Raw genomic sequence first — 89,566 nt, 5'->3', positions numbered from 1 at the left:
TTACGCTGTTCGTCGTGCAGCTATTGGTGTTATTGCACTGGTCCGCTCAACGGCAAACCTTGACCTCAAGAAGCTCATTGCAAGCTCTCTGGAGCTCTACCGCCAGCAGGGTCTTGTTGTTGACGAGTCTGTTCAGTCTCAGGTTGAGCAGTACTTTATTGGTCGCCTTGCATCTATTGCAAAGGACGAGAAGATCTCTGCAGATGCTATTGAGGCTGTCAGTGCAATTGGCGTTATCAATCCTGATGAGTTCCTTCTGCGTGCTCGCGCACTTGATGAGGCGCGTCAGAACGAGCCTGAGCTCTTTGAGGATCTTGCTACTGCTTATGCACGTGCAGCGCACCTCAGCGACACCTCTCTTGGTGTAGAAGTTGATACAGAGCTTCTCACTGAGCCAGAGATGTCATTGCTCGCTGCTTGCGAAGAGGGCCAGAAGCAAGTGGCTGCTGCTCTTGCTGGTGCAGACTATGCTGCTGCTGTTTCTGCGCTGTCTCAGCTGCGTGAGCCAATTGATATTTTCTTCGACAAAGTACTTGTCATGGATGAAAATGATACCGTTCGCCGAAATCGTTTGCGTCTTTTGAACAAGTTTGCCCAGGTATTTAGTAATGTCGCCGATATTAGTGTGCTTTCTCGTAAGAAGTAGGGTACTCTTAGATTGATAAATGTTTGTATCTTTCTGAATACTTGACTGAAAGGGTTACAGCATGAGCGCACTTGACATTGATAACAACTCTCTTGGTGATGGTCTACCTATCGTCTATGTTTTATCAGACTCTCGTGGAGAGACTGGCGCTGCAGTAGTTAAGGCTGCCGCTGCTCAGTTTGGCGATGAATCCGTAGAGATTGTAAGGGTTCCAAACATTCATAGCGTTGATGATGTTCGTGCATACTTCAACGAGCATGAAGATGAGAATCGCCCTCGTGCAGTCTTCCACACCTTTGCAGATGGCTCTCTCAGAAGAGAGATTCGTCGTGAGCTTGATCAGCGCCTCATCCCATCAATCGATCTTCTGGGACCAGCGGTAAACGTTATTTCTACGCTTACTGGCGAAGAGCCAAGTCACGCAATTGGCGCCTTCTTTGAGGGAGTTACTCGCTAAGAGAGTGCTGACGCCTCAAAATATCAAAAAGTTAAATGAGTATCCATTTTGGGTGCTCATTTTCTTTATGGAGAATTTCACAATTTGCAATCATAAGTTTGTAAATAATTCTGTGAACGGTCGATATTGACCGCTCACCGTTATTTTGTTCAGATGAATCGCGTAGGTTGGTAACATACTATGAATGTGAGGACAGAACCAACTTTGTTTGGTTTGACGTCTTTGCGTTCAATTGTGTTGGTGCACGCTTTGCGTGTGACAGTTTGAGAGTTTGGAGTGTTATGTCCGAGAAGCACGTTTACAGCTTCGGAAAGGACCACGCCGGTAACGATGTTACTGAGGTCGCTGGCGCATCCGTAGAAGAGGCAAAGTGGATTGTTGGTGGCAAGGGAGCAAACCTTGCAGAGATGTCTAAGATTGGCCTGCCTGTACCTCCAGGATTCTCAATTACTTGCCAAACTTGCGTTGCTTATTCCAACAACGGCAACGTCTGGCCTGAGGGCGTCACTGATGAGATTGATGCAGCTATGGCTACCCTTGAGGAGCGCATGGGCAAGAAGCTCGGCGATGCAGAAGATCCACTGCTTGTCTCCGTCCGTTCTGGTGCACCATTCTCCATGCCTGGCATGATGGACACTGTTCTTAACCTTGGTCTTAACGATGAGTCCGTTCAGGGCCTCATTAAGCAGACTGGTAACGAGCGCTTTGCTTGGGACTCTTACCGTCGTTTTGTTCAGATGTTCTCTGGCGTTGTTATGGGCGTTTCTGGACAGCTCTTTGAGGATGCAATTGCTGCTAAGAAGGCCGAGAAGGGCGTTAAGCTTGATACAGAGCTGGACGCAAATGACCTTCGTGACCTTGTAACTTGGTTCAAGGGCATCTTTGCTGCAAACGTTGACGTTAAGGAGCACCCAGAGGTCTCCAAGAACGGCTACGCTGTCTTCCCATCTGATCCTTACCTCCAGCTCCGCCTTGCTGAGCAGGCAGTCTTTGGTTCTTGGATGAATGACCGCGCAATCCTTTACCGCAAGCAGAACAAGATTCCTGATGAGCTTGGTACTGCAGTTAACGTTCAGGTCATGGTCTTTGGTAACAAGGGTGAGACTTCTGCAACTGGCGTTGCATTTACTCGTAACCCTGCAGATGGTACTAACGAGCGCTACGGCGACTTCCTGATCAACGCTCAGGGCGAGGACGTTGTTGCTGGTATTCGTAATACTGAGCCTATTGCAGACCTCGTTAAGGTTCCTGCACTCAAGGAGGCAGGCGAGGAGCTCTTCCACGTCTTTGAGATTCTTGAGGATCACTACGCAGACATGATGGACATCGAGTTCACCATTGAGAATGGTAAGCTCTGGATGCTTCAGACTCGTGTTGGTAAGCGTACTGCTCTCTCTGCACTTAAGGTTGCAATTCAGATGTACGAAGAGGGCCGTATTACTAAGGAGCAGGCTGTTTCTCGCGTTGCTTCTGAGCAGCTCGATCAGCTTCTGCACCCACAGTTTGATCCTAACGCTGAGTATGAGACCATTGCTAAGGGTCTTAACGCTTCTCCTGGTGCAGCTGTTGGTGCTGCAGTCTTCTCTTCTGCAGACGCTGAGGCTTTTGCAGAGGCAGGCAAGCCTTGTATTCTTGTTCGTTGGGAGACCACTCCAGATGACCTCCACGGCATGGTTGCTGCAGAGGGCATCCTAACTTCCCATGGCGGCAAGACCAGCCACGCAGCTGTTATTGCTCGTGGTATGGGCGCTCCTTGCGTCTGCGGTGTTGATACACTTCGTATTGACGCTGCTAACAAGCGCTTCACCGTTGCTGATTCCGGCCTTGTTGTTAACGAGGGCGATGTAATCTCCATCGACGGTACCACTGGTGACGTCATCCTTGGTGCTGTTGAGCTTGTCCAGCCAGAGCTTTCTGGTGACCTCCAGACCATCCTTGCGTGGGCAGATGAGGTCCGCCTTGACGAGTCCCGTGGTCGCGTCATTGGCGTACGTGCAAACGCTGATAACCCAGCAGATGCTCAGACTTCCGTTGATAACGGTGCTGAGGCAATTGGTCTTGACCGTACTGAGCACATGTTCCTTGGTGAGCGTAAGCACCTCATTCAGGACTTCATTCTTGCAGACTCTGAGGACGTTAAGCAGCTTGCTATTGAGCAGCTTGGCCGTGCTCAGAAGGGTGACTTCCTTGGTATGTTCAAGGTAATGGACGGCAAAGACGTTGTTGTCCGTCTTCTTGACCCACCACTGCATGAGTTCCTTGATTCCCCACGTGAGCTTGACGTTGAGATTGCTCATGATGAGGAGCAGGGTAAGGACGCCGCTGCAAAGCGTGCTCTTCTCGCTAAGTTTGACGCCTTCCAGGAGGCAAACCCAATGCTCGGCCTTCGTGGCTGCCGCCTTGGCCTTGTCTACCCAGAGCTCAACGTTATGCAGGTTCGCGCTATCGCAAGCGCAGCTGCAGAGCTCAAGCGCGTTGGTCTTGACCCTCGCCCAGAGATCATGGTTCCTCTGGTTGGCTTCGAAGAGGAGCTCATCCAGGTCCGTGAAGAGGTTGAGGAGACCATCAAGCAGGTTGCTGATGAGTACGGTGTTGAGCTCAACATCCCAGTTGGTACCATGATCGAGCTCCCACGTGCAGCTATCATGTCTGAGGAGATTGCTAAGCACGCAGACTTCTTCTCCTTCGGTACTAACGACCTCACCCAGACTTGCCTTGGCTTCTCTCGTGACGACGTTGAGTCTGCATTCATGCCTCTCTATCTTGAGCGCAAGATTGTTAAAACCAACCCATTTGCAACCCTTGATAAGGGTGTCGCAGAGCTTGTCCGTATGGGCGTTGAGGGTGGCCGTAAGGGTAATCCTAACCTCATCATTGGTGTCTGCGGTGAGACCGGTGGCGATCCAGAGTCTATCCACATGTACTACAACCTTGGTCTTGACTATGTCTCCTGCTCACCATACCGTGTACCAATTGCACGTCTTGCTGCAGCACAGGCTAAGATTCAGGCTAACGGTGGTCCACAGAAGATTGCTACTAAGTAGGTTTTCTTCTAGACACACTGCAACAAACTCTAGAGGGCGGCTTCGGTCGCCCTCTTTTGCTAGATAGTAATATCCTGCTATTATGAGGTAAAGATGCAGGTACAAGGAGGTTCTATGTTATTCATTAGACGAGAAGATCTTGAAGCTCGCGAGCATCAAATCTTATCTCCTGAAGCGGCTTTTTCTGATCAAAGTAAAGGTCGTGCGATTGCAGAGGAACCTGACCAGTACCGTACTTGTTATCAGTGTGATAGAGACCGTATTTTGCACAGTAAGAGTTTCAGAAGACTTGCTCACAAGACACAGGTTTTTCTCGCCCCAGAAGGGGACCACTATAGGACTCGTCTTATCCATACGCTTGAGGTTTCGCAGATTGCTCGTTCAATTGCTCGTCCTCTTGGCTTAAACGAAGACCTGACTGAGGCAATTGCACTTGGACATGACTTGGGTCACACGCCTTTTGGTCATATTGGCGAGAAGGCGCTTTCGCACGCCATTAGCCTGTATAGGGGAATGGACCCCGACGCTCCAGGAAATGAGTTTATTTTTGCCCATAATCAGCAGAGTGCTCGCATTGTTGAGTATCTGGAGAAAGACGGACAAGGTCTTAATCTTTCTCATGAGGTTATTGATGGTATTAGATGCCATTCAGGTAATCTACGCGCAGAAACAGCAGAAGGAAGAATCGTTGCCATTTCTGACCGCATTGCGTATGTAACGCACGATATTGATGACGCAAAACGAGCAGGACTTCTTTCGGAGGAGTATCTCCCAACTGAAGCTCGAGAGGTGTTGGGAAATAGCTCACCTGAGCGCATTGAAAACATGGTTCACGATATTGTCTCTGAGAGCTCTCGCGTAGGCGATATTAAAATGACCGACTCCATGTGGGGCGCCATGATGACCATGAGAGCATTCCTGTTTGCTAATCTGTACGCATCAGGAGACGCAAAATACGAAGAACCCAAGGCATATGACCTCATCATTGAGCTGTTTGATTACTTTGTTAATCATTTAGATGAGGTTCCTGCAGAATACAAGTGTCATGACTTTGATCATCCAGAAATCCAAGTAGCGGATTACGTGTCTGGTATGACCGATAGATATGCAACCAGAGTGTTTGAAGATCTTCGCCTTCCTCGTTCCTGGGGTAAAAGAAGATATGTAAAGTAAGTTTTATCCAAACTAACCCTTGTACAGTGGAAAGTATTCACGTATACTTTCCGTCTGTGTGTTAACTATGTGTCGTTCGCAAGGGCGTCGGCACCTCTAGAGATGAGGAAACAATGGACTACATTCGCGCTATTGAGCGTCAGCAGATCCGCGAGGACATTCCTGAGGTCCGCGTTGGTGACAACGTAAAGGTTCACTATCGCATTGTCGAGGGTGACCGTACTCGTGAGCAGGTCTTCCAGGGCGACATCATTCGTCTTTCCGGCGAGGGTTCCCGTGAGACTTTTACCGTTCGTAAGATCAGCTTTGGCATTGGTGTTGAGCGTACTTTCCCACTTCACTCACCAAAGATTGCTAAGCTTGAGGTTCTTCGCCACGGTGTTGTTCACCGCGCTAAGCTCTACTTCCTGCGCGATCGTGTTGGTAAGGCTGCTCGTCTTCGCGAGAAGCGCTAATCAACTTCATATGCTCTTTAAAGCCGCCTCCGGGCGGCTTTTTTAGTACCATAGTCGTGTAGTTTGGAGAAAACATGGCTGATTCTGCTAAAGATATACTTGCTCGTTTAAGCGATGCCCCAGAGACTGAGGTATACGAACTCATAGCTCGTTATAGCGAGGACCCCCGTAAACAGGTTATCAAGGCTCTAGAATCAGCTAAAAGGCGCATTGAAAAAGAACATGCCGAGAAGACCCGTGTAGAAGAAATGTATCGCTTTCAGAAGGAGCTTTCTGGGGGCGGACTTGTTGTTGGTGTTGATGAGGTGGGCAGAGGTTCTGTAGCTGGCCCTTTAACGGTTTGTGCGGTATGTTTGCCAGAGGATCCTATCATCTATGGACTAAACGATTCCAAAAAATTAACCGCAACAAAGCGAGAGATTCTAGCGGCACAAATTCAAGAAGTTGCTACAGCAATTGGCATTGCTCATATTGCTCCTCAAAGAATTGATGAAGTTGGCATGGCTCAGTGTTTAAGAGACGCTATGCTTCAGGCTGTCAAAAACACAGGTATTGAGCCTGAATGTGTCTTGATCGATGGAAATCCTATGCATATCCACCCTAAAGAAAAGACTCTTGTTAAGGGTGATGCACGTATTGCTTCTATTGCTGCCGCTTCAATTGTGGCAAAGGTAACAAGAGATGCTCTTATGGTGGCCTATGACGAGGAGTACCCCGGCTATCACCTAGCAGAATGTAAAGGATATGCCTCTGCTGAACACATTGAAGCTATTGGTGAGATGGGACTTTCTCCTATACATCGTGCGTCGTTTTGTGGAAACTTTGTTAAGACGCAAAGACTGTTTTAATACATCCAAATTAAGCAATCAGATTAACTTTCAGACGCAAACAGGGACCCGTTCATTCTAAGAGGATTGAACGGGCTTTTTATATAGCCGCAAGCCCGTAATATCAAATTTTTTACTTTCGTCAGAATCATTACGCTGTTTGGACAGACAGCAGCCAAGTTAGTGCCAAAGTGCTCCTGCAAACTGAACTCTCCCACTATGAAAGGAGAGTTATGAGCAAGAAAGACACAAGCAAGTATCCAGGTTCTGCGCCCAATGAGGTAGAGGAGAATCCCACTGCGCTGGAACAATCAAAAGATCAAGACAAGGTTTCTGAAGAGGATGACGCACAAGAGGGAAGAATTCCGCTAGAAGAGATGTCTTCTCGCCAAATTGGTGAGAAAGGCGAGGAGATTGCAGCAAAATACCTCATCAAAAGAGGCTACAAAATTATCCAAACTAACTGGACGTGTCAGATTGGTGAGGTTGATATTGTTACTCAAGATGGCGATAACGTTGTGCTTGTTGAGGTAAAGACAAGACGTATTTTGAACAAAGACGATAGCATCATGCCTGAGCTGGCTGTAAATAGGGCAAAGCAGGAAAAATACAGAACGCTTGCGCTTATGTATGCAGCGCTTCATCCAGCACTTACCTCTATTAGATTTGATGTTGTTGCTATTAATTTGGTAGCTCCAAGCACAGCAAGCCTAAGGCATTTAATTGGAGCATTTAGCTGGGACGAGCAATGAGTCAGGCAACCATCTGCGTTCATAGCGCAACTCTTAGAGGAATTGAGGCAATACCTGTAGATGTAGAAGTGGGTATTTCAGGCGGCATACCTGGAATAACCATCGTAGGAATGCCTGACGGATCCATTATGGAATCTCGTTCTCGTGTGCGCTGCTCACTAAAAGCTGCTGGTTTTACCATCCCTCGATTGCTGGTAACAATCAATTTGACCCCTGCGGATATAAAGAAGACAGGTACTGGATTTGATTTGCCTATAGCCGTTGCTATTCTTGCAGCTACTGGACAGATTCCTCAAGAGATTGTGCATAACAGGCTGTTTGTGGGAGAACTCTCATTAAACGGAAAGATCTCTTCCGTCAGAGGTATGGCAGCGTATGCAATGCTTGCTAAGAAACTGGGAATGAAACTAATCTCCTCTTCAGATTGCAATTTGTTTGGTTCTGACTGGAGTCACGTCATAGGAATTCAATCATTGCTCAACTTGAGTTTAAGAGATCAATCATTCTGTAAGCCATTGGTTCAGCATAAGCATTCTGTTGAAACAGCAATGCTCAGCGAGAATTTAGACTTTGAAGAGGTGATTGACCAGGAATTAGTCAAGCGAGCTATCGTAATCGCAGCTACAGGAAACCTGGGAATGCTTATGATTGGCCCGCCAGGTGCAGGTAAAACTATGCTTGCAAAAAGAATTCCAACAATCCTCCCAGAGCTCTCTAAAGAAGAGCGTGATGAGGTATTGCTCATACATTCTGTAGCAGGGTGTGAAACAGATTCTATTCAAGCAGGTATACGGCCCTTTAGGTCTCCTCATCATTCAGCTTCTGTAGCAGGCATGATTGGAGGTGGCAGACCTGTCATCCCAGGCGAAATTTCTCTTGCCCATAAAGGCGTGCTCTTTTTAGATGAGCTGCCCGAGTTTGCTTCTAATACGCTGCAGGTTTTACGTCAGCCAATCGAAGATGGATATGTACGTCTTGCGCGAGTGGATGGCATCTATAAGTTTCCTTCTCAGTTCCAGCTCATCGCTGCAGCTAACCCCTGTCCCTGCGGATACTTTGGAGATAAAACTCACACCTGCAAGTGCTCTCCAGGAAAGATTTCTACGTATCAATCAAAAATTGGAGGTCCTTTAATGGATCGAATAGATATTGTGTGTGATGTAGCTCGACCTTCTTCTGATCGAGTAATTCAAGGTGAGCTAGGACTCACTTCAGCAGGTATGCGCTCACTTGTTGTCTCTGGCAGAGACTTTGCTTCTTGGCGAGAAACCCGCGTAGTAGATGGTACTTCTCGCCAAAAGTACGTGGAGAGCTTTGATGAATCGGCATTGCAGCTGCTACATAGATTTGCTCGTGGACTTCATTTAGGAGGTAGAGCAATAACGCGTACCTGCAGGGTTGCAAGGACTATCGCAGATATTGCTCATCATGAAAAAGTGACAAAAGACGACGTATCTGAGGCGGTTGCCTATAGGTCTCGTTCTTTGGAGTAGCAGTGGAGAGATGGGAAATTTCATCAGAAGATGAGGACTATCCAAAAGAATTGCTACTGCTTAACCATCCGCCTGAAATTATTTATGGAATGGGGGATAGAAGCGTTTTGCAACAACCTTGTATGTCTGTAATTGGGGCTCGTAGGGCCACCCCATACGGCATGGCAATTGCAGAAATAGCTGGCAGATGCGCCGCTGATAACAATATTGTGGTGGTATCTGGCGGAGCTCTTGGCTGCGATTATATGGCTGGTATGGCTTCTCTTAATGCTGGTGGAAAGACTGTTGTAGTGGCAGGCTGTGGTGCGGATGTGACATATCCAACTACCTCTGCAGAGCTTTTTGAAGCAGCGCGAGAAGGAAGGGGAGCAGTCATTTCTCTAGACAGGTGGGGAACGCCTCCTAGACGTTATGCCTTTCCTAGAAGAAATGCGGTCATTGCAGCATTAGGTAAAGTGCTCTTGGTAACGGAAGCGGGGCTTTGCTCAGGCACCATGAGTACTGCTGAGTTTGCTAACTCTCTTGGTAAAACTATTTATGCAATACCCGGGTCTATCTTTTCTCCTGCTTCTGCTGGTACGAATAGACTCATCTCTGAAGGGGCTCAAATTATTCCTGATGAGACATCGTTGGGCATTGCAATTTCATTAGATTTTGATTGCCTAGTTCAGGAACAATTGAAGCAAGATAAGAAGCTAACACCACTTTTATCTGCACTTATTGCTTCTCCTTCAAGACCAGAAGAGCTTGCATGGAGGCTATCAGAAAACGTACTTACCGTGTTAAATTCTCTTACTGATTATGAAGCTCGTGGAATGGTAAAAAGATTACCGGATGGAAGGTATACTCCTTCTAAAGAGTTTTATTTGGATTCGTAGTGTGTGATAGGTGAACAATGACACAAAAAGTTACTGTAGTTGGCGCTGGTTTAGCTGGAAGCGAATGTGCTTTACAGCTTGCTTCTCGTGGTGTTTCTGTAGAGCTCATTGAGCAGCGCCCTGTTGTTTCTTCTCCAGCACACCACACAGATATGTTTGCTGAGCTGGTCTGTTCCAACTCTCTGAAGTCCACTAAGGAAGATTCTACAGCTGGAATTTTAAAGTCTGAGCTTAAAAAGATGGATAGTTTTCTGCTCCGTATAGCAGAAGAAAACTCTGTTCCCGCAGGCGGCGCTCTTGCGGTTAATAGAGAAGAGTTTTCAAAGGCTGTTACTGATCAGATTAGAAATCACCCAAACATCTCGGTAACTCATGCAGAGGTCACGGAGTTATCTGATGAGCCAACAGTTATTGCTGCAGGACCACTGTGCTCAGATAGCTTGTACGAAGCAATTTCTAAGCGTGTTGGAACTAACAGAATGTCGTTTTTTGATGCAGCAGCGCCTATTGTGTCTTATGAATCAATTGACCATTCAATTGCCTTCTCTCAATCTCGTTATGAGGACTTGGGAATTGGCGATTATCTCAATTGCCCTATGAATAAAGAGGAATATGACACTTTTGTAGATGAGCTGCTTGCTGCTAAACGTGTTATTGGCCACGATTTTGAGCAGTCTGATTTGTTCCAAGCTTGTCAGCCTATTGAGGAAGTAGCAAGAACAGGACATGATTCCATTAGATTTGGCGCTTTGAAGCCAGTAGGACTTATTGATCCTAGAACAGGTAAACGCCCCTGGGCAGCAGTTCAGCTTCGTGCGGAAAATGCAGCCAAGACAGCATTTAATTTGGTTGGTTTTCAGACAAATCTTACCTGGGGAGAGCAAAAACGCGTATTTACCCTCATCCCAGGGCTGGAAAACGCTGAGTTTGTTCGCTACGGCGTCATGCACAGAAACTCTTTTGTTGACTCTCCTCATGCGCTTGATGGTTCGTTTGGAGTTCCGGGAACTTTTACTATTCTTGCAGGTCAAATTACGGGTACAGAAGGCTATGTTGAGGCTATAGCATCTGGATTGCTTGCTGCACTCAACATGTATGCTCGTCTGTTGGGCAAAGAGGAAGTTAAGCTTCCTTTGACCACTTCGTTTGGCTCTCTTGTGGGTTATGCAACAAACCCAAACACCAAAGATTACCAGCCCATGCATGTTAACTTTGGAATTTTTGAGCCACTGGACGAGCATATCAAAAGAAAAGACGAGCGTCGTCAAAAGATGGCAGAGCGTGCTCATAAAGACTTTGATGACTACATCTCTTCTCGTCAGGAACTTTTTGATTGCATGAAGCGTGATTAACGTGGCTATTTCAAAAGAGCAGGGTAGTCACGTTGAACAATTTATTGAGTATCTAAGTAAGGTCAGGAATCTCTCCGAGAATACCCTAAGGTCATATCAGACTGATCTTTTGGCATTTGAGCAGTGGTGTAGTAGGGAAGGTGTTGCGGTAACTCGGGTTGATCACAGAAGCCTTCGTCTCTATTTGGCCTATCTCAAACAGGCTCAATATTCAGCAAAAACACTAAATAGGCATTTATCTGCGTTGCGTGGTTTTTACAAATGGATGCAGCGAGAAAAACTGATTGCCACAGACCCAGCTCTTTCACTGAGCAATCCTCGAGCGCCACGAAATCTTCCACATACTATGACTGATTCCGATGTAAATAAGCTTTTGGAATCATGTGATATTTCAACTGCGGTAGGTCTTAGAGATAGAGCATTTCTTGAGTTTTTGTATGCAACAGGAGCTCGTATTTCTGAGGTGGCGTCTCTCAAGCTCGAACAGGTTGATTTACAAAATGGAATAGTACGTCTCTTTGGTAAAGGCTCTAAAGAACGAATTGTTCCTCTCTATGAGTCAGCTATCGAGTGGCTTAAAAAGTACCTTAGGTCTTCTCGACCTACGCTTTTGTTGAAAGATAAAGCGGGCCGTGCACATTCGGCTCTTTTTATTTCCGTAAGAGGAAATACTATGAGCGCGGATTCTTTGCGCAAGGTTTTTTCGTCGTATCTAACGGCTGCAGGACTAGATAGCTCACTCTCGCCACATGCTATGAGACATACATACGCCACAGAACTTCTTGGTGGTGGAGCAGATCTTCGTGTTGTGCAGGAACTTTTAGGTCATGAATCACTTTCAACTACACAGGTGTATACGCATTTGTCAGTTGACAGGCTCAAAGAAGCAGCAAAAGCAGCTCATCCAAGATCAAAATAATCTGGGTAGTTGTTGCGAAATATCTTGCGCAAAGAAGTTTGATGCATTTACGCAGTATTTGTAGAGGTTATGGTCTAAATTCTTTATAGACGTAACCCTTGTTTTCCTGCTATACTTTCAAAAGTTGTGTAGAAGCACAACATGCTGTTACCAAACAGCACAAAATCGCACGTACGACTACTTGTTTGCCGTGGTGCCTAACGCTAAGCCAGGTGTTGGGTGGTTTTAACAAGGCTTGAACTCGTACGGAGGAACAACCAATGGAGGTAAAAATGGCTGCAAAGATTACTATTCAGACTCTTCTGGATGCTGGTTGCCACTATGGTCACCAGACTCGTCGTTGGAACCCTAAGATGAAGCCATACATCTTTGGTGAGCGCAACGGCATTTACATTCTTGACCTTAAGCAGACCATGCTTGGCGCAGACGCTGCTTACACTTTCCTGAAGAATGTTGCATCTAAGGGTGGCCGCGTTCTCTTCGTCGGCACCAAGAAGCAGGCTCAGGAGCCAATTGCTACTGAGGCAGCTCGTGCAAACATGCCTTACATCAACCAGCGTTGGCTTGGCGGTATGCTCACCAACTTTGTCACCATGCGTTCCCGCATCAAGCGCCTTGAGGAGCTTGAGGCAATGGTAGAGGATGGCCGTATGGCAACTCTTCCTAAGAAGGAGCAGGCTCTTAAGAACAAGGAGCTTCTGAAGCTTCAGCTTAACCTCGGTGGCGTCCGTGATATGACTTCTCTTCCACAGGCTCTCTTTGTTGTTGATTCCAAGCGTGAAGAGAACGCAATCCGTGAGGCAAACCGTCTTCACATTCCAGTTGTCTCCCTGCTTGACACCAACTCTGATCCAGATGTTGTTGATTACGGCATTCCTGCAAATGACGATGCTATTCGTTCCATTTCTCTTATGTGCCAGCTTGCTGCAGACGCAATTCTTGCAGGTAGCGGCAAGGAGCAGATTTCTGCTGAAGAGATGGGCGCTGAGTCCGAGACCCCAGCTGCTGAGTAACTCTTAGCAACGGGTTAAATAATTTAGTTATTCAGTAGATTTTTGGGAGGAAAACATGGCAGAGATTACCGCAGCACTTGTTAAGCAGCTTCGTGATATGACCAGCTCTCCTATGATGGAGTGCAAGAAGGCACTCGTCGAGGCTGAGGGCGATATTGAGAAGGCAGTAGATATTCTTCGTACTATGGGCGTTGCTAAGGCAGTTAAGCGTGCTGGCCGCGACACCAACGAGGGCACCATTGCTACCTTCATCAGCCCAGACGGCAAGACTGGCGCAATTCTTGAGCTTTCCTGCGAGACTGACTTTGTTGGTACAAACCCACAGTTCACCGGCTTTGCTGGCGATCTTGCTGCAGTTGTCGTTGAGAGCAACCCAGCTGACGTTGAGGAGCTCAAGGCTGCTAAGCTTGGCGACGAGACCGTTGACGAGGCAATCACCGATAAGATCCACAACATCGGCGAGAACATGCGTGTTCTTCGTTTCCAGCGTGTTGAGGCTGCAAACGGCGCACTTGCTAGCTACATCCACCTTGGTGGCAAGCTTGCTGACATTGTTACCTTTGAGTTCAATAAGCCAGAGACTGCTGAGTCTCAGGACTTCAAAAACTTTGCACATGACGTTGCAATGCAGGTAGCTGCAGCTGCTCCAGTTGCTGCTCGCCGTGAGGATGTTCCACAGGACATCGTTGATCACGAGCTCTCCATCTATAAGGCACAGGCTGCTGAGTCTGGCAAGCCTGAGGCTATTCAGGAGAAGATGGCTTATGGTCGTCTCGAGAAGTACTACAAGGAGTATGTCCTTACTGAGCAGGCATTTGTTAAGGACCCAGATATGACCATTTCTGAGTACGCAAAGCTGCTCTCCAAGAAGGTTGACGACGAGGTTAAGATTGTCAGCTTCGTACGTTTTGCTTTTGGTGAAGAGTAAGACTTTTTACTTCAATTATTTTGAGCCGGTTGTCTTCAACCGGCTCTTTTTTTACCGCGATTCCTGCAAAACTTACGGTGTCGTTTGTTAAAATTATTACAACTATGGCAAACGGAGAGAGCGAGGAAGCTTTGTCTTCAGCTAAATACAAAAGAGTACTTTTAAAGCTTTCTGGTGAAGCATTGATGGGTGAGCAATCCTTTGGTATTGACCCTTCAATTCCAGAAATGCTTGCTAAAGAAATTAAGCCTGTCTGGGAGTCTGGCGTTCAGGTTGCCATTGTTGTTGGTGGCGGAAACATCTTTAGAGGCGTTTCTCAGGCAGCAGCTGGCATGGATCGTGCTCAAGGCGATAACATGGGCATGCTTGCAACAGTAATCAACGCTCTCTCGCTCCAGGATTGTTTTGAGCGCAATGGCATGGATTGCCGTGTTATGAGTGCAATTTCCATGGCTCAGGTTGCAGAGCCTTATATTCGCCGTCGTGCTATTAGGCACCTTGAGAAGGGCCGTATTGTCATCTTTGCTGCAGGTACCGGTAACCCTTACTTCACTACTGATACTGCTGCAGCTCTTCGCGCTTGCGAGATTGGTGCAGAGGCTCTGATGAAGGCCACAAAGGTAGATGGTATTTACGACTGCGATCCTGTTACCCACGCAGATGCAGTTAAGTTTGACACTGTCACCTACAAAGATGTTCTCGCCAAAGAACTTAAGGTTATGGACGCTGCAGCAATTGCGCTGTGCAAAGATAATAAGATGCCAATTCTTGTATTTGACATGCAGTCTGAAGGCGTTTTCATGAAAGCAATTTCCGGAGAAGAAGTCGGTACTACTGTCGTTGAGGAGGACTAATGAGCGTTCATTCTGATAAAGCTAAGCAGTCTATGGAGAAGTGCATCGAGGCACTTAAGAATAACTTTGGTCGTGTTCGTACTGGTCGCGCAAATCCACATGCGCTTGATCACATCAAGGTAGACTACTATGGCCAGCCAACCCCAATTTCTCAGCTTGCAGCTATCAAGGTTCCTGAGGCATCTATGCTGCTTGTAGAGCCATGGGACAAGACCGCTCTAAAGAGCATCGAGAAGGCCATTGAGACTTCTGACCTTGGCATTACTCCATCTAATGATGGCTCTGCTATCAGGCTTCCTTTCCCAATGCCAACCGAGGAGCGCCGTCGTGAGCTTGCTAAAGAGTGCTCTCAGATTGCTGAGGAGGCTCGCGTAGCTGTTCGTAACGTTCGTCGTGACGTTAACGGCAAGATTGAGCGCGATGAGGAGCTCTCTGAGGACGATCAGAAGCGCGAGAAGAACGGTATTCAGAAGCTGACCGATACGTATATTGCACAGATTGAGACTCTTCTTAAGACCAAGACTTCAGAAATCATGGAGATTTAAGTGCAGTTTGATACAGACAAACTCGTCCAGTATTTCTCTGACGCACCAGAAGATATCAGTCTCTCTGATATCAATTTAGAAACTATTCCGTCTCACGTTTCCATCATTATGGATGGAAACGGCAGATGGGCTACAGCTCGCGGACTTGATAGAACCGAAGGTCATAAGGCTGGTGTTCTTTCTTTGCGCGAGGCTGTTACTACAAGCGTGCGCCTTGGATTGGACGTTCTGTCGGTTTATGCGTTCTCTACAGAAAACTGGAAACGCCCTCAGCGTGAGGTTGACTTACTTATGCGTCTTTTTGCAGAGACGCTGCTCAAAGAGCTTCCGCTGTTCCATCAAGAAAACGTCAAGCTGCGTTTCTTTGGTGACCTTGATGCCTTGCCAGAAAAGACCCGCAAGACCTTCCAGCGCGGACTTGATGAGACCGCACAAAATACTGGTATGACGTTTGCGCTTGCGGTCAATTATGGCTCCCGCGCGGAGCTAACCAGAGCAGCTGTTCTTCTCGCTCATCAAATTGCTGAGGGCACCGTGTCCGCTGACTCGGTGACTCCAGCAGATTTTGAGAAGAACCTCTATACGGCAGGTCTTCCTGATCCAGACCTGTTGATTCGTACGTCAGGAGAGCTGAGGCTTTCTAACTATTTGCTATGGCAGCTGGCTTACTCGGAGCTGTATGTCACGCAAACTTACTGGCCTGACTTCTCTAAGTGGGATTTTTTGCGCGCCATTAAGGACTATCAGGGTCGCGAAAGGCGATTCGGAGGAGTGAAATAGTGGTGGACAATACGCGCGATTCCAGAAGGCCTACCTCTAGGATTCCTGCTGATGCTCAGCCTAATCCTGAAGAAACAGGTAGCGTTGGAATTGATAGACAGATTGAAAAGCTGGAGATTCGTCGCTCACTTAAAGAGCTGCAACGATCCGCTGGTAACCTTATGGGTCAGCGAGTTCGTGGCGTTACCGAGAAGCTTTTGACAAGGACTCTGTCTGGCGTAGTTTATGCAGCTATTGTACTTGCTGCGCTGTTTGTTGGCAAAGAAGCCACTATTGTTTTGATTGCTGGCATGGCATGGCTCTGCTGCTCTGAGTTCTTCCATATTTGCCGTATGGGCGGACGTATGCCAAACGAGCCTCTTGGCCTTGTCTTCTCGCTTGTTTTTCCCATAATTGCGTATTTTGGTCACGTCTTTCCGCTGGTATTTTCTCTGCTTTTGATTATTCTTTGCGGACTTTGGTATGTTTTAACACCGCGAGCAAACCTTGCAGACGTGGCGGTTACGGCCTTTGGACCACTGTATACCTCGCTTTCACTTTCAACGGTAGTGCTTCTAAGGTCCACAGAGCCAAGTTTTTCTATTCCTTGGATTACGCTTGCTGTCATGCTCTCTGTGTGGGCTAACGATTCATTTGCGTATTTGTTTGGATCCAAATTTGGCAAACATAAACTGGCACCAAGAATTTCTCCTAATAAGAGCTGGGAAGGCTTCTTTGGTGGTCTTCTTGGATCAATGCTGGTGTGGTTCTTGATTGCTGTGTTTGGCGCAATTGATATGAATCCACTATTTGCGCTGCTCTTTGGCGTAACAGAAGGCATCTTCTCTGTTGTTGGAGACCTCTTTGAGTCTCGCATTAAGCGAGGAGTGGGCCTCAAGGATTCTGGTTCAATTATGCCTGGTCATGGTGGCCTACTTGATAGAACCGATTCGATGATTTTTGGAACTATGGCGGCGTTTCTTCTCTTCCAGCTTGCCGTGCTCTTTAGCCAGGTCAAGCTACCTATTGCGCTGCCGTTTGGAGCATAGGTTTTGAGCATTTTTGAAGATACCGCGCCTCGTGCTGTAAGGCATGAGCCTCTGCGTGTTGCTGTTCTTGGAGCTTCGGGTTCTGTGGGTATGCAGACGCTTGATGTATGCCGTCATTTCCCACAAAAGGTGCAAGTAGTTGCCCTTGCGGTGAGGTCGTCGGTTGAGTTTGCCGTGAAGGCAGCAAATGAATTCAACTGCAAATATGTTGCTTTTGCCGATACAAGTGTCAAGTGCAACGCCCTTCTCGACAGCTTGCCTCAAGGCTGCAAAGCAAGCTTTGGCCCTGAGGCCGTTCAGGCGCTTGCTGAGCTGGATGAGGTTGACTGCGTAGTCAACGCAGTGGTGGGAGAGGCTGGCATTTACGCTGGTCTGGCCGCTGTGAAGGCTGGCAAAGTGCTGGCTTACGCAAACAAGGAGTCAATTGTTGTTGGCGGAGACCTCCTGATGCCTCTGGTTAAGCCTGGTCAGCTCATCCCCGTTGATTCTGAGCACAGTGCCATCTTCCAGTGCCTTATTGGCGAGAACCCCGCTGATATCCAGAGGATTTGGCTTACCTGCTCTGGTGGTCCGTTCTTTGGATATTCTCGCGAGCAGCTCAAACACGTTTCGGCCGACGACGCCTTGGCGCATCCAACCTGGAAGATGGGTGCCAAGATTACCATCGACTGCGCCACGCTCATGAATAAGGGCCTCGAGCTCATTGAGGCTCATCACCTCTTTGACACTCCAATGGATAAGCTTGAGGTGTTGGTACATCGTCAGAGTCGCATTCACTCTATGGTTGAGTTTATAGACGGCTCTGTTAAAGCGCAGCTCGGAGCCTCTGATATGAGGCTGCCTATCCAGTTTGCGCTGAGCTATCCACATCGTTGGCCAGCAATTGCTCAGCCGGTTGAGTGGCAAGAAACCGCTCCTCTCACAGGCGATTATGCTGACGAGAAGACCTTTGGATGCCTAGCTCTTGCTCGTCATGCAGGAACTGTTGGTGGAACGCTTCCTTGCATTATGAATGCAGCTAATGAAGTTGCTAACCATGCATTTAGACGAGGAAGATGTTCATTTCTTGATATTGAGCGCATTGTTGCAGAGACTATGAATGCCTCTGAAGTTCAAAGGGTAGAAGACCTTCAACAATTGACGCTTGTAGACGCAGAGGCACGAGCTTTAGCCCGTTCTTTTGTGGGATAGGAATTTTGTGAATTTGTTAGCTATTCTTTCACCAATTTTTTGGGGACTCTTGGTCCTCTCGCTCCTTGTATTTGTTCACGAGGCTGGTCATTACGGTATGGCTCGCCTGTGTGGTGTCCGTGTTACTGAGTTCTTCTTAGGCATGCCGTTCAAGTACAAGCTTTCTCATAAGAGCAAAAAATACGGTACTGAGGTTGGCGTGACTCCACTTCTTTTTGGTGGCTATACGCGCATCTGCGGTATGGAAGGCGAGCTAGATGAGCTGCTTCCACAAGCTCTGATGAGCGTTCAAGAGGCAGGTTCACTTGAGGTTGGCACGCTTGCTGCAAAACTTAACTGTGAGGATGAGCGCGCCTACAATCTGCTGTACACCCTTGCAGATTGGGGCTCCATTGAGCTTGTCAAAGAGTCAGATGAGCTAACGCACACCACGTTTCAGACGCTTGCGCGTGACGCTGAGCTTCGCTGTGAGTATGATCGTGGTCACAACTTTGAGCTTGAAGGCTCTACAGCAGCAGGGGAGCCTCGTGTTCCACAGATGTCCGCTGATGATTTCTTTGCTCAAGAAAAGGCTCATACGTATGTTGGTGTAAACGTTCCCAAGCGCCTGCTCATGATTTTGGGCGGACCCCTGGTTAACATTGCGCTTGCCTTTGTGCTGGTCGTAGGCTCCCTCATGTTTGTTGGTATTCCTGCCGCACAAAACAAGGCACAGTTGGGCGCAGTTGAGTCTGGCTCTCTGGCAGCTATTTCCGGTCTTACTCCCGGAGACACTATTCTTACCTTTAACAAGGTAGAGGTACATACCTGGGAAGACCTTACTACTGCTATCAAAGATGCAATGTCCAATGGAGGCAAGGATATCCCAGTCACGTATGAGCGCAATGGCATTCAGCTTGAAACTACCATTAAGCCGGTTTTACGTCCTGACGATAAGATCATTGGCGTGTCACCCGTAATGACCATGTATCACTTCTCGTTTATTGACGCATCTGCCGCAGCTGTATCGTATGCTGCACAGGTTGGACAGTTTGCCCTAAGACTGCTCATTCCAACGCAGACTATGGAAGTTCTTAACCAGTCGTCTTCTGTTGTGGGTATTTCTGTCATGGCTTCAGAAGCTGCCGCAGAGGGTTTCTCGACTCTTATTATGCTGGTAGCAGCCATTTCAATGTCACTTGGCTTTATGAATCTTTTACCTATTCCACCGCTTGATGGCGGAAAGATTCTGATTGAGGTAATTCAGGTGATTATCAGAAAGCCTCTGTCCATCAAAGTTCAAAATATTTTGTCCTACATTGGTTTGGCGTTTTTCCTGTTTGTATTTGTTGTTGCACTGAGAAACGATATTCTTCATTTACTTTTTAGGTAGCTGATTTTATGTCTGAGATTGCTCGCACAAAAACTCATCCCGTTATGGTTGGATCTGTTCAGGTTGGCGGCGGCGCTCCCGTTTCCGTTCAGTCTATGTGCACCACTAAAACAGACGATCCAGATGCAACACTCCTTCAGATCAAGGGGCTTGCCGAGGCAGGGTGCGAGATTATCCGTGTGGCAATTCCTGATGCAAAGGCCTTGGATGGTTTTGAAGAGATTTGCAAATACTCGCCGCTTCCTGTTGTTGCTGATATCCACTTTGACTACAAGCTTGCGCTTGAAGCTGCAAAGAGAGGTGCTGCTGCGCTTCGTATTAATCCAGGCAACATTGGCTCTATGGAACGCGTGGACGCTGTTATTGATGCAGCTAAAGAGGCCCACATTCCTATCAGAATTGGTGTTAACGCAGGTTCTCTTGCTAAAGAATTTGATACAAGACAAGATATGACCCTTGTCGAGAAACTCGTGGCGTCGTCAAAGTCATTTGTAGAGCATTTTTCTTCTCGCGGTTTTGAGGATATTGTCTTGTCCGCAAAGGCTCATGATGTCCCCACTACGCTTGCGGTCTATCGTGCGCTTTCAAAAGAGCTTCCACAAACTCCTCTGCATGTAGGTGTAACCGAGGCTGGCGCACTGAGGCAGGGAACGGTAAAGAATTCTGCCGCAGTTGGTATTTTGCTGGAAAGTGGCATTGGTGATACCATGCGCCTGTCTTTGACGGCTGATCCTGTAGAAGAGGTTCATGTAGCATGGGAGCTTCTTGCTGCTCTTGGCATGCGTCGCATTAAGCCAGAGCTGGTAAGCTGTCCTACGTGCGGCAGGTGTGGCGTTGACATGATTCCTATTGCAGAAGAGGTTACCAAGCGTTTGGATGGCGTTCGTGCTCCAATTTCTGTGGCGGTCATGGGTTGCGTTGTTAACGGACCTGGTGAGGCTAGGGGCGTTGACCTTGGCGTTGCCTGTGGCAAAGGTCAGGCAGTGTTGTTTGAAAACGGCAATCCTCTTAGAAAAGTGCCTGAAGATAAGATTGTTGATGAGCTATTCGCCGAAATAGAGAATCGTTTTGGCAAAAAATAAGTAAACTATACGTATTACTTCATATTGAAAGGAAACTACCTTGAAGCACTGGATGCGCATGTCTTCTTTGTATGCACCAACACTCAAAGAAGATCCAGCTGAGGCTGTACTTGCAAGTCACCGCCTGCTCCTTCGTGCTGGCATGATCAGAAAGACCGCTGCAGGTCTTTACTCTTATCTGCCACTTGCATGGCGCTCTCTTTTAAAGATTGAGGCCATCATCCGCGATGAGATGGACGGTATTGGTGCTCAGGAGATTCTTGTTCCTATTATGACCCCCGCTGAGCTCTGGGAAGAGTCTGGTCGTTGGGATGTCTATGGTGATGAGCTCATGCGTATGCATGACCGTCATGATCGTCAGTTTGCTCTTGGTCCAACTCACGAGGAAACCTTTACAGACCTTATTAGAAACGAGCTCAAGAGCTATAAGCAACTTCCTGTAACGCTTTATCAGATTCAGGATAAGTTCCGTGACGAGCGTCGTCCACGTTTTGGTCTTATGCGCGGCCGTGAGTTTATTATGAAAGACGGATATTCCTTCTCGGCAAATCAAGAGTCGCTGCAAGAGTGCTATGACCAGGAAAAGGTTGCTTACCAGAACGTTTGTGACCGTACTCGTCTTAAGGCTCTGCAGGTAGTTGCAGACTCTGGTCAGATTGGTGGAGACACCTCTGTTGAGTTTATGGCGCTGGCAGAGGCTGGCGAGGCAAGCCTAGTCTATTGCGATTGCGGCTATGCTGCAGATACTGAGGCAGCTGCAGCAAAGATCAACGTAGAAGAGCGTGAGTCTGGCAAGATGTGCGAGATTCACACTCCTGGTATTGGCTCGATTGATGACGTTGCTGAGTTCCTCCACGTTTCACCTGCAGCAACTCGCAAGGCTCTTGCACTTGTTGACGGAAACGGTAAGCCAGTTGTGTGCTTTGTTCCAGGCACTCATGAGCTCAACGAGGTAAAGGCTGAGCACGTCTTCGGTGACTATCATATGATGACCGATGAAGAGCTTGAGGAGTATGGTCTCATTAAGGGCTTCATTGGACCTGTTGGTCTACCTGAGGGTATCCGCGTTGTTGGAGACCTCTCCCTTGAAGATGCTCAGTGGTGGCTCTGCGGTGCTAACAAAGTAGACTACCACCTTGATCACGTTGAGCTTGGCCGTGACTTTGAGATTAACGAGTGGAAAGATCTTGTCACTTCTCAGGAGGGCGATATTTGCCCTGAGTGTGGTCTTCCTCTACATGCCGCTCGCGGTATTGAGGTTGGTCAGGTCTTCCAGCTTGGCACCAAGTATTCTTCGGCCCTTAACGCCACCTTCACCGATGAAAACGGCGAGGATAAGCCTCTTGTTATGGGCTGCTATGGCATCGGTGTTTCCAGACTGCTTGCTGCCGTTGTTGAGCAATACAATGACGAGAAGGGCATCAAGTGGCCAGTCTCTGTTGCTCCTTATGAGGTTTCTGTTCTTTGTCTCTCTGACAAAGACCCAGAGATTTGGGATGCTGCAGGCGCTGTAGCTGACGCTTGCGTTGCTGCTGGTCTTGAGACTGTTGTTGATGACCGTGCAGAGCGTCCTGGCGTTAAATTTGCTGACGCAGACCTTATCGGTTTCCCATGGCAGGTAATTGTGGGCAAGAAGGGCGTTGCAAACGGCATTGCAGAAGTCAAAGAGCGCGCTACCGGCGAGCGCTTTGAGGTTGCCCTTGATGAAGTTGGCTCTTGGCTGGCCGAGAAGATCCTTCCAGAGCGCGAGCTTTAAAATATACAACCAATTAGAAAATTGTCGAGAAAAACAGAGCTTTGGTTTGCTATAGTATTTCCCGCACCACGTTCGGGGAATTAGCTCAGCTGGGAGAGCGCATGACTGGCAGTCATGAGGTCAGGGGTTCGATCCCCCTATTCTCCACCACGCATTCTGGCGGCGGCATCAGTCGCCGCTTTTTTCTTACGGGCTCATGGCGCAACGGTTAGCGCAGGGGACTCATAATCCCTGGGTTGGGGGTTCAAATCCCTCTGGGCCCACCAAACACACATGTGGCGAGAAACCCCTTTGGTTTTCTCGCCATTTCTTTTACCGAAACACTCTACCGTTTAATGATTCGATTACTTAATTTATATAAAAGACGGGTACAATAGCCAAAGTGATATTTGATAGATAGGGGATATATGACTCCTGAGACTCGCAAAATGAAGCTCTTTAGTCTGGCGCTTTTGATTGGCGGACTTTTAGGTCTTGTTAATGTTGCGGTTCTTGTAATTGGTGCTGGTCCATCAATTGATTCCGCTCTTCTTTTGCTTGCAAGTATGATCTCGCTTCTAACTGGTGGTTATGCAGCTAGAGAGGCTAATGTACCTAATAGAGCTGTTGCTGCCTATCCAATGATTTTTGGATCATGCGTTGTATTAGCTGCTATTGTTGTTGGACAGTTGGTGCTTAAACCATCTGTTACCTTGCAGTTTATTGAGCTATTTGCACTTTTGGCAATGGCAAGCGCTGTTGCTCGAGGATCTCATAAAGTCAAAAAATCTCTCGAAGCCAAGTAAGTTGTTTTGTTGACGTTGTTTTATTGCTCTAACTCCGCTTGTGTACGTTTTTTCTCTGTGAACTGACTTGTTGGGGGTTTGTATGGATCGTGGAACTAAGTTGATGATGGCTCTTTCCTCTATGCTTGGTGCGCTTGGCGTTGCCGGAATTGTCATCTTTGCCTTCTCAGTTGGCTATGGTCGTTTCTCTTCAAGCATGATTGTGCTTCTGTTGTGCAGCTTAATGGCAGTTTATTGCTGCTATATTCTGCAGAAATGCATCAGCTTGGCTAAAGACTTTGAGAAAACCCACGGCATTGTCCGTCTTGTTGCTGGTATTGAGCTTATTCTCTTTACCATTGAATGGGTTTTTGTATCGCAGCTTTCATCTCAGCCTATGGTAATTACGCCAATGATTCTTCAGCTTATCTTCCTGGGAATTATTCTTGTTCAGATGAATAAAGCTGTGTCTACGTATTCACCTTCAAAAAAGTCAAAAGCTAGAAATTAGCGTCATTGTTTGTTATTATTGCAAGTCGTTCGGGCGATTGGCTCAGGGGTAGAGCACTTCCTTCACACGGAAGGGGTCGCTGGTTCAAATCCAGCATCGCCCACCATAGAAATTTAAAGGCCTAGGTAACTGGGCCTTTTTTTGTTAGTACTTAGTTACAGTAATGACTAATATTTATTGCCAAGCACACATATTAGAGCTTCCCTTATATACTTGAGCTCTAGGAAAGGGGAGATGTATGACAGATTCAACTAACAATTCCAGCACTCTTAATCCAGTCGAGCAGTTTGATATGTATGTTGCTCACGTTGGCATTAACGCAAGCAATGCGGACGAGGCAGAAAAGATTGCCAACCTGTTTACCGCTCTTATGGGACTTCCAACTATTGAGCAGCCACCCTCATTTTTTGCAGGGACCCTGGTAGAGGTCATGAAACAAAATGGCCGAGGCACAAAGGGTCATATTGGCTTCCATGTTAACAATATTCCTGCTGCCGAGAAGTACTTTGCAGGTCGTGGCTTTGAAATCGATGAGTCATCTAGAAGGCTTAATTCAGATGGCAGTACGTTTTTGGTCTATTTCAAAGACGAGATTGCTGGCTTTGCTATTCATCTCACCATGGATAAATAAGCCAACTTCATTAAATTGATTTACGATTATTTGGCGAGAAGATCTTTCAAGTAGAAGAGCCTTCTCGCTTTTTTGTGTGTGGATGGATAGGGAATAGCTATTTATAGGTGATTCTTATTGTTGATGATATGAAAATTTAATAAATTGCAATTTAGAATGCAGTTTATATTCATTTTAATGATATTTTCTTTTATCATTTGATTTAGATATTTGTAATCCTTTATGGATTTGGAAGGTTTGAAGTGAAAAAGTTCAAGTATGTAGTAGCGTCGATTTTAGTTGCACTATGCTGCGTAATTGTCATTGGAGTTCCAAAGTTTGCGCTTGCAGAAGCAGCAGTTCAAAATCAGCTCACGGTTAATGTTACTGATGACTATTATGGTAAACCTGTTGATGGCGTAACAATTACCGTGACTAATACAGTTACCGGTACCAACGCTGCAACTATGATTACTAACCAAAACGGTAGAGCTCAGACTAGCCTTGCTAACGGAAGTTATAAGGTTGAGCAGACAACGTTTAAAGCTGGATATGTTATTGATCACACAGCTAAAAACGTGACTTTCTCCGCTCCTGCTGGTAGTAATGGCGATCCTCAGACCATTAACTTTGAAAATGTCCATATTATGGGCCAGCTTTATGTTGGTGCCGAGAAGAAGATATCAGGTAGTATTTGGGATTCAAATGCTATTACTGATATTCAATTTGACATTGAAGATGAATTTGGAAATAGAATTGCCTCAAATGTTCCAGGTGGACAAAGCGTCACCGTACCAGTAACAGGAAGCTATACGCTTATTCCAAAAAATTATCCCACTCGTTATGCATATAATACCGATGCTGTAATGGTTGATTCGGTCTTTGCATGTTCTCCAACCAGCAATAATGGCATGGTTCCTCTACATGCTGTAACGTTCCCTTATGATTCAGATACTCGTCTCTTCGAGCAAACAACTCGCGCAACAATTAAACTCCCAACTAGAATTGGTAATATTGTTGTAAGAGTTGTTGACCAATACGGAAACCCTATTGCTGGCGCAACTTTAAAGGCAACTCCTGCTTATGAAATAACTCCTGGAATTCCATCACCAGCATGTCCTCCTTCTATGGGTGGATTTAATACACCTGATCCAGCCTATTTAACTGGTTCTAGCGCTCCTCGTGCTATGACTCAGGACCCGTCAGCTCCCGGTGTCCCTTATACTCAGACAGGTGAGTTGAATAGGGATTCTGATGACAATTATCTGCTCACAACTGGGCCTGATGGCACCGTAATTATTCCGGATTATCTTGTTGAGAGAGAATCTACTATTACTCAGCTGACCACTCTTGATGGCTACACTATCGATGACCCTAATCCTCAGGTTGGTGAGATTACTGGCTCTAACGAAACAACCACGGTTACTTTTGTAAATCGTAGGCCAGAGCCACCTGCTCCAGAGCCACAGCCAGAACCTCAGCCAGAGCCACAGCCAGAGCCACAGCCTGAGCCAACTCCAGAGCCTACTCCTGAGCCTCAACCACAGACTCCGGAAAAGCCTAAGACTCCAAAGAAAAAGAAGGCTGTACTTCCAGACACTTCTGACATTTCTGGTGTCTCTTCTTTAATTGTTGGAATTACAGGTACATTAAGCTCTCTTGCTGGTGTCTCAATGTATCTGAGCAAGAAACGTTTCTAAGACTATAGGATTTATTGAATCTACTTCAAAATTTGCTTATGTCTATCAAGTGAACAACCTGTGCATTTAGTAATTTGAAAATGTATGGGGAGTTCACTTGATTTTTATAAGGTGAGTACAGATTTCCTCAGTTTTGCCAGTTAAAAATTTGAAATAATTGTGTTTAGTCTTGGATATTATCTTTAATTTAATGTCTAATTCCCTTACTATAGATAGAAGTATTTACTAGTACGGTTCGGTTTTAAGGAATTGAATTGAAACGATATAAAAACATTGTTCTTGCTATTCTTGTTGCGTTGACGCTTGTTGTGTCAGTTATTACTCCAAGAATTGCTCTTGCAGACTCTAATGAGATTAGTGCTCTTGCTGTTGATAAATACACACGTGAACCAATTGAGGGCGTACATGTTGTAATTTATCAAGGTGGTTCTACCATCGTGGCCGAGGGAGACACAGACGCTGATGGTTACTTTAGACCTTATCTTCCTCTTCCTGACGGTGCTTATAGAGTTGAACAAACCACTTATAAAGAAGGCTATGTTCCTCAGGTCGACTCTGTTTCTTACGTTTTTCAAGACGCTACATATGGTTTAGGTGAGGTGGTCGTTGCTGAACTGGAGAACCAGCCAATTTTAGGCAATATTATTGTTAAAGTCGTTGACACAGATGGCAATCCTATTGCCGGTGCAACTCTTAAGGCTACTGCCGCAAACGTTGCTGGACCTCGTATCCCAACACCTCCATTTACTCAGACCGGTATTCTCACCATGGAGGCTGACGGAAGCTACTCTCTTACAACTGGTGCAGATGGCTCTGTTGTAATTCCTAACCTTATGGGTAACACTTCCACTACCATCACACAGCTCACCACCATTGATGGTTACCAGATTGATACTACGGTTCGTGTTGGTCAGATCACTGGTACAAATACTACTGCCACAGTAACTTTTGTTGATCCTCGTATTCCTGCTCCAACGCCTGCACCAGATCCAACACCTGCTCCAGAGCCACAGCCTGAGCCAACTCCAGCACCAGAGCCTCAGCCAGAGACCCCAAAGGCTAAGAAGGTTAAGAAGTCCGTTCTTCCAAATACCGGTGATAATGCGCTTACGCTACCTTTGATTATTGGCGTTGCTGGTGCAACTGTTGTTGTTGCTGGTGCTGCTCTTTTCCTTCATAAGAAGCGTCAATAAATCTTCATAAGCCTGGTTTCATTTACATAATTCACCACGTAAATCAAGTGAATGACTTATACTTATCCAGTTCAGATATGTATGAGGAGTTCACTTGATTGCTCTTGCGGATAAGATTTCTAAGTCATTTGGCGGCAGAGTCCTTTATTCAAACGCAACACTTCAGCTCAATGCAGGTGAGCGTTGGGCTTTAGTTGGTCCTAATGGTGCGGGTAAGACTACGCTTCTAAAGATCATCATGGGCCTAGAGTCTGCTGATGAGGGAACTGTTACCTTTGCAAAAGACGCTACTCTTGGATACCTTGAGCAAGAGACAGAGCTCATGGGAGATAGAACTGCCCTCAACGAGGTTATCGAATCTGCCCATGAGATTAAACAGTGGGAGAGAAAGGTCAACGACCTTTCAATCAAAATTGCCGAAACTCCCGAAGGCGCAACGCTCAATAAGTATCTTGAAGACTATGCTCATGCTATGGAGCGCTTTGAACGCCTTGGTGGTTATGAGCTTGAAAGTAGAGCTCGTCAGATTCTTGCAGGTCTTGGCTTCCCAGTGGAAGATTTTGACAAGCCCGCTAAAGAGTTCTCGGGCGGCTGGCAGATGCGTATTTCTTTGTCAAAGTTGCTCCTTCGTCGACCTGACGTTCTTCTCTTGGACGAGCCTACCAACCACCTGGACTTGGAATCTGTTCAGTGGCTTGAGAGGTTCTTATCGTCATATGATGGAACGGTTCTGCTGGTTAGCCACGACCGTTCATTTATGGATGCTTGCGTGACGCATGTTGCAGCACTTGAGAATCGCATGCTAGTTACGTATACCGGCAACTATTCTGGCTATCTTCATCAGCGAGAAGAAAATCTTGAACAGCTTCGCGCTAAACGTGCAGCTCAAGAGCGCGACATTGCTCATATGGAGACCTTCATTGAGCGTTTTAGGTATAAGCCTACCAAGGCAAAACAGGTTCAAGAGCGCGTTGCAAAGGTCGAGAAGATCCGTGAAGAGCTGGTAGTTCTTCCAGAGCAGTCTCACCACATGCATTTTAGGTTCCCAGAGCCCCCTCGTACCGGAGATACCGTAATTTCTCTTAAGGGTGTAGCTAAATCGTACGAGGATAACTTTGTCTACGATAACGTTGACCTCAAGCTGTATCGAGGAGATCACGTAGCGCTTGTTGGTCCTAACGGCGCTGGTAAATCTACCCTTATGAAGCTCATTGCCGGCAAGCTGAAGCCAGATGCTGGTGAGATTAGCCTTGGTCAAAACGTTACTGAGGCCTACTACGCACAGCACCAGCTTGAAGAGCTCAACCCTGCAAATACGGTACTTGCAGAGCTTGATACGGTGGCTGCAGGATGGACTACCTCTGAAGAGCGTAGATTGCTCGGAGCCTTCCTATTCCATGGCGATGACGTTGAGAAACGCGTGAATGTGCTATCTGGTGGCGAGCGTGCTCGTTTGGCCCTTGCTAAGATGCTGGTTTCTCCAGATCCACTGTTGCTTCTGGACGAGCCAACTAACCACTTGGACATTGACTCCGTTGACGTCCTGGAAAAGGCGCTTGTTGACTTCCCGGGTACCATCATCTTGATCAGCCACGATGAGCACCTGGTCAGAGCTGTAGCAAACAAGGTTGTGGATGTTCGCGACCACAAGGTTACGGTCTACGATGGAGACTACGATTACTTCCTCTTTAAGCTTGCAGAGCTTCAAGCAGCGGCTCAGGGGGAGACGTCGAGCAAGACCGTGTCCTCGTATGGAACTTCGGGTGCAAGAGCGGTTAAGAGTGCTGGTCCAGAGGCGGGTCAAGCTGCAGGATCTTCTCGCAATGTGAAGACTAAGGAGCAGAGAAGAGCTGAGGCGGAGGAGCGCAATCGTAGAAGTCGTGCGCTTAGAGAGACCAAGAAACGTCTGGACGAGGTTGAGGCAGCGCTGACTCCTGCGCATAAACGATACGATGAGCTCATGACGCTTATGGCTGACGAGGCTCTCTATAACGATCCTCAAAAGTTTGATGAGTGCATGGCGGAATACCAGGCACTTTCTAAGAAGATTCCTGCGCTTGAGGCTGAATGGTTGGAACTTTCAGAAAAAATGGAAGCAGACATTGATGAGTAGGTAGTTTTGCCAATCTTGGGTAAAATTGTCTTGTACCTACTGTCTTGTACCTACTGTCTTGTACCTACTGTCTTGTAACTAACGTCATGTTCTTGAGAGTCTTTGTTTGTACGTGCCTGTCTGCACAGTTTTTGCAGATGTTGAGATAAGGATTGTTGTGCCAACTGCTTTAACATCAGTTCCATCGCTTTTGACAACGCTCGCTGAATTTGCACTGGTAATCTTTGCCATTGTGGTTCACGAGGTTGCGCATGGCTTTGTGGCATACAAGTGCGGAGACCCTACCGCTAAAATGTCTGGCCGTTTGACGCTCAATCCACTGGCACACATTGACTTGTTCGGTACGGTTCTTTTGCCGTTTATGTTGGTATTGATGGGTGGTCCTAGCTTTGGTTACGCAAAGCCTGTTCCCTATAACCCCAACTACCTCAAAGATCGTCGTCGTGACGAGATTCTGGTAGCACTCGCAGGTCCAGCTTCTAACATCTTGCAGGCGTTTCTCGGTGCACTCTTATTGCGTTTGCTCAACGCATTAGCAGTTGCATTTGGTGCAGCACTAAATCCGCTGGTAATGTACTATGTTTCTTCGCTGGTAATCTTCTACATTCAGATTAATGTAAGCCTGGCAGTCTTTAACATGCTGCCAATTCCACCTTTGGACGGCTCTAAGCTGCTGTTATATTTTCTTGGCGAGAAAAACCGTCAAAAGTTCTACGCCATTGAGCCTTACTGTATGATTGCTGTAGTGGGACTCATGTTCTTTGCGCCTGGCTTTTTCTCGTCCATTATTGGGGGCATTTCTAACGTCATTTTGAGCCTGCTTGCGAGAATCATCTAATGTCGTACAAAGTAAACACTGCAACATATTCTGGCCCGTTTGACCTGCTGCTTCAGCTGGTAAGTAGGCAAAAAGTTGCTATTGGCGCCATTTCTATCTCTGAGGTTGCTGATCAGTACCTGGCAGAAGTTGACGCCATGGAAGAGCTTGACCTAGACGTTGCCAGTGACTTTGTCCTTGTTGCGTCAACGCTTTTGGATATGAAAGCTCATGCCTTGGTGCCTCAAGACGTTTCGCTCAAAAGCTCATATGATGAAGATGAGTATGATGACGAGCTTGACGGGCTTTCTCCTGATGAGGCGAGAGAAGTTCTTATTGCTCGCCTTATTGCCTATAAGCAGTTCAGAAATGCAGGTGCCGCACTAGGTAGCCGCATGGAGGCAGAGTCGTACATGTTCCCACGCTCAGTGGGCCCAGATCCTGATTTCTTAAACCTCATGCCAGACTATCTTGAGGGCATTACCCTCAGAAGCCTTGCCGTCATCTGTGCGGACATTGACTCAAAACGTGAGACATTCTTGCTTGAAGCAGAACATGTGGCACCAAAAAGGCTCCCAGTGGCCCTGACGGTAGCTTCTGTGGACCGACTGACGCGCTCTAAGGGCAAGGTGACGTTCTCTGAGCTCTTAGACGGTCAAGATACGCCAGAAATTGTGGTTGCAAATTTCTTGGCAGTGCTTGAACTCTTTAAGCGCGGTCTTGTTCGTGTTCAGCAGGATGTCATCTTTGGCGAGATTGAGATTGAGCACATAGAGGGCGCAGATTCATACCAGCTTGATGAGTCGGTTCTTTTGGAACTAGAAGAACTATCTGGTGATGAGCCAGACCTTGAAGGATTTAACTTGTCTCAAAACGCACTCGATGATGTCCAGCAGACGCTTTTATCGTTAACTCAAACGCCCGATGAAGCACAGAAAGAGGCGGAATAACTTATGGCAGAAGAGCTTACCTATTTAGATTCCGAGTCGCTCAAAGGCGCACTAGAATCACTGCTTTTGGTTGCAACAGATGCAATCACCACGGCCGACTTTTCCAAGGTCACCAATGCAGCTCCTGCCGAGGTTGCCCAAGCGCTCAAAGAGCTTGCAGAGGAGTACACGCGCTGCAACAGGGGATTTCAGCTCAGAGAGGTAGCCGGCGGTTGGCGTCTCTTTACGCACCCAGCTCACCATCAGCTGGTCAGCGATTTTGTGCTCTCCTGGGATACGCGTCGCCTTTCTCAGGCAGCACTTGAGACGCTGGCGGTTATTGCTTATCACCAGCCCGTTACTCGTGAAGGCGTCCGTGCCATTCGTGGTGTTAACTCTGATGGTGTTATCTCTTCACTTCGCGAGAAAAACCTTGTGCGTGAAGTGGGCAAAGAGGCAGATAGGGGACAGGCCATTCTCTATGGCACAACAGCCCTTTTCTTAGAGCGCTTTGGCCTCAAGTCTTTGCGAGAGTTGCCGCCGCTGGAAGATTTTGCCCCTGACGAGGAGTCCAAGCAGTTTATTCGCGAGAGACTCTCTGGCAGAAGCTTCACTTCAACGCTTGAAGAAGCCGCAGAAGACATTGACGATGAGCGCTCCCTTTTGGGAGACAGCTACGATACGCAAGAGGATGCATAGGCCGTGGCAGAAGAGCGTATTGTCCCCATGCGCCTGCAGCGCTTTTTGGCGCGTGCGGGAGTGGCTAGCCGTCGTGGCTCTGAGCGCCTAATGACCTCTGGTCGCGTCACGGTAAACGGCCAGGTAGTCACCGAGCTTGGCAGTAAGGTTGATCCGCTGGTAGATGTTGTAGCAGTTGACGGCATTGTCTGCTCAATTGCCGAGAAACCCGTCTACTTGATGCTCAACAAACCTGCAGGTTACTTAACTACTATGAAAGATCCTCAGGGTAGACCAACCATTGTGGACATGGTTCCCACTGACAGATATCCGGGACTTTTCCCTGTTGGACGTCTTGATATGGATACCACGGGTCTTTTGTTCTTTACTACCGATGGTCAGATGGCACAAGAGCTTTTGCATCCCTCAAAGCATGTATGGAAGCACTATGTTGCTCATGTAGTAGGTACGCCTACAGAAGAGCAGCTAGATCGCCTGCGCGAAGGTATTGAGCTTGAAGACGGCCCTGCAGCTCCTGCTGAGGTTGAGATTGTTTCCAACGATGCCAAGATGAAGGCACTTCTCGCCCCACAAGGTTTGGGAAAAACCGGTGGAGGAGAGCCAAACTCCCTGGTCAGCGTAACTATTAGAGAAGGCAGAAAGCACCAGGTCAAAAAGATGCTTCAGGCTATTCACCATAGAGTTCTTGCACTCCACAGAGACACGTTTGGGCCGCTCCATCTTACAGGCGTTAAAGAAGGCGAGTGGAGGCTTCTCACAGAAGAGGAAGTTGCAGCTCTGGAGCGCACTATTGGTAGAGAGCCTGGTGCTTCTCCCATCATGCCTTTACATGCCAGCAAGTAATTACTAGTTGCACGATTTCTAAGTGCAAGTCAAACAGCTCAAACACGCCAGAGAGGAGACATAATGCAGCCATTTGAAGTTCCAGCTCAGGTTCATCGCATTTTGTTTATGCGCCACCCAGAGAGTGTGGCTAATACACAGCGCTTTTTCAGCGGCAGAAGAGACGTTGAGCTTACCGAGCATGGCGTTGAACAGCGAGAACACGCTGTTCGTGCACTTGTTGCATTTCATCCAGATAGAATTTGGACCTCTCCTTTATCTCGCTGCAAAGACATGGCCCAGATGGCTGCCATCGAGCTTGGTATTCCTTGTGAGGTAAAAGATGACCTTGCAGAGATGGATTTTGGCATTTTGGAGAGCAAGCGTTTTGCTGATGCAGAAGAGATTTTAAAGCCCTACGGTCTTACGTTTCCTTGGGCTTCAGACAAAAACGGCCACTCCATACCTGCTCCAGAAGCAGAGTCATACGAGCAGGTAAGAAGCAGGTGTCGCGATATTCTTAACGAGCTTTCCAGTCTTTCTGGACGGACTGTTTGTATTTCTCACGGCGGCTATTTGCGTTCTATGATGGCAGAGATTTTTGGCATCCCAGGTAGTTCAAGCTGGAATGTACATCTTGCAAATGTCTCTTCAATCTTCTTTACTAGTACAGGCAGTTCTGATTTCAAGCTTGGTGGATTTAACCTTGATCCAGAAGAGGTTATTCGTCGTTCCACTGAGCCAAGTTTTTACGATTTTCGTGACATTTGGGGTGTCACCAAGGGGGATAAGTAATGATTGTTGCTATTGACGGCCCAGCAGGCTCCGGAAAGTCTACGGTTGCTCGCGCCCTTTCTGATCGCCTGGATTTGATTTTCCTTGATACGGGTGCAATGTATCGCTCGGTAACCGTAGAATGCCTGCGTCAAGGCATCGATATGACTGATACCGAGAAAATCATTCAGATAGCACGCAGCATTAGCATCTCGTTTGGTAACTCCGCAAACGGCCAGACCGTCTACGCAAACGGCTCAAACGTTACAACAGAGATTCGTACTCCCGAGGTAGACAGAAACGTTAGTGCTGTTGCAGCCATCCCTGAGGTCCGTGAGGCTATGGTCACGCTTCAGCGTCGCGCGGGCGAGAATGGCGATGTAGTTGCTGAAGGTCGTGACATTGGCACCGTGGTATTCCCCGAAGCTGATGTAAAGGTCTTCTTGACCGCAGACCCTGCTGCTCGAGCTCACCGCCGAGCCGTTCAGCGCCAGGGTGGAGACGCAGCTACCGGAAACGATGCCCAGGTAGACGCCAAGAGTGAAGAGAAGATTCTCGAAGACATCAAGGCTCGCGATAAGGCTGATTCTGAGCGGAAGGCAGCTCCACTTCGTGCTGCAGAAGATGCCCACCACATTGACTCTTCTGCGCTTTCTGTTGAAGAGGTTATTGCAGCTATTATTGCCCTGCATCCTGGACTCGGCAAAAGAGATGCCCGCAACCACAGGGCTTCTCACCAGGGAAATGGATCAGAGAGCAGCTCTTCTGATGACGGGAAGTCTCACACGGAAGAGCCTAAGCGCTCCGAGAAAAAGTCTTCTATAGCAGCGGCATCTAAGCGTTTGCGTCTTTTTGGCGGAAACTCATTTGACGATTATTACGATACCGCGCTTGCTGATTTTCCAGCTCCAGCCAAGTTCTTTAAGTGGCTGGCAGTAAGTGTACTTGGGCTGATTACAAAAATCTGGTTTAGATGGCGCTGGGACAATGACCAGCTCTTTGTTGGCGATAAGACCCCTCGCGTTCTTATCATGAACCATCCAACGTTTTTGGACCCCATTGTTACTGTTGTTCACCTCCTTGTTCACGGTATCCCCGTGAGAACCATCTACAAGAGTGAGTTCAACAAATTCAAACCGCTTCAGTGGGCGCTTTCTAGACTGGGCGGTATTCCAGTAGACCGCGGAACTGCCGATATGAAGGCAATTCGTCGTGCAACTACGGCACTTTCTAGAGGAGAAATGCTTCTCATTTATCCTGAGGGTACCAGAGTCAGAAGTAATACTGAACGTGGAGAAACCCATGGCGGCTTTGCGCTTATCGCACAGCTTGCCAAGGTAGATGTTCAGCCTCTGGCCATTATTGGCGCGCTTGATATTAAGAAAAAAGGTTCTCCTCTGGTTAAGCCGGTAAAGGTGTATCTTCGCGCTGGTCAGAAGGTTTCTTTTAGTGATCTGACTTCTACGAAGCGTAAAGATCAGGCAAAAGAGATGGAAGAAGTGGCCATGGAGCGGGTATACGAGCTAAGAGATGCAATGCTCAAAGAGCATCCCGGAAGGAATTAGTTCGTGCCTACTATTAAAATTGCCGATGAAGCAGGTGCTTGTTACGGTGTAGAAAGAGCTCTTCAGATGGTCCAGCAGGCCGTCAAAGACGCTCATGCGCCCGTGCGCACGCTTGGTCCACTTATCCATAACCCTCGCGTTGTTACGTCCCTTAAAGACCAGGGCGTAGAGGTTGTTGATTCTGCCTCTGCGGCTAAAGGAAGTGCGCTATTGTTGCGCACCCATGGCGTAACTCCCCAAGAGGAGCAGATTGCCAAGGACGGCTGTGTTGACGTACTTGACGCAACCTGTCCGTTTGTAAAGAAGGCTCACGGAGCTGCAGAACTTCTCGCCAAACAGGGCTATGCCGTGTACGTGGTAGGAGAGTCCGGACATCCTGAGGTAGAAGCTACGCTGGCTCACGTGCCAGGTTCTTTGGCTATTGACTCATTAGAAGAAGTTGCCGCTCAGGCGGACGCCATGAGAGCTGCAAAGAAGGTTGGTCTAGTTGTACAGACCACCATGAGCGCCGCTAAGCTCTCTGAAGTAGTTAACGCGGTACTTCCGCTTGTTGACGAGCTTCGCGTCATGAATACTATCTGCGAGGCCACCGCTGGCCATCAGGATTCGTGCATGAGGCTTGCAAAAGAGTCCGACGTCATGATTATTATTGGCGGCAGAATTTCTGCAAATACCACTCGCTTAGCAGAGATTTCAAAGCTCTATTGTCCTGCAACCTATCACATTGAAGGCGCAGATGAGCTGCAAGCTTCCTGGTTTGAAGGAGCTGAGCATATTGGCATTACCGCCGGCGCTTCTACGCCGGAAGCTCATATCAAAGCAGTTACATCAGCTATTGAACAAATTGTAGGCGCCTAACATGGAACAGCGCGCAGACTACGGAAATACAAAATCTGGTGGACTTGGTGCGCTTATTGAGTCCGTTGAAGAGGGTAGTCCTGCGTGGAAGGCTGGCCTTGAGCCCGGCATGATTATCGAGAAGGTCAATGGCGTAGTGCCAAAAGATCTGATTGATTGGCGTTGGGAGGCCGACGGCTCTCTCTGTGAGCTTGAAGTTTCTGTTCCTGGTGATGAGGCGCTTTATGAGTGCGTGCTTGAGCGTGAATCTGGAGAAGACTGGGGCGTTGACTTTGTTGATGTGCTCTTTGATGGCATCAAGACCTGTGTAAACGCGTGCCAGTTCTGCTTTATGGCTATGCTGCCAGAAGACATGCGTCCCTCGCTTTCCATTAGAGATGACGATTATCGCCTGAGCTTCTTGCAAGGCAATTTTGTTACGCTCACTAACCTTACTGACGAGGATGTTGAGCGCATCATCTCTCACAAGCTTGAACCTATGAACGTCTCTCTGCATGCAATCTCTCCTGACGTGCGTCGTAATTTAATTGGCGCTCGCGCTGCTAGAGGCATTGAAGTTCTCGAGAAACTCATGGACGCTGGTATTGAGATTCACGGCCAGATTGTTTTGTGCCCTAATATCAATGACGGTGAAGAGCTTGATAAAACGCTTGATTGGGTAGAGGCTCACCAGCAGATTACCTCGTTGGCTATTGTTCCGCTTGGCTATACCAAAGACTCCAAACGCTTTACGCATTCGTATTCTGATGACGTAGAGCTATCCCGCTCTGTAGTCAAAATTGTTGAACCCTACCAGGAGCGTGCACGAGCTTCTTTGGGCATTACGCGTTTTCAGCTCTCTGACGAGTTCTACGTAGACGCCCAGCTACCTATTCCGCCAGCGTACACCTACGACGGCTATCCGCAATTTTATGACGGTATTGGTATGCTCAGGAGCTTCCTCGATGAGGCTGAAGAGGTCTGTAACACTATGCGTGCAGGCCTTGATGAGGTAGATACCTATCTTTCTGCCCGCTCTCGCAAGATTTTGCTGATTGTAGGAGAAGCTGCTCAGCAAACCATCCAGACCTTCTGCGATGACTGGTCGGCTGATGGCAACGTTTCTACTTTTGCCGTGCGCAACGATTTCTTTGGTGGAGACGTTAACGTCACAGGACTTATCTGCGCCGTTGATCTTCTCGCCCAGGTTCCTGAAGACCTTACAGATGTTCTGGTGGTGCTTCCTGAGGTCATGTTTAACTTTGATAAAGTCACGCTTGATAGCATGTCACTGGCAGATTTAACTGCGCAGCTAGAGGCTCGCGGCGCTAAAGTCATCATGTCAATTCCTGGTCCCACTAACATTGCCAAGTCGTGCATTAAAGCGCTCAAAGAGTGGGATTAGCCACGTATTGCTGGTATTATTAAACCAACTGAATGAAAGGTGAGACATGGCTAAGCCCATTGTTGCTATTGTTGGACGCCCAAATGTTGGCAAGTCCACGCTGGTAAATAGAATTGCCGAGAAACGCGATGCAATCGTACATGAGTCAAGGGGAGTAACCCGAGACCGCTCATATCACGATGCTGACTGGAATGGTCGTGAGTTTAAGCTTATTGACACCGGCGGCATTGAGTCAATTAAGTCGCAGGATCGCTTTGCTCCACACATTCGTGAGCAGGCGCTTCTTGCATGCGAAGAGGCCGACGTTATTGTCTTTGTGGTAGACGGCACCACTGGTGTTACTGACGAAGACGAAGAGGTTGCTCGCATTGTTCGCAAGAGCACCAAGCCTGTGTTTTTGGTTGTCAACAAAAAAGATAACCCCGCAACTGAGCAGGACGGTCTTTGGGACTTCTATGCACTTGGCTGCGGCGAGCCTCTGCCTCTGTCTGCTTCACATGGCCACGGCACTGGTGACTTGCTGGACGATATTGTCAACGCTTTCCCCGAGGCTGATGAAGAACCAGAGGATGATGGCATCCTTAACCTTGCAATTATTGGTCGTCCAAACGTTGGTAAGTCTTCACTGGCAAACCGCCTAGCTAACAAGAAACGCTCCATTGTTTCTGACGTTGCGGGCACTACGCGCGATGCTATTGACACCATGATTGAATGGAAGGGAACTCCCATTCGTCTTGTTGATACTGCAGGTATTCGCAAGAAGAGCCAGGTGCATGAAGACGTTGAGTACTACAGTCTGGTTAGAGGCCTGCAGGCAATGGACCGCGCAGACGTCTGTCTTCTTGTTGTTGACGCCTCTGTTGGCGTAACCGAGCAGGACCAGAAACTTGCAAACATGGCCGTAGAGCGTGGATGCGCGCTGGTGCTCCTGCTTAACAAGTGGGATCTTATTGATTCTGAGGCAAAGCGCGATGAGGTAGCAGTCTCTGTAGCAAAGCGCCTGGCCTTTGCACCTTGGATTGCTTCTATCAACGTTTCTGCACTTACCGGCCGCGCCATTGATAAGGTACTTGCCGCTGCTCTTTCGGCTGCAGAATCCCGCGCACTTCAGCTTAAGACTTCCGAGCTCAACGAGCTTCTCGCCCAGATTAGAGAAGGCGGACACACGGTTTCTGATCGCGGCCGCCGACTTAAGATTCAGTACGCCACTCAGACGGGCTCCAAGCCTCCTGTTATCTCGTTCTGGTGCAACGCTCCAGACCTTGTTGACGATAACTACGAGCGCTTTATTGAGAACAGGCTTCGCGAGAAGTTCTCTCTGGTTGGTACACCTATTCGATTGAAGTTCCGTAAGAAGGTTGAGTCTAACTAATGTCTGGAATTGTTGTTGCTCTGATTTTTGGACTTATTGCGTTTGGCCTTGGCGGCATTCCATTTGGTCTGATTATTGCAAGCGTTATGGCTCATGAGGACATCCGCAAACTTGGATCAGGAAACATTGGCACTACCAATGTTGCAAGAAATGCTGGTAAAGCCGCAGGTATTCTTACGCTTCTATGTGACGCAGGTAAAGGCATTGTCAGCGTCATGCTGGTTCGTTGGTTCTTGGGAGCCCAGGGATTTACTCCTCTGGTCTCGGGAAATGATCACGCAGAGGCTGAGCTCATCATTTCTTTTGTGTATGCCTGCTGCGTTCTTGGTCATATTTTCTCGCCTTGGCTTCATTTCCATGGCGGTAAGGGAATTGCTGTTGGATTTGGCGGAGGCCTTGCAGTAAATCCACTTGCTGCTCTTGTAGCTCTTGCGGTGTTTATTACGCTTGCCGTACCAACTAAGTACGTATCGCTTGGCTCCATTGGCGCAGCTGTTGCCATTCCACTATTCTGCCTGCTATTTGGTATGGATCCCGTGGCAACCATTCCTGTATTTGTTGTAGCGGCGGCAGTTATTTGGGCTCATCGCGAGAATATCAATCGTCTTAATGCTGGCAGTGAGTCTAAATTCTCTTTCGGCGAAAAGAAAAAGGACAACTAAACATGAAAAAAGTTGCTGTTATTGGTTCGGGATCATGGGGTACCGCGCTTTCAACACTTCTTGCTTCAACTTCTGATGAGGTAATTATTTGGTCTCGAGAGGCCGATGTTGCCGAATCAATTAATAAAGAGCACGTCAACTGCAGACATCTTTCTGATTCTGAGCTTCCACACAATATTGTGTCTACCACTAGTGAGGCTGAGGCTCTTACCGGTGTAGATGCTGTTGTTATGGCTGCTCCTTCCGCGTTTTTGCGCTCTGTTTGTGCTGCTTGCGCACCATATCTTGATCCAGAGGTTGATGTTTTGATCCTCTCCAAGGGTATGGAAGCAGGTTCTCACAAGCTTATGCACGAAGTAGCTGCTGACGAGCTGGGAAACCCTGCAAGAATCGCCGTACTTTCCGGTCCAAACCACGCAGAAGAGGTCATTAAACAGGGAATTTCTGCAGCAGTTGTAGCATCTGAAGACGCCGAGGTTGCTAAGCGTTTCCAGACGTTGCTTTCTCGACAATACTTCAGAACCTACGTTAGCTCTGATGTACGCGGTGTCGAGGCATGCGCTGCAGCTAAAAACGTTGTTGCTATTGCCTGTGGTATTGCAGTTGGTCTGGGCAACGGTGATAACGCTCTTGCAGCCCTAATGACCCGCGGTCTTGCAGAGCTTGGACGCGTAGTATGCGCTATTGGCGGAGACCCACTCACTTGCATGGGTCTTGCGGGCATGGGAGACCTGGTAGCAACCTGTACCTCCGAGCATTCTAGAAATAGAACATTTGGAGAAGCCTTGGTCAAGGGTAAGACGCTTCAGTCTTATCAGGAAGAAACAGGCATGGTTGTTGAGGGTGCGCAGGCTGTCATTGGTCTTTATGAGCTTGGTCAGCAGATGAGCGTTGAGATGCCTATCACTTCAGCTGTTCACGCTGTACTTTACGAAGGTGCTACGCCAGAAGAAATTACTTCTCGCCTTACTAACCGCCTTCCAAATGAAGAATTTTATGGAATGACTCGATAGGAGAGTTTGATGAATAACGTCCTGGTAGCACCATCTGTTCTATCTGCAGATTTCTCCAAGCTTAAGAGCGAGCTTGATTCAATTGCAAACGCCGACTATATCCATTACGACGTGATGGATGGACACTTTGTTCCAAATATCTCGTTTGGCCCAGATATTTTCTCGTACTGCAAAAAGTCTTCTGAACTGCCTATTGATGTCCATCTGATGGTTACTAATCCAGCTGAGATTGTGCCGCTATTCCTAGACCGTGGTGCTGACGTTGTCACCTTCCACTACGAGGCCGAGGTTCATGCTCATCGTCTTGTTCACCTTATCAAGGACTCTGGCGCTAAAGCTGGTATTTCGCTTTGCCCAGGAACTCCTGTAAGCGTTCTTGAGGATCTTATTGAAGACCTTGATTTGGTGCTTATCATGACGGTTAACCCTGGCTTTGGTGGTCAGAAGTTTATTCCTCACTCAATTGAGAAGCTCAAAGCTCTTAAAGAGCTCTGTCGTAAGCACAACGTTAACCCTCTGATTGAGGTTGATGGTGGTATTAGTGCAGCTAACGCAGCTGATGTTGTAGCCGCTGGTGCAGACATGCTTGTTGCAGGCAGCGCTGTGTTTGGCCAGGAAGATCGCGGTGCAACTATCCAGGCAATCCGCGACGCCGGCGAGTCTGCTCTTACCGTTCAGGGCTAGGCTGCACCCTTAAGCATTATTTGAGCAACCACATACTTTTAGGATTGAACTAGCAGAAAACACGTTATGGATTACGTTTACTTAGACTATGCAGCTTCAGCACCAATGCGCCAAGAGGCGCTTGATGCCGAGAAAACCTATGAAGCTTCACCCATTGCAGGGGTGAACCCAAACTCCTTGCACTCGCTTGGTCGTCAAGCAGCGCGAGAGCTTGATGGTGCTCGTGGTGTTATTGCACGTGCGGTAGGCGGCAAATTTAGAGCTCCTGACGTAATCTTTTGTTCTGGCGGAACTGAAGGCAATAACCTCTCAGTTCTTGGTATGGCAGAAGGTATTCGTAACAAGGACCACAAGCGAAACACGGTGGTTTTCTCGGCAATTGAACACGATTCTATTTTGGATCTTGCACCTGTTCTTCGCGAGAAGGGCTTTGAGGTACGAATTGCTCAGCCTAACCGTCAGGGAAAGATTGAGGCTTCAGCCCTTGAGGGTCTTTTGGACCAGTCAGTAGCGCTTGTTTCCGTAATGTATGCCAACAATGAGACGGGCGTTATCCAGCCAGTTGTAGACCTTGCCCAAGCTGCGCATAAGGTGGGAGCGCTTTTCCACACTGACGCTGTTCAGGCGTTTGGTCGTATTCCTCTTGAGGCAGCAGACGTAGATGCTCTGACTGTTGCTGCCCATAAAATTGGTGGACCTCTGGGTATTGCCGCAGTGCTTATGCGTTCCAAGGTTCCCTTTAAGGCTCAAAGTTACGGCGGGGGACAAGAGTCTGGTAGACGTCATGGAACACAGGACGTTCGTAGTGCCCTCGCGTTTGCCGCAGCTGCCAAGTGGTGTCAGGATAACCTTACTCAAACGCAAGAGAGTGTTTCTGCGCGCGCTAATAAGGTGTACGAGACTCTTTGTACTTCTCCCAAAATTAAGCCAACTACAGAGGCTTATGCGGGCAAAGATCACATGCCTGGTACGGTAAGCATCATGGTTCCCTCGATGGATTCAGAGACGCTTATCCTAAAGCTTGACCAGGCAGGCTATGAAGTTTCAGCTGGCTCTGCGTGCTCTTCAGGCTCTCTTGACGCAAGCCACGTTCTCTCGGCCATGGGCATCTCTAGAAACGAGGCTTTGGGCAGCCTGCGCATAACCTTTGACGAGCGTGTTTCTGAAGCAGACCTTGATACATTCTGTGCAACCTTGCTGCAGATTGTTGGATAAATTTTTCACATACTAATCTCTACATTAGGTATGTTCTGCGCCTGATACGTCCTTATTTACGGTAGACTAGATGAGTAACCGTATATGAGGAGGCCCTATGAGTGAGTCTGTTAATCTGATGCAGCTCCAGGATATTGATTTGCAGCTGCTAAAACTCGCATCCAACTTGGCCTCAATGCCCCAGGTTCAAAAAATTAAAAACGCCCAACTTGCAGAGAAGAAGATTTCTTCCCAGCTTAAGCAGGTACTTGGCGTTAAAAAAGACGTAGAAATTGATATTTCTGACCTCAATGAGCAGCGCGCTCATTATGTTCTTAAGACAGAAGAGGTTTCTGCTGCCGTAGAAACTGCAACTAATCATCGTGCTCTTAGAGACTTTGACCAGCAGCTTTCTTCTTTGGCAAAGAATATCGAGAAGTGCGATTTTAAACTTGCAGCAAAAACAGAAGAACTTGAGAAGTGCAAGAAGGCTTATCAGACAGCTCAAGACTTGCAGGTAAAGCTTATGAAAGAGTGCGAGAGCCTTTCTCAGTCCCTTGAGATTGATTCTGCGGCTCTTCGCGCAGAGATTGTTGAGCTCTCTAAATCTCGAGAAGAGCTTGCAGCTCAGATTTCTTCTGACACGCTTGAGCGCTATGAAGCTGCACGTAAACGTTTTAAGGGCCTGGCAGTTGAGCACCTTGTAGGAAATATTCCAAGTGTTTGTCGTGTTAAGCTGCAACCAAGTTCATTCCACGATCTTCAGCATAGCTCCGAGATTGCTGAGTGCCCTTATTGCCACAGGATGCTTATTACATCTACAGCGTTTGAAGAATAAAGGAATTTCTCGCCATGTTGGATAAAACCGCTCAGTCCTCTGTATGCCTTGTGGTGTGCGGAGGAATTGCTGCATATAAAGCCTGCGAAGTACTCAGAGGTCTTCAGAAAGCTGACTGCGACGTTCGTGTTGTTATGACAGAAGATGCAGCTCAGTTTGTAGGAAAGACTACCTTTGAAGCATTAACGCATCATGAGGTAGTGCAGTCGCTCTATAACAATGTGGAGTCTCCCGTTGCCCACGTAGATCTTGCTGACTGGGCAGATTGCATGGTAGTTGTACCGGCCACCGCCAATATTATGGCTAAAATGGCTCACGGTATTGCTGACAATGCCGCAAGTGCCACGCTTTTAGCTGCTCATACGCCAGTTCTTGTGGCTCCTGCTATGAATACGCACATGTGGGAAAATCCAGCCACTCAGGCAAACGTGGCACTGCTGCGTCAACGTGGTATCCAGATGGTTATGCCTGATTCAGGCCGTCTTGCTTGCGGTTATACCGGTGACGGAAAGCTTGCTCCGGTTCAGCAGATTGTTGACGCTGCACTAAAGGTTCTTTCCGGTAAAGATGCCGCGCCAGTTACGCAAGATCTTGCAGGTAAAAAGCTTCTTATTACCGCAGGACCAACTCACGAGAAGATTGATCCAGTTCGCTTTATTGCCAACTGTTCAACAGGAAAACTTGGCTATACCGTAGCCAAAGTTGCTGCTCGTCGCGGAGCAGACGTCACACTTATCTCTGGTCCCACGCACTTGGAGGCTCCTCAGGGCGTCAACGTGCAAAGAGTAGTATCTGCTGAAGATATGTATAAGGCGTGCGTAGACTCTTTTGACAACGTTGATGCTGCTATTTTGACGGCGGCTGTTGCCGACTACACACCAGCTCATCCAGCAGACCATAAGCTCAAGAAATCAGTAGAGTATCTTGAGTCCATTGATCTTAAAGAAACCACCGATATTCTCGCCAGCCTATCTAAGGTAAAGAAAGGCCAGGTTGTTGTAGGTTTTGCGGCAGAAACAAATAACGTCTTGGAGCATGCTCAGGCTAAACTTGAGCGTAAAGGTTGCTCCATGATTGTGGCAAATGATGTCTCCAGACCAGATTCAACCTTTGGTTCAGATACAGACCGTGTGGCTTTTGTAACTCCTCAAGGTATAGAACAGCTTGAGACTTTGCCTCTTGCTGACGTAGCTTCAGAGCTTTTGGACCGTGTGGTCAAAATGCTTGAGGAGCGTGCATAGCGTGCGACCAGAAGATCTTTTTATTGGATGTCATCTCTCGGCAGGTAAGGGCTGGGAGGCAATGGGTAAGGATGCTCTTTCTATTGGTGCAACTACCTTTGCTTTCTTTACTAGAAATCCTCGTGGTGGCAACGCTAAGGCTCTAGATGAGGCCGATGTTGCAAGGCTTAGGGAGCTTCTTGAGGCTCATCACTTTGGGCCTCTGGTTGCTCATGCTCCTTACACTATGAACCTGTGCTCAGCTAAAGAGGAGACCAGGGATTTTGCTCGTAGAGCACTCACAGAAGATCTTGAGCGTATGGAGTATCTGCCTGGTAATTATTACAACTTTCATCCCGGTAGCCATGTGGGTCAAGGCTCTGACGTGGCAATTGAGCAAATCTCAGAAGCGCTTAATGACTGTCTTTTTGAAGGCCAACACACTGCGGTTCTTCTTGAAACGATGGCAGGTAAGGGTACAGAAGTTGGTAAAACTTTTGAAGAGATTGCCGCGATTTTAGATAAGGTAAACCACCCTGAGCTTATGGGCGTGTGTCTTGATACCTGCCATGTGCATGATGGTGGGTATGAAATTGTAGAAAATTTTGATGCTGTTTTAGATACGTTTGACCAGATAGTTGGCTTGAAAAAGCTTAAGGCTTTACATCTTAATGACTCCAAGAATCCTCTTGGGGCTCATAAAGATAGACATGAGCAGATTGGCAAAGGCTTTATTGGCTTAGAGACGTTCCGCGCTGTGGTGACTAATCCGCGCGTCAACACGCTTCCTATGATTTTGGAGACTCCTCATTCTGAGCTTTCTGGTTGGGGAGAAGAAATTGCGTTACTTCGTTCTTTTTTAGGTGATAACTAGTGGGAATTCTAGTAGGTTGCGAACAAATTTCTATGGAATGGCCTGGTAAGAAGGTTCTTACCAACCAGACTATTGGCGTTAATGAGGGTGACCGTATTGGTGTTGTGGGCAAAAACGGCGATGGAAAATCAACCCTCTTAGATCTTATCGCCAAAAGAATCGAGCCTGATTCTGGTAACGTAATTTGGAGAAGTGGCATCCAAGTAGGCTATATGGGCCAAAGTGATTCACTTTCTGATACGCAGACAGTTTGCAGTGCTGTTGTGGGAGACACGCCAGAGTACGAGTGGGCATCCGATGCGCGTATTCGCAAGATCATTGATGAGCTCATTGGAGACTTGGACTGGAATGGCCTGGTAGGAGAGCTTTCTGGAGGTCAGCGTAGACGCTGCGATTTGGCTCGACTGCTTGTGGGCACCTGGGACTTAATGCTTATTGACGAGCCAACCAACCACTTGGATCTTCACGCTATTCAGTGGCTTGCCAATCACTTAAAGAATCGTTGGTCAGAAGGAAATGGCGCTCTCATTCTGGTCACCCACGACCGTTGGTTTTTGGACGAGGTCTGTGACCACATGTGGGAAGTCCATGACGGGGTAATTGACCCGTTTGACGGTGGCTATTCTGCCTACATTCAAGCTCGAGTTGAGCGTGATAGACAGGCAGCGGTGATGGAAGAGCGCCGCCAGAATACGCTGAGAAAAGAGCTCAACTGGCTTGCACATGGTGCAAAGGCACGCACGTCAAAGCCTAAGTTTAGGATTGACGCTGCCATGGAGCTTCTGGCCGAAGATCCACCACTTAGAAACACGCTTGAGCTCAAACGCATGGCAGTCTCTAGGCTAGGCAAGCAGGTTATTGAGATGCATGATGTCTCGTTTGCGTACAAAAATACCGCATGTACTGCTGACACAGATTCAAATACGCAGGCGGATGCTTCAAACTCCCAGGTAGACGTCATCAAGCATGTTGAGTGGTTCATTGGTCCAGGAGATCGCTATGGCATTCTGGGCGAGAATGGCGCTGGTAAGTCTACGCTTCTTGAGTTGATGACACAGCAGTTGCAGCCAACGTCTGGTCTCGTGAAGGTAGGAAAGTCCGTCAAATTTGGTTGGCTTTCTCAGCAGATTGATACGTTTGCCACAAAAGAGGCATGGACCGTTCTTGAACTGCTTGGCCAGTACAAAACAAGTTACCTGGTAAACGGTAAGATGCAAAGCCCTACACAGTTGCTTGAAAGTTTGGGCTTTGATCGCCGAGAGTTCACTAACCGCTTGCAAGACCTCTCTGGAGGACAGCGTAGGCGTCTAGCTCTTCTGTGCGTTCTTCTGGAAGAGCCAAACGTGCTGGTACTGGACGAGCCAGGCAACGATCTGGATACGGACATGCTTGCCGTCTTGGAAGACCTTCTGGACTCGTGGCCTGGAACGCTTCTGGTGGTCAGCCACGATCGCTTCTTGATTGAGCGCGTGACTGACGACCAATATGCCCTCATAGACGGCCACATTCGCCACGTTCCTGGCGGCGTAGACGAGTACCTCAAGCTTGTTGATGCAGCAAAACAGACAGCGAGAAGAGCGGGGGAGTTGTCGGGTGCACGCGGCAGCTCAGATACAAATGAGCCGCAGGTAGACGGATCTTCTCGCCAGGAGGGTGCGGTGCTGAGTAACGCTGAGCGTCGCGAGCTCAAGAAGCGCTTTGATTCGATTGAGCGTCGCATGGACAAAGCTCAGGATCTACCTGGACAGATTAGGGAGCAGATGAGTTCCGCTGATGCTACTGACGCGCAGCGTTTGATGGAATTGCAGCAGCAGCTTGATGATGCTGAAGCAGCTCTTATGGAGTTGGAAGACGAGTGGTTAACACTTGCAGAGAAACTTGGTGAAGCGTAAATGGGAGAGTTGCTCTCTAGATTTGTATGGCCAAAATATAGTCGAAAGAGTTTTGTTGCCTTGCTTTGTAAAGGTGTTGAAGTTGTTGGCGACCTGCTTACACCTTTGATTATTGCGCGCATGATTGACCTGGGAATTCATGGGGCAAACATGTATGACATTATTCGCTACGGTATTTTGCTAGTCGTAATCGCAATTGTGGGTTTTAGTTTTACGCTTGTCTGTCAGAAAATTGCTTCTATTGTTTCTCAGCGCACGGGAACTGACCTGCGCAATGAACTATTCAAGAAGATTCAAGAGCTCTCAAGTACTGATATTTCTGCACTGGGAACAGACACGCTGGTAACCCGTCTTATCAACGATGTTAACCAGGTGCAGGTTACCGTTGCTCTGGGCATTCGTCAGCTGGTCAGATGGCCAATCTTAGCGGCCGGATCTATTATTGCCACCCTTATGCTTGATGCTCAGCTTGGAATGGTCTTCTTGATTGCAACAGTGTTGGTAGCAGCTATTTTCTTTTTTGTTGCACGTAAATCTACTGCACTCTTTACTGAGCTGCAGAAGCGCCTTGATACCGTTTCTTTATATATGCGACAAATGCTTTCTGGTATTCGTGTTATCAGAGCATTTAGGCACGAGGCAGAAGAGAAGGAACAATTTTCTGAAGCAGTCCTTGCTCAGACAGAAACGGCTACAAATGCAGCAAATTATTCAGCCCTTCTGAACCCTGCAACCTTCCTAGTCATGTACCTGGGAATTGCCGTAACACTTTGGCTTGCGGCCCCTCAGATTACTGCGGGTACGCTATCACAAGGAACCGTGGTGGCACTTGTCAGCTATATGACCAGTGCGCTTTTGGCTATTGGCTACGTTGCTAACCTGGTTATTATCATTACACGCGGAACTGCGTCTGCTACTCGCGTGATGGAAGTTCTGAACACCAAACCTGCTCTTACCGATAGCGGTAACAAACGCTTTAACCTCACTGAATCCGATTTTACTGGCGTTGCTGTAGCGTTTAAGGATGCCTCACTTGTCTACAACGGTGGAGGAGACCCAGCTCTTTCAGACATTAACCTCTCCTTAGAGGCTGGCCAGACGCTGGGTATCATCGGCGGCACAGGTTCTGGTAAGTCCAGCTTTGCCGCCCTCATCCCGCGTCTTTTTGATACTGAGACCGGTTCTGTAAGCGTCTTTGACCACGACGTCAAAACGTATACCTTTGAGCAGCTGCGTGCCCTTATTGGCTACGTTCCACAGCACACTTCGCTGGTCAGCGGCACTATCCGCACCAACCTCTGCTGGAAGAATCCAGACGCCACCGATGAGGAACTTTGGGCAGCACTTGAGGTTGCTCAAGCAGCAGACTTTGTGCGCGAGAAAAGCGATCAGCTTGATAGCATTGTCGAGCGTGGCGGCAAGAACTTCTCGGGAGGTCAGCGTCAGCGCTTGACTATCGCCCGTGCGCTGGTAGGAAGCCCGCGTATTGTCATCCTGGACGACGCTGCTTCCGCACTTGATTTTGCTACGGACGCGCACCTCCGCGCGGCGCTTCGTAAGCTCAGCGCAACCACTACCACCATCATTATTTCGCAGCGCGTAGCGGCAGTTATGCAGGCAGACAAGATCCTTGTTATTGACCATGGCAAACAAGTGGGACTGGGAACGCACAAAGAACTTCTCGCCACATGCCCGCTCTATAAAGAGATATGTCTTTCACAGCTTCGTCCTGAGGAGGTGGAGTAATGGCCGATATGTATTCTGGCGGAAGCACCTCCGCTATTGCATCAAGCGCTCCTGAGCGCGGCAAAGGCGGCTCCGCTGACGCTATCTTCATGTCCGCAGCAGAAGTCACACGCCGACTAGCTGCATGGATTTCTCCTCACAGAGGTTTTCTGGTTCTGGCGGCTGTGTCATCTATTGCAACCGTTATTCTGCAGCTCTGGGTACCCATCATTGTGGGTAGTGCCATCGACCAGCTCATTAGACTGGTGCAGGGTGGCGAGGCAGCACTTCTGCCAACGCTTGCTCAGCTCTCGGTGGTAGTTTTGCTTGCAAGCGCAACGCAGTGGCTTGCTTCTTGGTCTACCAATAAGCTCACCTACCTGGTAACCCGTGACCTCAGAGAAGCGGCGCATACCAAGGTGTCAAATCTACCGCTCTCGTACATTGACACGCATTCTCAGGGAGATTTGCTCTCGAGGGTAGTAAACGACGTTGATCAGCTTGGCGATGGCCTCCAGCAGGGTCTCACGCAGTTCCTTACGGGCGTAGTAACCATTATTGGAACCTTGTGCTTCATGTTCTATATGTCGGTTCCTATGGGCCTTGTAGTTGCTCTAGCTACGCCACTCTCAATTATTGTTGCATCCGCCATTACCAAGTACGCAAGCTCGTCTTTTGGCAAGCAACAGGGCTATCAGGGCCAGCTTGGCGGATATGTAGAAGAGATGGTCTCCAACCAGGAGCTTATCACCGCATTTGCCCACAAGGATGCCATTATTGAGCAGTTTGAAGCTATTAACGAGAAACTCCGTGTAGTAGGAGAGCGTGCACAATTTGCCTCTTCTCTTTCTAACCCCTCCACGCGTCTGGTAAATAACTTCATTTACGCACTGGTAGCTGCTCTTGGTTGTATTTGCGTTCTAACGGGAGTTCCTTCTGTGCTTACCATCGGTCAGGTGCAGAGCTTCCTTTCGTACGCAAACCAGTACATGAAGCCTTTTAATGCTATTTCTGCAGTTGTTACGCAGGTTCAGACCGCTTTCGCAAGTGCTCGTCGAGTCTTTGATCTTCTCGACGCAAAGGAAATCAAGCCTGATCCAGTAGACGCTGAAGTCATCCAGGACCCACAAGGCTCCATTGAATTTGACGACGTGGCGTTCTCCTACGATCCCAAGCACCCGCTACTCAGTCACATTTCATTTAAGGCAGAGCCTGGTCAGAAGATTGCTCTTGTTGGACCAACCGGCTGCGGTAAGACTACCCTTATTAACCTGCTACTGAGGTTCTATAGCATTGATTCTGGTGCAATTTATGTAGACGGTCACAACACGCAAAAGCTCACGAGGGCGTCGCTCAGAGAGCAGTTTGGCATGGTGTTGCAGGATACGTGGCTCTTTAAGGGAACCATCAAAGAAAACATCCGCTATGCAAAGCCAGACTCCACGGATGAAGAGATTATTGCCGCAGCTCAGAAGGCTCAGGCTCACGAGTTTATCCAGCAGCTTCCTCAGGGCTACGATACCATGGTAGGTGAGTCTGGTGGATCTTTGTCCCAGGGTCAGCAGCAGCTTCTGTGCATTGCCCGCGTTATGCTAGCCAATCCACCTATTCTGCTTCTGGACGAGGCAACGTCAAGTATTGATACGCGAACAGAACAGCTGGTACAGAAGGCATTTGACACAATCATGAACGGTAGAACTTCACTGGTTGTTGCCCACAGGCTCTCAACTATCCAAGGTGCCGATTGCATTCTTGTTCTCAAGGACGGCTCAATTCTTGAGCGCGGAACTCATGATGAGCTTTTAGCTAAGGGCGGCTTCTACGCCAAGCTGTATGAGAGTCAGTTTGAGGGTACAGACGCATAAATTAGAATGAAATTTTTGAAAGAGCCAGCACCTTGAATGGGCTGGCTCTTTTAATGTCACCTGTAATTGACAAACTGGAATTTGCCGCTCTTTAAAGAACTGATACATCAGTTACTTTTTTATTTTGCTCTCTAATCGAAAGAATAGTTGCCATTACTATAATAATTATTTTACAAGCATAAGTTATATTTTGATCACCACCTACTGCTAATTGCGAGAAAACATTTATTAACGAATGTGTCATCACACATATCCACAAACTGTTTGTCTTTATAAATAATGCGGATAAAACAAAGCAATTAGTCAACAATCCAAGCAAAAATCCAAACGCCTGTACTTGTGGCAATGTTCCTTCAATGTAGAAATAAGAGAAATGCCATATTCCCCATAAAACAAAGGTAATTAAAGTTGAACTAATATAACTATGGTGTTCCATCATAATTGGTTGAAAAACATATCTCCACCCTACTTCTTCAATCCCACCAAAAAGGATTGCTTTAAGAAATAAGATAATCGGAATATACCACGCATTCAACGCTAATTTTCCATCAAATGCAACATAGCAAAAATCCAAAAGCAAGAATACAATAACAAATAAATAACTGCTGATGTTTTGCTTTATAGCGAAAAAATCCTTTAATATTTTCTTCGTACTGTACTTTTTGTATCTAAGTGCAATAATAGTTCCCCATAGAGCAGCTGAAACTCCACCTATTCCAATAGCAACCATTCCCATTGGCGTTGTATAGTCTACATCCATACCCAAATTACGCAATATAAAAACTATAATACATATCATCCATATTTGCCCTAAGGTTCCTAATAAATAAAGAAAAATTGCCTTTTTTCGACTCATAAATTTTCTCCTAAATTCCAATTTGTCACTTTGTCTATGCTACAACTTATATCAAACCGGTTTTTAATAAACTACTTCTATAGTTGCATGAAAAGGTTATAACGATAAAGCGATAAAAAAAGAACCCTGCTCGGCCTCGGATATTAACCGGGGTGGCGCGGGTTCTTTGACTAATATACCACATATAAAGAAAAGCCAATATTTTACGGCTTCGAGAAATTCTGGTCGGGTGGACTGGATTTGAACCAGCGACCCCTTGACCCCCAGTCAAGTGCGCTACCAAGCTGCGCCACCACCCGTTTGCTTTTGATACGATAGCATTCCAACATAAAATGAGCAAGCAATTCCCGGTAACCGTGAAGATAGAGTGAGCTATACATGGATAACTTCTTTCAGCGCGCCTTTTCAGTGGTCAAACAGATTCCTGAGGGCAGAGTCAGCACATATGGGCAGATAGCTCGCATGATAGGGGAGCCAAGAAAAGCTCGCTATGTGGGATTTGCTATGCATCAAAGTCCTGGGTTTGCGGGCGGTGTACCGTGTCACCGAGTAGTCTTTAAAGACGGCTCACTTGCTCCAGGTTTTGCATTTGGTGGACCTGATGCACAACGAGAGCTTCTTGAAGCAGAGGGCGTGCAGTTTCTAGACAACGGTAAGGTTGATATGAAGCGTTATCTCTGGGAAGCATAAAAGATGAAACAATATTTTATGTCGTGAAATATTCTCCCAGCTAGGTAGTGCATTTTGCTGGGTACAATTGCAGTGAGTTCCTGGTAGTTGGCACGTTCCGTTTAATGGAGGTCAAATGAAGCGTAGCTCTAGCCTGAGCAAGTTCTTTACTGCAATTTTTGTACTACTGGTAACGTCAGCCTTGAGTGTGGGCATTTTGTCTGGCTGCTCACAAACAGAAAACAAACAAGATCAGACACCATCCACCACGTCAGAACAAAAAGAAGAGAAAAAGGACGAGAAAAAAGAGGATTCTTCAAGCTCCTCTAGCTCTTCATCAAACAATTCTAACGCTACTGGCTATGGCACCTACCATATTCCTGATGGATTCAGCTTTGATAACAGCCTGTATCCAGACCTTCAAATTACCACTCAGATTGATAAAGACAGCCTCTGGCCCATCATTATTCGCATTGAGGGTACGGCCGATCAGTTTGATTTGATGAGAAAAGCAACAATCGATGCAGCTCAGAGGGCTCAGGTGCTTGAGTCTGCAGAAGAGATTGGCAACACTGTTGACCAGGCTCTTGCACACCCAACTAACTACAACCTGACCGACTGTGCAATTCTTACTTCTGCACCAGAGTCGTATCGTAAGACCTACGTTATTACGTTTACGGTAAAGAGCCACTACGAGGTCAAGAAATAGCTTGAACTGTACTGCTTATTAGCTTTGTTGTAACAAACATTGCTCCAAAAAAGCGCCTGTACAATAAACTGCCTCCTATTTCTTGAACATAAGAAATGGGAGGCAGTTCATATGCGGGTAATTATGATCCTGCAGCGTGTTAGCGTCGGCTTTTAGGCCTGGCGCACAAAATAGCGCAGCTTTGGTAGGTTCTGCTGAAGAATCGACATGTTCCTAATCAAAATAGCCAGGAAGCTAGGCGGTTGCACCGCTTGGTATACATTTCTATGCATAAACTTCATCTAATATGCTTAAACATGAATAGACATATATAAAAAATCTAACTACCGCTAAATTCCGTACCTAAGGAACACACCTATGACAGATAATCTGCTCAATTACGGCCATATTACACATCAAATGAAGATAATCTGCGCGTTTGAGGTATTTTCAGCGTCATGTATACGTCTTTTTGACAGATTATCTGACTTAAGTGTGTTTTGAACTACCTCCTATTTCTCGTGTCCAAGAAATGGGAGGCAGTTCACAAGCGAGCGCCTTTCTTGTAAACGTGAACTGAACTGTTTAGGAGAACAACTTACGCAAGCGGCTTATATGCGTCATCAACATTGATGTGACAATAACCACCTGGGTTCTTCTTCAGGTAGTCCTGATGATATTCCTCGGCAAGAACGTAGTTATCCAGTGGCTCCACCTCAACGGCAAGCTTCTGACCAAACAGAGACTCCTGCTCAGACATAATGCGCTCAATTACAGCTAGGTCAGCGTCATTTGTGTAATAGATACCAGTGCGATACTGCCTACCAACATCGTTGCCCTGCTTATTAACCGAAAGGGGATCGATTACCCTAAAGTAATAACGCAGGATGTCGTAGAGGCTTACAACGCTCTGGTCATAGGTTACGTGCACCGTTTCTGCGTGATCTGTGGCCTTGACCTCTTGATAGTTGGTATCTAAGGTCTTCCCATTTGCATAGCCAACAGTGGTTGCAGTAACGCCCTTAATTCTGGAGAAGTACTCTTCAAGACCCCAGAAACATCCACCTGCTAGATAAATCTCTGCCATAAAAGCCTCCTAAGGCCGAATTGCTGTTATAAAAGTTTGAAGTGACTTCGCTTTACTTCAAAGACACCTTCTTTACTTAGAGATGATATTACCGCGCTTAAGGCGCTTCTATCTACACCAAGATAATCAGCAAGTTGTTGGCGATTGTAGGGGATATCAAACTCCGACGAACCCGCAGCTTGCGAGCGAGTGTTCAGGTACGCCATCAATTTGCCACGTATACTCTTTGGAGCAGCATCTTGAATACGGCGGCTCAGCATGATGTTTTTCTGCGCAATAGAAGCCATAAGGTTTCTGGTGATAATGTCCACACCGCCGCAGATGTCACACGTTCTGGTGGTAATCTGTCGCAGGTCAAGCAGCAGAATCGCAGACGTCTCCGTGGCAACCACCGAGGTCAAAAGCGGTACGTTTCCAAGAGCTGCATATGCCTCTCCAAACGTTTCTCCCGTATGGAAGGCCCCCATCACAGAAATGTTACCTTGAGCATCTGATCCCTCAACATGAATAGCGCCGGAGACAACAATGCCAAACTGATGAGCTTTATCACCAGCGCATAGAATAATCTCTCCAGGCTTATACGTACGTACCACCGCACGTAGATGCTTCAGCAAAGCTTCAAGCTGCTCTGGCTTTACCCCTTTAAACACCACTGTGTTGAGCAAAAACGAAGGCTTAATATCTTGCAAGTTCATTGACGCTCCAAAAATTTCTCTACAAGAATCGTTTTGTTGTAATTACAACATACCTTATTCCACATTCCTGTAATCATGAAACCCAGAAGAGCAAATCTCTTCTCGCTATATGGTTTTATGGAGAGGAAAAATAGTGGATAACAAGATGTTCTGTTTCCAGTGCGAGCAGACTGCCGCTTGTACTGCATGTACCGGCGCTGCTGGCGTTTGTGGCAAGCCTTTTGACGTCGCATTTGCTCAGGACGAGCTCACCGGCGCTCTGGTTGGCCTTTCTCGCACCGAGCTTGCTACTGGCAAGCGTTCTAACCGTGCTGACCAGCTGATTGTCGATGGTCTGTTTACCTGCATCACCAACGTCAACTTTGACAAGGGTGCTGTTGATGCAATTACTGCTCAGGTTCGTGACGAGAAGAACCGTCTAGCTGCAGAGGCTGGCGTAGAGCCTGTTGAGGATCTTCCACTTGGCGGCGTTTGGTCCGACAACGAGGACATTAGGTCCCTCAAGTCCCTTATTCTCTTTGGTATCCGTGGTATGGCTGCGTATGCTTACCACGCTCGCGTTCTTGGCAAGACTGATGACGCAGTTGACGCTTTCTTTGTAAAGGCACTTGCTGCACTTGCTACTGAGTCTTCCGTTGACGTTTTGCTGCCTCTTACCCTTGAGGTAGGCGAGGTCAACCTCAAGTGCATGGCTCTTCTCGACAGCGCAAATACCGGCGCTTATGGCACCCCAGTTCCAACTGAGGTTCCTCTGACTATTGAGCCTGGCCCCTTCATTGTTGTCTCCGGCCACGACCTTCTTGACCTCAAGATGATCCTTGAGCAGACCGAGGGCACCGGCGTCAACGTTTACACCCACGGCGAGATGCTCCCAGCTCACGGTTATCCAGAGCTCAAGAAGTATCCACAGCTCAAGGGCAACTTTGGTACTGCATGGCAAAACCAGCAGAAGGAGTTCAAGGACATTCCTGCTCCTGTTGTCTTCACTACTAACTGTCTCATGCCACCTCGTCCTAGCTACAAGGACCGCGTCTACACCACTGAGCTTGTTGCCTTCCCAGAGCTCGTCCACATTGACGAGGACGCTAACGGTAAGAAGGACTTTAGTGCTGTTATCAAGCAGGCTCAGGAGCTTGGTGGATACGCTGAGGCTCAGGAGCTTACCGGCATCAACGGTGGCCACAAGGTAACCACCGGCTTTAGCCACGGCGCCGTTCTTGGTATTGCCGATAAGATTATCGATGCTGTTAAGCAGGGCGCCATCAAGCACTTCTTTGTTGTTGGTGGCTGCGACGGTGCTCGTCCTGGTCGTAACTACTACACCGAGTTTGTTGAGCAGACTCCTGCAGACTCCGTTGTCCTCACCGTTGCTTGCGGTAAGTTCCGCTTCAACGACCTTGACCTGGGCACCATTGGTGGCATTCCTCGTATTCTTGACGTTGGTCAGTGCAACGACGCTTACGGCGCTGTTCAGATTGCAACCGCTCTGGCAAACGCATTCGACTGCGGCGTTAACGACCTGCCACTGAGCTTTGTTCTGTCCTGGTACGAGCAGAAGGCAGTTTGCGTCCTTCTGACCCTGCTTCACCTTGGCATCAAGAACATCAAGCTTGGACCAACCCTTCCTGCATTTGTCAGCCCTAACGTCCTTAACATTCTTGTTGAGAACTACGGTATTGGCCCAATCGGCGATGCTTCCGAGGATCTTGCTCAGATGCTTGCCTAATTGGCGAGAAACCCCTCTAGTCCTTTCCTTAAAACGTCTCCTAGCTATGCGCTTGGAGGCGTTTTTTGATCGTGGATTTTGTGGATCTAACTTGGTCGCTGACAAAGTCAGATAAAGAACGATATTCTTCCTTTTGTTAAGGAGAGATAAAGAATCAAAACACTAACGGTTAATGATCTAATGAGTCTAACGAAATTTCATTTGACCAGATATAGCCCAGTTTGTTTTGTGAAAGATTATTTGTTATAATAGAACATATGTTCCACATATCTAATTATGAAGGGAGGTGATTTGAATGCAAAATGCGCCTAAAGTACCTAGTTGGGTACAAAGTGACATCCGTGGTCTGATTCTTCTGGTTGAACAAGCAAAAAAGAGAGCGGACCTACGCGGAGAAGAGTTATCTCGTGATGATTTCCAAGAGATAGTTTCTCAGCTGCGTGGCCTTCTAGACGAGGCTAAATAAAAAAGCGCCGCAGAGATAGGACGCTTCGAAAGTTATCAATTCGATTATCCTCTCTGCGGCCTTTATTTTCAATATATATTTGAAATCTAAAGGGATCTCCAATAACACGGGGAGTAGAAGGACAATTATGATGATTCATTAAAATTCAAAGGTTTCTGGTACTATTGCCTTTGATAGCATTGAAAATCAGAAGAATACTTTGCTCACAAATTTTGCTCATGGATCGAACTAGAAATCATGTAATAAAGCCTTATCTCAAAATCTCTGTTTCAGCCATAAATTGATCAAAATGCCTTTCTAACTGCTTTTCATTTGGATAAGCTTCACGATAAACAGGCATGTGCAACTGCTTTTTATTGAAGTCAATATATTCGGTTTTATCCAGAAGCCTCGATAATCTAATGCGCTTACTATCGGGCTCAACTGAAAGTAAATGTGCATCAAAAAGAAGATGTAGATCAGACCTTAGAAGAATACCATTGGTAACCATTTGAGTTTTAGGTCCACGATATTGACCAATATGAGCAGCTTGCAAAACCTGAGGTACATCATTTCCTGAGATTGCACATCTATTTGCATACGCTTTTAACAAGTCATTTCTAAACTGAGTTTGACCTTGTCTACGTACCGACTCCCTCAATTCTTTAATTCGCTCATCAGTGTCATCAATCTGCTCAAGTTGATTTTGAATTTCTGGTTTAAGATCGTCAAAACCAGCAGAAATAAAGGATGAATCGTTGATTGTTTTAGCATTAACTGGGCCATGCAAAGTAAACATTCCAGTCGCACTGTTATAACGTTCAACGAATGCAAGACCTCTGACGACGTATTGATCTAATGTATTGTCCCAATCAATTACACCAACAGGAAGACCATCATTAAGGCAATTTAACAGATATGTATTGTAGCTAACGGTGCAGGTTTCTTTCTCTCGATATGCAGAATATTCAAGCAACCAAGTTCCATCCTCTAATATAATTGGAGGTCTATCTTTGTAATGAGGGTTTTTTCCTGGCTTACTGGTGTGTACTGATATTGCATATTGCTTATTTTTGTAGTGTATATCTCTACCTGAAGGGCTGAAAATGCCAGATTGACCACTTATCTTGAAATCATAAAATCCCAATTTATCTGGTACATTATGTGGCAAAACAGACGTTCCTCTGCCTTCATTATCAATAAACCACTGATAAGCGGAGACAAATTCCTTTGGAGCAACTTTAAAAGCTCTTTCAAGAGTTGGATTAAAGATCTTGCATTCTGTAATGATCTGATCAAACATCCCAGTCTCCTCACAATTAACCTGTACAAACAGTAAGTTTTTCTCGCCACTGTGTAAAGATCTACAAACAAATTGCTTCACGAACTCCAAATATTCGATTTATTAAAGAACGTTCAAGAATGACGCTCTTCTTGATAAGAGAATATGGCATAATGCCACTGTCGAAGTAACAATTAATGTTAGTCATTAGTAGCATTTAACAGAGGGGTTTCTATGGCTAAAGTTGCAGTTATCGGTTGTACCCACGCTGGCGTTTTTGCCACTTCTTCAATCCTGGGCGCACACCCAGATTGGGAGGTTCACGTCTTTGAGCGCAATGACACGGTTTCCTTCCTGTCTTGCGGTATTGCTCTTTGGGTAGGTGACCACGTAAGCGATCCTAACAAAATGTTCTACAGCTCTCCAGAAGCCCTTGCCGAGGCTGGTGCTCACGTCCATATGACCACCAACGTCACTTCTGCAGATGTTAAGACCAAGCACGTTGCGTGGGAAGACCTTAAGACCGGAGAGACTTTTGAGGATGACTTTGATTACCTCGTAGTTACCACTGGCTCAAAGCCAATTGTTCCTCCACTGCCTGGTATTGACGGACCTCGCGTTCTTCAGTGCAAGAACTGGGCTGATGGACGCCGCATTCACGACACCATGGCAACTTCCAAGTCCGCCATTGTCATCGGCGCTGGCTACATTGGCGCTGAGCTTGCAGAGCAACTCTCCGAGCGTCAGAAGGACGTCACACTCATCGACATGCTTCCTCGCGTTCTTGCAAAGAACTTTGATAAGGCAATCACTGATCAGGTTGAGGATGCTTACAAAGAGCATGGCGTCACGCTTGCACTTGGCGAGAAGGTCATGAGCTTTGAAGACAACGGCGATTCCGTCACCGTTGTTACCGATAAGGGCTCCTATACTGCAGATTACGCAATTCTGGGCATTGGCTTCCTGCCTCGTACTGACCTCTTTGACGGCCAGCTTGATATGCTTCCTAACGGTGCTATCAAGGTTGATGAGTACATGCACACCAGTGAGCCTGGCGTTTTTGCAGCTGGCGACTCCGCTTCCATTATCTTCAACGTCACTGGCAAAGAGGACTACATTCCTCTGGCAACAAACGCTGTACGCCAGGGACTGCACGTTGGCCCTAACATGCTTGAGCCAACCGCTGCTTATGCAGGTACTCAGGCTTCCAGCGCAGTTCAGCTCTACAACTACTCCATGGCAGCAGCTGGCCTCACCGTTGAGGGTGGCAAGGTTCGTGGCTACGAGTATGATTCCGTCTCTATCACCGAGAACTACCGTCCTGAGTTCATGCTGACCACCGAGCCAGTTACCGCTACGCTGGTCTGGGATCCAGAGACTCGCCTTATCAAGGGCGCACAGTTCTTCTCGACACATGACGATGTTGCTCAGGCAGCAAACGTTGTCTCCGTGGCCATTGCCGCTGGTATGACCATCGATAACCTTGCAGCTGTTGACCTTCTGTTCCAGCCAAACTTTACCAACCCAGTCAACTACATTGGCTCTGTTGCTATGGCTGCCTGTGCAAAGGCCAAGTAAACTCCGCACATAACGCACAAAAGGGAAGGAAGCCGGTAGAGATGCCGGCTTCCTTCTTTGCTATCGAGCCCAAGTCTAGCTCGATTGATGCCTGTTTTGGGCAACCATGCGCCCATCTTGAGACGACGTCTTGCTTGTAATGACGGCTATTTTGAAACAGTGGCTATCTTGGCTTTCTGCTAACTACGGCGATGTAGTTGAGGTCGTCAGCATGATCGTTAAAGAACGTAAACATGCTGGTGAACATCTTGGTATTCTCTGGCTTAAGGCCGTTTCTAATAACCCTCAGAGCTCCGTCAGCACCCTCATCAGCAATGAGTCCTGCCGGATTCATAAGCGTCATCTTGCCGTTCTTAGTTTCTGGGCAGAAACCTGCTGACTCAAAGAGATTCTTCCAACCTGCAAGGGTCAGAGGCTTTACGTTGACGTTGATGGTTCTTGAGAGCTCATGGACTAGCTCATCGTCTTCTTTGAGCAGAAGAACGTCATGAGTAAGCAATACGCCACCGGGCTTAAGTACGCGTGCGTACTCTTTTACGGCTGCCTCTTTCTGCTGATCAGAGAGCATAGTGAGCATAGCCTCGTTAATAACAACATCAAAGCTGTAATCAGGGTAGGAGAGGTTTGTAGCGTCTCCTTGTTCCACTGTCACGTACTCCTCGATATTGTTTCTCGCAATATTTTCTTTTGTTTTAGGGAGCACATCTGCATTAAGGTCAATTGCGGTTACATGGCAGTGGAAACGTTTTACCAGCTCAACCGTAGTAGTTCCAATATTGCAAGCCACCTCAAGAATCTGAGTTTCTGGCGTAATCTCTACGGAATTAAGTAGCCAATTGGTTGCTTCAATACCTCCGGGGCGCAGTCTTGTCTTACCCATACGGAGTAAAAACTCGTGACCAGCTTCCATACTAAGACCCCCTTCATACTATGAAAGAATAAAGTTAGCTTAATCTAACTGATACAAGTTAAGCACATCGTTACCTGCAAAAAAAGCCAAATTAATTGCTATTTTTGAAACAATTTAGCAGGTAGATTGCGACAAAAAAATAACCTATATGTCCAATCGTTCTTTTTGTGCATTTTCTTTAGCAGTTTATAAGTTTATAGTGGACACAAGGTAAGGGCGACTTACTAATTTCCGCAGGTAATTGATGCGGAATGCTAAGGAGGAAGTTATGTATTACTCTGCTGGAACGTATGAATCGTTCGCTAAACCAGAAAAACCCAAAGATGCCGACAAAAAATCAGCCTATATCATTGGAACAGGACTTGCGGGTCTAGCTGCTGCGTTTTATCTTGTCCGCGATGGCCAGGTAAAGGGTTCGAGGATTCACCTGCTCGAGAAGCTTGAGCTTGCAGGCGGAAGCTGCGATGGTCGCAAAGATGTAAGCAAGGGTTTCTATATGCGCGGTGGCCGAGAGATGGACAACCACTTTGAGTGCATGTGGGATATGTTTAGAGACGTTCCATCTATCGAAACACCTGGTGTCTCGGTACTTGATGAGTACTACTGGCTCAACAAGCATGATCCAAACTACTCGCTCTGCAGAGCTTCCGAGAAGTGCGGCAAAGACGCTCACACAGACAAGAAGTTCAATCTTGATAAAGAGTCTTCTCTTGCGCTTGCTAAGCTGTTTATGACTCCCGAGAAGGACCTTGAGGGCAAGAAGATTAGCGACGTGCTCCCTGATTCTTTCTGGAACACTAACTTCTGGCTTTATTGGCAGACCATGTTTGCATTCCAAAGGTGGTCCTCAGCACTAGAGATGAAGCGCTATCTTTGCAGATTCTGTCACCATATTGACGGTCTTCCTGACTTTACTGCGCTGCGTTTTACCAAGTACAACCAGTATGAGAGCATGATTTTGCCGCTGGTCAGGTATCTTGAGAACCACGGAGTAAGCGTTGACTACGGTATGGACGTCAAGAACGTCATCATCAACGACACCAATGGTAAAAAGGTAGCTACTCAGATTGTTTACGAGAAGAACGGCTCGCAGCAAACCATTGATCTAACTGAAGACGACCTGGTGTTTATCACCAATGGTTGCTGCACTGACACCTCTTGCTATGGTGATCAGAACACGGCTCCTGACATTAGCAACGTTAGAAATGGTGTGGGAGAGTCCTGGGATCTGTGGAAGAACATCGCAGCTCAAGCTAAACATGGCGAGTATGGCAACCCCGAGAATTTCTGCACCGACTTTGAAGCAACTAACTGGATGAGTGCCACTATCCAGACAAAAGATGAAGAGATTATCAAGAAGATTATTGGCGTCTGCAAGAGAGACCCGAGAGAAGGAAAAGTCACTACCGGCGGAATTGTAACCGTCAAAGATAGTACCGATAACTGGTACCTCTCGTGGACCATCAACCGTCAGCCACAGTTCAGAGCACAGGACAAGGACACCGTACTTATCTGGGTCTATGCATTGAGCACTAACAAGCCTGGTAACTTTGTTAAGAAGGCTATGCGTAACTGCACCGGCGAGGAAGTGTGCCAGGAGTGGCTCTATCACATTGGCGTTCCAACCAAGAAGATTGAGGACTGGGCAAAGAACCGCTGCAATACTACAACGTGCTTCATGCCTTACATCAACGCATTCTTCCAGCCAAGAAAGGCTGAGGACAGGCCTCTGGTTGTCCCTGAGGGTTCTGTTAACTTTGCCTTTATTGGACAGTTTGCCGAGACTCCTCGCGACACCATCTTTACTACGGAATACTCAATCCGTACTGGTATGGAGTCTGTCTACTCGTTGATGGATGTTGATAGGGGCGTACCAGAGGTTTGGGGTTCTCAGTACGACATCAGAGAGCTTCTAAGGGCAACCTATTATGCTCTGGACAAGAAAACGCTTGATAAGGCGCCGCTCTCGTTCAAGGAGAAGATGCTCTTGAAGGTTGCTCTTAAAGCTGTTAAGGGCACCGATATTGAGCTGCTGCTAAGGAACAGCGGTCTGATCAAGTAGAAGTGCGGAGAAACCCGCAGAGTCAAAACGATTGGCAACACGCGATTAAACACGTGTGAGTAACATAAAAGTGGCTGCATTTGACGTGTCATCTGCAGCCACTTTTTTACGATTCAGACATAACACTTAGAAATAAGACTATGTGTACTAGGTTGCATGCTCTGTAGACCTGTTTCAATTAGCTAAAAATGTATGTGGCACAAACAGCGAGAAAACAAATTATAATTTGTAGCGACAAGAAAAATGTAATGGTGCTGCGTCCAACTTACATCAAAATACAATGGTATTTTGAGGAGATTACAAGATGAATGACTATATAAAAACAAATAAAGATAGATGGAATAAGGTAAACAATGACTATACCCAGCCATTGACGCATGAAGAAATAGAAGAGGCTAGAAATAATCCAATTGCCGTTGCATTAACGGTTGGCAAAAAAGTTCCAACAGAATGGTTTAAAAAGACCAACGGAAAAAAGATATTAGGCTTAGCTTGTGGTGGCGGACAACAGGGCCCCGTTTTTGCTGCTAAAGGCTATGACGTAACCATAATGGATTTTTCTACATCACAATTACAAAAAGATGAGATGGTTGCTAAAAGAGAAGGCTTAAAAATAAATACCGTTCAAGCTGATATGACAAAACCATTTCCTTTTGAAGATGAAACTTTCGATATTATTTTTAATCCAGTTTCGAATGTATACATTGAAGACTTAGAAAACATGTATAAAGAAGCCGCTCGTGTATTGAAAAAGGGTGGGCTGTTAATGGTCGGCTTCATGAATCCTTGGACGTACATGTATGATGCTGACGTTGTATGGGACCACCCCGATGAGGAATTACTTTTAAAGTTTTCAATTCCCTTTAATTCAAGAAAGCTTGAAGAACAAGGCAAAATAACCATAGATCCAGCATATGGATATGAATTTAGCCATACCTTAGAAGCTCAGATTAGAGGACAACTTAAAAATGGCCTTGCTATGATTGATTTTTATGAGTCATGTGATAAAAGGAATCGATTATCACAGTATGGGAATGACTATATTGCCACGCTCTGCATCAAGCTCTAACCCTATAGAGTTCTCTTCAGGACAGCCTGGACAACGTCAGAATCAAAGTCTCCCTGAGCCTCTGTAAGCGCCTCTAAGAGCTGAGCTACGCCTTCCTCATACACGCTAGGCAACAGATACTTCGAGACAGCCTTAGCCTCGTCAGTTCCGTTTTCCATGCAGCATGAGTGATGAGCAATCTTAAGAAGATCAAGATCGTTTTCGGAATCGCCGCACACAATAACTTCTTCTGGCTTAAGACCTATAGTCTCAATGAGCTTCTCGAATCCCTGTGCCTTATTCCAACCACGATAATTGATGTCAAACCAACCAATATAGGGAGAAACCAACTCAACCTCTGGAACTGCACTGGTAACAGCCTCATAGATTTCTTGCGCGCGCTTTTCATCTTGGGGTAAGAGAAGACCTCCCGCATACATAGGGATATCTTTTGGAACGGACTGCGGACCAAGCCCTGGCACAAAAGTGTTAAACGAGGCTGCAAGATGATCTACTACCTCTTGAGTGGTATCAACTATTTTCCAACAAGAGGTAAATGACGTATCTAAAGGCTGCTCAAGCGGACCTTCTTGATAATACGTAAGCAAACAATCATCCATTGGAGAAATAACCTCGTAGATCTTCTCCATCATCTCGTAGGTAAATTGTTTGGTGAAAATGAGCTTGCCATTAAAGTAGAGAATCTTTCCACTAGAAAACACGCCAGTGTCTGTCAGGGAAACGTCAGACTTTAGATAAGAAAGTGCATCATAAACTGGCCTTCCGGTAGAAAGTCCAAACGCAATACCTGCGGCTTTAAGATTATTAATTGCCTGATGAGTTCTTTCTGAAATAGCCGGAGTGTCAGCGGGTTTTAACGTTTGGTCCATATCGGAAAGAACAAGCTTAATCATCAGGGCTCCCAAGATACGTGTGCTAAGTGAGTGTTTTGTTAATTCTACCAGCAAGAGTAGAGAAACGCGTAAAAATTACCGTTATTATTACGTTATTAACTTAAAACTACGAGATTAGTAGAGGTTCATGAATATTTACGACCACTTTGCTCACGAGGATGAATATCCGGAGCTCAACATAGAGGCAATGTCTGAGAGACTTGCAAAGGCGCTGTCTTTTAAGACGGTGTATACCGACGCAGAGACAACCGATTGGTCCCAGTTTGATGCCCTTCAACAGCACATTGTTGATAGCTTTCCGTATGTTATGACCGCGGCCTCTAACGTTGAAGTGGTTGGTCACTCGCTTCTCATTGAGATTTCAGGATCCAACCACGAGCTTCCCGCATTGATGCTTATTGCTCACCAGGATGTTGTTCCTGTTGTTCCTGGTACAGAAGACGCATGGACGCACGATCCCTTTGGTGGAGATGTCGATGACACGTACATTTGGGGACGTGGCGCGCTTGATATCAAAGACATGCTCATGGGCGAGCTTGAGGCACTTGAGTATCTGCTTTCACAGGGTTTCTCGCCAAGGCGCTCTATCTACCTGGCATTTGGCGAGGACGAGGAGGTCTTGAGCCACGGCGCCACTAGGCTTGCAGAGGTCATGGACTCGCGAGAAATGCGTGCAGCTTGTCTCCTGGACGAGGGCACCACTACGTTTTTTGACGGTAGCGCATACGGTGCGCCTGAGGCTACCGTGGCCGACATCTGCATCTCGCAGAAGGGCTTCTTGAACGTTAAGCTTACTGCACCTGGTCATGGCGGACATTCCTCAAATCCTTTTGGTGGAACATCGCTTGAGCATTTGAGCTGCGCACTAGCCGCTCTCTCTGAGGCTAAACCTCAGCCTGAGCTTAATGACATTGTCAAAGAAACATTCAAGGTTCTTGCGCCAGAAATCACCGATGAACCTTTTGCTTCTCTGGTGTGTGACGTAGATACAAATGCAGATAAGATCGCACATGCTGCAGCTCAGATTAAAGAGCTCTATCCCTTTGTTACTACTACGTATGCATTTAACATGCTTGATGGTTCTAGTAGTGCAGCAAACGTTATGCCTGGTAATGTCAGCGCAACTATCAATATTAGACTTCTTCCTGGTGTAAGCGTTGAGGAAACCGTTGAACACATTAAACAGGTGGTAGCTCAGATTGACCCTTATATTGAGGTTGAAGCTTTACACTCAACTCCAGCAGGAAGAATTGATTCTCCAACTGGTGCTGGCTACCAAGAGCTCAAGGCCATTATGGAGCACTACCATCCAGGTGTTACCTTTGTCCCGTCATTTGTGTGCGGTGGTACCGATTCTGTCCGATACGAGGGAATTTGCGATTCTATTCTGCGCATTTGTCCTTTTAGGCCAACACCAGAAGATGAGGCAAACGGTGTCCACGGCGTTGACGAACGTATCGAGAAACGCGTGTATGCTCAGGGCGTCCGCGTTCTTGTGTCCTTTGTTAAACAAATGTGCGAATAATTTGCTATCGTGCAACTTACGTTAAAATAGACGCATGTTATGTACTACAAAAGGGGAGTGAAACGTTGCAAACTAGGCAGCAGCTAGCTAATCAAGTAGCATCCCAAATTAAAGAAGCAGCAGACGCCGATACAGCAAAAGCGCAGGCAGAAGGAACTATTACTGATCCGGTTGGAAGCTCTAATAATCCTTCTAATGCTGTTTTTACCGTTGCAAATGTCATTACGTTTTGCAGGTTAATCCTTACGCTTATCTTTCTTGTGCTCTTCTCAACAGGCGGAAATCGCTGGGTTGCACTGGGCTGTTATGTAACCGCAGCTGTCACTGATTTTCTTGATGGTCAGATAGCTCGTAGAACGCAAACCGTCAGCTGGCTGGGCAAAATCATGGATCCCATCATGGACCGAGTTCTTCTTATTACAGGCGTTCTTGGTCTCTTGATTATTGGTGAGCTTCCTCTTTGGATTCCACTCTTTGTTATTGGACGAGATGTTTACCTTACTCTTGGCGCTCTTGCGGTTCGCAAATTCCGCAGGCGTCCTATTGATGTTGTCTTTGTTGGTAAAGCAGCAACTGCATTTTTGATGACTGGATTTAGTTTGCTTCTTCTGGGTATTCCAGTAGTCTCCGGACTTGGTCTGGTAAACGTTAGCTGGCTTCCAGGACTTAATTCACAGGGTTCTGCTGTCGGTATCTTCTTTGTGTACATAGGGATTGTTTTCTCGGCAATTACCGCCATTGTTTATACTGTTGAAGCGGCTAAAATAGTTAAAGATAGTAAAAACACTCAAGCATAAGTTAGGTTGTTTATGACTTTCCTTCAGCACAACCATGTATCTTTACGCCAGCTCTCTCATAAGATGCTGGCTTTTCTTGTTAGCGTGCTGCTTGTATTTGTTCTAGCTGCTCCTTTTGCTCCTGCAACCACGGCTCTGGCAGAAAATACCTCTTCTAACAAGTCTTCTGTAACCGATGAGCCAAAACTTACTGAGGCAACTACTGCCATTGTCACCGATGCACAAGGAAACGTCCTTTGGAGCAAAAACCCAGATCAAGAGCTCCCTATGGCATCCATCACCAAGGTTATGACTGCAATTGTGGCGCTTGATTCTGGCGTTAATCTTGATGAGCCTTGTGAAATCACAGTTCCAGATCTTGAAGAGGGTTCTCAAGTTGCTGGTTTGACCTCGGACGATACGCCTACACTCAGACAGCTAATCATGATGATGCTGGTGTATTCCGCAAATGACGCAGCTTATAACATTGCTGTCAACGTATCAGGCTCTCAACAGGCCTTTGTTGACCAAATGAACAAGAAGGCTGCTGAGATTGGCATGACTCACACGCAGTTCCAGAATCCTCACGGCTTAGATGCTAATGGTCACTATTCAACCGCGCGAGACCTTGCTCTGATGGGTCGTTATGCGCGCGAGCACTATCCACTTATCGCAAGCGCTGTGCATACCAGGTCATACACTACAACGGTAGGAGGGGAGCAGCGCACGTTCCACTCAACCGATGACCTTATGGACACCTACCGAGGTCTTCTCGGCATTAAAACAGGTGCTGAAGACTCTGGTACTGCCTTCTTGGGCGCTTCAAAGCGTGGAAACATTACGCTCTACACCTGCGTGCTTGGTTGCGAGACTACACAAGGTCGTTTTGACGATACCGCCATTCTGATGAACTGGGCTTATCGTAATTACAATCGCGTAAGCATCCAGCGAACCGACCAGATTGTGCAGATTCGTACGAGTGAGGACAACTTCTTGCTCTCTGCAGTGGTTAAGCCATCAACTTCTACCACGTATATGGCATGGCCTGGCTCTAAAGACTTCACCTACCAGACCTCCATGCTTTCTCCTAACTATCCTGTAGCTAATAACCAGCTGGTTTCTTCAACTGACTGGTCCCAAGATTCCACGCAGGTAGGCACCACCATAACGCAGGCATACCTTACGCTGTGGACTATTCCAGCCTACAATCTCTTTGACCTGTATTCGGTTGCTCCGTATCTCTTTGGGAGAAACTAATGTCTGAGCAGAAACGCTCTATCCTTCATACCGAGCTTGAGTATCTTGGCGCACAATTCTCAACTTCAACTGAAGGCTTCAACTTAGCCCAATCTTTCTATGGCGAGAAACCCCTTGAGGAAGCTCTGAAAGATTGCGCTCTTATTGACCTGAGTGGTATCGGCTACACACTTTTGAGTGGAGTTGCAGCTCAAAATTTTGTTGAAGCTGTCTTTGCAGGTAAACAGCTTGAGGTAGGAGAGACTTCATTTGAGTGTGCACTTACGGGAGACGGATCTCTGTCTTCCATCGGTCTTCTCGCGCGCTCTGGTCAAAACGAGTACGTGGTACTTGATGCATCTGAGCGCTCTCTTGTTCTAGATGAGTGGCTTTCTATCATTGCGTCAGTCGAGCAAAACGGTGTAGCTCCTTATGCAGAAGTGTCTTTAGAAGACGCAACGCCGCTGCTTACCCCTCTTCTTCTTGCTGGTAAAAAGGCCAAGAAGGTCCTTATGGACTACCTGGGAGAACAGAATCTTCCAGAAGACTCAAAACTTTGTAATCTTATGCTCGACCAAACAATCCCAGCACTTGTAGTCAATATTTCAACTAAGAAAGTACCTGCATATCTGGTTATGGTCCCACCGGTACATACGGTAATTCTTTTTAGAAGCTTGCTTTCTTTTGAAACAGTCCATCCTCTTGGACATAAGCAACTCATTGAAGGCCTTAAAACCTATCTTCCATGGTTTTCAGAACTTGCAAGTAACACTAAAGTAGTAGTAGCTAAAGATAAACTTGAGGGTTGGGGTTTACTCAGAGCCTCTGATGATTTCATTGGTGCAAGGGGTGATCTTCTATGAAATATGCAATTAATGCAGTAGGCGTTCCTGCTCCTATGGGACCATACTCTCAGGGTACTACTGCAGGTAGATTGGTATTTGTAACTGGTCAAATTGCGGTCTCTGCAGAAGACCCAAAGGAGCTCATAGACGGAGGAATTGAAGAGCAGACTACTCGTGTCATTCATCTTGCTCAGTCAATTCTGGCAGAGGCAGGATGCACCCTTTCTGATGTAGCTCAGACAACTATCTACCTTGCTGATATCAATGATTTGCCTAAGGTAAACGAGATTTATAGGCAGTACTTTGTTCTTCCTGCACCTGGCAGGGCAGTTGTTGAGGTTTCTGCGTTGCCACTCGGTGCGCTTATCGAAATGGACTGCATTGCGTGTCGTTAAGCGTTATTATTATCTTGTAACCAAATTAAGGAGAAACCATGTCAACTGACGACATCAAACAGCAGTCACCAGACTCAACAGAGATTTTCCGCATGCCATCAGCTGACGCTACGGTTCCAGACCTTATGGCTCAACAAAAGCCAGCTCACCCTGTCCTTACTATTGTCAAGGGACCACAGACTGGTCAGACTTTTGAGCTCAATTTACCTCAGATTTCTCTTGGTAGAGACCCAAAGAGCAGTGTTTTCTTGAACGACATGACAGTTTCCAGAAATCATGCCACCATTGATCTCTCTAATCTTGCTCTTGGCTATGCAACTATTGAAGACCTTGATTCTCTCAATGGTACCTGGGTCGATGGTGCCATTATTAACAAGGCTACCCTGCGCGATGGCTCAACTATTCAGATTGGTACCTTCCGCATGGTCTTCCATACCAGCAGAGTTTCAGCTTAAGGTTAAAGGATAGCTTTATGGCTGATTCAGGCTTTCTTACCATTGGTAAAGTAGTCAAGAAATTACAGACTCTCTATCCTGACTTGAGTGTTTCTAAAGTCAGATATCTACAGGATGAGGGTTTGCTTACTCCTACCAGAACTGCTGGTGGTTATCGTCTGTATTCTCAAAAAGACGTTAAGCGACTTGAGACTATTCTGTATCTGCAGAAAAGCCGTTTTATGCCACTCTCAGTTATTAGAGAAGAGCTTGATAGGCAAGATAAAAACCCTGAAGCTGAACAACAGGTCAAAGCTCAGACTGACGAGGCAACTGGAGCTGAGGCTCAGGCTGCGCCTGAAGCTCAAAGTTCTTCTCGCCAGCCTCAACCTCAGCTTGATGGAAAGCAAGTCTCACAGGCAATTCTTGGTGCCACGCATGCTGATGCTATTGTGGTACCTGTAGATGACCCTGAGGTTGTTCAAAAATATCACGCTATTGATCGTATCCCAGAAATTGTGGGATGCTCTGTAGGCTTTGTTCGTCAGCTTTCCGAAGCAGGCGTCATTACTTTAAAACGCTCTCCACATGGTAGAGACCTTGTAGATGGCAAAGACTTAACGCTGATTCGCCTTTGTAGTGAGCTTCGTCACTTTGGTTTTGAGCCCAAGAACCTGCGTCAATACGTTATGGCTGCAAACCGAGAATCTAGTATGTTTGCCAAGTCACTTGTCGTATATGCTAAAAAAGGCGGGGGAGTTGAAGTTGACCACACTGACGAGACTCGTCAGAAGTTTATGGCTGCTCTGACCCGCATGTTAGGCCTCACCAATGCGGTTAGAAATGAACTTATCACTAAATTAGTTCGTGAATCTTTTAAGGATATGCATCTAGACGAGTAATCTAGGTATATATAACTATTCATTGATTTTGATTTTGAATGTGAGGACATTGTGTCTACGTATGATTATGAGAGTCATATCATTAGCATTCCTGATTATCCAGAGCCAGGCGTTATCTTTAAAGATGTAACTCCACTTTTTAAAGATCCTGAGTGCTTCCACGCAGTTGTTGATGACATTGCAGAGCACTTTGCTGATGCGGGAATCACCAAGGTTATTGGTGCTGAGGCTCGTGGTTTTCTTGTTGGAACCCCTGTAGCCTACAAACTTGGTGCAGGCTTTGTTCCTGCTCGTAAGCCAGGCAAACTGCCTCGTGAGGTCTACGCACAGGCTTATGACCTGGAGTACGGTACCAGCGAGCTTCAGATTCACACCGATGCTCTTACCCCAGACGACGTTGTTCTTATTGCTGATGACCTGGTTGCTACTGGCGGCACCTGCGTTGCTTGTGCTCAACTTGCCGAGAAGGCCGGTGCAAAAGTAGCTGGCTTTGCATTTGCGCTTGAGCTTTGCTATCTGCACCCAAGGGAGATTATTGGCAAGTGCTTTGATCAAGAGGTCTACACCCTTATTAAGGTTCAATAAGCCTCACCGCTTACTTTGGACCTTCTTTAACCTGACAATTTTGGCTGACAAGACTACGCGCTTGTTGGCCATTTGTCTTATTTACCTAAGCAATTTGTTAATTACAGTAAACTTGTTTGCAATACATAGAATTTCTCCATAATTGCAGGTCAAGTATAAATTTATGCAATAATATTTACCTAATCCAAATCAAATAGCAGCGTAAATGTTCTTTTGAATTTGTATGAAATGTCATTTTCGGGGTAAACTATTCAAATACTCGATAGGGTAGCTTCCTGTTTACACGGGTTTCTCGCTAAGAAATCGGCGAGTTGACTTTGATTTTTTATCAAATGAGCTATCCTAGATGGCAAAGCAAAGCAACACGTTGCCCAATTGATTTCGTGCTTTGCGGAAGGAGCTTATATGTCACAGCGCCGATCTTTCACAAGACGAGACGCTCTCTTATTTGCAGGTCTTGGTGTAGCTACTACGCTGCTTACCCCAGCCAAGCTATTCGCAGACCCACAAAGCGATCTTGAGGCCGCATCTGCCCAGCTAGACTCTCTTGGTGCAGCTCTTGCAGAGGCCATGGATAACCTTAACGAGAAAACCTATGCACTTGACGCCACCAACAACAAGATTGGTGAGGTTCAGGAGCAGATTGCAGAGACTACAGACCAGCTCAATAAGCAGCGTCTTGTCCTTTCTGCAGCAATGAAGAGTGCTTATAAGGCAGGCCCACAGGAGACTTTGGACTTCCTCCTTGGAGCGTCTAGCCCAGAGGACTTTGTCAGCCGTGTCTACTATATGGACCGCACCAGCAAGCAGGAGGCTGACTCCATCAATACCGTCAAGGCTCTTGGTGACCAACTTCAGGCTCAACAGCTTGAGCTTCAGGCTGAGCAGGAGAACCTTCAGGCTCAGGTCGCTGAGATGAAGACAACTGCAGATGGTCTTCAGAGCCAGGTTGCAGAGGCTAAGGCTTACTATGACTCCCTTGATGCTGAGGTAAAAGCTCAGCTTGCTGCTCAGGAGGCTGCATCAGCTAACAACAACGTTGCTTATGCAATTGAGACTGTTACTCGTGAGACTCCTTCTAACAGCTCAGAGTCTAACGATAGCTCCTCTAACGATTCCAGCTCTAGCTCTTCAAGTTCAAGCTCCTCTAGCTCCTCAAGCTCTTCTAGCTCTAGCAGCTCCAGTAGCAGCTCTAACTCTGGCGGCGGATCATCATACTCCGGCGGTGGCGGTGGCTACCCAGCTGCAGGCGGCGGTGTTGCTACAGCTTATGCTTGCATTGGCTATCCATACGTTTGGGGCGGAGCTTCCCCTGCTACAGGCTTCGACTGTGGCGGCCTGATTTACTACTGCTTCCTCGGTTACCGTGCAGGTACCGCAGGAACCATTGGCCGTGCTATTCGTGCTGCTGGTAACTGGCATGATTCCCTAGACGAGCTCAACTATGGCGATATTGTCTTTACCCGTGCAGGCTATGAGCACGTTGGAATCTACATCGGCGGTGGCCGCATGATTCACGCAGCTAACGAGTCTGTCGGTGTTATCGAGGGTCCTGTTTATGCTTGCTATGGTGGAGGACCATTCTCCGGCTAACGTACAATTTCTGTACAAAGTTTTAACTCACGCACGTAAAGTCGTACAATATCCAAGTACGACTTTACGTGCTTTTTTATTAACCATAGACTGCTAGGGGAGATTGTGGCGTTTCATCTCAAACATAAGACAAACATTATTGAGCGTCACTTTTCTCGTAGATTTCAGGTAGCCCTTATTGGAGAAGGTCTGCTTGTTGGCCTTCTGGGTGGCGGCGTAGTCACGCTGTATCGCCTTTGTCTTTCTTTTGCAGAAGCTCAAATGCGCTCCATTACTCAATCAATCGCAGGCAATTGGCCTTATATGGCTCTCTGGTTTGGTGTTCTGATTATTCTTATGGCGGCCGTTTGTCTACTCATGAAGTTTGAACCCTACACCGCTGGCTCTGGAATCCCTCAGACCAATGCTGAGGTCATGGGATCTGCCGATATGCCTTGGTATCGAGTTCTTCCTGTTAAGTTCATTCAAGGCGTCCTGGTGGCTTTTGGTGGCCTCTCTATGGGTCGAGAAGGTCCATCAGTCCAGTTGGGCGCTGTTTCTGGTAAAGCGGTCTCAAAGTTCCTCAAGCGCAAAAGGGGAGAAGAACGCCTTCTAGTAACTTGTGGCGCTGCTGCGGGTATGTCAGCCGCTTTTCATGCCCCTCTCACCGGCACACTTTTTGCTATCGAAGAGATTCAGAAAGAGTTTCATGCTCCACTGATTATCTCGGCAATGACCGCATCAGTAGGCGCTGACTTCCTGGTTTCTAACGTCCTTGGTATGAAGCCTGTCCTTCAGCTTCCTTACGTAGCACCATTACCTCATGTCGACTTTGCATTTGTTCTTATCGTCGGTTTTATCTGTGGTTTATTAGGAGCGCTCCACAATAAGGGAATGTTCTTTGCCCAGGGGCTGTACAAAAAGATAACTAAGTTTGTGCCTTTCTCGAGGCTCATTATTCCATTCATGCTAGCTGGAATTATGGCTTTTATCTGGCCAGATCTTCTTTGTGGCGGCGACGTCATTATCGAGAAAATCAAAGAGCCAGCAACGCTCACTGAACTCATGGTTATAGCGCTTTTACTGGGCAAATACTTCTTTACCACAACATGTTTTGCTGCTGGAACGCCTGGCGGAACTCTCTTTCCAATGGTTGTTATGGGAACACTTGTTGGAACACTGTTTGCCCTGGTAGCAACCCATGTTTTTGGCATACCTATGGCATATGCACCAAATTTTATTGCTATGGGCGTTGCAGGCATTTTTGCCGGAGCAGTTAGGGCGCCCGTCACCGGGGTAGTGCTTATATTTGAGCTCACAGGCTCTCTTGAGGCTCTTATGGCTATGTCTGCAGTTGCAATTGTGTCCTATGTAACCGCAAATATCCTGCGTGTCGACCCATTCTACGAGCACTTACTTGCAGAATTCTTGGCTTCTCAACAAGGGGAGTCTAAACCAACACTTGATTCTGGCGAGAAAATCCTTCATGAGTTCACTATTGGCCAAGGAAGTCCCGTTGAGGGCAAATTGCTCCAAGATATCCCATGGCCTGACAAAGTGAGGGTTGTTACTATTGACCGTGCGGGCTTGGAGATTATTCCAACCGGCCAAACTGAATTGATGGCGCTGGACAAGATTCTTGTTATTTATGATGAGATGTATGAAAGCGATGTCATGATTAAATTGAATGTCATGACTGATTCATCGGTATAGCGCTTATCGCTGTCGCACACGTTACAGTAAAGGAGAGGGGCTCGAAATCCTTCTCCTTTTTCTTCAACTCATTAGTTTACATAATATAGATTATCAGACTTTTATATATTAGAACAGAATTTAGAGGTCTTATACGTCTATATATCTAGAATACTTTATCTTTCATCGGCTTTCATACCCTGCATCTAATTACTTCAAAATTTGAGCCTCTGAGAGCCGTTTTAAGCCACGTTCTTACTTTGTCATGAGTATTTACACCTCTAGTAATTTGAGTCTTAGTCAGGCGTCTAGATTGCATAGCTATTTTGTTCGGATTTCTATAACTAATTACTTACTGACAAGTCATCAATGCCAGACATTCGACATACTCTACAATTTCTTTATACGTAGTAATTCGAATATCTAAATTTCTTTTTCACTAATGAATTCAACTTGAATTTGAAAACTCTTTACGTCTATTGAATTATCCAGATTTATTTCTAATCTAGATTCCTAGATGCCTTGATTTCGACTTTCCTACAAGGTAAATCTAATTAGTATTTCTCGTAACCTAGTCCATCTCATTCGTTTTAACTTATTACTCCCCTTTTTTGATAAAAACAACCAATCTACCTGCATAAATACATAAAACTGCAGGTAAACAAGGTGTGATTGTTTCAAAATAACCAAATCATTTCAATAAAGGCTGGATTGAATTTCAGCTAGACTAATATATTTAAAACTCGAAGGTTAAGGGATTACATGAATATTGCTCTCATAAAACCAAGTGAAGAAAATAAAGCCAAGCTCATAGAGATGCTTGATGAATGGATACATGATATCGAGACAAATCATACAAATCCATCTCCAAGACGCATTTTTAGATTTGATCACCATGACTTTACAAACTATCTAGAACAACTAGACGTAAAAGATCCAGTTCCAGCTGGTCGAGTGCCTACAACAACCCTCTTTTGCTATGACTATGATAAAAATATTTTTGTTGGAGCAGTAAATATTCGCCATTCCCTTACTGAGGAGCTTCTACACAGTGGTGGACACATCGGTGATGGAATTCGACCAAGTGAGCGAAGAAAAGGATATGCAACAGCAATGATTGCGCTGGCGCTCAAAGAATGTAAGAAACTTGGTATTGAGCGTGTTCTCATGTGCTGTCGTAAAGATAATATCGGCTCAGCAAAGTCTATTATCAATAACGGAGGAATACTCGAAAACGAAGTCCTTGACGAGGACAATGTGCTTACGCAAAGATATTGGATTGACCTTTAATAGTTCTTCTCATTTGTCTACGAGGCTTGATATACGTTGAAAAAGGATATATATATTCATATTTCCACATGAGACGAAGGAGAGCCTAATGATTCAAGACGAGCTCTTTGCACTTCAAGATACAGAATATGCCGCTTTTCAAAGTAAACTCACACCCAATATCTCAAGAGAATCCATCATTGGTGTACGCGTTCCTCAACTCAGAAAGCTTGCTAAAAGGCTTGGAAAAAGCAAAGATGCTAACGAGTTTCTTCTCGCCCTTCCACATGCCTACTATGACGAAAACATGCTGCATAGCCTGCTTGTTTCAGAGATTAAAGATTTTGACGACTGTATCTCAGCGATTGATGCATTTCTTCCTTATGTCGATAACTGGGCCGTGTGTGACATCTTGTCGCCGCAGGTTTTCAAAAAGAATTGCGCGCGTCTTATAACTGAAATTCAGAGGTGGGCATCTTCGAGCCATGTATATACCTGTCGCTTTGGTATAGAGATGCTTATGACCCATTTTCTAGATGATAATTTTGACTCCAAATACCTTGAAATTCCTGCGCAAATTCACTCAGACGAATACTACGTTAACATGATGATTGCTTGGTTCTTTGCAACGGCTCTAGCCAAACAATGGGACTCTACACTACCCTATCTTGAAACCAAAAAGCTGGACACATGGGTGCACAATAAAACGATTCAAAAAGCATGTGAAAGCTATCGAATCACCAAAGAACAAAAAACTTATCTTAAAAGTTTGAAATAGTACTTTGAAAATAGCTGATATGGTTTTTAGTAGTCAATCTAAATATTTAGGGGATCGAATAGCTCGATCCCCTATCAAATATCTATCAAATATGAAATAAAAAATTATCCCTCGACAGGCTGTCCAAGATAGGATGCTACAGAAGTTGCAGCAATAGCACCGTCTGCAGCTGCAGTAATAATCTGACGCAGTGGCTTCTTATTGAGGTCTCCTGCGGTAAAGAGGCCAGGTGTCTTGGTAGCCATACGCTCGTCAGCAAGGACATATCCCTGCTCATCAAGATCTACAAGGTCCGTTAAAAGCTCAGTTGAAGGCACGCGACCTACCAAGACAAAGACACCAAAGCTACCCTCATCAAAGGTTTCTGTGTGCTCTTCTCCCGTCTGGTTATTGCGGAAGGTGATGGAAGTAAGCAAATCGTTACCATCAACTGCAGTGATGCTGGTCAGATAACGAATCTCTGTCTTAGGATTCTCCTCAAACTGCTTAATTGCAGTTGCGTTAGCTCTTAGGTGATCCTTGCGGACGATAAGAGTTACTTTGTCAGCAAAACGAGCAAGGAACTGAGACTCCTCTACAGCGGTGTTGCCGCCGCCGATTACAAATACCTGCTTGCCGCGATAGAACATTCCATCGCAGGTGGCGCAGTAAGAAACACCCTTGCCGGTGAACTTCTCTTCGTTGGTGAAGCCGGCGTGGCGAGGATTAGCGCCACCAGAAACAATGACGGCCTTTGCGTGATAGGTTCCCTCAGAAGTCTCCAACACAAAGAGGTTAGTCTCTGGATCCTTAACAATAGAAAGGACATTGGCCATGACAATCTCTGCGCCGAGGTCTGTAGCCTGCTTCTGAAGAGTGTCGGTAATAGTGAAGCCATCAGTGTTTGGCATGCCAGGGTAATTCTCAACCTCAGTTGTAGTGATGACCTGGCCACCTACAGCCTGCTTCTCTAAAACAACGGTATCGAGAAGAGCGCGTTTTGCATAAATTGCTGCTGAAAGTCCTGCAGGACCGCCACCAACAATAACAAGGTCTTTAGTAATAACATCTGCCATGATTGGCTCCAATCGTATAAATCGTAACTGGGTTTGTTATACCCTACTGGTGACAATCATTATCAGTTATCTCTTAAAAATAAATTGTACACAATCTATTCACAAATAAAAAAGAGGCGCGCCAAGATCTCCATCTTGAACGCGCCTCACCTAGTAATTTAAAACTAGTTAGCAATGATGAAGTAAGCAACAAAGGCAAGAGTTGCAACCCACATCAGAGGCTTAACCTTCTTAACGTTACCGGTAACAAGAGCGACGACAACGTAGAAAATGAAGCCAAAGCCAATGCCGTCAGAAATAGAGTAAGTCATTGGAATACCAGCAATAACCATAAATGCTGGGAAGCCCTCGAGAAGATCATTCCAATCAATCTCAGTGACCTCAGACATCATCAGGAAGCCAACAAGGACCAGTGCGCCGCAGGTAGCTGCAGAGCTGACGATAGAAATAAGAGGTGCAATGAATGCTGCTGCAATAAAGAGCAGACCAGTGAAGATAGAAGAAAGACCAGTACGACCGCCGTCAGCAGCGCCGGATGCGGACTCGATGAATGTGGTAATGGAAGAAGCACCAAAGAAACCACCTGCAGCTGCAGCAGCAGAGTCAACAATAAGGATCTGCTTGATGTCCTTGACGTTGCCGTCCTCAGTGAGGAAGTCTCCCTGCTTAGCAATAGCCATAGCAGAGCCCATGGTGTCAAAGAAGTCAGACATCATCAAAGAGAATGCAAAGACGAGAAGAACTGGCGTTGTCAAAGCCTTAACAATACCCATAACACCAGCACTATCGGTCAAGAATGGTGCACCAAAAGTGGAGAAATCAAGACCAGAAACAATGCCAGTAGGACTTGCGGTAACGCCAAGTGGAATACCAGCAAGTACGGCAAGGATAATGCCGATAAGCAGGGAGCCCTTAACACGAGCAGAGTAAAGAACAACTGTTGCAACAATGGAAATTACACCAACGATAAAGGTTGGAGAAAAAATATCGCCAAGAGCAACAAGTGTGGACTCATTAGCAACGATAATACCGCTGTTCTTGAGACCAATCATGGCAATAAAAAGACCTAGGCCAACAGAGATTGCGTGGCGTAGGTTTACAGGGATTGCATCCATGATTGCTTCACGAAGGCCGCAGAGAACTAAAAGAAGAATAGCAATTCCTTCAATGAAGATAACTGCCATTGATGCGTGCCAATCTCCACCAGTAATTGGAGTGAGAGAGAAAGCTACAACAGCGTTTACACCCATACCAGATGCGCAAGCAAGTGGACGGTTAGAGAACAGACCCATCAAAATGGTCATGATGCCGCCACCAAGACAGGTAGCAGTAATAGCTGCCGAAACTGGAACTCCTGCAGCAGCGAGAAGAGCTGGGTTTACTGCAATAATGTATGCCATTGCGAGGAATGTAGTAATTCCAGCCCTAAACTCTTGAGCGGGATTACTGCCACGCTCAGCTACCTTAAAGAACTTCTCCATTAAGCTCTTCCTTCCTAAAGAGGCTTTTCCTTTATGCAAGCGCTGAAGCGCTTATCACCAAAATAAAAAATTATTGAACGCCGCTTGAACCAAAACCGCCTGTACCGCGATCAGTCTGATCAAGCTCATCAACTTCAATAAGCTCTACAACAGGGACCTGTTGGATCACAAGCTGCGCGATACGCTCACCACGCTCAATGTGAATAGTTTCTTTGCTATCAAGGTTAATGGCACAAACCTTAAGCTCACCGCGATAATGAGCATCAATGAGGCCTGGAGTATTTGCCATAGAAAGGCCCTTTTTAAGTGCGAGACCGCTTCTAGGCTGAACAAATCCTGCATATCCATCAGGAATTGCGATAGCTAAACCGGTGGAAATAAGTTTGCGCTCAAAAGGAGCAAGATCAACATCTTCAGCACTTCTAAGATCTAATCCAGCGTCTCCTGTATAGGCGTACGAAGGTAGTTCAACAGTAGGATCAAGGCGTTTAATAGGTAGCTGGATGTCAAAATTGCTCATTAATTCAGGCTCCTTAATTCTGCGCTAAATTCATCAACATCTTTGAAGTCTCTATAGACAGAAGCAAACCTAATGTATGCAACTTTATCGAGCATAACTAGGTTTTTAAGCACAATGCTTCCAAGGTCTTCAGATTTAATCTCGTATTGACCCTTATCTCTAATCTGAGACTCAATACCATCAATAAAATGATCAAGAGAAGCAACAGAGATATCTCTCTTTACTGTTGCAGCAACAAGACCTCTCATAAGCTTCTGTCTATCAAAAGGCTCCTTGTGACCGTCTTTCTTAACAACGGTGATAGGAATCTCTTCTAAGCGCTCATAGGTTGTAAAACGAAACTTACAGGACATGCACTCGCGACGCCTTCTAATAGCATCGTTATTCTCAGATGAACGAGAATCAATAACCTTTGACTCTTCGTGACCGCATTTTGGACAACGCATGGAATCCCCTTTTTTCGTATAAAAGGAAGATACCATTTTACGCAGGTATTGACTGCTATCAACACAGAATTCCGAGAGAAATTTACATAAATATTTACTATTTAGATACAGAAGGAATCTCTAGAGTTTGTCCAGTTCTTAAAAGAGAAGAATCAATATTATTTTTTTCTCTAATCCAGCTTACTTGTTGTTCTGTAGAGACACCCTCAATAGGATTACTCTCTGCAATTGACCACAGCGTGTCATTGCTATGAACGGTAATTGTTTGTGAAGCGCTATCCATTACAGATGTAGCAAATGAATTGAGAACGGTTGTGCGAAGAAAAGAAACCGCAAACATCAAAACAAAGGATGCAGTAATAATAAGTCCAGCAACAAAAGCTTCTTTATTTGTTAGTGTCTTGACGTAAGAAACTTCCTCACGCTGAGGTGCAACAGATTCTTTCTTTGCTCCGCCCTCAATTACCTTAAATGCAGGCTTATAAGAAGCAAGAGCTGAAGTTCCGCTAACCTGATACATCTTTGACTGATACATACGCCTCATATCATTTCCTTCCGTAATAGTTTTTACGGAACTAGTTATATCTAATACACCGGACAAAAAGTCATGTCCGAACGTTTGTACTAATAATATATAGTACGTTTGTTCGTGTCAAGAAAAAATAGAACATTCGTTTGATTATTTTTTAGAACACGTGTATTATTATTAAAAAGAAAAAGGAGGCTCATATGCCAAAGGGCAAACTTAGCAAGCGTCAGGCAGCAATTTATGAATACATCTGTTCTTACACAGATCAACATGGCTATCCCCCTTCAGTAAGAGAGATTGGTGCTGCCGTTAATCTTGCTTCTCCTTCAACTGTCCACATGCACCTAAAAGTTCTTGAGCAGTTCGGACTTATTGATAGAGACCCAAAAAAACCTCGTACTATGAAGATTGTTCCACAGGCTTCTAACACTTCTGATACAGCAAAGCTTGCCCCCGTTACTCAAGACATAGCTAATAATGTGATTAGCCTTCCTCTTGTAGGACGTGTTGCTGCTGGTACTCCTATTCTTGCTGAGCAAAACGTAGAAGAATCTCTATCTCTTCCAACTAGCATTGTTGGGGATTCAAGTTCTTTCATTCTTCGTGTTCGCGGAGAATCAATGATCAATGCTGGTATTTTTGACGGCGATTATATTGTTGTAAAAGAGCAGCAAGATGCCCATGATGGAGAAATTGTTGTTGCTCTTATTGATGATTCTGCAACAGTTAAAACATTCTACAGAGAAAACGATCGCATTCGTCTTCAACCAGAAAATGACTTTATGGAGCCAATCTACGTACAAAATCCTGTCATTTTAGGTAGGGTTACTGCACTTATTAGATCAATTTCTTAGTCATATTATGGGTGCTGAGTTAAGACAAACCAAAGGGAGAATAACGTTTTTTGACACTATACGAGGTATCTCGGTAGTTTCAATGATTCTGTTTCACTTTACCTATGATTTGTTCTTTATTTCGCACGTTAAGCTTACGTGGTTTACACCTCTGCTTATGCAAATCTGGATACCATCAATCTCATATCCTTTTATTTTTATTGCTGGTTGTATGTGCGCCTTCTCTAAAGATTCTTTTAAGCGTACAGGAGTTTATGGCCTTGTAGCCTTAGCAATATTTGCAGCAACTACCTTTGCAAAAGTTGATACTCCCATTACGTTTGGAATCTTCTTTTGTATGGCCTCATGTACCCTCGTAGAAGCTCTTATTTCACGTTTCGCTATTCCGCCCAAAGGGTATGCAGCGGCAATTCTTTTTCTTTTGTTATTTGTTATCTGCATTCCAATTTCTGCTGGTCACATTGGTATAGGTAACATAGTTTTCTCGTTACCTAAAGAGTTGTATCAAACACCGTATTTAGCCTGGGCGGGATTTCCTTCTCCAACTTTTTCATCTGGAGATTACTATCCATTGCTCCCCTATTTATTCTTGTATGTAAGTGGAGCTGCGTTTAACAGACAGTTCAAGGCAGAAGGCTATCCTAACTGGATGAAAACATTTTCCCTTCCCCTTATAACAGAAATGGGAAAACATTCGCTTATCGTTTATATTTTGCACCAACCAATATTGCTGCTCATTGCCTTATTCGTCAGTCAGAATATCGTCTTCTGACACCACGTACGGCTCTAAAAGCGCCTGCATATACGTATCGGCTTTAACTGACAGTAAAAGACCTTCAGCAACATATTGCTCGTGCAAAAGCTGGCATCTCTCATGAACAGACTTAACTAGAGCACCTTTGTTGAACGGAATAAGTGCACTAACCACCTTGTCACCGGCGCTAGCTATTTCTTGAATCTTATGGAGAAGACCGTTAATGCCCATACCTTCCTGGGCAGAAATAAAAACAGCTTCTGGATAGAGTGCTCTGAGCATTTGAAGCTCTTGGTCATCAAGTAGGTCTACCTTGTTTAATACAAGAATCTGATCACTTTTATCAGCCTCGATGTCTTTTAAAATACTACGAACAACTGCTATTTCTTTAGAAAGATTCTCATCAGTTGCATCTGCAATCAACAGAAGAAGATCTGCTTCTTGAGCCTCTACCAAGGTAGATTTAAAAGACTCAATCAGATTAGTTGGGAGCTTTTGAATAAATCCAACAGTATCCGTAAGAACAATCTTTCTGCCTTCATCAAGAGAAAGTGCTCTGGTAGTTGGATCAAGAGTTGCAAAGAGTTCATCTTTTGCATATACATCCGCGCCTGTGAGTTGATTCAAAAGCGTTGATTTACCAGCATTGGTATAACCAACAAGAGAGACACTAAACGTTCCAGAATTCCACCTGGACTTAGACTGAACTTCTCGCCTTTGGCTGAGCTGCTTTAGTTCATTTTTTAAGGTTGAAATGCGCTTTCTAATAAGACGACGGTCAACCTCAAGCTGGCTCTCGCCTTGGCCAAATCGGCTACCAATGCCGCCACGAGTTTGCTCGCCTACCAGGTGACTCCACATACCACGAAGCCTTGGAAGTACGTACTGAAGCTGTGCAAGCTGCACCTGGAGTCGCCCTTCTTTGGTGCGCGCGTGAATACCAAAAATATCAAGAATCAGCGCTGTTCGGTCAATGACTTTAACAGGCTCACCAAGTAATTTTTCTAGATTAGATTGCTGAGAAGGCGTGAGCTCATCATCAAAGATGACCACATCAGCGTTGGTGTTTCTTACCAGGGAGATAAGCTCCTCAGTTTTACCTTTGCCAATGAATGTTTTGGGGATAGGTGCATCAAGTTTTTGCGTAAGACGCATAAAGACTTCAGCGCCGTCAGTTTGTGTCAGACGCTCAAGCTCGTCCATTGATTCTTCAAGCGACCAATCGCTTTTACCGCAATCAACGCCTACAAGAATTGCTCGTTCAACTTTAGGAGCAGTTGAAAATGGAACAAATCGACCCATAGACTCCCCATCTTAGACAAGGTAAATACGTTAGTTTTTGATGTATCCTACTGGCATTGTACGTCAGCATGCTGCGCAAGAATCAGCTCGAGCGCATCCTTGGCTGTGAGTTGATCCATATCAAGCCACCTTACTCGACCATCTCGTTTAAGCCAAGAAATCTGTCGCTTTGCATACTGTCTGGTATGCTGCTTAATAAGCTCACGCGTTTGTTCAAGCGACTGTTCACCAGCAAAATACGCAAAGAACTCTTTGTAGCCAATTGCCTGCCCAGCCGTACAATTTTCAGAGAGACCTGACTCAATAAGCGCTTGAACCTCTTCAACAAGCCCTTGCTCAAACATAAGGTCAACTCGGAGGTTTATTCGCTCATAGAGACGCTGACGGTCCATCGTAAGACCCCATATCTGGGCGTCAAAGTACGGTGTGTGATCCTTTAGGCCCTCATGATGAGTTGCATACGACTTGCCCTCTTCCAAGAGCTCTAAAGCCCTTACAACGCGTCGTACGTTATTTGGATGGATAAGCTCTGCACTTGCTGCATCTTTTGTGGTCAGAAGTTCGTGCAGACCCTCAGCACCAAGCTCTTGAGCAAGCTTTTCATAACGAGTACGTACAGGAGACTCGATTGAGCCTGAAGGAAACTCCATCTGGTCGATAATCGAATCAAGATAAAGACCCGTTCCGCCACAGAATACAGGTGTTTTACCAGCTTTAATAAGCTTATGAGCTTCTTCACGCGCTGCCACTTGAAACATCTGGACAGAATATTCTTCTGAAATGTTGGCGCAATCTACCATCAAAAGAGGAACTTCTCGCTCTTCAACAGGGGTTTTAGCGGTTCCAATATCCATGCCACGATAAACCTGCATTGCATCAACAGAAATGACAGAGGTCTCAAGCTTCTTGGCTACCAGCTCAGACAAGGAGCTTTTGCCCGAAGCCGTGGGACCTACAATGCAGATAACCGAGCCATGAGAGCTCATCGAGGATCAGACTCCATAGTTCCGCGCAAATACCAGGTACGAGCCTCATCAATATGGACATCAACAATTTTGCCAATAAGATCTTCTGGTGTGTAACCTTCTGGCAGATTGAAGTGAACTGTTTGGTTCTTCTCGCTATGTCCCACCATAACCGTATTGTCACGCTTGGAAGTTCCCTCAACAAGAACTGCCTGTGTAGTATTGAGATCTACCTGGTTAGCGTCGTGTGCCTGCTGAGCCACAAGCTCTGCAAGCCTATCAAAGCGCTCCTGGATGACCTCGTGAGGCGTGTTGTCTTCGTATTTTGCCGCTGGAGTACCTGGACGCTTAGAGTAAATGAAGGTATATGCGGAAGAATAGCCAGCTTCTTTGACCAAAGAAAGCGTATCTTCAAAGTCTTCCTCAGTCTCTCCGGGGAAGCCAACGATAATGTCAGTTGAAAGCGCCAGTCCTGGAATAGCCGCACGCAGGCGAGAAACCACGTCTAAGTACTCTTCTCGTGTATAGCTGCGGTTCATCTTTTTGAGAACACGCGTAGAGCCACTTTGAACCGCAAGATGAAGATGAGGCATGACAGCTGGTGTTTCCTTCATGGCCGCAATAGTCTCATCAGTAAGATCTTTTGGATTCGATGAGGTGAAACGGATTCGCTCTACACCCGTCTGACCAACCGCACGCAAAAGCTCTGCAAAACGAGGCTTACCGTAGAGGTCGCGACCATATGAGTTAACGTTTTGACCAAGAAGGGTAATCTCACGAACGCCATCTGCGACAAGACGCTCGCACTCACCAATAACAGCCTCAAAGGTGCGACTGCGCTCACGACCGCGAACGTAAGGAACAATGCAATACGTGCAGAAATTATTGCAGCCGGTCATGATAGGCACCCAAGCGTGATACTGCTGAGCGCGGTTGCTTGGCAAATCTGTGGAGAAGCCCTTGCCCTCCTCAGAAGTGTCTACGGCTACACGGTCATTCTCGCCCCTAAATGCGCTGGTGAGAAGTGCTGGCAAGCTTGCAAGTGCACTGGTGCCAAACACAACGTCAACGGCTGGGACCTTTTCACGGAGCTTCTCGCCATCGCGCTGCGCAATACAGCCACCAATGGCAACAACGCGCTTGCCTGATGGAGGCGTTGGAGCGCTGACCATGGCAGAAGCCTGACCGTAGAGACGCTGATCAGCGTTCTCACGAACACTACAGGTCATAAAGATGACAATATCAGCGTCATCGGTATCTGAAACCTCATTGCAGCCACAAGCCTCAAGCAGACCAGAGACTCGCTCTGTATCGTGTAGATTCATCTGGCAGCCAAAAGTTTTGATGTGATATGTTTTTCCTACGAGCTCGGAATTTTCAATCATGCTTAAAGTACCTCGTTATACTCAGTGGAACTAACAGCTGGAGTCTGCGTATCAGGGGCAGACAGTGTATGGACATAAATGGCAATTTTAATTGCAGTTCTACTCTCCCCTGCAATTTCGATATCAGAAAACGTTGGAGCACAGGTGATGTCCAGGCCGCAAGGAATCAAAAATCCGCGGGCAATAGCAATGGCCTTGATACCCTGGTTAACCGCACCCGCACCAATGCACTGAAGCATAACAGGCTCATTATCTTTAACCAGTCCCGCAATAGCTCCTGCTACAGAAGCAGGTGAAGACTTACTTGAAACTTTAAGCAAACCCATGAGTGCTCCAATTATTGTGCGTTTGTTCTACTCTTGCGACTCAATATCAAAAGTCACAACAATTTTGTTTTTACTTACACGAACACGAGGCTCAGACGTCAAAGAAACGTAGTATTTCTCGGACAACTCAGCAAAACTCTGCTCCATTTTTCGAGAAAAGCTGCTGATATCAGCCTTACTCATCTTGAGGCCTCGATGGTCTTTCATCAGATCAATTTCGCGAGAAACCCCTTCAGGTTCAACAGTGTGGCTGACCTGTGCATACACACTACGCAAAGGCTTAATCTGCTCAGCAATAATTCTGTGAGCAGTTCTATCTGACATTGAAAGACCAAGAGACTTACAAACCTCAGAAAGCTCTGTTGCATCCGCTGCGGCCCTGAAGCGCTCGAGAACAGGCACGTTTTCAAAGCCTTCAACAAATAGCAGGTCAGCGATATCAAGCGTCTGTGCAATTCTGCGACGAGCAGTAGCTGCAATCTCTGCAGCAGAGCCCAACATTACCTCGCACGAGCCTTTAACCTCAAGCGCAAAGTCACAGCAGGTACGAATAATGTTATGAGGACCTTTAACGGTTGTTTTGAGTCCGTCCTCATTCAAACCACAAGTTGGCCAAGTAGACTGATCTACTCGCTCGGAAATTTTAGTAGTGTCTACCACAATCTGAATAACAGAGCCAAGTCCTGGAGCAGAAGCCACAACCTGAGCTGATTCACAGTTTTCTTTGATGGAATAGAGAGCCATGCCTCGGCCATGGATTCCCCAACGGTCCATGTGCATGCTCTCAAGCTTTGAAGTTACACGAGCTTCAAAGATTTTCTCCTGCATGTCTTTTGGAATACCCTGACCATCATCAAGTATGGTGATAGTTCTGAGCGCACCCTCTTTTGAGGTTGCAACATAAATGTGACGAGCACCAGCATCGCGAGAATTACGTAAGAGCTCGATAACAATATCTTCTACCGAACGAATATCATGCTTTGCCTGTCTACGCTCTGCTTCTGCTACGCGTAAACGAACGTACCCCGCGCCGAGGGATTCCTCGACACGGAGTGCGCGTTCACCTCCCATGGAGGCAACAAAACCTGTTAAGTCAGTAGAAGTGGCTGCCATAAATTACTTAGCAACGTCCACAGCACGAGACTCGCGAATAACAACAACGCGAACCTGTCCTGGATATTCCATCTCATCCTCAATCTGCTTAGCAATATCGTGAGCAAGAACAGTTGCCTCGGAATCGCTAATCATCTGAGGCTCAACCATTACATGAAGCTCACGGCCAGCCTGCATTGCATACGTACGCTCAACACCCTCGTGCGCATTGGAGATAGCCTCAAGCTTCTCAAGGCGCTTGATGTAGTTCTCAGCGGACTCACGACGAGCACCAGGACGTGCAGCAGAAATAGCATCTGAGGCCATAACAAGCATGTCAAGCACGGTGTTTGGCTCAATATCTGCGTGGTGAGCTTCAATAGCGTGAACAATCTCAGGACGCTCGCCATGACGACGAGCAAGATCTGCACCAATTACAGCGTGTGGACCCTCAACCTCGTGGTCAATTGCCTTACCAAGGTCATGGAGCAGACCAGCACGCTTAGCTGGAGCGGGCTCAAGACCAAGCTCTTCAGCCATAATGCCGCAAAGTACTGCAACCTGGACAGAGTGAGCAAGAACGTTCTGACCATAAGAAGTACGGTAGCGAAGCTTACCAAGAGTCTTTACAATCTCTGGATGAAGATCGTGAATACCACAATCAAATGCAGCCTGTTCGCCAGCCTCAAGAACACGCTCGTTAACAAGAGCCTCAGCCTTCTTGTAGAGCTCCTCAATACGTGCTGGATGAATACGACCGTCTGCAATGAGGTTCTCAAGTGCAACACGAGCGGTCTCACGGCGGACTGGATCAAAACTTGAAAGAACTACAGTCTCTGGGGTGTCATCAATAACAAGAGAAACACCAGATACCTGCTCGAAGGTACGAATGTTTCTACCCTCACGTCCAATAATCCTACCCTTTAGATCATCAGATGGGATATGGACGGAAGTTACTGTAATCTCAGAAGCCTGATCTGCAGCGACACGCTGAATAGCGGTAGAAATAATCTCACGTGCAGTTTTATCTGCCTGTGCACGAACGCGCTGCTCAGACTCACGAAGAATCATAGCCTCATCGCGAACACTTTCAGAACGGACTCGAGCCAGAAGCTCATCATGAGCCTCATCTTTTGTAAGAGCTGCAATGCGCTCAAGCTCTTGAGACTGCTGAGAAACAAGAGAATCCAAATCGTTCTTACGACGATCAAGCTGGCCCTGAAGGCTGGAGAGCTGATGCTCACGCTTCTCTAGTGCATCAGTACGGTGATCAAGGGACTCTTCACGCTGAAGAATACGATTCTCCATGCTACGGAGCTCACTCTTACGCTTTTTCTCATCTGCCTCTGCTGCCTGCTTAAGCTGAAGAACTTCTTCTTTAGCCTCAAGAACAGCTTCTTTTTTAACTGTTTCTGCCTGGCGAGCTGCTTCAGAAGCAATACGATCTGCACTAGTCTGAGCCTCTTTTAACTGCTGTTCTGCAGTTTTAATCTTTGAATTACTAATGTTAGAGAGTACGCCGTATGCAAGGCCTACTCCCACAAGAAGGCAAACAATGCCTACTGCTGCTAATTCCATACCTACTCCTCAAATGGCGATTACAAAAGTGTTCAGGAGACTTTAGACACAACAGTATCTAAAGAACCCGCCATGAGCAGGGTTCATTGGCTGGTCATGCCACATTCAGAGATAGATCAAATGTATGAGATACCTACTGTATACGTGACGCTGGTTGCCCAGCGGAAATGAGCCTATTCACGGCATATTTATCGTATAGAGCATTGTAACTTTTGTCAATAAATAGCAGGTAGGAAAAGTAAAGTACATCAATACAACAGACTTATAAGCTAAGCAAATATATTCATTCAGATGTGGCGTTTTCATCCAAAATCTTTTTAGCAACAGATGATGCTATAGAAAATGAATATCCCTTTGTGGCGAGAAACCTGACAAGCTTCTCATAATCATTTTTTCCCGACAGGTGTTTTCTCTGGGCCAAAGAATACGCAACTTCAAATTCATCCACATCAGAAAAATAAGCGTCAGGCCATCCAGGGAGCGTCTCAACTTCAATCCCTTTTTTAGAAATTTCAGTTTTAATTTTAAGAGGACCCCAGCCTTGTGAAATTTTAGAACGTATATAGACGTCTGCAAAACGACTGTCATTAATCAAACCAACTTCAACAGCCCTCTGCACTGCAGGGTCTCTTACATTCTTCTGATAGCCATCAAGCATAAGCTTTTTTTGAAGCTCAGCTGTAGAGT

Annotated in this window: 84 protein-coding genes and 4 tRNA genes (1 of these 88 running past the window's edge); 69 read left to right on the top strand and 19 right to left on the bottom strand. The window is 46.5% G+C overall.

Annotation, left to right across the window (positions count from 1 at the left end; translation table 11 throughout):
• The 49 genes from ACO5GU_RS02860 to ACO5GU_RS02620 all read left to right on the top strand — a co-directional run.
• Positions 1-646: glycine--tRNA ligase subunit beta (locus ACO5GU_RS02860; protein WP_484930022.1), on the top strand; the 646-nt coding region annotated here is incomplete at its 5' end.
• 61 nt (positions 647-707) lie between these two features.
• The gene (locus ACO5GU_RS02855) at positions 708-1,103 is read left to right on the top strand and encodes a kinase/pyrophosphorylase (RefSeq protein ID WP_314007562.1); all 396 of its coding nucleotides are present in this window, start codon (positions 708-710) and stop codon (positions 1,101-1,103) included.
• 281 nt (positions 1,104-1,384) lie between these two features.
• Positions 1,385-4,147, top strand: coding sequence for a pyruvate, phosphate dikinase (ppdK, locus tag ACO5GU_RS02850; protein WP_484930020.1), 2,763 nt, complete (start codon positions 1,385-1,387; stop codon positions 4,145-4,147).
• A 114-nt stretch (positions 4,148-4,261) separates the two neighbouring features.
• Positions 4,262-5,320 (top strand): deoxyguanosinetriphosphate triphosphohydrolase, encoded by a 1,059-nt coding sequence (locus tag ACO5GU_RS02845; RefSeq protein ID WP_484930018.1) that lies wholly within the window; start codon positions 4,262-4,264, stop codon positions 5,318-5,320.
• A 113-nt stretch (positions 5,321-5,433) separates the two neighbouring features.
• On the top strand, positions 5,434-5,775 hold the full coding sequence (gene rplS / locus ACO5GU_RS02840; RefSeq protein ID WP_035427471.1) for a 50S ribosomal protein L19: 342 nt from the start codon (positions 5,434-5,436) through the stop codon (positions 5,773-5,775).
• 74 nt (positions 5,776-5,849) lie between these two features.
• Positions 5,850-6,623, top strand: a complete 774-nt coding sequence (locus ACO5GU_RS02835; RefSeq protein WP_484896214.1) for a ribonuclease HII — start codon at positions 5,850-5,852, stop codon at positions 6,621-6,623.
• Positions 6,624-6,835: 212 nt separating this feature from the next.
• Entirely contained in the window at positions 6,836-7,354 is a 519-nt protein-coding gene (locus tag ACO5GU_RS02830) for a YraN family protein (protein WP_484930016.1), read from the top strand.
• On the top strand, positions 7,351-8,847 hold the full coding sequence (locus ACO5GU_RS02825; RefSeq protein ID WP_484930014.1) for a YifB family Mg chelatase-like AAA ATPase: 1,497 nt from the start codon (positions 7,351-7,353) through the stop codon (positions 8,845-8,847). Before ACO5GU_RS02830 ends, ACO5GU_RS02825 begins: the two co-directional genes overlap by 4 nt.
• A 2-nt stretch (positions 8,848-8,849) precedes the next feature.
• Positions 8,850-9,725 carry a DNA-processing protein DprA gene (locus ACO5GU_RS02820; protein ID WP_484930012.1) on the top strand — a complete coding sequence of 292 codons (876 nt, stop codon included), beginning with the start codon at positions 8,850-8,852 and terminating at the stop codon, positions 9,723-9,725.
• A gap of 17 nt (positions 9,726-9,742) precedes the next feature.
• Positions 9,743-11,077, top strand: a complete 1,335-nt coding sequence (gene trmFO, locus ACO5GU_RS02815) for a methylenetetrahydrofolate--tRNA-(uracil(54)-C(5))-methyltransferase (FADH(2)-oxidizing) TrmFO (protein WP_484930010.1) — start codon at positions 9,743-9,745, stop codon at positions 11,075-11,077.
• Between the two features lies 1 nt (position 11,078).
• The gene (gene xerA / locus ACO5GU_RS02810) at positions 11,079-11,996 is read left to right on the top strand and encodes a site-specific tyrosine recombinase/integron integrase (protein ID WP_484930008.1); all 918 of its coding nucleotides are present in this window, start codon (positions 11,079-11,081) and stop codon (positions 11,994-11,996) included.
• Between the two features lie 272 nt (positions 11,997-12,268).
• Positions 12,269-13,009 carry a 30S ribosomal protein S2 gene (gene rpsB / locus ACO5GU_RS02805; RefSeq protein WP_035427711.1) on the top strand — a complete coding sequence of 247 codons (741 nt, stop codon included), beginning with the start codon at positions 12,269-12,271 and terminating at the stop codon, positions 13,007-13,009.
• 55 nt (positions 13,010-13,064) lie between these two features.
• Positions 13,065-13,937 carry a translation elongation factor Ts gene (gene tsf, locus ACO5GU_RS02800; protein WP_313995184.1) on the top strand — a complete coding sequence of 291 codons (873 nt, stop codon included), beginning with the start codon at positions 13,065-13,067 and terminating at the stop codon, positions 13,935-13,937.
• Between the two features lie 131 nt (positions 13,938-14,068).
• Positions 14,069-14,791 (top strand): UMP kinase, encoded by a 723-nt coding sequence (pyrH, locus tag ACO5GU_RS02795; RefSeq protein WP_035427712.1) that lies wholly within the window; start codon positions 14,069-14,071, stop codon positions 14,789-14,791.
• Positions 14,791-15,336: a ribosome recycling factor gene (gene frr / locus ACO5GU_RS02790; RefSeq protein WP_484808250.1), complete on the top strand. Its 546-nt coding sequence runs from the start codon at positions 14,791-14,793 to the stop codon at positions 15,334-15,336. The genes pyrH and frr overlap by 1 nt, the downstream gene beginning before the upstream one ends.
• On the top strand, positions 15,337-16,116 hold the full coding sequence (uppS, locus tag ACO5GU_RS02785; RefSeq protein WP_484930006.1) for an undecaprenyl pyrophosphate synthase: 780 nt from the start codon (positions 15,337-15,339) through the stop codon (positions 16,114-16,116).
• Positions 16,116-17,144 (top strand): phosphatidate cytidylyltransferase, encoded by a 1,029-nt coding sequence (locus ACO5GU_RS02780; RefSeq protein WP_484930004.1) that lies wholly within the window; start codon positions 16,116-16,118, stop codon positions 17,142-17,144. Before uppS ends, ACO5GU_RS02780 begins: the two co-directional genes overlap by 1 nt.
• Positions 17,145-17,147: 3 nt before the next feature.
• Entirely contained in the window at positions 17,148-18,335 is a 1,188-nt protein-coding gene (gene dxr / locus ACO5GU_RS02775; protein ID WP_484930002.1) for a 1-deoxy-D-xylulose-5-phosphate reductoisomerase, read from the top strand.
• 7 nt (positions 18,336-18,342) lie between these two features.
• Positions 18,343-19,707, top strand: coding sequence for a M50 family metallopeptidase (locus ACO5GU_RS02770; RefSeq protein ID WP_484930000.1), 1,365 nt, complete (start codon positions 18,343-18,345; stop codon positions 19,705-19,707).
• Positions 19,708-19,715: 8 nt separating this feature from the next.
• Positions 19,716-20,789 (top strand): flavodoxin-dependent (E)-4-hydroxy-3-methylbut-2-enyl-diphosphate synthase, encoded by a 1,074-nt coding sequence (gene ispG, locus ACO5GU_RS02765; protein WP_484929998.1) that lies wholly within the window; start codon positions 19,716-19,718, stop codon positions 20,787-20,789.
• Positions 20,790-20,841: 52 nt separating this feature from the next.
• The gene (locus ACO5GU_RS02760) at positions 20,842-22,545 is read left to right on the top strand and encodes a proline--tRNA ligase (protein ID WP_484930113.1); all 1,704 of its coding nucleotides are present in this window, start codon (positions 20,842-20,844) and stop codon (positions 22,543-22,545) included.
• A gap of 74 nt (positions 22,546-22,619) precedes the next feature.
• Positions 22,620-22,695: transfer RNA gene (locus ACO5GU_RS02755), tRNA-Ala, on the top strand.
• A gap of 40 nt (positions 22,696-22,735) precedes the next feature.
• Positions 22,736-22,811, top strand: a tRNA-Ile gene (locus tag ACO5GU_RS02750).
• A gap of 141 nt (positions 22,812-22,952) precedes the next feature.
• Complete coding sequence (locus tag ACO5GU_RS02745; RefSeq protein ID WP_484812504.1) at positions 22,953-23,330, top strand: hypothetical protein; 378 nt, start codon at positions 22,953-22,955, stop codon at positions 23,328-23,330.
• Positions 23,331-23,412: 82 nt separating this feature from the next.
• Positions 23,413-23,820: a hypothetical protein gene (locus ACO5GU_RS02740; RefSeq protein WP_035427503.1), complete on the top strand. Its 408-nt coding sequence runs from the start codon at positions 23,413-23,415 to the stop codon at positions 23,818-23,820.
• A gap of 31 nt (positions 23,821-23,851) precedes the next feature.
• Positions 23,852-23,926: transfer RNA gene (locus ACO5GU_RS02735), tRNA-Val, on the top strand.
• A gap of 132 nt (positions 23,927-24,058) precedes the next feature.
• Positions 24,059-24,451 carry a VOC family protein gene (locus ACO5GU_RS02730; protein WP_035427504.1) on the top strand — a complete coding sequence of 131 codons (393 nt, stop codon included), beginning with the start codon at positions 24,059-24,061 and terminating at the stop codon, positions 24,449-24,451.
• A 242-nt stretch (positions 24,452-24,693) separates the two neighbouring features.
• On the top strand, positions 24,694-26,130 hold the full coding sequence (locus tag ACO5GU_RS02725; protein ID WP_484898103.1) for a SpaA isopeptide-forming pilin-related protein: 1,437 nt from the start codon (positions 24,694-24,696) through the stop codon (positions 26,128-26,130).
• 254 nt (positions 26,131-26,384) lie between these two features.
• Complete coding sequence (locus ACO5GU_RS02720; protein ID WP_314018290.1) at positions 26,385-27,323, top strand: LPXTG cell wall anchor domain-containing protein; 939 nt, start codon at positions 26,385-26,387, stop codon at positions 27,321-27,323.
• A 94-nt stretch (positions 27,324-27,417) separates the two neighbouring features.
• Positions 27,418-29,436: an ABC-F family ATP-binding cassette domain-containing protein gene (locus ACO5GU_RS02715; protein ID WP_484929995.1), complete on the top strand. Its 2,019-nt coding sequence runs from the start codon at positions 27,418-27,420 to the stop codon at positions 29,434-29,436.
• 157 nt (positions 29,437-29,593) lie between these two features.
• Complete coding sequence (locus ACO5GU_RS02710) at positions 29,594-30,274, top strand: site-2 protease family protein (protein ID WP_484850929.1); 681 nt, start codon at positions 29,594-29,596, stop codon at positions 30,272-30,274.
• Complete coding sequence (locus ACO5GU_RS02705; RefSeq protein ID WP_484929993.1) at positions 30,274-31,203, top strand: segregation and condensation protein A; 930 nt, start codon at positions 30,274-30,276, stop codon at positions 31,201-31,203. The genes ACO5GU_RS02710 and ACO5GU_RS02705 overlap by 1 nt, the downstream gene beginning before the upstream one ends.
• Before the next feature lie 3 nt (positions 31,204-31,206).
• Positions 31,207-31,881, top strand: a complete 675-nt coding sequence (gene scpB, locus ACO5GU_RS02700; protein ID WP_035427519.1) for an SMC-Scp complex subunit ScpB — start codon at positions 31,207-31,209, stop codon at positions 31,879-31,881.
• A 3-nt stretch (positions 31,882-31,884) separates the two neighbouring features.
• Positions 31,885-32,724, top strand: a complete 840-nt coding sequence (locus ACO5GU_RS02695) for a pseudouridine synthase (protein WP_484929991.1) — start codon at positions 31,885-31,887, stop codon at positions 32,722-32,724.
• Positions 32,725-32,787: 63 nt separating this feature from the next.
• Complete coding sequence (locus ACO5GU_RS02690) at positions 32,788-33,498, top strand: histidine phosphatase family protein (protein ID WP_484929989.1); 711 nt, start codon at positions 32,788-32,790, stop codon at positions 33,496-33,498.
• Entirely contained in the window at positions 33,498-35,042 is a 1,545-nt protein-coding gene (gene cmk, locus ACO5GU_RS02685) for a (d)CMP kinase (protein ID WP_484929988.1), read from the top strand. Before ACO5GU_RS02690 ends, cmk begins: the two co-directional genes overlap by 1 nt.
• A gap of 3 nt (positions 35,043-35,045) precedes the next feature.
• Positions 35,046-35,900: a 4-hydroxy-3-methylbut-2-enyl diphosphate reductase gene (gene ispH, locus ACO5GU_RS02680; protein ID WP_484929986.1), complete on the top strand. Its 855-nt coding sequence runs from the start codon at positions 35,046-35,048 to the stop codon at positions 35,898-35,900.
• 1 nt (position 35,901) lies between these two features.
• The gene (locus ACO5GU_RS02675; protein ID WP_484929984.1) at positions 35,902-37,284 is read left to right on the top strand and encodes a DUF512 domain-containing protein; all 1,383 of its coding nucleotides are present in this window, start codon (positions 35,902-35,904) and stop codon (positions 37,282-37,284) included.
• A gap of 46 nt (positions 37,285-37,330) precedes the next feature.
• Positions 37,331-38,656 (top strand): ribosome biogenesis GTPase Der, encoded by a 1,326-nt coding sequence (der, locus tag ACO5GU_RS02670; RefSeq protein ID WP_484903869.1) that lies wholly within the window; start codon positions 37,331-37,333, stop codon positions 38,654-38,656.
• Complete coding sequence (gene plsY, locus ACO5GU_RS02665) at positions 38,656-39,318, top strand: glycerol-3-phosphate 1-O-acyltransferase PlsY (protein ID WP_484846331.1); 663 nt, start codon at positions 38,656-38,658, stop codon at positions 39,316-39,318. The genes der and plsY overlap by 1 nt, the downstream gene beginning before the upstream one ends.
• A gap of 2 nt (positions 39,319-39,320) precedes the next feature.
• Positions 39,321-40,331 (top strand): NAD(P)H-dependent glycerol-3-phosphate dehydrogenase, encoded by a 1,011-nt coding sequence (locus ACO5GU_RS02660; RefSeq protein ID WP_484815179.1) that lies wholly within the window; start codon positions 39,321-39,323, stop codon positions 40,329-40,331.
• Between the two features lie 9 nt (positions 40,332-40,340).
• A complete protein-coding gene (gene rpe, locus ACO5GU_RS02655) occupies positions 40,341-41,015 on the top strand; it encodes a ribulose-phosphate 3-epimerase (RefSeq protein WP_484929982.1) in 675 nt (224 codons plus the stop codon).
• Positions 41,016-41,081: 66 nt separating this feature from the next.
• Positions 41,082-42,230, top strand: a complete 1,149-nt coding sequence (locus tag ACO5GU_RS02650; RefSeq protein WP_484929980.1) for a cysteine desulfurase family protein — start codon at positions 41,082-41,084, stop codon at positions 42,228-42,230.
• A gap of 97 nt (positions 42,231-42,327) precedes the next feature.
• Positions 42,328-43,047 carry a zinc ribbon domain-containing protein gene (locus tag ACO5GU_RS02645; RefSeq protein ID WP_484915006.1) on the top strand — a complete coding sequence of 240 codons (720 nt, stop codon included), beginning with the start codon at positions 42,328-42,330 and terminating at the stop codon, positions 43,045-43,047.
• Positions 43,048-43,061: 14 nt separating this feature from the next.
• Positions 43,062-44,288, top strand: a complete 1,227-nt coding sequence (gene coaBC / locus ACO5GU_RS02640; protein WP_484929978.1) for a bifunctional phosphopantothenoylcysteine decarboxylase/phosphopantothenate--cysteine ligase CoaBC — start codon at positions 43,062-43,064, stop codon at positions 44,286-44,288.
• 1 nt (position 44,289) lies between these two features.
• Positions 44,290-45,141: a deoxyribonuclease IV gene (locus ACO5GU_RS02635; RefSeq protein WP_484929976.1), complete on the top strand. Its 852-nt coding sequence runs from the start codon at positions 44,290-44,292 to the stop codon at positions 45,139-45,141.
• The gene (locus ACO5GU_RS02630; protein WP_484929974.1) at positions 45,141-47,033 is read left to right on the top strand and encodes an ABC-F family ATP-binding cassette domain-containing protein; all 1,893 of its coding nucleotides are present in this window, start codon (positions 45,141-45,143) and stop codon (positions 47,031-47,033) included. The genes ACO5GU_RS02635 and ACO5GU_RS02630 overlap by 1 nt, the downstream gene beginning before the upstream one ends.
• Positions 47,034-48,779, top strand: a complete 1,746-nt coding sequence (locus tag ACO5GU_RS02625; RefSeq protein ID WP_484929972.1) for an ABC transporter ATP-binding protein — start codon at positions 47,034-47,036, stop codon at positions 48,777-48,779. It begins immediately after the preceding gene.
• Entirely contained in the window at positions 48,779-50,623 is a 1,845-nt protein-coding gene (locus tag ACO5GU_RS02620) for an ABC transporter ATP-binding protein (RefSeq protein WP_484929970.1), read from the top strand. The genes ACO5GU_RS02625 and ACO5GU_RS02620 overlap by 1 nt, the downstream gene beginning before the upstream one ends.
• Before the next feature lie 91 nt (positions 50,624-50,714).
• Here ACO5GU_RS02620 and ACO5GU_RS02615 read toward each other — a convergent pair whose 3' ends face one another.
• Entirely contained in the window at positions 50,715-51,479 is a 765-nt protein-coding gene (locus tag ACO5GU_RS02615) for a CPBP family intramembrane glutamic endopeptidase (RefSeq protein WP_484929968.1), read from the bottom strand.
• 222 nt (positions 51,480-51,701) lie between these two features.
• Positions 51,702-51,778 (bottom strand) — tRNA-Pro (locus ACO5GU_RS02610).
• A gap of 79 nt (positions 51,779-51,857) precedes the next feature.
• Here ACO5GU_RS02610 and ACO5GU_RS02605 point away from each other — a divergent pair.
• Entirely contained in the window at positions 51,858-52,169 is a 312-nt protein-coding gene (locus ACO5GU_RS02605) for an MGMT family protein (RefSeq protein ID WP_484929966.1), read from the top strand.
• Between the two features lie 115 nt (positions 52,170-52,284).
• A complete protein-coding gene (locus ACO5GU_RS02600) occupies positions 52,285-52,857 on the top strand; it encodes a hypothetical protein (RefSeq protein ID WP_484929965.1) in 573 nt (190 codons plus the stop codon).
• A 577-nt stretch (positions 52,858-53,434) separates the two neighbouring features.
• On the opposite strand, the gene msrA is transcribed toward ACO5GU_RS02600, so the two are convergent.
• Both msrA and ACO5GU_RS02590 read right to left on the bottom strand, forming a co-directional pair.
• Complete coding sequence (msrA, locus tag ACO5GU_RS02595) at positions 53,435-53,923, bottom strand: peptide-methionine (S)-S-oxide reductase MsrA (protein ID WP_484800538.1); 489 nt, start codon at positions 53,921-53,923, stop codon at positions 53,435-53,437.
• A 26-nt stretch (positions 53,924-53,949) separates the two neighbouring features.
• Entirely contained in the window at positions 53,950-54,618 is a 669-nt protein-coding gene (locus tag ACO5GU_RS02590) for a Crp/Fnr family transcriptional regulator (protein WP_484929963.1), read from the bottom strand.
• 133 nt (positions 54,619-54,751) lie between these two features.
• Between ACO5GU_RS02590 and hcp the strand changes: the two genes are divergently transcribed.
• Entirely contained in the window at positions 54,752-56,344 is a 1,593-nt protein-coding gene (gene hcp, locus ACO5GU_RS02585; protein WP_484929962.1) for a hydroxylamine reductase, read from the top strand.
• Between the two features lie 716 nt (positions 56,345-57,060).
• Here hcp and ACO5GU_RS02580 read toward each other — a convergent pair.
• Positions 57,061-58,092 (bottom strand): HNH endonuclease, encoded by a 1,032-nt coding sequence (locus ACO5GU_RS02580; RefSeq protein ID WP_484874441.1) that lies wholly within the window; start codon positions 58,090-58,092, stop codon positions 57,061-57,063.
• Between the two features lie 213 nt (positions 58,093-58,305).
• Here ACO5GU_RS02580 and ACO5GU_RS02575 point away from each other — a divergent pair, with 213 nt between their 5' ends.
• On the top strand, positions 58,306-59,649 hold the full coding sequence (locus ACO5GU_RS02575) for an FAD-dependent oxidoreductase (protein WP_484929960.1): 1,344 nt from the start codon (positions 58,306-58,308) through the stop codon (positions 59,647-59,649).
• Positions 59,650-59,812: 163 nt separating this feature from the next.
• Here ACO5GU_RS02575 and ACO5GU_RS02570 read toward each other — a convergent pair whose 3' ends face one another.
• Positions 59,813-60,559 (bottom strand): class I SAM-dependent methyltransferase, encoded by a 747-nt coding sequence (locus tag ACO5GU_RS02570; protein WP_484929958.1) that lies wholly within the window; start codon positions 60,557-60,559, stop codon positions 59,813-59,815.
• 268 nt (positions 60,560-60,827) lie between these two features.
• Between ACO5GU_RS02570 and ACO5GU_RS02565 the strand changes: the two genes are divergently transcribed.
• A complete protein-coding gene (locus ACO5GU_RS02565) occupies positions 60,828-62,621 on the top strand; it encodes an oleate hydratase (protein ID WP_484929956.1) in 1,794 nt (597 codons plus the stop codon).
• A 304-nt stretch (positions 62,622-62,925) separates the two neighbouring features.
• Positions 62,926-63,690, top strand: a complete 765-nt coding sequence (locus ACO5GU_RS02560; RefSeq protein ID WP_484929954.1) for a class I SAM-dependent methyltransferase — start codon at positions 62,926-62,928, stop codon at positions 63,688-63,690.
• 2 nt (positions 63,691-63,692) lie between these two features.
• Here the strand turns inward: ACO5GU_RS02560 and ACO5GU_RS02555 are convergent, their stop codons facing one another.
• Positions 63,693-64,583: an HAD family hydrolase gene (locus ACO5GU_RS02555; protein WP_035427585.1), complete on the bottom strand. Its 891-nt coding sequence runs from the start codon at positions 64,581-64,583 to the stop codon at positions 63,693-63,695.
• Between the two features lie 127 nt (positions 64,584-64,710).
• Here ACO5GU_RS02555 and ACO5GU_RS02550 point away from each other — a divergent pair, with 127 nt between their 5' ends.
• From ACO5GU_RS02550 to ACO5GU_RS02495, 12 genes are all read left to right on the top strand, one after another.
• Entirely contained in the window at positions 64,711-66,108 is a 1,398-nt protein-coding gene (locus ACO5GU_RS02550) for a M20/M25/M40 family metallo-hydrolase (RefSeq protein WP_484929953.1), read from the top strand.
• Between the two features lie 65 nt (positions 66,109-66,173).
• Positions 66,174-66,905: a CDP-alcohol phosphatidyltransferase family protein gene (locus ACO5GU_RS02545; protein ID WP_484929952.1), complete on the top strand. Its 732-nt coding sequence runs from the start codon at positions 66,174-66,176 to the stop codon at positions 66,903-66,905.
• Between the two features lie 12 nt (positions 66,906-66,917).
• Complete coding sequence (locus tag ACO5GU_RS02540; protein ID WP_484929951.1) at positions 66,918-68,141, top strand: D-alanyl-D-alanine carboxypeptidase family protein; 1,224 nt, start codon at positions 66,918-66,920, stop codon at positions 68,139-68,141.
• Positions 68,141-68,983, top strand: coding sequence for an aminomethyl transferase family protein (locus ACO5GU_RS02535; RefSeq protein WP_484929949.1), 843 nt, complete (start codon positions 68,141-68,143; stop codon positions 68,981-68,983). Before ACO5GU_RS02540 ends, ACO5GU_RS02535 begins: the two co-directional genes overlap by 1 nt.
• Positions 68,980-69,360: a Rid family detoxifying hydrolase gene (locus ACO5GU_RS02530; protein ID WP_035427592.1), complete on the top strand. Its 381-nt coding sequence runs from the start codon at positions 68,980-68,982 to the stop codon at positions 69,358-69,360. Before ACO5GU_RS02535 ends, ACO5GU_RS02530 begins: the two co-directional genes overlap by 4 nt.
• Before the next feature lie 38 nt (positions 69,361-69,398).
• Positions 69,399-69,815, top strand: coding sequence for an FHA domain-containing protein (locus ACO5GU_RS02525; RefSeq protein ID WP_035427594.1), 417 nt, complete (start codon positions 69,399-69,401; stop codon positions 69,813-69,815).
• 17 nt (positions 69,816-69,832) lie between these two features.
• Positions 69,833-70,696 (top strand): transcriptional regulator FtsR, encoded by an 864-nt coding sequence (gene ftsR, locus ACO5GU_RS02520; protein ID WP_484845937.1) that lies wholly within the window; start codon positions 69,833-69,835, stop codon positions 70,694-70,696.
• 51 nt (positions 70,697-70,747) lie between these two features.
• Positions 70,748-71,281: an adenine phosphoribosyltransferase gene (locus tag ACO5GU_RS02515; RefSeq protein ID WP_035427597.1), complete on the top strand. Its 534-nt coding sequence runs from the start codon at positions 70,748-70,750 to the stop codon at positions 71,279-71,281.
• Between the two features lie 405 nt (positions 71,282-71,686).
• Positions 71,687-72,874 carry a coiled-coil domain-containing protein gene (locus ACO5GU_RS02510; RefSeq protein ID WP_484815275.1) on the top strand — a complete coding sequence of 396 codons (1,188 nt, stop codon included), beginning with the start codon at positions 71,687-71,689 and terminating at the stop codon, positions 72,872-72,874.
• Between the two features lie 105 nt (positions 72,875-72,979).
• Positions 72,980-74,566, top strand: coding sequence for a ClC family H(+)/Cl(-) exchange transporter (locus ACO5GU_RS02505; RefSeq protein ID WP_484929947.1), 1,587 nt, complete (start codon positions 72,980-72,982; stop codon positions 74,564-74,566).
• Between the two features lie 741 nt (positions 74,567-75,307).
• Positions 75,308-75,835 (top strand): GNAT family N-acetyltransferase, encoded by a 528-nt coding sequence (locus tag ACO5GU_RS02500; RefSeq protein WP_484929945.1) that lies wholly within the window; start codon positions 75,308-75,310, stop codon positions 75,833-75,835.
• Positions 75,836-75,923: 88 nt separating this feature from the next.
• The gene (locus ACO5GU_RS02495; protein WP_484902357.1) at positions 75,924-76,592 is read left to right on the top strand and encodes a DNA alkylation repair protein; all 669 of its coding nucleotides are present in this window, start codon (positions 75,924-75,926) and stop codon (positions 76,590-76,592) included.
• 104 nt (positions 76,593-76,696) lie between these two features.
• On the opposite strand, the gene ACO5GU_RS02490 is transcribed toward ACO5GU_RS02495, so the two are convergent.
• The 5 genes from ACO5GU_RS02490 to ACO5GU_RS02470 form a co-directional block, all read right to left on the bottom strand.
• Entirely contained in the window at positions 76,697-77,647 is a 951-nt protein-coding gene (locus ACO5GU_RS02490; RefSeq protein WP_475002873.1) for an NAD(P)/FAD-dependent oxidoreductase, read from the bottom strand.
• Positions 77,648-77,811: 164 nt separating this feature from the next.
• Entirely contained in the window at positions 77,812-79,128 is a 1,317-nt protein-coding gene (locus ACO5GU_RS02485) for an NCS2 family permease (protein ID WP_035427611.1), read from the bottom strand.
• A gap of 70 nt (positions 79,129-79,198) precedes the next feature.
• Complete coding sequence (dut, locus tag ACO5GU_RS02480; protein WP_035427613.1) at positions 79,199-79,648, bottom strand: dUTP diphosphatase; 450 nt, start codon at positions 79,646-79,648, stop codon at positions 79,199-79,201.
• A complete protein-coding gene (nrdR, locus tag ACO5GU_RS02475) occupies positions 79,648-80,094 on the bottom strand; it encodes a transcriptional regulator NrdR (protein WP_012808854.1) in 447 nt (148 codons plus the stop codon). The genes dut and nrdR overlap by 1 nt, the downstream gene beginning before the upstream one ends.
• Positions 80,095-80,191: 97 nt before the next feature.
• Positions 80,192-80,638, bottom strand: a complete 447-nt coding sequence (locus tag ACO5GU_RS02470) for a LysM peptidoglycan-binding domain-containing protein (RefSeq protein ID WP_484929943.1) — start codon at positions 80,636-80,638, stop codon at positions 80,192-80,194.
• A gap of 185 nt (positions 80,639-80,823) precedes the next feature.
• On the opposite strand from ACO5GU_RS02470, the gene lexA reads away from it, so the two are divergent.
• Positions 80,824-81,477: a transcriptional repressor LexA gene (gene lexA / locus ACO5GU_RS02465; RefSeq protein ID WP_035431049.1), complete on the top strand. Its 654-nt coding sequence runs from the start codon at positions 80,824-80,826 to the stop codon at positions 81,475-81,477.
• Between the two features lie 7 nt (positions 81,478-81,484).
• The gene (locus ACO5GU_RS02460) at positions 81,485-82,249 is read left to right on the top strand and encodes a heparan-alpha-glucosaminide N-acetyltransferase domain-containing protein (protein ID WP_484929942.1); all 765 of its coding nucleotides are present in this window, start codon (positions 81,485-81,487) and stop codon (positions 82,247-82,249) included.
• On the opposite strand, the gene hflX is transcribed toward ACO5GU_RS02460, so the two are convergent.
• From hflX to ACO5GU_RS02425, 7 genes are all read right to left on the bottom strand, one after another.
• Positions 82,220-83,533 (bottom strand): GTPase HflX, encoded by a 1,314-nt coding sequence (gene hflX, locus ACO5GU_RS02455; RefSeq protein WP_484929940.1) that lies wholly within the window; start codon positions 83,531-83,533, stop codon positions 82,220-82,222. The genes ACO5GU_RS02460 and hflX overlap by 30 nt on opposite strands.
• 47 nt (positions 83,534-83,580) lie before the next feature.
• On the bottom strand, positions 83,581-84,519 hold the full coding sequence (miaA, locus tag ACO5GU_RS02450; RefSeq protein ID WP_484929938.1) for a tRNA (adenosine(37)-N6)-dimethylallyltransferase MiaA: 939 nt from the start codon (positions 84,517-84,519) through the stop codon (positions 83,581-83,583).
• Entirely contained in the window at positions 84,516-85,883 is a 1,368-nt protein-coding gene (miaB, locus tag ACO5GU_RS02445) for a tRNA (N6-isopentenyl adenosine(37)-C2)-methylthiotransferase MiaB (protein WP_484820649.1), read from the bottom strand. The genes miaA and miaB overlap by 4 nt, the downstream gene beginning before the upstream one ends.
• Before the next feature lie 2 nt (positions 85,884-85,885).
• Complete coding sequence (locus ACO5GU_RS02440; RefSeq protein WP_035427621.1) at positions 85,886-86,209, bottom strand: stage V sporulation protein S; 324 nt, start codon at positions 86,207-86,209, stop codon at positions 85,886-85,888.
• Between the two features lie 27 nt (positions 86,210-86,236).
• Positions 86,237-87,322, bottom strand: coding sequence for an ATP-binding protein (locus ACO5GU_RS02435; RefSeq protein ID WP_035431036.1), 1,086 nt, complete (start codon positions 87,320-87,322; stop codon positions 86,237-86,239).
• Positions 87,323-87,325: 3 nt separating this feature from the next.
• Positions 87,326-88,879 (bottom strand): ribonuclease Y, encoded by a 1,554-nt coding sequence (gene rny, locus ACO5GU_RS02430; RefSeq protein ID WP_484929936.1) that lies wholly within the window; start codon positions 88,877-88,879, stop codon positions 87,326-87,328.
• Positions 88,880-89,162: 283 nt separating this feature from the next.
• A protein-coding gene (locus ACO5GU_RS02425) for a regulatory protein RecX (RefSeq protein WP_484800495.1) crosses the window boundary here: on the bottom strand, positions 89,163-89,566 show its 3' portion. The gene runs 271 nt beyond the window's last position; the window shows 404 of its 675 coding nt (coding positions 272-675); its start codon lies beyond the right edge, outside the window — the gene reads right to left on this strand; it ends in the stop codon at positions 89,163-89,165.

It is taken from the genome of Lancefieldella sp. (assembly GCF_057237245.1).
Note: the sequence above shows the minus strand (reverse complement) of the source record. Positions and strands in the feature narration are given on the sequence as shown.

Coding starts and splice junctions, on each gene's coding strand:
- ACO5GU_RS02855 (WP_314007562.1), top strand. CDS start 708: ATGAGCGCACTTGACATTGATAACAACTCTCTTGGTGATGGTCTACCT.
- ppdK (WP_484930020.1), top strand. CDS start 1,385: ATGTCCGAGAAGCACGTTTACAGCTTCGGAAAGGACCACGCCGGTAAC.
- ACO5GU_RS02845 (WP_484930018.1), top strand. CDS start 4,262: ATGTTATTCATTAGACGAGAAGATCTTGAAGCTCGCGAGCATCAAATC.
- rplS (WP_035427471.1), top strand. CDS start 5,434: ATGGACTACATTCGCGCTATTGAGCGTCAGCAGATCCGCGAGGACATT.
- ACO5GU_RS02835 (WP_484896214.1), top strand. CDS start 5,850: ATGGCTGATTCTGCTAAAGATATACTTGCTCGTTTAAGCGATGCCCCA.
- ACO5GU_RS02830 (WP_484930016.1), top strand. CDS start 6,836: ATGAGCAAGAAAGACACAAGCAAGTATCCAGGTTCTGCGCCCAATGAG.
- ACO5GU_RS02825 (WP_484930014.1), top strand. CDS start 7,351: ATGAGTCAGGCAACCATCTGCGTTCATAGCGCAACTCTTAGAGGAATT.
- trmFO (WP_484930010.1), top strand. CDS start 9,743: ATGACACAAAAAGTTACTGTAGTTGGCGCTGGTTTAGCTGGAAGCGAA.
- rpsB (WP_035427711.1), top strand. CDS start 12,269: ATGGCTGCAAAGATTACTATTCAGACTCTTCTGGATGCTGGTTGCCAC.
- tsf (WP_313995184.1), top strand. CDS start 13,065: ATGGCAGAGATTACCGCAGCACTTGTTAAGCAGCTTCGTGATATGACC.
- frr (WP_484808250.1), top strand. CDS start 14,791: ATGAGCGTTCATTCTGATAAAGCTAAGCAGTCTATGGAGAAGTGCATC.
- ispG (WP_484929998.1), top strand. CDS start 19,716: ATGTCTGAGATTGCTCGCACAAAAACTCATCCCGTTATGGTTGGATCT.
- ACO5GU_RS02760 (WP_484930113.1), top strand. CDS start 20,842: ATGCGCATGTCTTCTTTGTATGCACCAACACTCAAAGAAGATCCAGCT.
- ACO5GU_RS02745 (WP_484812504.1), top strand. CDS start 22,953: ATGACTCCTGAGACTCGCAAAATGAAGCTCTTTAGTCTGGCGCTTTTG.
- ACO5GU_RS02740 (WP_035427503.1), top strand. CDS start 23,413: ATGGATCGTGGAACTAAGTTGATGATGGCTCTTTCCTCTATGCTTGGT.
- ACO5GU_RS02730 (WP_035427504.1), top strand. CDS start 24,059: ATGACAGATTCAACTAACAATTCCAGCACTCTTAATCCAGTCGAGCAG.
- ACO5GU_RS02705 (WP_484929993.1), top strand. CDS start 30,274: ATGTCGTACAAAGTAAACACTGCAACATATTCTGGCCCGTTTGACCTG.
- scpB (WP_035427519.1), top strand. CDS start 31,207: ATGGCAGAAGAGCTTACCTATTTAGATTCCGAGTCGCTCAAAGGCGCA.
- ACO5GU_RS02690 (WP_484929989.1), top strand. CDS start 32,788: ATGCAGCCATTTGAAGTTCCAGCTCAGGTTCATCGCATTTTGTTTATG.
- cmk (WP_484929988.1), top strand. CDS start 33,498: ATGATTGTTGCTATTGACGGCCCAGCAGGCTCCGGAAAGTCTACGGTT.
- ACO5GU_RS02675 (WP_484929984.1), top strand. CDS start 35,902: ATGGAACAGCGCGCAGACTACGGAAATACAAAATCTGGTGGACTTGGT.
- der (WP_484903869.1), top strand. CDS start 37,331: ATGGCTAAGCCCATTGTTGCTATTGTTGGACGCCCAAATGTTGGCAAG.
- plsY (WP_484846331.1), top strand. CDS start 38,656: ATGTCTGGAATTGTTGTTGCTCTGATTTTTGGACTTATTGCGTTTGGC.
- ACO5GU_RS02660 (WP_484815179.1), top strand. CDS start 39,321: ATGAAAAAAGTTGCTGTTATTGGTTCGGGATCATGGGGTACCGCGCTT.
- rpe (WP_484929982.1), top strand. CDS start 40,341: ATGAATAACGTCCTGGTAGCACCATCTGTTCTATCTGCAGATTTCTCC.
- ACO5GU_RS02650 (WP_484929980.1), top strand. CDS start 41,082: ATGGATTACGTTTACTTAGACTATGCAGCTTCAGCACCAATGCGCCAA.
- ACO5GU_RS02645 (WP_484915006.1), top strand. CDS start 42,328: ATGAGTGAGTCTGTTAATCTGATGCAGCTCCAGGATATTGATTTGCAG.
- coaBC (WP_484929978.1), top strand. CDS start 43,062: ATGTTGGATAAAACCGCTCAGTCCTCTGTATGCCTTGTGGTGTGCGGA.
- ACO5GU_RS02625 (WP_484929972.1), top strand. CDS start 47,034: ATGGGAGAGTTGCTCTCTAGATTTGTATGGCCAAAATATAGTCGAAAG.
- ACO5GU_RS02620 (WP_484929970.1), top strand. CDS start 48,779: ATGGCCGATATGTATTCTGGCGGAAGCACCTCCGCTATTGCATCAAGC.
- ACO5GU_RS02615 (WP_484929968.1), bottom strand. CDS start 51,479: ATGAGTCGAAAAAAGGCAATTTTTCTTTATTTATTAGGAACCTTAGGG.
- ACO5GU_RS02605 (WP_484929966.1), top strand. CDS start 51,858: ATGGATAACTTCTTTCAGCGCGCCTTTTCAGTGGTCAAACAGATTCCT.
- ACO5GU_RS02600 (WP_484929965.1), top strand. CDS start 52,285: ATGAAGCGTAGCTCTAGCCTGAGCAAGTTCTTTACTGCAATTTTTGTA.
- msrA (WP_484800538.1), bottom strand. CDS start 53,923: ATGGCAGAGATTTATCTAGCAGGTGGATGTTTCTGGGGTCTTGAAGAG.
- ACO5GU_RS02590 (WP_484929963.1), bottom strand. CDS start 54,618: ATGAACTTGCAAGATATTAAGCCTTCGTTTTTGCTCAACACAGTGGTG.
- ACO5GU_RS02580 (WP_484874441.1), bottom strand. CDS start 58,092: ATGTTTGATCAGATCATTACAGAATGCAAGATCTTTAATCCAACTCTT.
- ACO5GU_RS02575 (WP_484929960.1), top strand. CDS start 58,306: ATGGCTAAAGTTGCAGTTATCGGTTGTACCCACGCTGGCGTTTTTGCC.
- ACO5GU_RS02570 (WP_484929958.1), bottom strand. CDS start 60,559: ATGGAAGCTGGTCACGAGTTTTTACTCCGTATGGGTAAGACAAGACTG.
- ACO5GU_RS02565 (WP_484929956.1), top strand. CDS start 60,828: ATGTATTACTCTGCTGGAACGTATGAATCGTTCGCTAAACCAGAAAAA.
- ACO5GU_RS02560 (WP_484929954.1), top strand. CDS start 62,926: ATGAATGACTATATAAAAACAAATAAAGATAGATGGAATAAGGTAAAC.
- ACO5GU_RS02555 (WP_035427585.1), bottom strand. CDS start 64,583: ATGATTAAGCTTGTTCTTTCCGATATGGACCAAACGTTAAAACCCGCT.
- ACO5GU_RS02550 (WP_484929953.1), top strand. CDS start 64,711: ATGAATATTTACGACCACTTTGCTCACGAGGATGAATATCCGGAGCTC.
- ACO5GU_RS02540 (WP_484929951.1), top strand. CDS start 66,918: ATGACTTTCCTTCAGCACAACCATGTATCTTTACGCCAGCTCTCTCAT.
- ACO5GU_RS02535 (WP_484929949.1), top strand. CDS start 68,141: ATGTCTGAGCAGAAACGCTCTATCCTTCATACCGAGCTTGAGTATCTT.
- ACO5GU_RS02530 (WP_035427592.1), top strand. CDS start 68,980: ATGAAATATGCAATTAATGCAGTAGGCGTTCCTGCTCCTATGGGACCA.
- ACO5GU_RS02525 (WP_035427594.1), top strand. CDS start 69,399: ATGTCAACTGACGACATCAAACAGCAGTCACCAGACTCAACAGAGATT.
- ftsR (WP_484845937.1), top strand. CDS start 69,833: ATGGCTGATTCAGGCTTTCTTACCATTGGTAAAGTAGTCAAGAAATTA.
- ACO5GU_RS02510 (WP_484815275.1), top strand. CDS start 71,687: ATGTCACAGCGCCGATCTTTCACAAGACGAGACGCTCTCTTATTTGCA.
- ACO5GU_RS02500 (WP_484929945.1), top strand. CDS start 75,308: ATGAATATTGCTCTCATAAAACCAAGTGAAGAAAATAAAGCCAAGCTC.
- ACO5GU_RS02495 (WP_484902357.1), top strand. CDS start 75,924: ATGATTCAAGACGAGCTCTTTGCACTTCAAGATACAGAATATGCCGCT.
- ACO5GU_RS02490 (WP_475002873.1), bottom strand. CDS start 77,647: ATGGCAGATGTTATTACTAAAGACCTTGTTATTGTTGGTGGCGGTCCT.
- ACO5GU_RS02485 (WP_035427611.1), bottom strand. CDS start 79,128: ATGGAGAAGTTCTTTAAGGTAGCTGAGCGTGGCAGTAATCCCGCTCAA.
- dut (WP_035427613.1), bottom strand. CDS start 79,648: ATGAGCAATTTTGACATCCAGCTACCTATTAAACGCCTTGATCCTACT.
- nrdR (WP_012808854.1), bottom strand. CDS start 80,094: ATGCGTTGTCCAAAATGCGGTCACGAAGAGTCAAAGGTTATTGATTCT.
- ACO5GU_RS02470 (WP_484929943.1), bottom strand. CDS start 80,638: ATGAGGCGTATGTATCAGTCAAAGATGTATCAGGTTAGCGGAACTTCA.
- lexA (WP_035431049.1), top strand. CDS start 80,824: ATGCCAAAGGGCAAACTTAGCAAGCGTCAGGCAGCAATTTATGAATAC.
- ACO5GU_RS02460 (WP_484929942.1), top strand. CDS start 81,485: ATGGGTGCTGAGTTAAGACAAACCAAAGGGAGAATAACGTTTTTTGAC.
- hflX (WP_484929940.1), bottom strand. CDS start 83,533: ATGGGTCGATTTGTTCCATTTTCAACTGCTCCTAAAGTTGAACGAGCA.
- miaA (WP_484929938.1), bottom strand. CDS start 84,519: ATGAGCTCTCATGGCTCGGTTATCTGCATTGTAGGTCCCACGGCTTCG.
- miaB (WP_484820649.1), bottom strand. CDS start 85,883: ATGATTGAAAATTCCGAGCTCGTAGGAAAAACATATCACATCAAAACT.
- ACO5GU_RS02440 (WP_035427621.1), bottom strand. CDS start 86,209: ATGGGTTTGCTTAAAGTTTCAAGTAAGTCTTCACCTGCTTCTGTAGCA.
- ACO5GU_RS02435 (WP_035431036.1), bottom strand. CDS start 87,322: ATGGCAGCCACTTCTACTGACTTAACAGGTTTTGTTGCCTCCATGGGA.
- rny (WP_484929936.1), bottom strand. CDS start 88,879: ATGGAATTAGCAGCAGTAGGCATTGTTTGCCTTCTTGTGGGAGTAGGC.